This window comes from Rhizobium sp. CB3060, from assembly GCF_025200735.1.
Taxonomy (GTDB): Bacteria; Pseudomonadota; Alphaproteobacteria; order Rhizobiales; family Rhizobiaceae; genus Rhizobium.
The window spans coordinates 172,853-288,195 of record NZ_CP104160.1 but is presented as its reverse complement, the minus strand read 5'-3'; the positions used below and the strand labels follow the sequence as shown (position 1 = coordinate 288,195).

Below are 115,343 nucleotides of genomic sequence, written 5' to 3'. Positions count from 1 at the left end.
TTGAATTGAAAGATGTCCGCAAATCGTTTGGTACCCTCGAGGTAGTGAAAGGGGTGAGCCTGACCGTTCAGAAAGGCGAGGTCCTCTCGGTCATTGGCGGCTCGGGCTCAGGCAAGTCGACCATGCTCATGTGCATCAACGGCCTCGAACCTATCCAAGGAGGGCAAATTATCGTTGACGGCACCGATGTGCATGGCCGCGGTACAGACCTCAACAAACTACGGCAGAAGATCGGCATCGTATTCCAGCAGTGGAATGCGTTCCCTCACCTAACGGTTCTCGAGAACGTGATGCTTGCGCCCCGCAAAGTTCTAGGCAAGAGCAAGAGGGAAGCGGAGGAAATCGCGGTCAGACAGCTCACCCACGTAGGTCTGGGCGAGAAACTAAAGGTTTATCCGTCCAGGCTCTCCGGTGGTCAGCAGCAGCGGATGGCCATTGCACGCGCCCTCGCGATGTCGCCGAATTATATGCTCTTTGACGAGGTAACCTCGGCTCTCGACCCGCAACTTGTTGGCGAGGTGTTGGACACTCTGAGAATGCTCTCGGAAGAGGGCATGACAATGATCCTTGTGACTCACGAAATTCGCTTCGCGCGTGATGTGTCCGACCGCGTTGCCTACTTCCATAAAGGCCTGATTCACGAGATCGGTCCCCCTGAGCATGTGATCGGAAACCCACAAAAACCCGAGACGATCGACTTCCTTGGATCAGTCCTTTGATTCGCTGGGGCAGCCCATACGTCGTCACCATGGCGGCGGATGATCCACAAAGCAGAGCGCTTTGATGCGAGCGACAAAAGTCGTTCACGTCTTCAGCTGCCACGCAGAAGGTATGTTTTCGGGTCGTCAGGGAACATCGACGAGCCACTTGGCCGTCACCTTCTTGATCGTTGAAGGGCCCCTAAAACGGCTCTCTCTGATTTAATTAGATAGAGGTCCAACTGAGAGGCGGCTGAATCGTTATTGCCGTGTCTAAGTGTTGAGACGAGAGATGCGTTCAAGGAAATAAAGGGTTCGTGCAGATGTGCACTATCTTCCAATTGCCCGAATACCAAGCGGAGCTCTGCAAGAACCAGATCGAAGCATGCGTTTAGCCGCGGGCTGTCACAGAGTTCTACCATCGCGCGGTGAAACTCCATGTTGCTAGTTCCAACCTGTCTCCAATTACCCTTGAGACCGAAGTCTTCGCCCTTTTCAGACAAGCGTTCCATCTTTGCTAGCGCGGGATGTCCTTTTGTAGCGGCGTGGATGGCTCCCTTTTGCACCACGCCCCGCACTCTATAGATATCGATCACCGCCACCTCATCTGGCGCAGCGACGAAGACCCCTCGGTTTGGAATGTAGGTGAGCAGCCTTTGGCTGGTCAGCAGCCGAAAGACCTCGCGAAGCGTGTTTCTCGAGATGCCAAACTGGGCCGAAACCTGATGCTCCGAGAGCTTCTGGCCTGGGGCAAATTCGCCGGCGATCAGCAGCTCCCTGATCCGGGCAGCCGCGGAGTCAACGAGCGATCCCTCATCGGCGATGTTATTTTTCTCTGTTTGCATTGAGCACCTTACATCGACAAAAACCCGTTTGAGTAAGATTCATATTGTTGAACAATCATTATTATGTTATCCAACATTATCTTTCTCACTGATGGACAAAATACGACATGATCCATATCGATCTCAATAGCGATCTGGGCGAAAGTTTCGGTCCGTGGTCGATGGGTGACGATACGTCCATGCTGTCGATCGTGACCAGCGCGAATATCGCCTGTGGTTTCCACGCAGGGGATCCAGCCGGCATCCTTTCTGTGATCAGGCAAGCGGCAAGGCTTGGCGTCTCGGTGGGAGCACATGTCGGTTATCGCGACCTTGTCGGCTTCGGCCGGCGCAATATGGATCCAAACAGCGAGGAGTTGATCGGGGACGTGATCTACCAGATCGGCGCTCTGCAGGGCCTTGCAAGGGCAGCCGGAACAACGGTCCGATACGTCAAGCCACATGGTGCACTCTACAACACTATTGCGCATGACGCGCGCCAGGCGGCCGACGTCATCGAAGCCATCAAGGCGATAGACCCTACGCTTGTCCTCATGGCGCTCTCCGGTGCAGCTATCGTCGAGCAGGCGCGCGCAGCTGGACTCCGGGTCGTCCGCGAAGTTTTTGCCGACCGCGCCTATAATGCCAATGGCAGCCTTGTCAGCCGTCGTCTTCCAGGGGCAGTAATCCATGAACCGAACATTGTTGCGGCACGTATGCTGCGCCTGGTCAAGGAAGGACGCATTACCGCGATCGATGGGACGGACATCGAACTCGAAGCACAGTCGATTTGCGTCCACGGCGATACGCCGGCGGCGGTGTCGATCGCTCGAGCGGTGCGCGACGCGCTCGTCGGGAACGGCGTCGAACTACAGAGCTTCAACGATGGCTGAGCATCTTCGCTTTCTCCCTGCGGGTACAGAAGGCTTGCTCGTCGAGCTTGCCGATCTGGAGGCGACGCTGACCCTCCTCGATGCATTGCAAGCTGATCGGCCGGACGGCGTGCTGGAATTCGTGCCGGCCGCCCGTACGTTGCTAGTCCGTTTTGACCCGCTCATCACCAGCCGCACGGTGCTGATCGACACGATCGCTTGCGTTGATCTGTCGAGCCGCTCCGATCGGCGCGGCGAGACCTTCGACATTCCCGTCACCTATGACGGCGAGGATCTCAACGATGTCGCGAACCACCTTGGTTGGTCGGTCGAAGAGGTTGTCCGCCGACATACGCAGGCAACTTACACCGTTGCCTTTACCGGCTTCGCGCCGGGCTTTGCCTATATGACGTGCGATGATCCTGCCTTCGATGTGCCGCGGCGCCAGAGCCCGCGCGTGCGCATCCCGGCAGGTTCGGTGGCGCTCGGCGGCAAGTTCGGCGGCATCTATCCGACCGACAGCCCCGGCGGCTGGCAGCTTCTCGGGCGCACGCCGCTCAAGATGTGGGACACAAGCCGAGATCGCGCAGCACTGCTTGCGCCTGGCGACCGGGTGCGTTTCCTCGACATGGCAAGGGCTCCGGCTGTCTCCGTTGCCGATGCTCCGGCTGCGTTCTCGAAACGTGCTACCTCATCACGCGATGAAATGGGACTTCGCGTGACCCGCGCCGACCGCCCAGCGCTTTTCCAGGATCTCGGCCGACCGGGCCAGGCCGGACAAGGTGTCTCGGAGTCCGGAGCGCTCGATCGTACGAGCCTCATCGAAGCCAATCTCTGCGTCGGGAACCCGCGTGGTGCCGCGGCGATCGAGATTGCCTACGGCGGATTTGCCATAAAGGCCGATCGACCGGTGACCCTGGCTGTCGCCGGTGCATCATCGCCGATGACGATCCGCGCCGGCGATGGGCGCAGTGTTCTCGCGCCGCTTACCCGGCCGTTTGCACTCGATGCGGGCGACGAACTGACGCTGGAATTTCCGTCGGAAGGCACGCGCAGCTACCTTGCGATCCGGGGCGGATTTCATATCGAGACGATTTTGAATTCGGCCGCGACGGACACATTGGCAAAGGTCGGTCCCTCACCCATCGTGGCGGGCGACGTTCTGCTGCCCGCAAACGAGCCGGCATCTGCCGTCGATCCCTGTCGGCCCGCCGCTTGGTCGCTGCCCAAGGCAGGCGACACCGTCACGCTCGACGTCATGCTCGGGCCGCGGACCGACTGGTTTACGGAAAAGGGGCTCGTCACCTTGCTGGGACAGGAATGGCAAGTAACAGCGGAATCAAGCCGTGTCGGCGTGCGCATTGCTGGCGCCGAGCCTCTGGAGCGGACCGAAAGCGCGGAGCTTCAATCGGAAGGAACGCCGCTTGGTGCGATACAGGTGCCGCATAGTGGTCAGCCCGTCCTGTTTCTCGCCGACCATCCTCTCACAGGGGGCTACCCTGTGATCGGCGTTGTCGCCCGCCATCACCTCGATCTTGCCAGCCAGATCCCTATCGGCGCGAACATCCGCTTCAACGCCATCGCAGCCTTCGACCCGCTTGTCAGGGAAACCGACCGATGAAGAAACTCCTGATCGCCAATCGCGGCGAAATCGCCATCCGCATCGCCCGCGCCGCCCGCGACTACGGCGTCGCCTCCATCGCCATCTATTCGGATGCTGACGCAGGCTCCCTGCACGTAGACCTGACCGACGAAGCCTATGGGCTGGGACCTGGCCGACCCGCCGAAACATATCTCAACATCGAGAAAATCCTGGACGTGGCTCGCAAAGCAGGTGCCGACGCTGTGCATCCCGGTTATGGCTTTCTGTCGGAGCGTGCGGAATTTGCGCAGGCCGTCATCGATGCCGGCCTGATTTGGGTCGGTCCGGCTCCCGATGTCATCACCGCACTTGGCGATAAAGTTGAGGCCCGTCGTATCGCAGCAAAAGTCGGTGCCCCGCTTGTTAAGGGCTCGGATGGCCCGCTGAACTCAGCGGCCGAAGCGGTCGCGTTCGCCAAAAAGGCTGGCGTTCCCCTGGCCATCAAAGCCGCCTTTGGCGGCGGCGGTCGCGGCATGAAGGTCGCATGGAAACTTGAAGAAGTCGGCGAGCTTTTCGATTCCGCTGTGCGCGAAGCAACGGAAGCCTTCGGCCGTGGCGAATGCTATGCTGAGCAATTCCTCGACAAGCCGCGACACATCGAGGCGCAGGTCATTGCGGATGCCCACGGCAACACAGTCGTTCTCGGCACGCGTGACTGCTCGTTGCAGCGTCGGAACCAGAAGCTGGTCGAGGAGGCGCCTGCTCCGTTCATCACCGAAGAGCAACGGGAGCGCATTCACACCTCAGCCCGCGCGATTTGTGCAGAGGCCGGCTATACCGGCGCCGGTACGGTCGAGTTCCTGCTGTCGGGCAATGGCGTGATCTCGTTCCTTGAGGTCAATACGCGCCTTCAGGTCGAGCATCCCGTCACCGAAGAGACAACCTGCGTTGATATCGTCATCGAACAACTGCGGATTGCGGACGGCCTGCCGCTCTCCGTGACCGAAACTCCCGCGCCGCGTGGCCATGCATTCGAATTCCGCATCAATGCCGAAGATCCGGGTCGCGGGTTCCTCCCGACGCCGGGACTGGTCAAGCGCTTTCGGGCGCCGGCCGGTCCCGGTATTCGTCTGGATGCCGGCGTTGAGACCGGATCGGAGATCCCCGGTCTTTATGACTCGATGATGGCCAAGTTGATCGTCACTGGCGCAACCCGCGAGGAAGCCTTGATCCGCGCGCGGCGCGCGCTCGCTGAATTTCAGATCGAGGGTGTGGCTTCTGTCCTACCCTTCCACCGGGCAGTGCTTCAGGAGCGGGATTTCACCGGAGAAGACGGCTTCAAGGTTTACACTAACTGGATCGAAACCGCCTTCCAAGGCATCGAACCCGCGCCTCGCGTCGACCCGGTAGAAGGCGGTCTCGTCAAGAGCTTCATCGAAATCGACGGCAAGCGCCACGCGATCGGTCTGCCGGCGGCATTGTTTTCCGGCATCGCAGCCCCCCAGGCAAAGACCGCAGCCGCTGCTCCCGCAAACGCCAATGCGGTCTCCGCGCCCATCCCAGGAACCCTGCAGAAATGGCTGGTCGAGGATGGAGTCGAAGTCGCTGCAGGTGAAGCGGTCGCGTTGATCGAGGCTATGAAGATGGAAACGCGGGTACACGCCCCAAAGGCAGGCCGCATCGTGATCACCGCAGAACCTGGAACCACGGTCGCACTTGGCGCCGAACTGGCGACGATCAACTGACACCGAAAACAATACCGCACCGCGGACATAAGCGAATACGGAGAATTGAATGAAGCCTGCTCCTATTACCGACACGCCGAGCGACGCTGATCAGCGCAGGGCGATCAAACCGGTCATCTGCTATCCGACCGAAACACTTCCGCGTCCCGATCTCTCAGCCTATCGCGCCCTTCGTGATGATCTGGAACTGATTGAGACAGTCGTCATTCCACCCCGCGATGCGGTGACATGGGAAGTCCCGGCCGGCCACTTCTGCCGCCTTGTATGCCCGCAAGGGCCCCAGGTCGGCGACCTCAATCTTCACAATCTTCACAATCTCAACGAACGTTTCTATAGCGGCAAGACACGGGCGCTTAATGGAACCCACGTCGGTCTCGGCGACCAATTGTTCTCCAACTTCCCTTATCTTCGTCCGATCGCCACCATCACTCACGATACGCTCGACTGGTACGGCTTCGACGCCTTCGGCGGTTCCGTCCATGATGTCATCGGCACGCGCTGCGATCCCTATACCCACAATCTTCTCAGCCATGGCGGCCAGTACCATCATTGCTGCCATTCCAACCTGACGCGGGCGCTCGCGAAGCAGACGGGCTTGCCTCTAAAGGAGGCCGAGCCTCATGTTCACGACGTGCTCAACCTCTTCATGTGCACCGGGTTCACCCGCGATACCGGGCAGTATTTCATGAAAGCCAGTCCCGTACGTACGGGAGATTATCTGGAGTTTTTCGCTGAGATAGACCTGTTGGGGAACATGTCTGCCTGCCCCGGCGGTGATTGCTCTTCGCAGCACTCATCCGACACTGCCGCCTGCTATCCGCTGACGGTCGAAATCTACAAGCCCCAGGGGTTACCAAAGGGTTGGCAGCCTCCAGAGGTAAACGGCTACGATCGCTCGCACGGACTTTGATTGGCCGATCTCCCAAACTGGTAGGAGTGTCCCACTTGGAAAGCGTGGCCCAGCCGGTGAGTTATGAAAGCGACGAATGGACGCTCAGGCCGTCTCTTTCCATCGACGATGCGATGGTCGTCTATCGTTTGCCCTTCAATGACCTTCTCTATCGCGCCCAGCTGATTCACCGGAGCCATTTCGATCCCAATGCCATCCAGATGAGTCGGCTCCTGTCGATCAAGACGGGCGGTTGCGCCGAGGATTGCGGATATTGCAGCCAGTCTGCCCAATATCCAACCGGTCTCAAGGCCTCCCAGCTAATGTAGGTCAAGCGGGTGTTGGCGGAAGCGAGGAAGGCAAAGGAGCGGCGCGACGCGCTGTTGTATGGGCGCCGCCTGGCGCAATCCCAAGGATCGCGACATGGACGCACTGGTCGCCATGATCGAGGGTGTCAAGGCGCTCGGCATGGAAACCCGCATGACACTGGCAGGCTGACCTCGGAACAGGCGACCCGCTTCGCCGGGGCGGGCCTCGACTACTACAAACACAATGTCGATACGTCCGAATGTTACTGTTCGGAGAATGGCCGCTTTGCTCAGTATGCGGAGCCTGAGGGATCATTGAGGTTGTGGCGCTCGGTCCCCTTTAGCGGCGGGTTGAAGATGCTGACGAGGATCAGGTCTCGGTCTTTACCCCCGCGCAAATAGTGCTTGTCATGCTTGTCGAGCACATAGATGTCGCCTTGGCGAATTGGATAGATATTGCCCTCCATGTCCTCAACTTCACCCTCCCCCGCGATGCAGTAGCAAGCCTCGAGATGGTTGCGGTATTGAAGCAACGATGCGGTGCTGGCTCGCACCACAGTATAGCAGACGGTGAAGCCCATGCCGTCCTTGTCTGTTAGCAGTCGATGGCTCGTACCGCTGCCCCACTCCACGAAATGATCGGTTTTTTCGATATCTTGCAGGCTGCGCACGAACATGGCGTTCTCCCCAGGTAGAAAACTTCAAAGTTGCCGTAGTTCAGACTAATTGGGACATTCCTCCCTATGCCTTCATTTTGCGTAACCAGCGGCCGCTCATGATGGCCACTCGGTCGCAGGATTACCGACTAGCTCGCGCAAAGATGCAGTACGAATAGTCCCTAGAGCTCAACAATTCTGTTGCTCCGAGGGTACTGATGATAATCCAGGGAAACAGCTTCGATCAGACCCGCGCCACGTCCCGCCTCCATCGACCCGTACAACAGTTTTTTGTACGAATGTCATCTATTAGTGTAAGGTTTCCGTAGCCGAATCGATGAACGTCGCACAACTTTTCGATAAAAGGAACAGCCGTCCACATGAGAACCACGCCGCGAGGAGGCCCGCCCTAATCTCTCACACGGCTTTTCAGCAAGTTGTCAGCTCACCATCGAACTTCCTTCTGCTTGCTGCAGCACACATCCACGGGCATTAGCTATGTCTCGGATTGACGCACAAAGTTGGGTGACCTCTTCCAAACTATGGTCCGCAGTCAGGCATACGCGCAAAGCAGCCTTGTCGCGGGGCACCGTTGGATAAAATGCTGCGGCCACATAAAAGCCGCGCCGCAATAGCTCAGCCGCGATATCCACCGCTGCCCGAGACTCACCAATCTGGACCATCCGAATTGGCACCCCGTCATCCGACGATTGAGTCGGCATTTTTTCGTTAAAGGCTTGAACTACCCGATTCAGGCGTGCTTGGCGCTCACCCAGCTCCTCAGAACGATGAATTTCCCCTGATGCCAAGGCACCTGCAATTCCGGCCAGGTCTGGCCCCATTGAGAATGCATGCGGGACGGCGTAGCGTCTAAGGAGTTTCTCCTGCTCTTCCGTCCCAAGCATGAGTACACCGCCGGTCGCTCCGAAGCCCTTGCTCAAAGAAGCCGCGATGATTGTGTTTTCACCTAGATCTATGATTTGGGATTTGGCATATCCTTGGCCATGCCTTCCGCGGATTGAGATGCCGTGCGCGTCGTCGATGTAGATGAAAAGCCCATAGCGTTCTTGGAGACGCAGAAGCTCACGGATAGGGGCATTTCCGCCCATTGAATACACACCATCACATATATAGGCGACGCACGTATGTTTCCGACAAATATCCTCCAGTTCCTCAATATTGTTGTGCCCAATTTGCAGAACCTCTGCATCTTCGGCCATAACAGCCTTGTGGTATGCCAAAGTGGCATGGGCAAATCGGTCGAACACCATTACCGGCCTGCGCCCTCTGGTGAATGCCCCGCAAGCGAGTAACGGGAGCGCACTCATGTTCGCCGTTAGAACCAACGAGTATACGATAACCCGAGCGTCGAAAAGTTCAGATAGGCTGCATTCGAGGTCTCGGGTTAGCGCGAAATTCAATCTCGTGCGGGCACCGGACCACTGTATCGAGCGATATGAGGCTAATGCTGTTATCGCAGCGTTCACGATGTTCGGATGGTTATCAAGCCCGAGATAGCTGCCTCTCGCGAATTCTATAACTGATCGTCCCGGCTCGAGCTCCACGTGTCGCTGCTCAAGCGAGCGTGCATATAGTGTCATTACTCCTTTAGAGTACGCATAGTCGAAATCTGACCTCGATTTGTCAATCACGCTTGCAAGATCACGAAATCTCTGCTTTTCCACATGAACCTCCATCAAAAATACGCTTGTGGCACCCCCACGCAGCCAATGTGTTCCCTCCAAAGGTCGTGCCAACTTCGCATAAGGGAGGCTAACCGAGATCTTCTGCTTATCTCTCAGCCACTTGATCAGTATGGGGTACCAATCAAGTAGGTCCAGGTTTGTCGTGCGCCCGACAAATTTGACAAACGTGTTAGTTGCGCGTTTTGTTCTTATTGGGCGGGATGTTGGCCGTTGCCCTTTTTGTGCGGCAATGCTGGAATGACGTCACTGTCAAAAGCGCGGTCGCCGAGCAGGACGCATCCGGGCCGGAAGGAATCGGGCTAAGAGGGTCGTCCGCGCTTTCAACGCGAGCTAGTGCTTTGCAGCTTTGAGCCTAGACAATGAGAAGCTAATCGCCGATATGGTGATGGTCGGAGCGTGCGAGCGATGTCACCGAAGATGGGCTGATCATCAACAACACCAAATTCAAGAAGAGCAGGCTTATCCCAATCCACACGACAACCTGGGCCGCAATCGATCGGTATCTCGCGGCCCGTTCGTCGATCGGTGCCAACACAGCTGCTCTGTTCGTATCCAACGCAGGAACGCCGCTTAGCTATGACACGGTTGAGCGCGTTGTTCCGGGAGATTTCACGCAATATGGTGTTGCAAGGCGCGCCAGGTCAGCCTGGGCCGCGTATCCACGGACTGAGGCATAGCTTTGCCGTGAGGTCGCTCGAACAATGTCCATGCAACGACGCCGCTATATCGCGCCATGTCCTCGCCTTTAGTACCTATCTTGGCCACGCTCACGTCAGCGACACCTATTGGTATCTTCAGGCCACGCCCGGCCTGATGACACAGATCGCGGATGCTGGTGAGACCTTCGGCCAAGGCAGGTGCTGAATGACCGCGCTCGCACCTCCTCTGTCTCGGTTCCTCAGCGAGCACCTTCCACGCGATCAACGCGTCAGGCCGCACAGCTGTGACGCATATGCTTACAGTTTTCAGCTGCTTGTGACCTTCGCAGCGACTTCAAAAGACGCCATCGCGGCTGGAAGTCGAGGATATCGGTGTAACGATGATCTCGCCTTCCTCGAGCATATCGAACGGGAACGCGGCAACACGTCGCGGTCCCGCAATGCTCGATTGGCGGCGATCAAGTCGTTCTTCCGTTTCCTCGAGTATCGTGTGCCGGCTTGTCTCGATCAGTCGCTTCGCGTCCGCGCGATCCCGATGAAGAAGACCGACGAGGCGTTGGTCGCTTCGCTTACGCGGGCCGAGATACAGGCGCTTATCGACCGCGCCCGATCCCAGGAACCATTTCCGGCGCCCGAGATCGTGCAATGCTCCACCTCGCATTTTCCGCAGGCCTGCGCGTCTCCAAGCTGGTCGAACTACGTCTCGACCAGCTCGATTTGCAAGGCCCCTGTACCATACACGTCATTGGTAAAGGTCGGCGGGAACGTGTGCTTCCACTGTGGAAGGAAGGCGTGGTCGCACTCAGGGCTTAGCTTGCCGTGTGACAACAGCGGCAAGACGGAGCGCTATTTCTCAACGCCGCCGGCCTTACCATGACCAGATCCGGGTTCGAATATGTCCTCAACATACGCAGCGGAGAAGCCTTGCTTGCTAGTCTTTTTGTTTCAGCAATTGCTGCCGCAAAACTCCATGTGCCTACGGTGGCGAGAACGGGAGTGCCGATCGCCACTCTTGACGCGACGGCGATGATGATGGCGAGCGAGACGATGCGCATCTCCTCGCAGGGGCGGCTCACTGGCTTTTAATTCGGGGCTCCAGCCATCGCCTTAATGAGGTCGTCGACCAAGCCCATATGCCTTGCAAGAAGGCCCCTGAATGGCCTCGATTAGGGCCGTGTCGGCCATGGGACGCGGCTCTAGGAAGTTGGGGAATTAGGAGCTCTTCCTCGGCTTCCGGATGCGCAGTTCGACCGTTTCGCCCGTGTTTTCCTATCCCTGTCGCGGCAGCGGTTGCCTCAGAGACGCGTCCCCACGGATCCTGCGCCTCTCGCTGGGCCCTTTTCCATCTCCATCAGTCGCTCGGCGGTAAGCGGATCATTTGGCGCAGAACTCGTGTCGGTCCATCGTATTGTGGGCCACGGGTGCTTCCTTCGAACCAGGTTGTGTCGGAACTGCCGCGCGGCGATCAAAGTGGAATTCCGTTCCTCCCAGATCGCCGCGCTATACGGAACCGAGCTCGACGAAAGAACATCGACGGCCATCGCTACACCGCCAGCTCAAAACCGGGCTGTTGACAGCGGCGCTCGCGAGCGACTCTTCCACGTCGAGCTACATCAGCCAGATCGGTTGTGACAAATCCTTTAAAATTTACAAAACCTTTACGAACGCAAATCGCTGACAATGGTACGTTCACTACAAGGTCGGAAATCATAGGCAACGGCTGAAAAAGCTTTTGCCGATGCACGCTCGACCGCAGAACAGCACGCAACGTCGGAGTCAATCATAATGACAGGAAGAGCGCTGATCCTGGTTGAGGGCTCAAGGTATAATGGTCCGTTATACGTCGAAGCAGCTCTGCAACTTGGTCTTAAACCAATCGTGCTGTCGGCTAATCCGGCTCAGTACAACTATCTTGAAGCCAAAGGAATTGAAGCAATCAGTGTCAATACAGCCGATCTCGATGCCCTGATCCTCGAATGCACACGGCTGCATGAAACCTACGACATAGTTGGTGTTACGTCCGTCGGGGACTCGTTCTATGCGACAGTTGGCAAGCTTTGCGGCCATTTCAAACTACCGGGACCGAACCCCACATCCATTGAGCGATGCCGCAACAAATTCACTCAACGCAAGCTTCTTGCGGAGTCCGGTGTTCCAATACCCCATTATCGCTTGGCAGCTGATGCCAGAGAGATAGAAAACTCTGCGGATGAAATCGGGCTGCCGGTGATTCTTAAACCAGCCATAGGTGCCGGCAGCAGAGGTGTCCGATTGTGCCGCAACCTTGATGAGCTGGTCGAACACACGACCTTTCTATTGGGCGGGCAGCACATATGGAAGTCCCGCCCGAAGATACTGGTCGAAGAGTTCGCGCAGGGCCCCTTTTATTGGGCCGACATAATGGGAGATCAGATCATCGGAATTGGAAGCGGTGACTTCGGCCCCTTACCGCATTTCGTCGGTCGAGAGTCCACCTTTCCGGCCTCGTTGACCGATGATGAGCATGAGCGTATTGCCAATGTTTCGCTGAGCTGTTTGCAAGCTCTCGGCCTTGGCTGGGGACCAACCGGTGTTGAACTCCGGTGGACGAAGCGCGGTCCAGTCGTCATTGAGGTCAATCCACGGCTTCATGGCCCCCCCTCACCCCAACTAGTTCGGCTTGCGTACGGCATCGATCTCGTTACAGAGCACATTAAGCTCGTTATCGGCGACGATTGGGACTTGCATAGAAGGCATTCGCACACTGCGGCCGCTCGGTTCCTAGCTCCTGATCGAGATGGCACCCTTGAGTGGATCGGAGGCGAGACTCAGGCGGCTGCCATACCAGGTGTAGCCGAAGTTAAATTTTATGTTGAAGCCAACACGCCAATCATCAGGAAAGGCGATATTCGAGACTTGATGGGGTATGTCGTCACCGCTTCTCCCACCCGTGCCCAGACAGAGGCGGCACTTCATCATGCTGTAGAAATAATCGAGTGGTCAATCAAACCATTTTCGACCTGACAGGGCTGAGCGAGACTCACGTTTTTGACGCTCCGAGCCATTTTGGACCCTGCTTCGGCGAAATCAGAATAGTATCGCAATGCGTTCCAATTTTGGGGGCAGGGCAGCTGTTCGACATTTAGACGAACGAGAAAGTGGGTTGATTGACCGCCCGCGACTGTCTCGATTTCTTTGCGAGGCAACAAATGACAAACGACGCTATTCAGGAGATCTGATGTGCTAAATAAATTGATGACTGCCGCCAGCGTTGCGCTGCTTGGCCCACAATCGAACAAATTGTTTAACCGAAGCCGTGCGGTTTTTCCGGGTGGCACTACCCGCGCGACGGTTGAACGCGATCCAACCCCGCGCTATATCCTAAAGGGCGACGGCGCGTATCTGGTCGACGCTGACGGACAACGTTTTTTGGATCTCAACAACAATTTCACCACGCTAATCCATGGGCATGGTTTTCTGCCGGTGCTTGATTCAGTTGCGCGTCTACTTCGCGACGGTACCTGCTTTTCCAATCCTACCGCTCATGAGATCAACTTGGCAGAACTGCTGGTTGACCGCATTCCAGCGGTAGAGCAAATTCGCTTCGTCAACACTGGCACCGAGGCGGTAATGTTCGCCATTAAGGCGGCGCGCGCGTTCACCGGACGCCCGGGCATAGCTAAAATCGAAGGTGCCTATCACGGCTCCTATGACTGGGCCGAGGCGGACCTCGGAGGTACGCCGGCAACCTGGGGATCGCTGGATGCACCTATCGCCGTGCCGGCCTATGAAGGCACACCGACATCGGTTGCGAATGAGGTCGTCGTTCTTCGGTTCAATGATGCCGAAGGTGCCCGTCGCAGGATCGCAGCTGCCGCCGATTGTCTAGCCTGTATCCTGCTCGACCCAATGCCGAGCAGCGTTGGCCTTATCCCGTCTGATCCTGACTTCATCGCCGCCATCATTGAAACTGCGCGCCAACATGGCATTCTCGTCATTTGCGACGAAGTACTCAATCTTCGGCAAGGTTATCGTGGCGCCTCGGCACGCTATGGGATCGAGCCTGACTTGATTACTGCCGGTAAGATTATCGGCGGCGGGTTTCCGATCGGGGCCATTGGCGGATCACGCCGCGTCATGAGCGTCTTCGATGGATCGGCCGGACGGGCTAAAGTGCCGCAAAGTGGCACCTTCTCGGCAAATCCTATCTCGATGGTCGCTGGCCGCGCCAGTATGGAAGCCCTGACGGAAGCGGCGTTCGCTCGCCTGGAGGAAATGGGGAACCGGCTCCGCACCGCACTCGCCGCCGCCATCAGCCGCCATCAGGCCGACTATGTCATCAGTGGAGCAGCGTCGCTTTTTCGCATCCACCCCAGACGAACACTTCCGCGCGACTACCGAGAAGCCTACCCGTCCACCGATCAGGCCAACACGTTGAAAGCAATAAGTCGTTTCTTCCGCAATGAGGGTATCCTTCTTCATGCCGGCACTTCGGCCTCACTTTCGACAGCAATGGCTGATGCCGAGATAGACAAGATAGCGGATGTCTTCGAACGGTTCCTGGTGACTTCGCCTACCTTTAATCCATAACCGCGCAAGGATGCCCGGGATGTTGAGCTTGACGGTAAGATCGACCGCAAGGATGCACGGGGGATCGCGCGACTGCTCTGCATGGATGCTATCGCCCGGTCCTTTGTAAGACCATCGTCTAATGGCGAGAATTGCAAGCGCCTTTTGGGTGCAGGAGGTTGTTTGCCGGAAGCATGGTCGTCTACGCGGTCGACATAGGTCGCCGCATTATGGTGCTTCGCGGTCGGGTCCTTCCAATGTATGTCTCGCACGCTCCGAGCAAACTCGTGGTGTAACGGTTTTAACGGAATGGACCAGCCTCGGTCCCGGCAGGGACGCCTCTACGCCATGGGGCTGCGGAGCTTGAAAGTTAGGTCGCGGCTGTCGCCTTGTTGAAGAGCTCACCCGAGCGAAGCATCGCGTGCATGATGACGGCGAGTTTGCGGGCGACAGCGACCGCGGAGCGTTTGAAGCCAATCTTTTCGCGTCGTTTTAAACCCCAATTACGCAAGTCGCTGTTGGCCCGGCTGCGGGTCAGGATCACCACTCCGGCTTCATAGAGAAGCGAACGCACATGAGTGTCACCGCGTCGGGAGATATGGCCGTCATAATCTACTTGGCCTGACTGATAGCCTGACTGATAGCGCCGCGTCGTCAACCCCAGCCATGCGCCTGCCGAGCGCGATCGCTTAAAGTTGGCGGGATCCTCGACGGCAGTTAGGTAGGCAATAGCTGTGATCGCGCCAACGCCGGAGATCGACATCAGCACCTGACATTGCTGGTTTCTACGTGCTTCGGCGAGGAGCTGCTTCCCCAACCTAGTGAATTGATTCCAACGCTTGGTGCCCACGTTTCACCGCGGCAATGATTTCGTCCGGGTCTGCTTTCCACACGAATGGTCGCGGCTCGTGATTGTGCTCTTTGATGAAGCGATTGATAGCTGCTTGAAGATCGACGACGGAATGAAAGACGCCGTGCTTCAAACGTCGACGTGTGAGTTTTGCAAAGAAGCCCTCGACAGCGTTGAGCCATGAGCAGGATGTCGGGACGAAGTGAAAGGTCCATCGCGGATGCCTTGCCAGCCAAGCGCGGACCTTTGACTGCTTATGGGCGGCATAGTTGTCGAGAATGACGTGGACAGCCTTGTCCTTCGGCAGCTAGTCATGGGTCATCGTGCCGCCGCGCCCTTTCTTGATGGGCAGGCCCGGCTGTGTCCGATCAAGCGCCTGGATCTGGCTCTTTTCATCGACGGACAGGACGATGGCATGGGCTGGCGGCGAAACGTATAGTCCGACGACGTCGTGTAGTTTCGCCGGCAAAAGCCTTGTCATTCGATAGTTTGAAGCTGCGCCAGCGGTGGGGCGCAAGACCATGCTCGTGCCATATCCTGACGACCGAAGATGCCGCGATCCCAACGGCTTTTGCCATCGCTCGAACGGTCCAGTGCGTGGCCTCCTGCTTCGGTGCTTCCAGCGTCAGCGTAACCACCCGATCAACCAATTCGCTATCGAGTGGTGCAATGCCAGGCGGTCGGCTCTTGTCGCGCAAAAGACCATCCACACCTTCAGCCATGAAGCGCTCCTGCCAGCGCCAGACGCACGTCTTGGATTTGCCGGTCGCCTCCATGATGGCCACCAAGCATCGACGCAAAGGACAGGCAGACCCTCGGCACGCAGCGCATGATAGAACCATACCGAGAGAGGCCCGTTTCGAACACCACGCGCGCCGAATTTGGCGCTCTCAAGCGAACACGTTCGGCTATGACGACAGGATCAGAGGCGCACTTCCCACGCCAGATCCGCTTGCCCTCGAGACAGATCGAAATTGCTGTCTCTTTCATTGACACGTCGAGACCGATATACTCTGCCATGGCTGTTCTCCATTAATGCTGGGCCCGGCGTCCAGTTGAGAGCCCGCATCTCATCATATCGGGGAGCAGCCAACTTCCAAGATCATGATCGGATCCTGAGGGACCTCGTGCCCGCGATTACACCATGTATCTCCGTCTTCGTGGCTGAGGTGGCTCGCCCTACACTGGTCTTCCGAGGGTTGCTCGGATAGGCCGAGCCGATCCTCATCACAGGAGGACGAGCCACCTCAGCCACGAAGGCGTACATACGGCCTTGCCCTCCTTTCTACTTACGGCTCGTCAGTTATATTAGTCGTCCTTTTCGGCGGGATCTCACCGGCAAAGAACCGTCGCGGGTTATCCTCCAAGATTGAGAAGATGTCTGCTTGACTGACGCCGCGGGCGTGCAGCATCGGAATAAAGTCGGTGAACATGTAGGTGTAGGCCTCGTACAGTCCCTGCGACTTGAGTCGCTCGATCTCGGCAATCTCATCGGCAGTGACCTTGTAGATGGATTTGCCAAGTCTGCCACAGAGCCGATCCATGCTCATAATGACCTGCCCACGAAAGCCGGCAAGCACCAGCTTCGCCAAGTTGTCGGCGCGAACGTTGTCCGGCCGATGGAACATCCCTATCTGATCGAATCCGATATAAGAGCCAGCATCTACGATGCGGCGATGATAAGCAGGATCTACGTTGCAGCAACTATGGCCGATCAGGCAGCGGTGGGCGGCAACGCCGGCGGCCTCGAACAAATCCTGCTGTTCAGGCCCTGCGCAGCCGTCGGTGGTGTGAGTGATGATCGGCACCTCGGTCACCTTCTGCGCGATGCAGGCGGCGGCAAGAAACTTTTTCTCATCCGCGGTGACAGCGGGCGCTCCGGTTGAGACTTTGATGGCACCAGCCTTCACATCTGTGTCGCCGATGCCGGAGGTGATCTCGCGGACGTAAAGCTCGACGATCTCATCGACGGTCCGGGCGCGCCAGTAGGTCGGCAGCCCCTTTGTTCCGTGGTAAAATCCCGTCGTGCAGACGATGTGCATGCCAGATTTTTCGGAAACCTCTTTCATCATCGTAACGTCGCGGCCAAGTTCGATCGGACACGGGTCGACGAAGGTGAAAACGCCATGCTCAGTTCGCAGTTGAACCAACCGCCGGACTGCTTCCTCGATGAGTTTCGCACGGTCGAATTCCGCGAGTGGATCGAACCAAGCGCCCGGGTAGGCGATGAACAGATGCTCGTGCATCAGTGTTCGGCCCAGGCGCTCGACCGGGATTGAGCCAGTCACCGTTTGTACCATCATGCGCTGGAACTCCCCGTATCGAATGCCTGCCCCCGAGAGAACCATGCAGTCGCTAGGTTGGCAACCTACTAAGTCTTATAGTGCAATAGGTACTAGCGCGATGCAGTCCCTCGGTTTAACACCTATCTCGCAACCAACGGACATATCTGGATTAGGAAGGCCTTGCACGTAATGTGCAGATCGCCATACCTTTCGACGGCCGGCGAATTTAAAAAGAGTAAAACGAGCAGCAACGAAAACTGTCGGGAGATGCTGCTGCGTCGACGGATGGAATTCCATCGTCCAGATTGATCATTGATCAAGCGAAAGAAGGGCATATATAAATGACCGGATCTCCAAAGGCCAAGCCAGATCGAATAATGCAGCCAATCGAACCAGCCCTGATGCACGATAGGGTCTACGCAGCTCTGTCGACTGCTGTAATGGCAGGACGCTTCATCCCAGGTCAAAGTGTCGTCATCAGGGAGATCGCTGAGCAGTTCGCGACTAGTCCGATGCCTGTTCGGGAAGCAGTTCGTCGCCTCGTCGCTCTAAGGGCATTTATCTCGTCACCGAACCGGGCTGTACAGGTACCGGAGTTTTCCCCCGAGACGGTCCGGGATCTTTGTCGCGTGCGACTGGGAATCGAAGGAATGGCCACATCTTGGGCAGCCGAAAAGGCAACGCCGAAACTTGTGAAGCTCCTCCGGAAATATCTGCGCCAGGAGATCGAATGTGCGGACAAGTCGGATTTCAGTGGAATGCTAGAAGCTAATCGAGCATTCCACTTTGCGATATATCAGGCGGCGGAGTCTGAGAAACTGCTCCCCTGCATAGAAATGCTTTGGTTGCAGGTCGGGCCTCACTTTGGGGTTCTCAATGGTCATCCGAGCCTTGGCCGTTACCACGATGAACATGAGCGTATAATCGAACGCCTTGAAAAACAGGATGGACCAGGCGCCCAGGCTTCTATTTTGCGGCATATTACCATGGCTGCGGAAGATATACTTGCGGCACGCTTTAGCCCGCCGCCTCAGGGCGCTGCAGCGCACAAGATGTTTAGTCCATCATGCACCAACCAGAACAATATTTGGCGGACGGTCTGATACCAATCGGGATTAGTCAGAACCGATGAGCCCAATCGCGCAAACCGATTAACATGATTTTCCAGGGTTGGTCGACGAGCTTGTTCCAGGCGGCGCAGCAATGATCGACGATGTCGGTGAAGACCCGGTTTGACAACCAGTTGTCGCGCAGGAATTGCCAGACATTTTCGACAGGGTTTAGTTCTGGGGATCGCGGCGGCAGGAAGAGCAGGGTGATGTTTTCCGGCACGAATGCCAACCCGCCTGATCGAGGATCAGAACCGCGTGCGCACCGTAATCGACCTCGCTGCTGATTTCCTGAAGGTGCGCGTTCATTGCGTCTGTGTCGCACCAGGGCATGACAATGCCTGCACCCTTACCCTTCTTCGGGCAGATCGCCCCGAATATGTAGGTCCATAGCGTTCGCTGATCGTGGGGGGCCGATGGACGCGTTCCCCGTTGCGCATCGGGCTCGCAACTGGGCTTGTGTTGAGACCTTTTGTAGACTTCGCAAGTAGCGCGGTTTGGCTTCAATGGAAAAGATTGGACGAATCTCACCACGTGCCAGGCGCTCGACAGGCTTGCCACGAACGCGGCCAGGTTCGGCGGCTCGGATGTGGCCGGTGGCGGTGTTTCGCCGTCGGCCAACGCTGCCAGGCAAGCCTACACGGCACGCATTTCCTCCAGAAGCTTCAACGGATCGAGCTCGGCGGCGATTTCGCTCAGTTTGGTCCTGATGGCCACCGGCGTGCTTTCGGCTTGCAGCAGACGCTCGCAGGGAGTCTGCGGCGGATGATAGCGTTTGGCCACCTTTGCACCATCGCGGTGCTTTGCGGCCAGCTTAAACGAAGGCTGGAAGAAGTTCACAAAGAGCCTGAACGCCCCGTACAGGCGACACGCCCTGGCGGCGGCCAATCCTTCGAAGCGCCGATAGCCCAAGAGATTCCGCACAACGGCGCCATTTTTCTGCTCTATCCAGGCCTGGTCGTTCTTGCGGTAAGGCCGTGCTCGAGTGAGTTCGATGCCGTGAGAAAGGCAATATTCGATCAGCTGTTGTTGACAAATTACTGCCGTTATCCACGTCCACAGCTCTCAGTGCAAAGGGCAACCCTGCGCGTATACGCTCGAGTGTCTCGACCACGAGGCTGCCTTCTCGGACCACAATGGGCGCCGCCTCCGTCCAGCCGCTCGCGATATCAGTCAGAACGAGACTATGAACGTAGCTACCGCGATTGACGGCCCCGCAATGAGCTACCAGATCCATTTCCATGCTGCCGGGATGGGGTTCGTTTCGTTCCAATCAGCAAACGTGCGCATTTTGATACGCCGTTGTGGCTCTGGCACAATTCTTGACCCGTCAGCAATTGCCTGTGCCATCGTTCCTCAATGCGCTCTTAACTCCACTCTCAAGAGCGCAAAACACTATACCGCCAAAAATTCGCAAGGCCGTGCACGCCAGAGGGATACCACGGATGTGACCGCCGGCAGCCAGAGCCACAGAGATATAAGGCAATTAGTTTCTGCCAATTGAAAAGGCGGAGATGTCCAGTCCTTTGGGAGACTGGTGAACAAGAGCGTTCAACGTGATTAGGTGGTCGAGGCTGACCTGGGCCCCAGGCTCGCCAACCCAGAGGTGACGAAGTGCGGGAACGCACCTTGGATACCGCATCGTTATAACTCGATAATGCCGGAGTTCAACGCTTTCACAGCTGCAACTGTTCTGCTGGTAACATCCAATTTTCGCATAGCATTTTTGATATGGAAATCCACCGTATTGTTAGAAATTCCTAGAATAATTCCAATATCCCACGACGATTTACCTCTTGCTACCCATAAAATGCACTCCCTTTCCCTGGAAGAAAGGTCGGGAATATTCTCGGTACAACTGGGTTTTGGAATTTTCGCGAGCTCCAGATGGAAATGTACCGCGGCAAGTTGCAGGTAGGCCATTGCCATGTTGTCAAATTCGCATTCCCAGGGGTGAGCAAAGCTCATGATTGCGAAGCTGCTAGCGGGGCCGTGCATTGGAACACTGATGCCTGATCTCAAGCCGAACGTCGCGGCCTCGTCGAAGATCCGCCGTTCCATTTCAGTCGTGCTCGCGTCATTGTATAGTTCGCTCCAACGAAACGCGCATATGCGCTTTCGGCTCTTCTTGATGATGGGATCTATTCTACCATAACCCATTTCGGAATACCGCGTGAGCCATTCATCAGGATAATTCAGCATCATCTCCTTATTGCAACTCGCCGGTATTAAAGTCTGGTTCGGTCTAAAAGGGTCATAGGCAATCCAAAGGCAACCAAAACTTATGGCAAAATCAAACAACAGCTCGAACAGGTGATCGGCTCGATCAGCACCATGGGTCTGTTCGACAAATTGACAAAACTCTACAGAAAATGCCTCCCGCGATAGTTTTGGGGAGGGCATCGATGAAATCAGCGAATGCGGAATTGACACCCTTGCTGACCTTCGAAATTGGCTGACGCCATCCATCCGTGGGCGCTCCATAGTCTCTCCTTAACTGCACACATCTTGTTCCTACTGCACGAAGCTTTTGGCGCTACAGCCTACGGGTCTGCACCCATGTGTAGAGTACATTGCTACAAGCACCATTCATGCAACCTTTTTGCAGACCGGGGGCGTCCTATGTAGTCGGCAGTTTACGGCGCATCACGATCATGTTAGTCCAAAATTCGTGCCATATGGGCGGCAGATGTCTGAGAAAAGAATGTCCGCGCGGACCACCGACGTCCTCTAGATGTGGAGCCTCAACAGGTTGTCCATTGCCAAGCCGAGGCGGCTGATGGGTGGGTTGGATTTCAGGCTACCGTGGGGGCAGTGCCAATTGTACCATGTAGCCAGACGGGCAGCTCGGCGCCGCGATGCTCCGACGTCGGGTAGGCTTTTGCATAGGCCCACTCCCTAAGCGCGGCCTGGATGAAGCGTTCGGCCTTGCCGTTGGTCTTGGGCGTGTAAGGTCTGGTTCGGATGTGTTTGAGGCCGAGGGCTTGGCAGGCGTCGCGGAAGTCGTGGCTTTTATAGCAGCCGCCGTTATCGGTCATCACGCGTGAGACGGTGACGCCGAGGCTGGCATAATAGGCGATGGCGGCCTTGAGGAAGGCGACGGCGCTTTCCTTTTTCTCGTCGGGCAGGATCTGGCTGAGGCAATGCGGGAAGCGTCGTCGATGCAGACGTGGACAAACTCCCAACCTGCGCCGCCTTTACGGGATGTCCGGTCATTGCTTTGGCCGGTGCGATCGCCGGTGATGCGGTGTCCGACCTTGTGGAAGCGCCCGAGCTTCTTGATGTCGAGGTGGATCATGTCGCCCGGCGCGTCGCGCTCATAGCGACGCACCGGCTCCGCTGGCTCAAGGTCCTTCAGCCGCGACAGACCGGCCCGCGCCAGCACCCGGCTCACCGTCGCCGGCGAGACGGCGACCAGGCTTGCAATGTGCTTGCCCGTGAAGCGCTGGCGCCGCAGCGCAACGATCCGATCGGCCACAGCCCCTTCGGTCGCATTCGGGCTGCGCCTGGGCCGCGACGAGCGGTCGGCCATACCGGCACGGCCTTCGGCCTTGTAGCGCTCGACCCATCGCTTCACGACCTTCGCCGTCACCGCGAATTTCAACGCTGCCCGGGCTTGGGAAAGGCCACCTTGCAGCACCGCAAGCGCCTTCTCCTCTCGACGTAGCGGCGTAAGGCGGGCATTCTTATGGATGTTCATTCGGGTCCCTCCGACGAATCTGAAGCGTGGTAACTCCAGTCTCCTCGGTCGGCCCCGAATGGACAACCTTCTGAAAGCTCACATCTAGATGCCATGATGGGCCAGCGCTTCGGAGACTGTAGCCAGGATGGTGGCTATCCCTCAGAATGACGATGTTGAAACGGGGTCCGAACAGGTCGGCCCATTATAGCATCTAGAGTGCACGGCCCGACGGCATGAACGATCGTTTGGGGCGGACGCTTGGCACAGTGCATGCATGAGTATTGCTAAAATGCGTTACTTATCGGGAGGAGCGTTCTTTCATAACATAATCGACAAAGGCAGCACCTACCCAGTCCGCTTATTCCCAGGCCGCTATGGCGGAAAAGGCCTGCTAAGTAAGATGATCTCGAGAGGTCTATTGGAAGAAACGATTTATCTTCGGAGTCCGCCGTTTGATGATTCCGCAATCAACCGCTGGACTGTTCCGGCTACTAACTGGAAAATTGATCTTTAATTGGAGAACTACATGGAGCGTCAGGTCGAATGCACGTACGAAAGGCCCTGCATAATGCCGAATGACGCTGCGAGTCGGAGTTTCATACCACCCCCACTGGTGCTGATCGCTGCGGCAGATGATAGCTTTCGCATGTTTTTGGAACATATCGTCAAAAGTCACGGCTTGATTGTAACCGGGGCGCGCGATGGCGAGGCGCTAGCCAACCGCCTCCAAACAATCGCGCCAGATCTCCTCCTTCTTGAATCACGTATCCCCGGTGTGGAGACGCAGGCACTCTGTAAACAGCTCCGCCTGGACCAACGGACGCGGTCAATGTCGATTATAGCGCTTGCCGCTGAAGGTGACGAAGTGAGCCACCAAGGATTGCTAGAGTCCGGTGCCGATCAATATCTGACCAGACCATTTTCCCCGGAGACAGTCATGACAAGCATTGGCGCGATCTGGCAAGACACAAACCAAGATCCCGCTCCCGGTGAACGAGAATTCTTCGCCTTTCTCGACCTCGAACTGGATATCAGCACCTATCGCGTAAGGCGAAACGGCCGCACGATTCATCTTGCTCCCACCGAGTTTCGATTGTTGCACCATCTCATAAAAAGCCCCCGTAGGGTGTACTCGAGGGACGCACTGCGGGAGGCAGCTTGGCTGCGCACTGTTCATCTTGGGCCCCGCACAGTCGATGTTCACATCGGCCGCTTGCGAGCAGCCCTCAATTCGGTCGACGGACAGTCTCTAATACGCACCGTACGATCCGTAGGATACGCGCTTTCCGAATAGACGCTCCGCATACCTTCCATAACCACTAAACCTATCTTTAGTGACTAGTCGGCCGTGAAGTATCGGGAAGCTGCTGATATTCATGGTAGATTTTCGGCTTCCGAGTAATCGATATCGCAAGAATGGGCAGGTTTTCGATCTGTTTTCTTGCGATTTCAGATTTCGGTTTCGTGATGGGCCGAAGCGTGATTCAATCCGCCATCGGCGATGAATCGGAGCCAATAAATGTCGAGACCTGATGAACGGCGCGAGACGGGAGAGCAGGATCTGTTCCGGTCTCGCCTTGATCAGATCATCGATCTGAAGCACGAACTTGTCCGGCTGGCGCAGACGATCGATTGGCCGTTCCTACTATCTTGCCGGACAGCAGGGCGATGCCCTCAATGCCGTTCTGGCTGCCGCCGGCTACAATTTCTCGCTCCTGCTCAGGTGGTTCAGGCTACTTTTGTGCCTGCTCGCAGCAATGCTTCTGGCTTCTCTGTCGCGATCCCGCCAAATCCCCACCTAAAAACCACCCTAAAGCCATAACCAGGCAAACGATCGACGCCGAAAATCATGCGCCGCCAACCGAAACCGGCGTTCTTCACGGGCGACTGACTATCCGATTCGTCAAATCAACACAGCCGGCACAATATCGTTCATCAGCCAAGCCTATTCGGCTCATAACGCATCCTCCGGCGCATCATTTGGGTCGATTAGCAACGAGTTATAGGCGGACGTTGCTTAGCCAGAAAAGCTGGCTCTACCCTCATAGCCATGTTCACTGCTCCCTCCTGGCTTGGGTATGGGGAATGACCACAGCTCACGCTCGATGAGATGATGGAATGATCAAAAACTCCGAGGTTCGGTAGGGGCAATATGGTGTGGATCCGCCGCATTGAACGGGAAACATTCAGCACACTGTACCCGATTGTTTGTGGCCCTGTCAGTCATAGGACGTGCGCTCCAAACTTCTAATTCCGTGACCGCAAGCGAACTTTCGTGGACGTTGGTCGCAACACGCCTTGGGTCAGCCGTTGCGAAACGTGTAGCTGTAAGCATTGATTGCCGGCGCGCCGCCGAGATGCACGTAAAGAATCCTCGATCCTTCCGGAAAGAAGCCTTTGCTGATGAGATCCATCATCCCTTGCATTGATTTGCCCTCATAGACGGGATCAGTAATTATCCCTTCCAGCCGCGCGCAATGGCGGATGGCCTCCTTCGTTTCCTCGGAAGGAATGCCATAACGGGGGTGCGCATAGTCCGCGAGCAATACCACATCATCGTTGGCGATTTCCTTTCCGAGTTCGACGAGCTTTGCAGTTTGCCGGGCAATGTTGAGCACCTGTGACTTGGCCTGGAGGGGAGTTGCCGAAGCATCGATACCGATCACGTTGCGCTGTCGCCCATCCTTGGCGAACCCAACGACCATGCCGGCTTGCGTTGAGCCCGTCACCGTGCAGACCACGATGTAGTCAAAGGCAAAACCAAGCTGATTCTCCTGCGCGCGAACTTCCTCGGCAAAGCCCACATAGCCCAAGCCGCCATATTTGTGGACAGAGGCACCCGCAGGGATCGCGTAGGGTCTGCCGCCCCTTTGCTTGACGTCGTCGAGCGCCCGTTCCCAACTGCTGCGGATGCCGATATTGAAGCCGTCATCGACCAGCCGCACCTCTGCTCCCATGATCCGGCTTAAGAGGATATTGCCAACGCGATCGTATATAGCGTCCTCATATGGTACCCAATCCTCCTGCACGAGAAGGCATTTCATGCCGATCTTGGCGGCAACCGCAGCGACCATCCGCGTATGGTTGGACTGCACGCCACCAATGGAGACAAGCGTGTCGGCATCGGACGCGATCGCGTCCGGGATGATGTACTCAAGCTTGCGGAGCTTGTTGCCGCCGAACGCCAGCCCCGAGTTGCAGTCCTCGCGCTTGGCATAGATCTCCACCTTTCCCCCTAGATACTCGCTGAGACGGTCAAGCTTTTCGATAGGCGTAGGGCCGAAGGTAAGGGGATATCGTTCGAAATTTTTCAGCATGTTCTCTCCAATGTGGCCTTAAATCGAAGTCGGTCATGCACGATCCTTAAGCGACGGACGGCACTCTCACACGTTCCAAAGATCCCACTGTCCCCGCGCCTTCATTGGTCATCGAGACGACGCAACCCGCAGGCCAGTGCTCTGCGCTTCAGCGTCAACGTGACCGAACAGCACTCTCCAGGTTGCGACACCGTGGAAACGATCGCCGAAGGTCATGTCGTGTAGTTGCTCCAATAGCGTCATGCTCGATGATCAATGTCTTCCAAGCAGCCCGAGGCTCGCAACTGATCTGTTCCCGACCCTCAACGGCAGCATTACCGCGCCATCGTGCCGAGCTGGAGGACAACGGAGTAGTTCAGTCTTTATTTTCGCAATGCCCTGGCCGGTAGCGCATTTCCTCGAGATCATCAAAACGCAAGACCCGCCGGCTCCTCTTTAAAGCGCAACTGGCCCGCCAGATCAGGAAGAGCACGCTTCCGAAATAGGCCACCTGAAGAAGGAGCCAAATATCCACCGTCGTGACCATTGCGCTGCGGATGGAATGTGAAACGAAGTAAGCGCCGAGAAGGCTGAAGCACATGACTAGTTGCAGGAGGCGACAGAAAATTGCAAAAGGCACAGCGTTCTCCGGGTTTATACGCCAGCACATGAAGCGAGCTTGTCAGCCGCAATATGAATCTGACAGTTCTTCGGGCAGACGCGGGCGCAGGCACCGCAGCCGATACAGCGCCCTTCCTGATCCACGACCATGATCATACGACTGAGTTCGCCATCGAAGTCATCGTCTTCGTCATCGCAGATGCCGAGGATTTCACCCGCTTCACTGGCGCCGTAAAGGTGCATGACCTCGCGCGAGCAGACCTTGAAACAGCGGCCGCAGCCGATGCAAGTTTTGCCATCAATGCCGGTCAGATACTCCGGCATCCAGTTGGATCCATCGCGGGTAACGAAAGACCCCGTCATCGGGATTCCTCCAATACCGCAAGCTCTTTCTTCGCCGTGTTCAACTCGGCGAACGCGTCGAACGTTTTTTCTGCGATCGTCTTGATCTTAGGCCAGTTGACCGGCAGGTCCTCGGCAAGGTCGTGCAACTCCATTTTCGCAGTTGCCGCTCGTGACTGGAGTTTACGGACCTTCTTAAGCTGCTCTACAATGTCTGACATTATCTTTTTCCTCAAAAACCTGATTTCATGGCGCCCGCGCCACGTCGGGATAGGCTTTGATGGCGACGATCGCATCATCGACCAATTTCGTGCCGGCCTCGGCGAGCTTGCGAAGCGTCTCGAAGCCGAACCGATGCACGTCTCGGAGCGTCTTCGACAAGACGACCAAACGCCCTGTCGTGAGAACCACTCGCCCGAAGCCCTCGGGGTTCATCGTCACGATCGAGGAGGCGACGAGGCCGGATTGCCCCTCGATTTCAAGCCCGACGCAGGTGTAAAAGATCTGAAGCCTACAAATCACGTCCGGATCGGGGTCGCCGATGATCGGCATCTGCCGGCGCTGCTCCTTCGACACAATGAAATCGGCAAGCAGGTCGGTGTCCGATTTTCCCTCCCACGACCCATGGGCATCCTGCGCCCTCACCAAGCGAACAAGGCGTTTCAAGAACGGCGTTGCCATTGCGTCGCTATCATCATCTGCGACTGGGTTGGCGAGGCTGATAGGCGAAGTCATCTCCGATCTCCTTTAATCCTCATCGTCGAAGAACGGTTTGGCGAGACCCATGCCGGCGTCTGCAAGCACCTTGCGCAGCCATGGCGGAGGCGCAGTTTTCAGCATGGTCTGGGTGCGCGTCAGGACCTCCTCGATGGACGATGGCTCCGGCACCTTGATCGGATGGATTTTTGCCGCGACGACCTTCGCGGCGGAGGGACCGCCGATCGCCAGACAGAACAGCAGATGGCATCCCTTCAACGCCTCAACCCTCATCGTGATGCGATCAGTGCCGCCGTCGTTCGTGTGCTTGCCGCTTTCGTCAGTTGCTTCGCCAAAATCGACGGCTTCGACGATTTCCCAGCCGGTTGGGGTGACGTCATAGACAGCAAAAAGCTTGGCAGATCCGAAATGTGCGTTCAGCCTCTTCAGGTCCTGTGTCGCGATCGCAACGCGCAGAACTCCCTTCGGGCACTCTGGCGCAGGGGCTGGCCCCTCGTCAGTGACGAGTGAAAGACGTCTGACGGCGGTCATCTTTTGCCTCCATGTCTTGCAAGGGATTGAGCGCTTCGGGGCTCGGCCGGCGGCAGTTCGACTGGAAAATGTTGGCGGCCTCGAACAGGAAGTTGCGCGCGCCCTCATAGAGAATGGTTTTCTTATGCTGGCTGCCCAGCCGATCGAAGATCGGAAAGCCGACCCTCATCAGCGGAACGCCAAGCCGCTCGGCCGCCTGGCGGCCGTGGGAGTGGGTCACGATCAAGTCACCGCCAGCGTGACGCGCCATGGTTTCGAGATCGGAAAGGTCGCCGACCTGCACAGCGTCGGCTGGCACCTTCTGCAGAATGCAGCTGGTACCGGTGGTCGAAACGGCGGCGACTATTTCAGCGCCCATACCCTTGAAGAACGTCGCAAGTTGAAAAAGATGATCTGGCTCCGCGGCAATCGCGATGCGCTTGCCGCCGAAATGAAAATGGCCGTCGAGAAGCGCGTCCTGGAGCTGTGCGCGGCGCCGCCGCACAGCGGGCGGCACAGGATTGCCGGCGATCATCGCCAGCATCGTCATGAAACGGTCGATTGCCTTTAGGCCGACAAGCTGCTCGAAGAGGACATAAGGCACGCCGGTCTTGGCCTGCAGGGCCGCGGCGGCCGTACGCATATGTTCGCCGATCGCAACCGCCTGGAAGCAGGTGCCGAGTTCGCGGATTTCCTCGACCTTCGTACCGCCATAGGTGGTCGGCACCCAACGGTCGTCAGGAACCGTGCCGTCGAGCGAGCCCGAGACGTCCGGCAGGATCACGGACTTGAGACCAAAGCTTTCGACCGTTTCGCGCAGAAGCTCAATATCGGCTACCGTCAGGTGCCAACCGGGGAGGATCGCAATCTTCTTCAGATCGCGTGGCCGGCCGCCCGGGGTCGTAATGCCTTCGATCATGGAGGTGACGGCCTTTGCCCAACCCTCCTCGATCGCACCGTCGAAATCCGGTGTGCTCGCTAGCACGACCTCGGTACCTGCTAGCTCTTCGGCACGCTCCAGCTTGATATTGGCAAGATCGCCCTCGAAATTTTCGCCGCGGGTTTCGACCAGCGCCGTCGTGCAGATCCCGATCAGCTTCGGTTTTGCGCGTTTTTTAACATTAAGGAGCGCCTCTTCCAGATTGCCGGCGCCGCCGAGGATCGTCGCCACTGCGTCCATCGCCGTTGTCTGCAGGGGAATCGTCTCCTTGAAATGGCGTACAAACAGCACCAGCGCGAAGCTGGTGCAACCTTGGCTGCCGTGGAACAGCGGTATCGCACCAGCAACGCCAAGATAGGCCAGAGCGGCACCGAGGGGCTGCGACGATTTCAGCGGATTGACCGCCGCCGACTTGGTCTGCGGGAGAATGCATGCCATCAGCTTTCCTCACCAGTTGCGGATGCCGCTGGCGGAGGCGCCGAGATCTGTGAGGCGGAGAAGGTCCCCGTCTCGCTTTGCATGTTTTGCAGTTCTTCTTTCATTGCGGGCTGGGCGTCCCATGGTGCCGGCTCCCGCAACTCACTCCAGATCGGGTTGTGGATAGCAAGATCGATCTGGCGAACGAGCTCCACCATACCGGCATAGCCGGCATAGGGATGATGGCGCTCCTGGTTGATATCAAGCCAGGGCGTTTTTGCCTTCAGCGCGATATATTGCGTGCGCCCACCAGATAGCATGATGTCGGCTTTGTGCTCTGCGAGAATGTCGTACATCTCCCGCGGTCCCATCGATTCGAACATGCGGTGATCCTCCTTCAGAATTTGCTTGATGCGCTCCTTGTCTTCGGCCGTCGATTTCTTGGTCGAGGTGCCGACAATTTCGACGCCGATCTCCATTAGCGCGTGGGCAATCGACCAGGCCTTCACGCCGCCGGTATTGAGCAGCACGCGTTTGCCTTGAAGCCGCGCCCGGTATGCCGCGAGCTTTTTCCATGCAATCGCCTCCTGCTCTGCGATCAGTGCTTCGGTGCGCTCAAGAATTTCTGGATCGGCACCTTTCCTGACGAGCAGCTCAGCGATCTGCCGCAGCGATTGCGAAGTATCGGTGATGCCGTAGAAGGAGCCTTCGAAGAACGGAATATCCCAGAGTTCCTCCATTTTGCGGGCAAGATTTATGAGTGCGGTCGAGCACACCATCATCGCTGCCCGGGCACGATGGGCGGAGGCGATGTCACGATAGCGTGCGTCACCGGGGATGCAGGCGCGTACGCGGATGCCAAGCCGGTCAAGAAGCGGCTTTACCAGCCAGAACTCGCCGGAAAGATTGAATTCGCCGAGAATATTGATGTCGTAAGGACCAGCATCGTCCGGCTCCACCGTGCCGATGACATGATCGAGCAGCGCCTCGCCGGCGAGCTTGTTTCCAAGATTCTTGGAGCCGGAAAAGCCGGGCGCATTGACCGGAACCACCGGCAAGCCGAATCTTTCCGCAGCACGCTTGCAGACGGCTTCAATGTCGTCGCCGATCAGCGCAGTAACGCATGTCGAATAGACAAAGATCGCCGGCGGCGCGTAGGTTTCCTTGATCTCGCGGATCGCTTTGAAAAGCTTCCGCTCGCCGTGACCCATCACCACGTCGAGTTCCGTGAGATCTGTGGTGAAACTCGTGCGCCAGAGCGTCGGGCCGGACGAAGCCGTACCGCGGTTATCCCAGGAATTGCCTTCGCAGGCGAGCGGGGCATGGATCAGATGCGCGACGTCGGTGATCGGCTGCAGCACGATCTTTGCGCCGTCGAACGCGCAGCCGCCGGCTGCCGCCCCGGGAGTGAGGGGCTTGGAACAGCCCTTCTTGCGGACATTGGCATCTTTGCCGCGGTTCATCTCGCAAGCGGGCTCCTCGAAGACGTCCTGGATCCTGGCATCGAGCGAGCGGCTTGCGCCGGTCTTGGATGTCGATTGCAAGACGTTCGGCGGCGGAGCCGAGCGTTTGCCGTTAGCGTGTGAGGTCATAGGAATAGTCCGTGACACCTGTTTGGTTCGTCTCGCGGTCAAGTTTGTCGAAGATCGTATCGAGGATTGTTGTTAAGACACGCAGACCGCCTTGGTAGCCCATCAGCGGGAAGCGATGATGATGGTGCCGGTCGAAAATCGGAAACGTCAGGCGGATCAGCGGCGTGCCGGTGTCGCGCTCCAGATACTTGCCATAGGAATTGCCGATCAGGAGGTCCACCGGTTCGGTGAAGAGCAGCGAGCGCAGTGCCCAGAGGTCCTTGCCCGCCCAGACCTTGGCATCCTTTCCGAACGGCGAGGATGCAAGCAATGCCTTCATTTCGCTTTCCCACACAGATGTGCCGTTGGTCGCCAGGCAATGTGTTGGCTCGCCGCCGGTTTCCATCACGAACCGGGCCACCGCATAAACAAAATCTGGATCGCCGTAGATCGCGTATTTCTTTCCGTGCAGCCAGGCTTGGCTGTCCGCCATGGCGTCGACGAGGCGCCCACGCTCCAGTGCGATCGCGGAAGGGATTTCCTTGCCGGAAATCACCGCGATTTTCATGAGCAATTCGTCGGTCGCGGCGACGCCAAGCGGATAATGGAAGGAAGCTGTCGGCTGTCCGAGCTCTTTGCAATATTCCAGCGTCTTGCGGGTGTTGTAGTGCTGCAGCGACAGTGTCGCCTCGGCGCCAAGAGCTTCCTTGACGTCTCCGATCGTCGTACCGCCATCATACATGCGATACATGCCGTCCGAGGGAGTATCGAACTGGTCGGATGCATCCTGGATGAGGGTATACGATACGCCCATGAGGTCGAGTAGGCGCTTGAGCTCGCGGTTGTTGCCGACGCAGAAGCCGTCGAACCCCGGGATGATGTTGATGGTGCCGTTCGGTTCCTTGCGCTCCCTGCCCTTCCAGAAGTGCTCCAGGATGCCCTTGACCATGCCGTCATAGCCGTCGACGTGGCTGCCGACGAAAGCAGGTGTGTGGGCGAAAGGAACGTCGAAGTCTAAGGGGACCGAGCCTTCGCTCTTGGCGTTTTCGATAAAGCCGTGCAAATCGTCACCGATAACCTCCGCCATGCAGGTGGTCGAGACGGCAATCATCGACGGGTCGTAAAGCGCATAGGTATTGGCGAGCCCATCGACCATGTTCTTCAGTCCGCCGAATACCGCCGCGTCCTCAGTCATCGAGGACGAAACCGCCGACGAAGGCTCCTTGAAATGTCGCGAAAGGTGCGACCGGTAATAGGCAACGCAGCCCTGGCTACCATGGACGAAGGACATGGTCCGCTCGAAGCCCGCGGCTGCAAAGACGGCGCCGAGCGGCTGGCAGGCTTTGGCCGGATTTATCACGAGGGCTTCGCGCGCGAGATTTTTCTCCCTGTATTCCCAGGTCTTGGTGTACTCGCTTTGATCGGCAACGACCTGGTCCGGGTGCGGACATTCGAAATTCAGCTTCTTTTCGGCAAGCATTCGCCTGTATTCCGGCTCGCGGAACAGGGGCGCGTGGTCGAGAATTTTTTCCGCCGACTGCGGCATGGTAATCGCCTTTCTTTTCATCGTGCCGCACCCATGGCGGCAAAGGACGTCGAGATGATTGAGGTTTGCGGATCAAGTCCGCGGCGAGAGCCTAGCCTGCCCCTGCTCCAAGACAGGCCAGGCCCTCATTCGGCCGCAACCGCCTCAGCCGGCGCGACCTTTTTCTTCCAGGGGGCGTCGTAGAGATCCCAGACTGGATTGTTGATGGCGAGGTCCATGTCTTTGGCAAAGATGGCAAAGCCGTCGTAGCCATGATACGGACCGGAGTAATCCCACGAATGCATCTGGCGGAAGGGGATGCCCATCTTCTGCACCGGGTACTTTTCCTTGATCCCGGAACCAACGAGATCGGGACGGATCCCCTCGATGAATTTTTCCAGTTCATAACCGGTCACGTCGTCGTAGATGAGAGTGCCTTTTTTCACGTAGTGTCCGGTGCGCTGATAGTCGTCGCTGTGGGCGAACTCGTAGCCGGTGCCGACGATCTCCATGCCGAGATCCTCGTAGGCCGTGACCACGTGACGAGGGCGCAAACCGCCGACGTAGAGCATCACCGTCTTGCCTTCGAGGCGCGGTCGGTATTTGGCGATGACGGCGTCGACCAAAGGTCGGTACTTGGCGATGACTTTCTCGGTCTTTTCCTCGATTTCAGGCCCGAAATGCTTGGCAAGCTTGCGCAGAGAGGCTTCGATCTGCGAGGGACCAAAGAAATTGTATTCCATCCATGGAATGCCGTACTTTTCCTCCATGTGCCGACAGATGTAGTTCATCGACCGGTAGCAGTGGATGAGGTTGAGCTTGGCCTTCGGCGCCCGCTCCACTTCGGCAAGCGTTGCGTCTCCCGACCAGTTGCCGACCACGCGCAACCCCATCTCCTCCAGGAGGATGCGCGTGGCCCACGCATCGCCGCCGATATTGTAATCGCCGACGACGTTGATGTCGTAAGGACCCGCCTCGAACTCGACATCCGTTTTATCGAAAACCCAGTCCCGGATGGAATCGTTGGCGATATGATGGCCAAGTGACTGCGATACGCCGCGGAAACCTTCGCAGCGCACCGGCACGATCGTCTTTTCGTATTCCTTCGCCTTCTTGCGCGACACAGCTTCGATGTCATCGCCAATCAAACCGATCGGGCATTCCGATTGGATGCTGACGCCTTTGTTCAGCGGGAATAATTCCTCGATCTCATCGATGATCTTGTCCAACCGCTTGTCGCCGCCGAAAACGATGTCTTTTTCCTGAAAGTCGGAGGTGAACTGCATCGTCACGAAGGTGTCGATCCCTGTCGTGCCGACATAATAGTTGCGACGCTGCGACCAGGAATATTGGCCGCAACCAACCGGTCCGTGGGAGATATGGACCATATCCTTGATCGGCCCCCACACCACACCTTTGGAGCCGGCATAGGCGCAGCCGCGGATCGTCATCACGCCCGGAATGGATTTGATATTGGATTTGACGCTGCATTCGGAAAGGACATCCTCCTCCTTTTCGGTCGCGTCTGCGCCCGTTGCAACGCTGAGGTGCTTGTTGCGGCGCTTCGCCGCCTTGTCCGGATACTGCGACAGCACGTCCGCAATAAGCTTTTCATGCAAAGCGCCGTTTTTCTCGTAGTCGAGGCTCATAGGGCCTGCCCTCTTTTAAGGTTCGGATGACGCCTCGCGCTGAGGCGCGTTCTGAGGAAGGACGCGCCGGGTCAAGGGCCGGCGCGTCCGTCGAAAGCGGCGGTTATTGGGCGGCCGCCACCTTCGATTCCTTGGCCTGGAGTTCCGCAAGCATCTGCTCGTCGGTCTTCATGATGCCGAAGTCGAGCAGCATGTCCTCGAGCTCTTCCATGGTGATCGGGGTCGGGACGGTCCCTTGACCCGAATTGGCGTGAATTTTCTCAGCCAAGGTGCGATATTCTCCGGCCTGTTTGGAATCCGGCGCATACTGGATGACCGTCATTTTCCTGAGCTCGGCGTGCTGGACGATGTTGTCGCGCGGCACGAAATGGATGAGCTTGGAATTGAGCCTAGACGCGAGGGCCTCGGCGAGGTCGACTTCTCGGTCTGTCTGGCGCTCGTTGCAGATCAGACCACCGAGCCGCACGCCGCCTGCATGGGCATATTTCAGGATGCCTTTGGCGATGTTGTTCGCCGCGTAAAGCGCCATCATTTCGCCGGACATGACGATGTAGATTTCCTGGGCCTTGTTCTCGCGGATCGGCATGGCGAAGCCGCCGCAGACGACGTCCCCGAGCACGTCATAGGAGACATAATCGACATTGTCGTAGGCGCCGTTTTCCTCGAGGAAGTTGATGGAGGTGATGACGCCGCGGCCGGCGCAACCAACACCCGGCTCCGGGCCACCGGACTCCACGCACTTAATGCCTTTATAGCCGATCTTGAGCACGTCCTCGAGTTCGAGGTCTTCCACCGAACCTTCCTGTGCTGCTAGATGCAGCACGGTGTCCTGCGCCTTCGAGTTCAGGATCAGGCGGGTGGAATCGGCTTTGGGATCGCAGCCGACGATCAGGATCTTCTGCCCGAGATCGACAAGGGCTGCGAGCGTATTTTGGGAGGTAGTGGACTTGCCGATGCCCCCTTTGCCGTAGAATGCGATTTGACGCAAATCTGACATGTTGCCTTCCTTCTTTCGTTCCATCCATCGCGGAATACGGTCGGCAGCTCGCGCCGCCCGCCAAGAAGCGTTTCAAAACGCGTGCCAAGTGGGTGGCCGACTTGAAGGGAAACGCTCTTCATTGTTTTTCAGCTATTTAGCCGCGCCAAACATGTGCGCAAACTGGACAAACCTTTGTCGCGGGCCCGACAAATCTGACGCAAGGTGTCGCGTTAAACTGATAAAGTCTGGCGGTCGGAGGGTGCCGCAGGTTGGCAAAGACTAAAAGCAGGGCCAAAGAACTTTTAAAATTGGAGACAAACCAACATCGAATCGTGCCAGTGGCGAAGGACTCGATTCTGCGTGAAAACAACGCCAAACCAGTTGAGGCCCCAACTGCTTGTTGCGCCGCATCGTGGCCCGAGCATCGAAAGCGGCATATCCATGCGGCGCGACACATACACACGCACGAAACAGATAAGACCAGCCCTGGCAATTGATGCGTTTTTAGACCCAGCGGTAAGGGCGGGGTTCCAGGTGAGCTGGGCAATATTCCTGGTGGCCGGTTGCGGGCAGGCTCACTTAGTCCAATAGCTTGGAAGGTTTAATTGCATCGAAGCGGCTTCAAGCGAGCCGCACATTCATCCGGCGTAAACTTTCGGACGAGTGGGCTTCATTGTCGGAGCATCTTGACGTTCCGCAGTCGGAGGGGGAGGCATCCGAGCTGCCTCCCGAATTAATGTCTCCCGCATCCAAAGGCTTGCCGCATCGCTATTGTGAAGCGCGGGCCATTGGAGGGCCTCTGTTAGTGTGGCGATCGGAAGCGGAAGCTCCATGATGCGCAGGGGCGTCGTTTTCGCGCAGTGCTGCGCCAGCCGCAGAGGCATTGTCCCAATGCGGTCGGTACCCGCCAGCATGGGCGGTATCATGCTAAAGGATTGCACCACGACCTCGATACGTCGCTTGAAACCACGCTCACGCAAATACCACTCGTCAATGGCGGGTCTGCGGCTATTTCCAAACCTGACCGCAACATGACCCATCGACATGTACTGCTCGAACGTGAACGGCTCTATTAGCTGCTTGTTCGTACTGCACCCTACGCACACGAATATATCGTCGAACAGTGCAGCATGAGGATGCTTCGACATGAACACTTCCGGCATAATGAGAAAGTCGACGTCGCCGCGCTGGAGGAGCTCATCGAAGTCGTCTGAAACAGGTAGAAACTCAAAGCTGATGGCAGGAGCTTCCTGCGCCATACGCTCGACGACTTTCTCAAGAAACACGAGTGTGACGTAGTCGGAGAGGATGATCTTGAAGCAGCGATCTGAATGAGCCGGGTCGAACGGTTCCCAGGTAATAACGGAGAGCTGGATATACAGCAAAGCCTCTCGGACCGCTACGGCCAGCCTTTCGGCACGTGGCGTTGGGACAAGTTCACGGCCAGCCATCGTAAAGAGATCGTCGTGGAAATACGTTCGCAGCCCCGCGACGGCCGCGCTCATTGCAGGCTGGCTCAGATGGATGCTTCGTGCCGCTGCCGTGAGGTTGCGCTCGGTCATGAGGGCGTCGAGCACGACAAGGAGATTTAGATCAAGACCTTTAAAGCGCATGTTTTCCTTCATCCACGGCGTGGAGGTATGCCATACACGCCATCGATCATCGTGCCCATTGAAAGAATATAAATTGGCCGAAATCAAGTAGATCGAGCGCGCATTTGCATAGGGTCGCCCGAAACGAACGAGTTAACGGTCTTGGAATTCTGAGGTCTAACCGCATTGGGCGTGGCAACCCCCTTAACCCGGCAACTCTTGGGGCGCTCGTTAGACGGCGAGACCTCGAATCCTCCCAAGGCAAGCGCGCTGTATTGGACAAGATTTGGGCCAGCCCGGCAGCTTGGCATAAAGGGGTTCCGCTCACGCAAGCAGGGCAAAGCAATCGCTTGATTCGAATACTCGCGAATGTCGCAAACACACGCCGCCGGTCAGGATACGCCGCGCGCAGGAGATTGGTTATCACCGCGCGTTTTAGTATCCGCTCAATCCCACGCCCAAATGGGTTGGCGACCTGACATCCGGTCGGAGTCTTCAACAAGAAAATGCCGTACCGAAATGCTGGTGTCGATTGGCATCATGGACCGGTCTCAGTCCCTGAGATTGCGGAGCTGTGTCTTGATTTATCCATGTCGTAAATAAGCAATATCTAAACAATAGATTTGCCAAACCTGTGGGGTATTGGAGTAAGGTCCCTATGTCCCCGACTTTGATCTATTCGCCGAAACAAACTTTAGGGAAATTGATGTTCAGTCATGCGATCAAAGTCGGTGCTCCAGATTCCGTTCATTGGGCTAGGTCCGACCGAGCCTAATGTGAAATCTGGTTTCCATAAGGGGAGCAACGACACATTCCCTTGAACGATCCTCCCTGGCTAAGACCAGCAAAGGCGGCGTGCGAGAGCATACCGCCTTTGCACATTCCGTCGGTCCGTCACTGGATTTCGTAGCATCAACAGGACCACGCTCTGTCGAGACGATCCCGTATTGAGTGCAGGTTTTGCCCACAGGAGGAACTTCCATCATCCATGAAAGGCCATCGAATGCTTAGTCCCGCAAACTCCAACCCGAAGGATCTCGAAACGATCGCGCACAACGGCGGGGTATTTCGCCGGATCGCGTCCCGAATTCCAACCTATCTCACCGATATGCGGGAGAACCCGGCTTGGCTACCAATGTTCCTGCTGGCACGCACGATGCCGTTCCGCAAGGCACATTGGCTGAGCGCAAGACAAGCGCCGCGGCAGGAAAGTCGCAAGCCCTCGATGTTTGGCGATCTCAAGGCAGAGGCGATCGCGGACGAATTGAGAAGGACGGGCCTATTTGCCGGTTTGAACCTTCCAGCCGCAATCCATGAGGAAATTGCCCGTTTTGGGCATGAGACTCCTTGCTTCGGCAATTTCGACCGAAGGTTTGACTTCTTGGCCAGCGACCATGTCGAGGCCGAGCGGTGGTTTGGCAGGACGATACTAAGTGGACACCATTACGAACGGGCTTTACGATGTGATGGCGTCGTTGCCGTTCAGCAAGACCCGCTGCTTCTCGACGTGGCAAGGCATTATCTCGGCGCCAATGCAAGATTGATCACCACGCGGACGTGGTGGAGCTTTCCGACGAAAAATGCCTCGGATGCGGATCTGAGCCGCGCTTCCTTCAAGTTTCACTTCGATCTTGATGATTGGCGTATGCTGAAGTTTTTCTTTTATCTCTCCGACGTCGACGGCAATTCGGGCCCGCACGTCTACGTGCGCGGCAGCCACAACCGTCGGCGCTTGAAGCATCAATTGACTCTGCTCGTCGGCCATCCGGCGCGTGAGGTGTTGGATTTCTATGGCGAAGAAAATGCCATCACTTTGACCGGCAAAGCGGGTTCAGGTTTCGTCGAGGATCCTTTCGGCTTTCATATGGGTACCCTGGCAAAACAGAGGCCGCGACTGATGATGGAGGTCGGTTTTGGCGTCTCAAAACCATCAAAACGTCGCTTCCATGGAGAGCCGGTTCTTCGCTAGACGAGTAGCCGTTCAGGCACCGATCCAATTACTGACAGAGCTCTATTTCGGTGATTGGAATACACTCCGACCGTCAAGTTGGCGGTCGAAGCCAGCCATCCCTGCTGCAATGCTGGCTTAGCGATCGATGATACCGTTTATGATGGAGGGAGTGCCTCGCCGCTTCACAAGTCGATCGACTGCTTTCCTCAACACGTCACACACGGTCCGAAAAACCGATCGCATCGCGAAGGAAGCCGTAACCTAGGGCGAGGAAGGCGGCCCGCTTGCGATTGTCCGCGCCGGCGCCATGACCCCCGACCTCAGCTTCGTAGAAGTAGGCGGGGCAGCCGAGTGCCTGCAGCTTTGCAGCCATCTTACGTGCGTGCCCAGGATGGACGCGGTCGTCCTGTCTCCGGGTGGCGAGCAGGATGGGCGGGTAGGATCGCCCCGCTTCGGCCGTGTGATAGGCAGACATTTGACTGAGAAAGGCCCAATCCTCCGGCTTGTCGGGATCACCCTTTTCCTCAATCCAGCTCGCACCCGCGAGGAGCTTCGTGTAACGACGCAGATCGAGAACGGGAACGGTGCAGAAGAACGCGCCGAAACGCTCCGGATATCGAGTTAGCATGTTGGCGATCAGCAGACCGCCATTTGAACCGCCCTGCGCAGCGATCCGTCCCGGACGCGTGACACCGCGGCGCACCAGGTCGGCGGCCACGGCGGCGAAATCGTCATGGGCAAGACGCCTTCCCGCCCTTCTTCCAGCCTCGTGCCAGCGCGTACCGAACTCGCCACCGCCGCGGATGTTGGCCACCACGCTGGTGCCGCCGCGTTCCAGCCACAGCTTGCCTATCGCCGAGTTGTAATGGGGCAGAACCGATTTGCCATAGCCGCCATAGGCGGTGAGGTGAACCGGCGCATTTCCGCTTCCGTTCTCCGGGCCAACCTGTGTGTAGGGGATCATTTCACCATCTGTCGAAGCCGCCTCATGACGCGTGACCACCAGTCCGGATGCATCGAACTTGTCTGGATCGCGTTTCAGGACGACGGGGGCGCCGAGCCGCGGTGCCCCGTTAAGATTGAACAGGAGAAGCTGCGGCGGGGTCACTGGACCTTCGGCCGAGACGAGGACTTCTCCATTGCTCTCGTGAACTTCCGCATCTAACGGCCAGGCTCGAACAGTCGTCGCAGCGGGCATGGTGTCCAAGGTTCGGTGCGTCCAATCCTGCCGTCCGGGCGTGAACATAACGAAGCGCGGGACGAGATTGTCTAGGAGGGATACCACGAGCTTTCCGTCATTCCAGAAGAAGGACTGCAGGGCGCACCTTTCGCCCGATTTAAATAGCGTAGTAAAGCTACGCGCGCCGGCGATGAACGAGGACAGGGAGATGCCGATCAGCTCGTCAGCCGCATACGTCGTCCCTCCGACCGTCCATGCGTTACGCAACTTCACAGCCAGCCAATCCCCGAAGACGTTCCAGCTAGCATCTCGAGGAAGATCGATCTTAGTCTTCGGACCGCTCCTGTCGCCGATCCAGCCGATTGTATCGAAAAAGGTCCGCTCGATGAACCAAACCCGTTCGCTTGCGGCGGTACGATCCAGATAGCCGAACACGAGGATAGAGTCGGGCCTCGCCTCGAAGATAACCGGCGCGGCGAGCGGATCCGCACCGCGCGTCCATAACCGCACTGTGCGCGCATGGCTGGAGCGCGTGGCCATGCCATCGCCGAGAGCGATGGAAAGCAAAAGAGTGTCGTGATTGAGCCAGGCAACATCGCCTTTGGCCTCCGGGAGATTGAAGCCGTCGGCGACGAGGCTTCGCGTGGTTAGATCGTACTCGCGATGCACGACCGCGTCGCTGCCACCCAGCGACAGGCGAAGGACGGCTCTTTCGCATCTTCCCGGTTCGATCGAGGCACCGTCCCATATCCAGTCCTTTCCCTCGGTCTTGGCGAGGGCATCCAAGTCGAGAACGATCTCCCACTTCGGTTCCGCCGTCATGTAGGCGACGAGCGTTGTTCTGCGCCACACGCCCCTCGGGTGTGCGGCATCTCGCCAGAAATTATAGAGGTACCGGTCCCGGCGCGTGATCCACGCAATCTTGTCAGGGCGGTCGAAAATGTCTGCGAGCGTGTCGCGGTCTGCTTCGAACCGCGGCCCGCCAAAGAGCGCCAGCGTTCGCGCCGATTGCTCAGTGGCCCAAATCAAGGCTTTCTCGCCATGGATGTTTTCGAGCCAGAGATAAGGGTCGTCATCGGGGGCATTCAGTGTCGGGCGACCATCGATGCCAGTCATGTGCAAAAAACTCCTAATCGAGAAGAACTCCGTGGTGCGAGGAAGCGGTAAGTCTGTGATGGCTGGCACGTGCGGGACGATCTGTCCGGAGATGGGATGGTTTTGTTTCGCCTGGTTTTATGTTGCCGAGCCTCCGAGGTTAAGAAACAGGCGGCAAATAAGCGGCTGTTTTAGCCGACCGAATCGATTTGGCCTGCCAGAAATCGTTACTGCCCAGTGGCGGCTCGGCGATGATCCCGGCGAACCGAGCAATCATCAGATCGCTCGGTCTAGGCTCGCGCAAAGCCCGCACAGAATTTGGGCCTCCACTCCGCTCCGCAGGAAAACCGTAGCTGGCGCCGCGAAGAAAGGGACGAGCCATTATGACAATCGCCACCAACTTGAGCAATCGAGCGTTCCGATGCCCGGCGGGCAACGGTTCTTTCGGGCTCAATGCGGATCTGCGCCAGACTTGGCATGATGCCTTTCTCCTCCATTCTATTGGATCGATGTCGTAACAGGCTGGCAGTTCCTGTCACCTCCTGGCAAAGGAACTTCAAAAGCCATGCCAGCGCGCAAAGGGCGTCAAATGAGCCGCTATCCAACGGTTCAGGCATATATGCGCCAGTTGGCGAACACGTCCGTGTCGCGGATGGAACAAACCCGACATCGTCCCCCCGATCAAACAACAACGCGAAGACTTATTGAGGTTTCAGGCGAGCGCGTGCCGGTTCATCACAGACCTGGCAATCGCGCCAATCAATCAGAAAGCGGCAAGACCGTCGGGAAGCTGTCACACGATTGACAGTGGCCGAGGCGGTGTTTGGCAAGCTGTTTGCTAGTTAGCCTTGGGGCAGCAAAGTCGACAAAGCATGGTCGGCTGCCAGTGGCGACATTGGATTTGAACAAAATGAGCCCACAGGAGGAGCGGGTGCGAATGACATGCATTGTCGGTTTGATCAGCGACGGATCTGTTCACATCGGGGGCGATAGCGCTGGTGTGGCGGCCGGCTATTCGCTTACCCTCCGAGCCGATCGCAAAGTTTTCCGCAACCAGGACTTTCTCTTCGGGTTTACCTCTTCGTTTAGAATGGGCCAGCTATTGGCACATTCCCTCAAGCCGCCCAAAAGAGATCCTGAAACGGATGTCTATGCCTTCATGGTGACGGATTTCGTCGACGCGCTTCGCCAGTGCCTGAAAGATGGTGGTTACGCACGGCGGCAAAACGAAGTCGAGCGCGGCGGCACCTTCCTCGTCGGCTATGCCGGAAGGCGTTTCAGAATTGACGATGATTACCAGGTTGTTGAGCCGGTCGATGGCTTTGACGCCTGTGGATGTGGTCAGCAAATAGCACTGGGCGCGCTTTTTGCATCATCAAGCTCACCACCCCGCGAAAGGTTGGAGATGGCTCTCAACGCCGCCGAGCGTTTTTCCGCCGGGGTGCGCGGCCCATTTCACTTCGAGACACTCAGTCTGGATGACTGATGTTGGTCACTACTGCCATTAATTGTGACGAGTGCGCCAAAGTCTAAATCGCCGTCTCTTCAGGCCAGAGGTCCGTATCGTAGCGAGGGCCGTTCGTCGTGAAGCGAGATCGACTTCAGTCATATCCGCACGGCTCATCATCAAAACTTGCTCCTTGATCTCGGAAGGTCGTTATCAGGTCGGCACGGGCGCATGACCGAGCGTCTTGTTGACAGCCGGAATGATCTTGTCTCCCCAGAGCTCGATTTGCCGCAGCATCGCCTGATGATCGAAATCGCCCAATTGGCAGTGAATGGCGATCTGGGAGGGCTTCAGCACACTGATCTCTTCGAGCAGGCGATCGATTACCCGATTCACACTGCCGATTGGCAGATTGTCGCGCATCGTCTGAAACGACAGGTCCTGCTCGGTCGGGGTTTCCTGCAGCAGATAGCCGTCCGCACTTTGTTGGCGGCGCTGATGAAGCGCTTCGGATAACCGACGCTGAAAACGGGCGTTATCGAGATAGCTGTTGATCTCCGTTTGGTTGTCGCTGGCATAGCAACAACGCAACAGCGATATCCTGGCGTCGGCGACATCCTTATTTTTTGAAAGCGCTGCATTCTCGATGCTTTCGCGCAGCTTGCGTAACGTGTCCAAGCCGTCGTGGAATGCTGTGACGAAAAGATTGTGTCCCTCGCGATAAGCACGGCCCATGTTGTATCCGGACGCCGTGGCGATCCAGATCGGGGGCGTCGGCTTCTGAATAGGCCGCACCGAAATCGCCGTCAGTGGTACCTTTATATATTGGCCATTGTGCTCGAAAATCTTTTGCTTGAGGCCCTTGAGAACGACGTCTAGATATTCCGAACAAACGGCGGGCGCCTCATTGATATCGACACCGAAGCGGTCAAACTCAAACTGCTGATATCCAGAGCCGATGCCAAGCTCCAGACGACCGCTCGAGACGATGTCGGCGAAACCTATCTCGGAAAGCAGACGCTGCGGTTGATAAAGCGGCAATACGCAAACACCAGTGCCGAGGCGGATGGAGTTCGTCCGGCCGGCACAATGGGCCACCATCATCAAGGGCGATGGAACGAGGCTATAGTTGTTGAAGTGGTGTTCGGCAAACCACGCGGTGTTGAAGCCAGCTTGCTCCGAAAGGACTGCCTGTTCGATTGAGTTGCGGATGATGCTGTCGGACGATTGATGATAGCCCCGCTGGGCGGCGAGGATGAAGGTCGCGAATTCCATAGCGTTTCCTCATTAACGTTGGGCCCGTCGGCAAATGGCCAGCAGGCACGTGTTCGTGGCCTCGGATCCAATCCGCCTTTTTCGGTATTGGGGGTTTCGAGACAAAATGGCTTGCCGTTCGCCGGCCGCAAGCGCTCATTGAAACTATCAAATTCGATGACGCTCCGCATGCCATTTGGCACACAGTGTCGTTTTCGATCTCCCTTGAATGTTTCTGATCTTGGGAAAATCCAATATTGCCCGAAGTTCAGCCGCCGCCGACGTAAAGGGTCGAACCGTTGATGTATGAAGCATCTGGCGAAGCTAGGAAGAACGCTGCGCTTGCCACGCCTTCGAACCGCCCCCCGCGAGGGGCTGGGTTGCGGCGGCTGATCGCGGTCTGTGCGCTATCAGGTGTGTGAATGAAGCCAAGAGCAATCGTCGCAGTCCGAATGCCATCCGGCCCAAGTTCGGCCGCCATGCAGCGGGTCAGCATTTCTAACCCCGCCTTTGATGCGCCATACGCATGGCGCTGCGCAATCGTCAGGGAGCGGTTGATTGATCCGATATTCAGGATTACCCCGTCGGGCTGCATCATTTTGATTGCCTCACGCGCGCAGGTGAAGGCACCGGTCAGGTTGACATCAATGACGCGCGCGATCTCGGCAGGTGTTTGCTCAACTTCCGACTTGCAACTGTCGGGCCAAGCGGCACTGTTGACGAGGACGTCAAGCCGCCCGAACCGCTCCCGCAAATGGTCGAACAGTGCTACTACCTCCATTTCGCTTGAGATGTCCACGTGCTTTCCAATGTGCTCGCCGCCGAGAGATTTCGCGAGCTTCGCCGCTGCGGCGCCGTTCATGTCGGCAATTACGACGGTATCGCCGTTTGCTGCAAAGCGGCGAGCAACGGCCGCACCTATGCTTGTCGCGCCGCCCGTGACGAGGACGATCCGCTTACTGGTTGATTGTGGCGGACGGGAAAGCTCGGCTGGTGGTGTTTCGCTTACTCGCGGGTGCGCTTCGCCGGGCTGGTTGAACGACGTCCATCCCCCATCAATTGTCAGCACCGTTCCGTTGATATAATGCGCATCCGGGCTGGCGAGAAACAGTACGGCTCGTGCAATTTCGTCCGGTCGCGCCATGCGACCTATTGGGACGCGGCTGCGCACCGCCTCAAAGTTCGCATGGCCATCGCGCTGCAATTGCGCGACCATCCGCGTTCGCACATAGCCAGGCGCCACTGCCATCACGCGGATGCCAAGCGAAGTCAACTCGCAGGCAAGTGATTTCGTAACCGAGATAAGGCCCGCTTTAGAAGCCGCGTAGGCGTTGCGTTTTGGATTGCTAATTATCCCCGACATCGAGGCGACGTTGATAATCGCAGCACCGGGCTGCATCCGCCGCGCCGCTTCGCGAGCCATGAGGAAGGGGCCGATCAGGTTTACTGCCAACGCGCGTCTAAAGTGGTCGATGGGGGTCTCGGTGGTCGCGGCTATGCTGGGCCCGATCGCCGCATTATTGACAAGAACGTCGATGTGGTCGAACTGCGCGTCGATTCGCGCATAAAGGGCAAGGATGTCCTCTTCCCGTGAGACATCGAATTCAAGCCCGAGATCCGCTGCGCCGAAATCACGTGCCAGTTCAAGCACGCCGCTGTCCGGAAGGTCCGCGGCAACAACTATGTCCCCGACGGCGAGATGAGCGTCGACGAGTGCTCGGCCGATCCCGCCTGCAGCGCCGGTAATGATGACGACACGTTGCTTTTTCATGAGGAATTCTCCTGACCGTTTCCCGGACCATATTTTCCGGACAATCACGCCGAGACTTGGCAGTAGACAGAGATGTCAGTTGGTTTCCATTCCGCCGTCGACGAAGATCTGAAACCGCTCATCACCGAGGTGTTTTCGGAATGTGGATCGCATCTTCACGTTTCTGAAGAAAACGACGGTTCAAGAGCGCATAAACCGGATCGACCGGATAAGATGCCCCGATCGGCTGCCGGAGGCCGAAACGCTCCGTCTCGGAGGTCACTGGTGCGGGCTGTTCCTCGAACCAATCGTAGACGACGGTCCGCTCGGCAATGCGCCACTCACCTTCCCTTTTTTGGAACATATCGCAATAGCGGCCGCGCAACAGAACCTGACGTATTGTCCGTTCCCCGTCCGGGCCGCGTTGCAGCGCAGTAAAGTAACTCTCGACAGCAGCCTCCGCCGGGTCGATGAACTCGATCAGAACGTTCGTAATCTGATGGATGTTGCGCGGTTCGGTCTTGAAGACACCCCGCGCGAACTCTATGAATCCCTCTGCCGAGCCGGAATAAGCGCCGTGACTGTCATGCGCATCCGGCCAGTACGCACTGCGCAGCGCAGCCTCGTCTGCCCGATCTATCCCGCGACAATATCGATAAAGACAATCACGGATCGCCTCGCGATCAAGTAATTCGGCAATTTGTTCGTGGCACATCGCTTTGTCGCTAATTCCAAGATGGTGAGAGGCACTCGTGTATTAAGTGACCTGGCAACGACGCCAGGATGCTCGTAGCCGGCGGACCATCGAGGGGATGCTGCACTTTGCACCTGGCACGGGGCGGCCCGCCAATATGCTTCCCATCTATCAAACCGTCGTTTGGTTCGACGTCCGTAGGCGCGCTCGGCCGCGGTTGACGGTTATCGGGGATATGGCCCGTCAAACCGTTCGCTCTTACTTCCATTGTTCTCTTCTTTCACAAAATCCGATTGGACGATTCGATGCGGTCCGCTTCCCTTCTGCCGACCCGGTATCGAACAATCATTTGCCGGTCGGAAACACATTAGACCCACTACATTCAAATCTCACGCCAACGCGACCGGTGTCGCCGTACGCGATGGTTTCGTGATTTGATTTCAAGGGCCTAGCGTGAAACAGCGAGAGAGATCTACTGAACAAAAGCCGTGTCGGTTATCTGACAAATTGGACAGGTGTGCGTTTCAATCTTCACGACACCGCCTCTGAGGTGTTCGCTATCTTCGCCCTATGAAGGGAGGAAACATTGAGAATACTTTTGCAGGCTCGCTCTGCAAAGTTGGCATGGTTTTTGAAGTCGTGCAACGCGGTGAGAGCCGCCGAGACATATTGCTCTCGTTCGTCGGTGGATGGAACGCGGGATCATGTAGGCCCAAAGCTCATGAACGGGCTCGTCAGCTTGAGCATCCCGGACAAAGAGCCGTAGCACGTTCGAGACGTCTCCAACATCGTTCGGTAAAGAATTGCCGGGGAAATGGTGGAAGAGCAACTTTTCGAACGCGACGAAACTTCTCGACATTAAGTTAAACGGAATCGTGCTTGTTCCCTCAAATGGCGTTGAACGGATGCAGTTCTACGCTGCGGCTTTTCAGACGGTCTCCCCATCGGAATCTGACATCGAGAAGCCCTGCAAACCTACATTTGGCCTACACAGTGGAAGGGCGAGGTTCAGACATGTTCACCCAAAGTCTTCCCTCATGCAGCTTTTCAATAGTTGTCAAGTTCCACGGAAGCCTCATCCATGATCCGTCGGTTTTTAGGACGGCTGTCGCCGAACTCGAGCGCTTGGTCGAGCGCGGACATCGAATTTTGGTAGTTCCTGGCGGAGACTTACACGACAAGGCGATTGAGCGTGTTGACAACCTACATCCTCTCCCATCGGTGACGACCCGTCGCGGGTGCGCTCTTGTCCAAGATGAGCCAGGATATTTGCTGGCGAATCGTGCCTTCTCTTCGAAACTTGTTCCGTCTGCAACGTTGAGCGAATGTCGGAGCCTGGCAAAAGTTGGCAAAATTCCGGTTCTGCTTGCCTCGCGCATGCTCTTCACAACGAATTCGGCTGAATGGAGTTGGGACATAACGTCCGACGCTGTGGCGGCGTGGATTGCATGGGTAACCAATGCTCCGCTACTGGCAATTCTGACCGATATCGACGGCGTCTATCGCAATGCGGCAACTCACGATCCGGAGGCGTTCATCGAGGAGATAGATGCCCACGATCTTGCCGAGCTTGGTCATGCGTCAGTCGATGCTTGTGCAGCCCATTTCATGTCATTGCGGGGTGCGGCGGGGGTCGTTATCAACGGCACCCTTCCAAACCGGCTCCGTGATTGGACCGAGGGAAAGCATGTGAGAGCGACCTACATCACCACAAATGGAGGGGTCCCATGATGTCCGGCCTAGTTGACCTTGCCCCCAAATTTTATCCAGTTTTGCGTTCGCTCCAGCGGTTTTGGGTTGCTGTATTGGGGGCGGTAGCGGCGTGTTGCGGTGCGGAGCCATTCCGGCTGCGCAGCACCGCATCACGTCGCGGGTTGATTGTCTGAGCGAACTCGGCAGGTGTCATCCAGCCGAGTCCAGAATGTGGTCGATGATCGTTGTAATCGTTGCGCCAGTTTGAAAGCACAAATCGAGCATGGGTCAGTGACGAGAAGAGCGTTTCATTCAGGAGCTCGTCTCGCAGCCGTCCATTAAAGCTTTCGATGAAGGCGTTCTGGATCGGTTTGCCTGGTGCGATGTAATGCCAATCGACTGTCGTCCGGTCGGCCCATTGCAGGATCGCGTTGCTGGTGAACTCACTGCCATTGTCGCTGACGATCATCTTCGGCTTGCCGCGTCTCTTGATGATCCGATCAAGCTCACGGGCAACCCGCAGGCCGGAAAGCGATGTGTCGGCGACGAGTGCCAGGCATTCTCTGGTGCAATCGTCGACGACAGTCAAAACTCGGAACCTGCGACCATCGGTGAGTTGATCCGACACGAAGTCCAGTGACCAGCGATCATTGGCTGTCATCGGAACCAGCATCGGTGCTCGCTTGCGACCGCCGCGCTTGCGGACCGTCAGCTTTTCCTCCCGATAGAGTCGGAAGAGCCGCTTGTGGTTCACAAGGTGACCCTCACGCCTAAGCAGCACATGAAGGCGTCGATATCCAAAGCGGCGACGTTCATGCGCCAGCGCCTTCATCCGCTCGCGAAGGTCATGGTCATCGCTGCGCCTGGTTTCGTAACGGATCGTCATCCGGCAAAAGCCGATGGCTCTACACGCCCGCCGTTCGCTCATCTGGTGGTGATCCATCAGATGGGCAACAGCTTTCCGCCTTGCTGCGGGCGTCACCACTTCTTTCCCAAAAGGTCTTTCAAAGCCGCATTGTCCAGCATCGCATCTGCCAGGAGCCGTTTCAGCTTCGTGTTCTCGTCTTCCAGCGTCTTCAACCGCTTGGCTTCGGATACGTCCATGCCGCAGAATTTGGCCTTCCATTTATAGATGCTGGCATCGCTGACGCCGTGCTTGCGGCAAAGCTCCGAGACCGGCGTGCCAGCCTCGTGCTCCTTCAGAATGCCGATGATCTGTTCGTCTGTGAAACGATTGCGCTTCATTCCCTGGTCCTCTCAATGGGCCAGAGCTTACTTCAAAATGGATTATTTCAACGGGGCAAGGTCATAGTTACCGACATTGCCGACTTCGAACGGATGATCATGGTACCTTCCTGCGGCACGTTCTTTCACAATGTCGTCATCAATCAGAGTGACGGCTGCTCCGCATCCTTGAGAGGCGCAATGATATCGGGGCGGTCATTCTTTCGCGAGCCCACTTCCTTGCCGATCGGCCACATTGTCATCAGTTCGGTGGGAAATGGTCTCATTAGGTCGTAAGGATCGGTCTCCGGAGACAGCCGTAGCGAGGCTAACCGCCTCAGCGGACCAATGCTAATCACGCGCGCGGAGAGATACCGACTTCCGCCGAAGGCCGTTCACCATAACGCAGCGGGTCCATCGTCGAGCTTAGCTACTTCCTGCCCAATCTGCCCGGCCCTTGCTTCGGCGATGATCCAGTTGTAAGCAGCCCGCATACCTGCAATCGCTGCACGCATTGCGTGGTTGACCCAAACGATATTGGAGATGCCAGCCTCATGATGCGCTGAAATGACGGTGCGAAAGTAATTCGAAGGCGCGATCATGATAGGAAGCCGCTTCCATTCCTTCGCAAAGGTGAGAACCTCGTGCGTCTTCGCTTCCCCCGAATGGATCAGGATTGCATCGGCGCCGGCGTTCGCGTAGGCGTCCGCGCGCAACAGGGCTGCATCGAGACTGCAACCGCCGATTAAGGCTTCGGTGCGGGCGACAAGCACAAGGTCATTTCCCGTGGTGTCCTTGATCGCCTTCAGGCGGCCCGAAAATTTTTCGATATCGTCCAGCGGAGGACGATTGCCGACAGAGGAATTCATTTTCGGGAAGCTCGTGTCATCAATGCACACACCAGAGGCGCCATGCTGCAAGAGCTTTGCTGCCATTAAACGGGAATTATTCATGTTCCCGAAGCCGGAGTCACCATCGGCGAGGATCGGCAGTCCGCTGGCGTCCGCCATTCGTTCCACCACCCCTATCAAATGTGTCCAACTTACCTCCTTGACGTCGCGATAGCCGAGGCTCTGCGAAACGCACGGGCCAGACGCCCAAATGGCCTTAAAGCCCGCCTGCATGGCGACCGCCGCGGAAAGCCCATCATGCGCTCCCATCAGGTGCGTCAGGTCCGGGGAGGAAATCAGATCGCGGAGCGTTTTCGTCGGATCCTCAATCGCCCCGATGCTCTTTGGAACGAAAACCTTTTGATCCATGTCATGCTCCATCGGAAATCGGAAAACGCCAAGCGCGGCGAAAAATCATCGACGCAAGTTGCGTGCCGAATGAGCGCGGGCGGCCGCGCTGCACGACTTGCACCGGCCGGCGGCCAGGCCTTGGAATCAATCGTCGGTCTCCCAACATTCTTGTCCCGTTTCGAACATTAAAAGGTCGGCGAATAGACACGCGAGGGAGAACCTAATTATTCAATAGCGATGACACGCTCGAAATTTTAATCTCGCCGCGCCCGCGCGCGGGCGTCCTGCCGAAGAGATGGCGGGTGGCGCTGGATATGATCGAGAGCAGCAACAGCGGCACATCACTCGGCCTTGGGAGAAGAGCTGTCTCGGCAAATCGCTGTGCCTAAAGAACGCGAGCACGGCGGCCATGTCCATGCCTGCCGGCGGTGCTCGTTAAAGGATTTGACACGACTATCCGGAACGGTTCGGTCCGTTGTGAATATCCGACGCTTCCCGATAGCAAGCGATCAACCGATGTCACCGCGGCGGAGGTCACTTGCGGTTAAGATGTTTGGTTCAGCGCCCTTTGTTCGGGGCGCTCCTACTCAAACCAAGGCCCGCGCGACAGTAGAATATCTCTGCATTGACGGCCAATGGCATGCCCCTTGCTTGACCAGCATACGGGCAGAGGTCGGCTACGACCGCCGCAACCGCGAAACTACGTGTCAATTGTCTGTTATGAAGGAGCAGTTAGATGAACATCAAAAAGAAGGTTCCCTTCGTCACATTCCGGACGCGTGTTCGCGATGAGGCGCTACCAGGGCCGAACCCGTATCGGTGGAAAGACAGGACATCGGACGACTATTTCCGCGGCAAGCGCGTCATCTTGTTTTCGCTGCCAGGCGCCTTCACCCCCACCTGCACCAACCAACAGCTACCTGATTTCGAAAGCCTTTATGGCGAGTTTCAAAAGAAAGGCATCGATGAGATTTACTGTCTCTCCGTAAACGATGCATTCGTCATGAACGCCTGGGGCAAGTCCGTAGGGCTTCGCAACGTCAAGCTCATCCCTGACGGCTCGGGAGAATTTACTCGCAAGATGGGCATGCTCGTCGCCAAGCACAATCTCGGTTTCGGAATGCGCTCCTGGCGCTACGCGGCCGTGGTCGATGACGGCGTGGTGGAGCAGTGGTTTGAGGAAGAAGGCTTCTCCGACAACTGTCAAACCGATCCCTATGGCATTTCATCGCCGCAAAACATTCTCGAGACGCTGAAAGCCTCGGCCGCAGCATGAACGCCAGAGGAATTAAAGCCTCGCAAAATAAACATTCGCGCGACTAAGTACCAAGATCGATAGGGGTTTCGCTCTTAGGATGCAGTATTTAGCAAACCTTCTCCAGCGCCAAAAGCAATCGCTGGTTATTACGCCTCAGCTCATCCAATCTATTCGCTTGCTGCAACTGGCGCATGGCGAACTGCATCAGTTCGTCGAGCAGGAATTGGAGAAGAACCCGTTTCTGGAGCTGGCATCAAGCGACGGCATCACTTCTGACGATGTCGTTTCGACCTCGGAGAACAGGCCCGATATTGCCACACAAAACGGCAAGGTTGATGCGCCGACAAGGATCGAAGCTCCTGCGCCACTTGGAGAATGGAAATCAATTCGAAGTTCCGCCAATGCTTCGTCAGAGCAACCCTCAGGCTTCGAGGAGTTTGCTGCTTCTACTGAAACATTGCACGACGATGTCACTCGGCAGATCGCTCTCACTGCATTCACCTTTCGAGATCGGCGGATTGCCGGTGCGCTTGCCAATCATCTGGAATCCACTGGATATCTTCAGGTGGACCTGTCAGAGCTGGCGGCAAATCTGGGTGTCCACAAGGCTGACGTCGAGCGAGTTCTCGCGACCTTGCAGCATTTCGATCCACCTGGAATTTTTGCGCGAACTCTTGGGGAATGCCTCGAGATACAGTTGCGGCAGCGGGATCGGTTCGACCCGGCCATGGAAGCGCTGGTCGCAAATCTTGAGTTGGTTGCGCAACGCGACTTTCGCGCATTGAAGCGGTGCTGCGGTGTCGACGAAGATGACCTCCTCGACATGCTGCATGAGATCCGGACACTCGATCCCAGGCCCGGAAACCGATTCCAATCGGGACGACCGGACGCCATCATACCGGACGTTCGAGTTCTGCCCTCGACCGCAGGCGGGTGGCAGATCGAACTCAATCCCGACATGCTGCCCAAGGTGCTCATCAACCAGACCTATTTTGCCGAAGTCTCTCGTCTGACCGCGCATGATTCCGGTGATCAGGCATTCCTCAACGAATGCTTCCAAAACGCGAACTGGCTGGTTCGCAGCCTCGATCAACGGGCCAAAACGATCCTTAAGGTAGCAACTGAAATCGTCCGCCAGCAGGATGTCTTTCTGGAGCGCGGCACTGCCTATCTTCGGCCTCTCAATCTTAAGACAGTCGCTGACGCCATCGAGATGCATGAGTCGACTGTGAGCCGTGTGACTTCGAACAAATACATGCTCACCCCTCGCGGCGTGTTCGAGCTGAAGTATTTTTTCACGGTCGCGATTGCCTCCTCGGAAGGCGGCGAGGCACACTCGGCCGAAGCGATCCGCCATCGAATAAGGGCAATGATCGCCGCGGAAACGGAGGACAGTGTGCTTTCCGACGACAATATGGTCGCGCAACTTCGAAAAAGCGGGATCGATATTGCTCGGCGCACCGTCGCAAAATACAGGGAAGCAATGAATATCCCTTCTTCCGTTCAACGTCGCCGAGAGATGCGTGCGGGATTTGTATAGCCGCCGACCAAGCGCTGACGATCTCGCACCGCTCGCGAAAGCGACCTAACAACTGGCTTCATCTGTTTCGGGGCCGAAGCACGATTTAAAATCACTGCATTCCTGACAGCTGGGTGCGGCGCAGAGCGAGAAACCTTCAGCCTCGCAGAGCTTGCGGTAAAGATACTTCTTCCACCTCATATTGTTGGTATTGCCAGCCGCCAGCGTCGGAAAATGCATGGCAAACAACCGACCAAGCTCGGCCCGGTCAAATAGGCCAAGGTCCTGCCACAGATGCTCGTCGCGCAGGGCACGTCGGGCAATGATTTTAGCAAAGCGGGCACTGACTGGATCGTTTGGACGGGCATGCGAAAGTAGCAAGTCACGCAGGAGCTTTTCCTCCGTACCGAGCTCTGGATCGCTCGTCTCTGCCGGAAAAAAGGCGTCGATGAGCTTGGCAGGAAAACTTCGTGTTAGGACGTCCCGCAGCTCGGCGCGAGAAAGGCCGGTCGCCTCGGTCGCCGACGCTTGGCCAGCGTCAATCTCCTCAAGCGCTCGGGAAAAGACACAAGTAAGCACATAGTCGTCAAAATCCATTTCCAAACCCATTCGCAGCCATAGCCTGGCATTGGATGACTGTGAATGTTGCCACCGATCAGATATTCGTATTCCGCGACTGATGCCCTTTTCCCTCAAAACCTGGAACTGATGCAGATCTGACACGGCGCTTTTGCTCCTTCGTTTCATTGATCAAGGTCGCCTGCAGCTGTGACGGCCATGACGTGAAAGCTCCAAAAACTGTGCCAGCCTGCCCCTACAAACAGCGTAGGCACAACTCTTCAGGGTTTCTCAACAATGTGATGAGCGTGCAAATGCAGATCGGCCAACGCCAATTGTCGGCTAATCGACAAACCCGACAGTCATTGTTGGTACCCAAGCCCTTCCCGGTGCGCCGGCTACAAACTTTCCCGGCTACGTTGACGGCCGCGGCGTGAAAATGGCGCGGTGATGCCTTGGCGAGCACCTCGAATTCACAGGCCACTGCCCCTTTTTGATGTGACGTTCAGTGATGTCGGACATGCGCATATTGCCAGCGGAAGATCCGGCGGCTCCTCAATGATTTTCTCTGTGGCACGGCACATGCAAGGTCATTTGCGAATTTGCCGACGACCAATGAGAACCATATTTATGATCACGCTCACAGACAACGCCGTCGCCGCCGTGAAGATTGCGCTCAGCCGAGCGGACGAACCGGCCAAAGGCCTACGCATCGCGGTTGAGACCGGCGGCTGCGCCGGGCTCAAATACCTGATAGGACCGGAAAGCGGCCCACGCGAGGGCGATGCGATCATCGAAACTGGCGGGGTCACGCTGTTCGTGGACGCGGGCTCTCAACCCCACATCAACGGCATGTCGGTCGACTTCGTCACCCGGCTGGAGTCCTCCGGCTTTGTCTTCGACAATCCCAACGCGGCAGAGACGTGCGCTTGTGGGAAGTCCTTTGCCTGATCATCCAGGGTTGGTGTGAAAAGTCATGCGGAAGCATCGCGACAAGCTCAAGACATCATCTTCCAATCACAAGGGCGCCCGCATTCTGCAAACAGCCACTGCTGAAAGTAAGGTCGGCGCGGTCGCACGTTGGGATGCGGTTGAATTGAGGATGGGATTCGATCGGCCGATGGAAGTGATCAGTGCCGCAACACTACAGAGGCTCCGCAGCCGTTTCGCGATCGCCTGCTCGTCCGAGTTGGTCGAATTTGTTGTCGGCAAGACCGCCCATGAAGCGCTTCGAATCATCAATTGCGACTTAACGCATGGTGTCGATCGGCCGCCGTCCACCTCGCCGTCACCGCTTGCGTCATGTGTGGCGCAAAGTCGCGGGATCCGGTCACATGCTTCAAAGCTGTCGAAGAAGCGATGGTTGCGGTCCCTGCGGCGTTGTTCGTTGAAGGCCTCGTTAGGTCAGAGGCGAGTTTGCCGGCAGGCACAAAGGAAGGCAGCGTACTCGAGGTCAAAGAAATATCTTTGTAACCGACGGCCATTTTCGGCGGAATGTCGCCGCGGATCGAGGATGCTTGGGGCCTCTGAAACATTCCCACCGGAAATCTGAAACTGCCAGATAACGTCGCTGCAGCGAACTCGACCAATCGAACGCTGCGGCGATTGGTCTTGCCCGAGGGCTGAACGACGGAGACTACCGAGGTCACTCCGCCAACTGAGGATCGCTTCCATGAGATCTGTCTATCTCGACAACAATGCAACGACGCGAGTCGATCCTGAAGTCGTACAAGCAATGTTGCCGTTCTTTACGGATCAATTCGCCAATCCTTCGTCCAGTCACAGTTTTGGCGCCTCGGCAAGTGCGGCGATAATGACCGCGCGCAAACAATTGCAAGCTTTGATCGGTGCGGAGTTCGAGCATGAGATCGTCTTTACCTCCGGCGGGACGGAAAGCGACAATGCAGCGATCCTTTCGGCGCTTGAGATCATGCCCGATCGCACACAGATCGTGACGTCCGCAGTCGAGCATCCGGCGGTGCTGACGCTCTGCGCGCACCTTGAAAAGACGCGTGGCATAAAGGTGCACAAGATTCCAGTCGATCGGCAAGGTCGCCTTGATCTTCGCACATATCGGGCGGCCCTCACCCCACATGTTGCACTCGTCTCGATCATGTGGGCGAACAATGAAACGGGCACGATTTTTCCTGTCGCTGACCTCGCTAAGTTGGCCAAGGAAGTTGGCGCTTTTTTTCATACAGACGCTGTGCAGGCAGTTGGCAAGCTTCCGATGAACCTGAAATCGAGTGCGATCGACATGCTGTCGCTCTCGGGTCACAAGCTGCATGGACCCAAAGGGATTGGTGCACTTTGGGTAAAGCGCGGCGTGCGCTTCGATCCGATGATCAAAGGGGGACACCAGGAGCGCGATCGGCGCGCCGGCACGGAAAATACGGCCGGCATCGTCGGGCTCGGCAAGGCCGCTGAACTTGCCTTGAGCTTCATGAAAGAAGAGAACGGACGAGTAAGATCGCTGCGGGATCGCCTCGAAAAAGGGCTTCTGCAGCGCATCCCAGATGCGTTCGTCACCGGCGATCGGCAAAAGCGGTTGCCGAACACCTCCAACATCGCCTTCGACCAAATCAACGGTGATGGCTTACTGCTTCTCCTTGACCGCTATGGCATCGCCTGTTCTTCCGGCTCGGCTTGCACTTCTGAGTCGCCGCAGCCGAGCCATGTCCTGACGGCGATGAACATTCCCGATATCTCGAACCACGGGGTCATTCGCTTCTCTCTGTCGCGTGATAATTGCGAGGAGGATATAGACCGCGTGCTCGATGTCTTGCCCGGTATCGTCGGCAGTTTGCGAGATGGTTCTTCGTTTAGGCCGACGCCGGCAAAGCGGCGAAGACCTTTGGCTTTTCTGAAGCCGCCGGAAACGGACGGAAACCCCTCCTGATGGGGTTCATGTTCTGACGACACGATTTGGCTTCACGGAACCAGGCGATGTTCGTCGCTCTCGCGACGCAGAAGAGCTCGGACTTGGAAAGCCACTTGTAGCCGCAAGAGCGAGGACTTTTCCTGCGGGGTTTTCGCGACCGCAAATCATCGCACCGGAGCACCAAAGAGCATCGTTCCAACGGGGAGAATGTTATGAACAGTTTTTGCAACGCCGGCCGAACCAGCGATACAGCCCAAATCCTCGCGCGGTTGAAAAATCTGTCGGCCGCGGAGGAGTTTTTCGCGCTGCTGGACGTCGCCTATGATCCGAAGGTGCTTGACGTCTCGCGGCTTCACATCATGAAGCGGATGGGGCAATACCTCGCCGAAGAGGATTTCTCCGATCTCCCCGAACAGGTCATTGCTGCCAGAGCACGCGCCATCCTTGAACGCGCCTACGAAGATTTTGCGACGTCCTCGCCACTTGCGCACCGGGTCTTCAAGGTGCTCGAAGATCACAATCCGGCCAAGCCTGCCCAACCGGGTCACACCTTCGTGCCGTTCGATTCCATCTTGAAGCGTTTCGGCAAGGAGTGAATGCGACATGGTTCCGGCTTGAACGATGTCGAGAAGCCGACAATGGCGGTTCCAGTGTCGGCACCTCAGAAGAAATCCCCGAAATTTCAGAGGGATGCCACATTCGAAAAGATTGGCACAGATAGTGCTTTCAAGGACACGAAGCGCCAAACCCGCCATTGAACAGCAGCTAGGAGACCACATGCACGTTGTCGTCTGTATCAAGCAGGTGCCGGACTCCGCACAGATTCGCGTCCATCCTGTAACGAACACGATCATGCGCCAGGGTGTGCCGACCATCATAAATCCTTATGATCTATTCGCCCTTGAAGAAGCACTGCGGTTGCGTGACGTCCATGGCGGCGAGGTTACCGCGCTTACGATGGGCCCGCCGATGGCAGAGGATTCGTTGCGTAAGGCGCTCACGTATGGTGCGGATCGGGCGGTATTGTTGACCGACCGCTATTTTGCCGGATCCGATACCCTGGCGACTTCTTTTGCTCTTTCGCAGGCGATCGCAAAAATCGGCGAGATCTTTGGCGCCCCCGACATTGTCTTCACGGGTAAGCAGACGATCGACGGCGACACTGCCCAGGTCGGGCCGGGCATCGCCAAGCGCCTCGACCTCCTGCAACTCACTTACGTTTCGAAGATTTGCTCCCTCGATCTTGACGCGCGCGAAATCAAGGTCGACCGTCGTTCGGAAGGGGGTACCCAGATGCTGTATGGCAGGCTTCCCTGCCTCATCACTATGTTGGAAGGCACCAACGAAATCCGCCGCGGCTCGCTTGATGACGCGCTACGTGCTGCACGCAGTCAGATCGTAAAATGGAGCGCGGCCGACGCGGGCATCGAGGACCTCAGCAAGTGTGGATTGCGTGGTTCGCCGACGGTCGTCAAACGCGTCTTTGCCCCGACAGCAAGGACGGAAAAGGCAGAGCAAATCACCACCACCGATAAGGCGCTCGGCGATCTTGCTGATGAGTTGATTGTCGAAATCTTCGCCCGTCAGCCGGCGCTCGAACACGAACTCGCCTTCGACGCCAGCGCATAACGGCAAGGAGCCATGACGTTGACCGCAAATCAAGAAACACCGCCCCCCGCCGTCGGCCGCGCGGGCATGAAGAAAGAACTGCCCGACCATTTCAAGGACTACCGCCATGTTTGGGTCTTCATCGAAGTAGAGCGCGAAAATGTCCATCCCGTCTCCTTCGAACTGCTAGGAGAAGGCCGCAAGCTGGCGGACAAGCTTGGCGTCAAACTCGCAGGTGTCGTACTCGGACCTCCGGGGGACGCCACGCAGCAGGCAATTGCAGAGGCGTTTGCCTATGGCGCCGACGTTGCCTATCTCGTGGAAAACCCCCTGCTCGAAGACTATAGGAACGAGCCCTTCACCAAAGCTTTGACAAATCTGGTTGCCACTTACAAACCCGAGATCCTGCTTCTGGGCGCGACGACGCTTGGTCGCGACCTTGCCGGTTCCGTGGCGACGACCTTGTTGACGGGGCTCACCGCGGACTGCACCGAACTCGATGTCGATGCGGACGGTTCGCTTGCCGCAACGCGGCCGACTTTCGGCGGCTCTCTACTATGCACAATCTACACGCTCAACTGCAGACCGCAGATGGCGACAGTGCGGCCGAGGGTCATGGCGATGCCTCAGCGCATGAACAAGCCGATCGGCTGCGTCATTCAGCATGGGGTTCCGATGCTCGAGGAGGAGATCGTCACCAAAGTCCTGGGGTTCCTTTCCGACGTGCAATCGACAAATTCCAATCTCGCCTATGCCGATGTGGTGGTGGGCGGCGGCCTCGGTCTTGGAACATCGGAGAACCTGAAGCTGGTGAAGAATCTTGCGCGGGTAATTGGAGCCGAATACGGGTGTTCACGGCCGCTGGTCCAGAAAGGCTGGATGCCGGCTGATCGGCAGATCGGGCAAACCGGTAAGACTATCCGGCCGAAGCTCTATATAGCGGCCGGGATTTCCGGCGCCATTCAGCACCGGGTTGGCGTCGGAGGCGCTGATCTCATTGTGGCGATCAACACCGATCCGAACGCGCCGATTTTCGACTTCGCCCACCTTGGCGTCGTAACGGATGCGATCCGCTTCTTGCCGGCCCTCACTGATGTTTTCACCCAACGGCTGTCGCCGCACAGTCGCGATAAGCTTGCGAACTAGGGGACACGGATTATGAGTGGGGAAAAGTTTGACGCCATCGTCATTGGCGCCGGCATGGCCGGCAATGCGGCTGCTTACACCATGGCGAGCCGTGGCTTGAAGGTCCTGCAATTGGAGCGTGGCGAGTATCCGGGCTCCAAAAACGTCCAGGGCGCCATCATGTACGCGAACATGCTGGAGGAAATCATCCCGAATTTTCGAGATGATGCGCCTCTTGAGAGGCATCTCGTCGAGCAGCGCTTCTGGATGATGGATGACACATCCCACGTTGGGATCCAATACCGATCGGATGATTTCAACGAGTCGACGCCCGAGCGCTACACAATCATTCGCGCCCAGTTCGACCGTTGGTTTTCGCGTAAGGTGCGCGAGGCGGGAGCAACAGTCCTTTGCGAGACGACGGCGACGGAACTTGCAAAGGAAGGCGGCAAGGTAATCGGTGTGCGCACTGACCGTACCGGCGATGTCATACTTGCGGACACGGTCGTTCTTGCGGAAGGCGCCAATGGGCTGCTCGGCGCACGGGCTGGTTTGCGTCAGACGCCGACTTCGGAGAGCGTGGCTCTCGCTGTCAAGGAAATACATTTTCTGCCAGAAGACGTGATCGATCAGCGTTTCGGTCTTCATGGCAACGAGGGCTGTGTGATCGAGGCGGCCGGCACCATCTCGCGCGGCATGGCCGGGCTCGCCTTCCTTTATACCAATAAGGAGTCGATCTCTCTTGGCATCGGTTGCATCGTCTCCGACTTCGCCGCAACGTGCGAAAGTCCTTACGAGTTGCTCGAAGCGTTCAAGAACCATCCATCGATCAAACATCTGATCGCGGATTCGGAAGTCAAGGAATATGCAGCTCATCTCATTCCAGAGGGTGGGTACAAGGCAATTCCTCCGCTCTTCGGCGATGGATGGGTCGTTGTCGGTGACGCGGCACAGCTCAATAATGCCGTTCACCGAGAAGGTTCAAATCTCGCCATGACGTCAGGTCGCATCGCCGGGGAGGCCATTTTCGAGGTCAAGAGCCGCGGAGGTCGAACGACCAAAAGGAACCTCGCACTCTACAAGACAATGCTGGACGATTCCTTTGTCATTAAAGATCTTAAGAAATACAAGGACATGCCGGCCCTACTTCATACAAATTCCCGCAATTTCTTCATGACATACCCGAAGTTGATGTCTGAGGCTTCGAAAAATTTCATGCGTGTCGATGGTACGCCGAAGATCGAAAATGAAAAGGCGACGACGGCCGCTTTCATAAAGGCGCGCTCGCGCTGGGGGCTGGTCAGCGACGCAGTGCGTCTGGCATTGGCTTGGCGTTGAAGGAGAAATAGAATGACGGTTGCAGTGACGAAGTTGCGTGTTGAGGACAAGCTTTTCCAGAATCGCTATCTGGTCGATCCGGGACGCCCCCACATTAAGGTGCGCCCGCACGAGCATCCGAGTGCAAACCTTTTGGCGCTGACACGCATCTGCCCGGCAAAATGCTATGAGCTGAATGACAAAGGCCAAGTAGAGATTGCCGCCGACGGCTGCATGGAGTGCGGCACATGCAGGGTGCTGTGTGAGGCAAGTGGCGAGGTCATGTGGAACTATCCGCGAGGCGGCTTTGGGGTTCTCTTCAAGTTCGGGTGAACAACTTTATTACTAAACTTCTCAAAAACACGTTATTTCGTCACAGCCAGGCGCTGCATCGATTTTGCCTGGAACCAGCTTGCAATTTCAGAAACTAACATTAGAGTTTCTACTTATACAAATAAGCACAAACAGTGGTTGGAATGGGGGCATTCTACACAGCTAGGTGGTGTTGAAAATGACCCGCATCCTACGCGATTGCGTCGAAGAAGTTGGAGCTTTGCCCGGGGTACCCAGCAAAACGCCTGAAGTCGAAATCTCCTGCAGCGGGATCTACGAAATATCGAAGCTGCTAACCGCGGCTATCCCGCTGGAGATCACGCTTGTCAAGGTCGCTAATATCCTACCTACCTTTCTGCGAATGCGTCATGGAGCAATCGTTGTACTGGCGAGCGAAGGGGAGCCGGAAATTAACGCGTCGGCCGGCGTCACCGATCCTCGTCAATCCGGCGCTCGCCACATCATTCCACAGGCTGCAATGGATCAGATCGTGACGACCGGACAGCCACTGGTGATAAGGGAGACCAATAAGTCCGAGCTATTTCAGGCTGATCATCAACCATCTTTGAGCAGCGACACGATCCCAATTACATTTATCGGGGTCCCTTTAAGGGCTGCGCACAAGCTGGTCGGGACGTTGTGGATCGACCGCTTCAAGGACAGCGCCACTGAGCTGCGTCACAACGAGGATATCCGCTTCCTTACCATGGTCGCCGATCTCGTCGGCCAGACGATCGCGTTCCACCGAGCCCTGAGCACGTCCGGTCCGCAAATCATCCAGCTGCACCGGAGATCGGCCGAAGGGGGACGGAATGATCAGAGCCAAAGTTCGCGAGCCAAGGTCGACTGGATCGTCGGCGAAAGCCCCGCAGTCAGACAGGTGTTGGAAATCGTCTCTGCCGTGGCGATGACGAATACCACAGTGCTTCTGCGGGGTGAAAGCGGCACCGGCAAGGAATTTTTTGCACAGGCCATTCATGAGCTTTCCCCTCGCAGGAAGAAGTCTTTTGTCAAACTAAACTGCGCCGCGCTGCCTGAATCTCTCTTGGAATCTGAACTCTTCGGACATGAAAAGGGCGCTTTCACCGGGGCTGTCTCGCAGCGCCCGGGGCGTTTCGAATTGGCGAATGGCGGAACGCTGCTCCTTGATGAAATCGGCGAAATCTCGCCTGCCTTTCAAGCCAAACTCTTACGCGTGTTGCAGGAAGGCGAACTGGAGCGGCTCGGCGGAACCAAGACCCTCAAAGTCGACGTCAGGCTCATATGCGCAACCAACAAGGACCTCGAGGCTGCTGTCGCGAATGGCGAGTTCAGGGCCGACCTTTACTATCGCATCAATGTCGTGCCGATCGTCTTGCCACCGCTCAGAGAGCGGCCGGGCGACATTTCGCGCCTTTCAAAAGTCTTTCTCGACCGTTTCAACCGGGAGAACAATCGAGAGCTCGCCTTCACGGCGCCGGCATTAGACCTAATTTCGCAATGCTATTTCCCTGGGAACGTGCGCGAGCTGGAAAATTGCGTGCGTAGAACGGCAACATTGGCGCGCGCAAAGATGATCGTTCCCTCGGATTTTGCATGCCAGAACAGCCAATGTCTTTCGGCGCGTCTTTGGAAAGGCGATGGCGCCGGCCGCGAGGCTGAGCCTATCGATGAGCTCACTCGGGGTGGAACAATGTCGGCAGTATCGCCGCTCTCTACCCAACCGGGCAGCGTCTCGCATTCGGAGGTGGCGCCCATCAAGGCCTGCGATCCCAATGGTTCAGCGTGCGTAGCCCTATCACCGCGCCTCACAGAGCGGGACCGGCTGATCGAGGCAATGGAGAAAGTCGGATGGGTTCAGGCCAAAGCGGCTCGTATGCTTGGCCTCACGCCCCGTCAGGTCGGCTATGCTCTGCGCCGGCACAATATCGAGGTAAAAAAGTTCTAAGCCTATGTCATCTCGTCAGGTCGAAGATGCTCTCTTGGCACTCCGCGTGACAAAGGCGTGTCGCATTCGCGACGAGGTCCATATGCCGATTGTCAGGAACGAACGAAACCGTTTGGAGCAAGTGTATTCAATCGGACGCAAAACGCTAAAACGCCTGACATCAATCAATTTCTAGCGCTGGCATAGGTGTTGCAGTTGAACTGCAATCTTCACCAGCAACGGAATTGCTAGATGACCGCATCGATGATTTCGCTTGATAGCTCGGCCAGCGCCAAAACGTCCGACAGTAGGCTGACTAATGCGAAGTCCGGCAGCTGCAAATCCTCATCCTGTGGCTCCGCCGCAAAGCCGGCTGATATGGATAAAGCAATATGGGAAAAGATAAAGGATCATCCCTGCTATTCGGAAGAAGCACACCACTATTTCGCGCGCATGCACGTCGCCGTCGCACCGGCTTGCAATATCCAGTGCAACTACTGCAATCGCAAATATGACTGCGCAAACGAAAGCCGGCCCGGTGTCGTCTCGGAAAAGCTGACGCCAGAGCAGGCACTGCGCAAAGTCATTTCGGTCGCCAACGAAGTGCCGCAGCTTTCGGTCGTCGGGATCGCCGGCCCGGGCGATGCCTGTTACGACTGGAAGAGAACGAAGGCGACCTTCGAAAAAGTTGTCGCGGAAATTCCCGACATCAAGCTGTGCATCTCAACCAATGGGCTAGCACTGCCAGATCATGTCGACGAGCTCGCAAGCATGAATGTCGATCACGTGACCATCACCATCAACATGGTCGACCCGCAAATCGGCGCAAGGATATACCCGTGGGTTTTTTACAATCACCGGCGCTACACCGGCATCGAAGCCGCCGAAATCCTGCACAAGCGACAGATGTTGGGTCTGGAAATGCTGGCGGCGCGGGGCATCCTCGTCAAGGTCAATTCGGTTATGATACCCGGCGTCAATGACGAGCACCTGATCGAGGTGAACCGATGGGTGAAAGAGCGCGGCGCATTCTTGCATAATGTGATGCCCCTGATTTCGGACCCAGCGCATGGCACTTACTATGGTCTGACCGGGCAACGGGCTCCGCAGGCAATCGAATTGAAGGTGCTTCAAGGTCGTCTCGAAAACGGCGCCAAGCTGATGCGCCATTGTCGGCAGTGCCGGGCCGACGCCGTCGGCCTGCTGGGCGAGGATCGTGGCAAGGAATTCACGCTCGACCACATTCCCGATGCAGCCTCCTACGACGACCGCAATCGCGCGGCATACCGCGAAGTAGTGGCGCGGGAGAGAGGCAATCACGCAGCAGCCAAGAGCGAGGCGATCGAAATGGTCAAAGCAGCCGGCCCTGACGGGTCGCTTCACTTTGCGGTAGCGACCAAGGGCGGCGGCCGCATAAACGAACATTTCGGCCATGCGAAAGAGTTCCAGATTTATGAAGCCTCTCCAAGAGGAATCGCCTTCGTGGGCCATCGCAAGGTCGAGCAATATTGCCGCGGCGGTTGGGGTGACGATGCTACACTCGACGGTGTGATCGTTGCGCTCGAAGGTATCGACATCGTGCTCTGCGCCAAGATCGGAGATTGTCCTAAAAAACGGCTGGCGGACGCCGGCATTCGAGCAATGGACTGTTATACCTATGAGTACATCGAAACAGCCATCAGCGTGGTTTATGCCGCCGAGTTTGGCGTTGACCCGCTGACAGGGACGGCATGAACTGTTTTATTTAACCTCCTCAGGAGTTGATAATGGCCTTCAAGATCATCGCATCCCAATGCACCCAGTGCGGAGCCTGCGAGTTCGAATGTCCGTCAGGTGCGATAGAACTGAAGGGCGAGAACTACGTGATCGATCCGAAGAAGTGCACAGAATGCGAGGGAGCTTTTGAGACCCAGCAATGCGCATCGGTATGTCCGGTACCGAAGACCTGCGTTCCAGCTTGATCGCCTGTTCGCTGGCAGCCGAAGGCAATATCTCCTCCAAAGGAGATTTTGACCTTCGAGGTTAAGCCGAGCAGTCTCAAGAAAGCGAGGCAGCACCGTGGGCCTAGGGCGCGAACAAGAAGTGGAAATCGGCTCTCCGCCGCGATTTCTACCGGGCGAGCGGGTTCGTGCCACGCGCCACATAAAGAATGACGGCACCTATCCGGGCAAAGACGTTGGCGAAAACCTGGTTCGGAAGGGCGATGAGGGTTATGTGCGCGACATCGGCACGTTTCTCCAGCAGTTCTATATCTATGCGGTCGAATGGGCGGATCGCGGCATCATCGTCGGCATGCGCGCGCGCGAACTGACGAGCCTCGACAAAGCCGCGGCAAGCATCGAAACGACTAGCAGCGCAAAGAAAGGAATAGCCCCGTGAAAGTTATGATCCGCAAAACCGGAACCGGCTTGTCGGCATATGTTTCCAAGAAGGATCTCGAAGAGCCGATCATTGCTATGGAGAATGAAAATCTATGGGGCGGCTGCGTGCTGCTTAGGAATGGGTGGCGGCTTGCCCTGCCCGATCTGCCGAAAGACACGCGCCTGCCCATTACGGTCGAAGCAAAAAAGATATCTGAGGAGGACTAAACGCTGCTAACGAACGACAAAAGGCGACGGCGGCATGACCGTGCTTCCTAAATCTGATCATCTTTTGATCTGCCGAGGCGATCGCGCCGAAAAGCAACTTCATTTGCTGAAAGAAGCGCTCGCCGCAGATGACATAATCCCATATCTCGGTCCCGGGCTGCTCCGGCAAAGTTCGGCCGCACCGCCTGTACCGGATGGTCCGGAAGCCGTCGCAGCAGCTCTTAACATACGGGCGACAGCGCCTTCCAGGATACGAAACAAGATGTGGTCGGTCGCACAGTTTATCGAGCAGCGTAGGCACCGTCGGACGCTTCAAGCCTGGATGGCGGAGATATTCGCCGCGTCCGTACCGCCAACCGCCCTCCATGCCCGACTTGCAACGCTGCCACTCTCCCTCATCATCGACAGCTGGTACGACGGGACGATGCGCGCGGCTCTCATCGCGAATGGCCGAACGGACGTGGTCGAGATACAAGGCGTCACCCGGGCAAATGAAAACCGCGACATTTGGACGAAAAGCTACGATTTGTCCGGAAAGGAACTCAGGCCCAGCCCGGCGCCAAAAACGGTGTTGTATACGCCTCATGGAAGCGTTCGGCCCGCCGCTAATTTTCTCGTGTCAGACGCCGACTATGTCGAAGTTCTGACAGAGATCGATATCCAAACGCCGATCCCCGAAATCGTCAAGGAACGGCGCGCCAATCGAGGTTTTCTCTTTCTGGGCTGCCGCTTCGACGACCAGATGTTGCGCATTTTCGCCCGCCAGATCATAAAGCGCTCCAACGGCCAACGCTTCGCTGTGATTGATGCCGCAACCATGACCAAGAACGAACGCCGCTTCTGCGCGGAATGCGCCATCAGCCTCATTGACCTGCCGATCGGCGAAGTTGCGGCGGCTCTTGTCAATCCGGCATAGCCGCAAGCGTGAACCAGGGAGCGCTTCAAAGCGGCACCGATCGCGCGCTCAAACTGAGAGCGAGTGACGAAGAGCGTGATTTATGGGCATGAGGGACTGCACCATCATTGTTGGGACGACCTCCAATCCTGACTGGCTGGCTCTGCCCGTTAAACCATCTAGGTTCACGGTTGGACACGAGGAATATTGCGAGCTGAGTGTCCGGTCAAAAGTGGGGGCAGTTCACCCTCCCACCCAGCGCTTGGCCCAATTGCGATAACGCTAACACAGATTTTTCCCCCGCGCGTGCGCGCAGCGCGCGAAAGAAAAACATTGAGAAATTTGGCTTTGTGGGAGGGATATTTTGCCGCTTTCTCAGCGGCTATCAACAAATGCGGAATCGGAAAAACAGGGCCGCCTGACGGGGGACGCGAGGCGGCCCAGTGCGGCTGCAGGGTGCAGCCACGTAGGCGGAAAGTCTCGCCTAACAATTAGACTTTATCATTCAACTGTTGAATTTCAATGGGCAATTTGAATTAATTAAATGGAAATTTGATTGGAATACGCAAATCACGACGTGCCTTGAATGGGCGTCATTGACGGCCTGACGCTTTCGGAAACCGGCGCGGCTGGATGCTGGCAGCAAGGGCGCCAAGGGCGATGCGCGCGCCAGAATATTCGACGGTTTCGAAACGGTTGACCGCTGTTGGCGCATCCAAGAGCGGAGAGCCGAATAGGGGTTCCCTATTATGAGATCCCAAGAGAGGCGCCGGCAGCGGCCTTTTGCATTTGGGGGAATCAGGAGACGAACGAATAGACGGCGTGCTGGCGAGGCCGAGGCATGGGCAGGATACTTCATGTCTAGCTGTGACTTTTTTCGACGAGCTAGCCGGCGTTAGCCTTACCGAAGAAACCGCCACGCCGTTGGCAGACAACTTGGCGCCGCATCGGCAATGAAGTAATGGACCACATCGACGAGCGGCACCGAGGCTTTTATCCGCCGCCACGCCCATGGGCAGAGGAACAGTTCGGGCTACCGGCCGGCCGCAGCAAGCGGCGGCGGCGCTAAGGGTTGGCGACCCATCTAAGTGAGTGCGGCCGTTTGGATTTGCCATGTTGCGGGCTTCTGGCAATCCTCGGCGTCTTGCTCACCTTGATCGCCTTTTCCGAAAGGGCCAGCGCCTCTTTCGCGAGATCCTCAAGCTTAGTGCGAATTTCGTTCATGTCCGTGAACGTTTGTTCGACCATTGCGCATCCCCCACAGAGAACCCGCTAAATTAGCCACAGCAAACGGACAAAATCAACATCCGTGCAACCGTCTTGGCCAGCCCCGCGCGTTAGGTCAAGCGGGGGCTTAAACGCTACACGAAGAACTTACAGCAAAGCGCAATGGCAAAAACCCCAAACGGCCATGCAATGACTAGCATGGCGCTGGCCCACTCCTGCTCGACGGGCGGCAGATTTTCTTTGTCGTTTACCGCTGATTTCATGGTCCCCTCCCACGATTAAGCTCAAATCCTATCAGGCATTTTAGCCTTGTCGCATCAAAGATGATGTCAGCGCGTCACACGGCCGGCATCTCCTAAATCACGTCCCCATCATTCCTCCTTTCAGTCCGCCTTGCGTGGGCTTTTATGGGTGCGGCGACGACATCGTTAGCGTCTGGAGGCCCGCGGTTTCGTTCACAGAGATCGTATCGACAATATCGAGTATTTTTGGATTACCGAACAAGTTCTCGAAGCATATAAGGCTACAGCCACATCCCTCGGAGACGCCCAAATGATCGACGAGACGAGAGAATACCTACTGGATCACCGCGGCAAGCTGTTGTTCCAGATCGAGCGGGCGAAGCACCACCTTACCGGTCTTGAAGCTGACGAGATCAAGATTATCAACAGCAGGGCGTGCCTGCCGCCGGCCGATATCGCCATTATCACCGGGGACTTGGCCGAGCACCTGAGTAGCGAGATCGAGGCGCTCTGTTGGGCGATCGACCACATTGACCATGAGCTGGAATATCTGGACGGCGATGAATTTGAGCCGTTCACAGGGCGCCACGCTCACACGCATAGTTGACTCGACTCTTAGATCATTCCCGATAATCATTGCGGCAATTGGGGGATTGCTATGCATCACGCCGTCGTCGTTGCCGCATTGTCGCTCATCATAGTCCCTTCTGCCTTTGCGGCCAGCGACAACGATCTGATGCTCTCGATAACCATGAGCAAAGGAAATCCACCGTCTTTTAACGGGATAACCAACCTGGTGGACGGCACATTGATCTCATTCACAGTCAGGGGTGATTTGCCAGGTTGCATCCAGCGATGTGGCTACGAGGGCGATGCCAGGACGGAAGGTGGCCGGTTTCATGTGGAGATCATTTCTGATCGACACCTTGAAGACGATAGCTATACCATTGATGTGGTCACAACTGATCAAAGTCGTCGCCTCAAGTTTCCGACATTAGACCCGACCGACAACAACCATATGATTAGATGGACAGCTCGCCTCAAGGTCGACGCTGACGGGTCCAAGATTGTGCCCGGAACGGCTCGGCTTCTTCCATTCTTATACGACGCCAAATACCTGAGAGATGAATTCGATCACGGACATCAACCAACCCAATGAACCCGCGCGCCATATTAGCGCCACCGCAACGCCGCGTCGTCAGGAACCTTTGCTGCAGCTAAAGGTTAAGTCTCAAAGGAGTATTCCGATGAGCAACGATTTGAACAGGCCGACCCCTAACCCAGATCTCAGAACGACGCCTACACGTCCGCAGCCCTGGATGCCATGGGTCGCCATACTTGCTGTTATTCTGGTCGCAGCTCTCGCCTGGTCTTTCTGGCCGCACGCCAGCACGACAAATCCTAACACCCCAGCCCAGACGACGACAACACAGCCGCCGACCACCACCACGCCGCCTGCGACAGCGCCCGCTCAGCAGTAAACTGGCGGCGCCGAGAAGATGCTCAAAGAAATGATGCCCTAAGTTGCGAGAACGTTGCCTGGAGTGTAAACGTGCATTGTATACTCGTGCACGATCGGAGAGCATCGGATGGTTTCGGATTCTCCCGAGATAGGGTCACCGGTATCCAGCCCGGCAGAGCGGCATGATGAGGATGGTTCGACGTTTTCCCAATATATTCGAAACCATGAGGCAATCTTAGGTCTGCGTGACCTAGAGATTTGTGAGCTTATTTTCGAGCAGATTTTCTCAAGATTGAACCTAATGAAAGATGTAAATGAAGCCCAGCGACTGGCACCAATCGTTGTCACTCTTTATAAGCAAGGCATTCATGACGAACGCCACCTCGCCAGACTTGCTGGTGCATGGCCGCTTTTAGCGAACCCCTTCTTGGTAAAATACTTTGCCATTGATCCGTAGCCGGGCTCGATTGGGCAAGAAGCCCTTGATTATGAAATTTCCAGATAGTGAAGCGATAGGAAGCATTGGCAGAATCTATAGCTCAGGGCTTGATTCGACTTCTCCGTGCTTGAAATAAAGCGGAGGCCTAACCCCAGCTTCCCAGCGCTCGCTTTGCCCAGCTTCGCGCGGGGGCCCCTCCAACTATGTGGCGAACCAAAATAGCCGATCTACGTTACCGCTGCAGGGACAACCCTTACGAGGAGAACATCATGGATTGGAATAGAGTTGAAGGAAATTGGAAGCAGATCAAGGGCAAGGTGAAAGAGCAGTGGGGACAGCTCACGGATGACGACCTTGATCTAATCGACGGACGCCGAGATCAGCTCGAAGGCAAGATCCAGGAACGCTACGGCTTGGAAAAAGATCGGGCGCGGCGCGACATCGACGATTGGTACAATCGACAGACCTGGGAGTAACAGGCCGCGTCGTACCATCGGACTGCATGACAACGGTATTTCGTACAGCAATGCCCAAGCACACCCACAAAAAGCCCCTATCCGAATAGGGATAGGGGCAGAGTTTCCATGAAGTGCTCGTTTCAATTACGGTCGTGGGCACGGCCGACTGTTGAATTAGAACATGGTAATGTCATCAATGATATACGCCCTTTGAGGAGGCACTCCTCGACAAATTTCCTTGTATAATCGACCGTATTGTAGATCGGCGGTGACCTGCCACTCTGCGGTTATGACAACAAACTTAAGACTTGTCGGTTTGCCTGCGTTGGGCGGCTTCATCCTCGCGGGTTCTGGCGCCACCGGTCTTGATGATGTCCTCGCGCCGACGGGCGAAGTTTTCCGCGGCGGAATGGAGGTATTGCGGCATGCTGCTTCCGAATGCCTTCGGCCCGACCCTCACGGGCTGTGCGATATCCGTCTCCATCGCCTCGATGAGGCGCTCCAAAATCATCTCTTCCAGGAATTACGCCATTCGTTGCATCCCTTCACGACGTACATGGCGTCACACAAGATCGTTGCCGGCTCGTCCTTCTTGAAACGATCGATGATCCATTGGATAGCGTGCAGCATGCCGGTAAGCTCGATGACATTGTTCGCGGTCTCACCGAAGCCTGCGGACAATGCAGCGCTTTCCCGGCCGTCCTTGTAGACGACGACCTAACCGCCGCTTCCAGGATTCGGTTTGCAGGCGCCATCACAGAAAACATAGTAGCCCGAATGGTATTCGCACGGGCTATTAAGTTCTGCCTGGCGACTCTAGCTACGGGGAGCCCTGGGCGCTTTGCGGTGGACCGAGCATGGCGGGCGGATGATGAATTTCTGCGCTCGTCGTTCTTGCGGAACCGACTGCCGCCTTCTGGATCATGAACTATGTCGACGCCATGTCGGACCCCTGCGAACGGAACTTGACGCGGCTGCCAATCAACTGTTGCGGCCATGAAAGCCGCCTCTCGATCAGTCTTGAAAGCCTGACGTCGGCGCCAAAGCCTCGCAGATAGTCGCGTAGCGGACAAAAAGAGATTCTGGAAACACGTTGGCGATAAGCGAACCCTGCACGTGCGAGGGGTACCCGAACGCGAATACAGGATATTTCGAAGATGAGCATCGCGCCGCCCTCATTGGAACCAAGCATCTGATCGCCAGTTTTGATTGCGGAGGAATGATGCCATGACCAGACAATGGTGGGATAAAGCTCTGATGCTGGAAACGAGACATGCCGGCAGAGCGGTCGCGATCAACAGCGCCGAGCGCGCTGCCGATTTCCTGCTCAACGAATGGCCGGCAGAGAATACCGGCGAAGCCTATGAAGACGCCAAGAGAGCGGTTCTTGCAGCGCATGAGGGCAGAATAACTGCCGAAGAAGTGCGAGAGGCGATCATTAAGGCGGCCCGAGAAGATGGGGTCTTTGTGTACGGCCGGTGAGGTCATGCCTGCCTCCCGAATATATGTGGGAGGCAGCGATGGGTTTTTCTTCAGCGTCTTCGCGTTTTCCCCTCTTCGCGCGCTGCGAACTTATCAACGCGCCGATACATCTCCTTTTCGATCGTCTTGCCGGTATCGGCTCGTATGGCAAAGAACCGATCGCGTAAGGCGAGCGCATCAGCTTCCGACTGCAATCAGCGATGACGTAAGATCGGGGAAGCCTCTCGCCTTCCTCCACCTACCGGCAGAAGCCAAACGCAACGAAGGTTTTTGGCTTAACCTTCTGGACCGGACGAAGAAGATTCCCTCGCTGCGATGAGTGTCCATCCAGTGCTTGAAGGCGTATCCCTCGGCTGCGGTCATCTGGTCCGTAAGGCTGATGAAACGCCAGCCCCCGCTGGCCTGGCCGGATACTCTTCTCAGCGAAGCAACTGCAGGAGATTTTCGGCCCTTCACTGTTGACAGGCTCTCAGTTCCTAAAATTCCTGTCTGCACTGGGCCAGTGCGCTATTTCTCCTCCATTCGGATTCGAAGGAACTCTTCTATCTGAAGCGCTAACATCGCCGGCTCCTGGCTCATGGTTTTGAGATGAAGTTCCGGGTTCTCCGGCGCCTCATATGGAGACGAGACACCGGTGAAATTGGCAATGTTTCCGGCAAAGGCCTTCTTGTAAAGCCCTTTCGGATCGCGGCGCGCGCATTCCTCCAAGGGCGTATCGACGAAGATTTCGATGAACTCGCCTTCGCCCATGAGCTCGCGCGCCATACGCCGCTCGTCGCGGAAGGGCGAGATGAAGGAGCAAATTACGATCAGCCCTGCGTCCGCCATCAACTTGGCGACCTCAGCGACGCGGCGTATGTTCTCGACCCGATCAGCCGCGGTAAAGCCAAGGTCACGATTAAGCCCGTGGCGTACGTTATCTCCGTCCAAGAGATAGGTATGCTTGCCGTAAGTATGCAGAAGCGCTTCGAGCGCATTGGCAATCGTCGACTTGCCCGAACCCGACAGACCGGTGAGCCAAAGGACAGCGGGCTTTTGGTTCTTGAGCGCCGACCGCGCGGACTTGTCGACGTCGAGTGCTTGCCAGTGAACGTTGTCGGCACGACGAAGCGGGAAATCAATCATGCCGGCACCGACGGTCGCGCTGCTAACTCTATCGACGATAATGAAATTGCCGGTTGACCTATTTTCCTTGTAGGCGTCAAAGACGATCGGTCGTTGCGTCATGATGTTGCAGACGCCCACCTCGTTCATGTCAAGCAGTTTGGCTGGTTCGCGAACGAAGCTGTCGACGTTCAGTTGGTGCTTGAGCGCAGTCACCGTGGCGCTGATACTGTCCGTCTCCGTCCGCAAGAGATAGCTTCGTCCCGGGAGCATTGGATTGGCATCGAACCAAATGAGATGCGCCTGGAATTGGTCCGAGACAAAAGGCCTTGAGGCGAGGTCAACCAGCATGTCGCCTCTGGAGACATCTAACTCGTCGGCAAGAACCAAGGTTACCGGTTCCCCTTCTGCGGCAGATATCTGGTTGCCGTCAGGGGCAATGATCGCCCTGACCGACGATCGCAGCCCTGATTTTGCAACGATCACCGGATCGCCGACCGCAATTTTTCCGGATGCGATCCGGCCCGCGTAGCCGCGAAAATCCGCATTCGGCCGCATGACGAGCTGAACCGGCAAACGAAAGGGTTTTTGCCTGTCAGATGCGTCGAGTTCCACCGTTTCCAGATATTCAAGGAGCGCCGGGCCTTGATACCAGGGTAATTTCCCGGATCTGGAAACAACATTGTCGCCGAAGCGCGCGGACATCGGAATAGCCTTTACGCTGGCAAAACCGAGCTTTTCCGAGAAGCTCACGTATTCGGCCACAATAGCATCAAATATCGGCCTGCTGAAATCGACGAGGTCAATTTTGTTCACCGCCAGCACGACGTGGCGGATGCCGAGAAGCGAGGCGAGATAGGAATGCCTGCGTGTTTGCTGGAGTATGCCTTGACGGCCGTCGACCAGGATGACGGCAAGGTCGGCAGTCGACGCGCCCGTTACCATGTTGCGGGTATATTCGAGGTGGCCTGGCGTATCGGCAACGATGAACTTGCGCTTCGACGTTGAGAAATAGCGATAAGCTACATCTATGGTGATGCCCTGCTCGCGCTCCGCCTCAAGGCCGTCGAGCAGCAAAGAGAAATCGATTTCCTCGCCATTGCCGCCGCGGATGCCGCCGTGGCGAAGGTCTGCCAATTGGTCTTCGAAGACCAGTTGCGCATCGCAGAGCAGTCGACCGATCAGGGTCGATTTGCCGTCATCGACAGAGCCGCAGGTAATGAATCGAAGAAGCGGTGCTTTGTCCTCTTGGACCAGATGCTCTTCCATGTCATGCGGCGATATCGAAAAAGGATATGTCATCAGAAGTACCCTTCTCGCTTCTTCTTCTCCATTGCACCGGCCTCGTCGAGATCGATCAGCCGGCTCTGTCTCTCGGAGGTGCGTGCCTCCACGATCTCGCGCAGGATTTCCGGTACCGTATCCGCACTGGATTCGATCGCGCCCGTCAAAGGGTAGCAGCCGAGCGTACGGAAACGGATCATGCGTTGCGTGACCGTTTCGTCGGGCTCAAGCGGCATGCGCTCGTCATCGACCATGATCATCGTCGCACCGCGGCGCACGACGGGCCGCGGCGCCGCAAAATAGAGTGGCACGACGGGAATGTTTTCCTTTTGGATGTATTGCCACACGTCAAGCTCGGTCCAGTTGGAAAGCGGAAAGACGCGCATCGTTTCGCCCGCGCTGACACGCGTGTTGTAGGTTCTCCACATCTCCGGACGCTGGCGTTTCGGATCCCAAGCATGCTGGGCGTTGCGAATGGAAAAGATCCGCTCTTTGGCTCGCGATTTCTCCTCGTCGCGGCGGGCGCCTGCGAGCGCAGCATCGAAACCGTATTTGTCCAACGCCTGGCGCAGCGCCAGGGTTTTCATCATGTGCGTGTGCACGTTGGAACCGTCTCGAAAGGGGCTGATACCCTGATCGATGCCATCCTGATTGACGTGGACAATCAATTTCAGGTCCATTTCCCGCATCATGCGATCGCGGAAGTCGATCATCTCCCGAAACTTCCACAGGGTGTCCACATGAAGAAAGGGAAAGGGTGGTTTTCCCGGGAAGAACGCCTTCATTGCGAGATGCAATAAGACGGAGGAGTCCTTTCCGATGGAATAGAGCACAACCGGATTGGAAAAGGTCGCAGCGACTTCCCGAATGATGTGGATGGCTTCGGATTCGAGGTATCGCAGATTGTCGAAAGACATCTTATTTATCCTTGCGGAGCCGACGCGTCGTCAAGCTCGAAGAACTTCGCGTAAGGCCCGCCTGCAAAGTGCCGCCATAGCTCGTCAAAATTCCGCAGCGAGCGAGCGAGCGAGCGTGTTTCCTGCCGTTGAATGGTGGTGCGATTGGAAGACGGATGCGCGGGAGCTCCGAGGAAGGCCAAAACGGCTGCCAGGCATGCGCTCGGTTTAAGAAGAAGATCCTGGTATTCGATCATCAGCAGTTTGCTCGGATCGAACGCGGCCTTGACCCGTGCATGGAAATCGTCGGCAGCTTTGAAATAGGCTTCGCATTCGTTCACCGTCAGCGAGATGCTTGGGGGCTCATTACTGTCCGCGCTAAATTTCAGCCACTGACCCGTTTGCCTTGCCTGCACGAGCGATCGCAGGGATTCCAGTGTGTTGCGAGTAAGCAAAATGACCTTGAGGCCTTGCCAGCGAGCCAATTCGTCGAAAAAGCCTGGACGGTCATAAAATTGAGGCTCGTTGATCTTACAGCCGACGTGTGTGACCTTCTTTCCGCTCGGTGGATAGCGCATATAGGCGAGCTCGAGAAGCTCGCGATCGCTGTGCCGCAGACGATCCTTATCGGGCCAATTTTCGTCATAGCTGTTGAGCAACTCACCGTTGCTCAAGACATTTGGATGGTCGTTCAGCAACGCTTCGAGATAGTGCGTCCCTGTTCGCGGCATCGCAAGGATTACAAATGGCTCGGGCGACGGTCGGGAATGGATCATTGCGCATGTTTCCAACTGTTATTGATCACAAAGGTATGGATGGCCGCCTGCACAAGAACTCCGCGGTTGCGCTGACGAGCGTAAGAGCCCTCCGGCTGGCTCTTTGAAGCAGTTCTTCAAATCGGACCGAGGGCCGGAGGTTGCGCGATTGGACTAAAAAACCGACCAGGCGCATCATGGTGCCGGCGACCCGTAACGCTGGTAGATCGACTGGATTCTATCCAGAATCTCGCGTGATAGCGTGACTTCGGCAGCGGCGAAGTTGTGCGTCAATTGTGTCAGGGAAGTCGCGCCCACGAGGGTGCTTGCAACGAAGGGCCGGCTCATGACGAAAGACAAGGCGCCATGCACTGGGTCGATGCCATGTTCTCGAAATAGCGTTGTATATGCGAGAGCCGCATGCTGCGCTCTTTCGTTGCTGTAGCGAAAGAACCGTCCGAACAAGTTCAGCCGCGAGCCGCTTGGCCGCTGACCACCCAGGTACTTGCCAGTGAGGGTGCCCATAGCAAGGGGCGAATAGACGAGGAGCCCTACCCCTTCGCGCACAGCCATTTCTGCAAGGCCGTTCTCGAACTCGAGGTTGATAAGATTGTAGGGGTTCTGGATACTTGTCACGCGAGCCAGTCCGTGCATTTCGCAAGATGCAGAAAGCTAGCAAGCCCCCACGGCGTTTCATTGGAGAGCCCGACGTGGCGAATCCGGCCGCTTTTGACGAGCGCATCCAGGGCCTCCAGCGTCTCCAGGATAGAGATCGTGTCGTGATCGAGCTCATATTGATAGTCGAGCAATTGAAAGACGTTTGTGCTGCGGTCTGGCCAGTGCAGCTGAAACAGATCGATATGATCCGTCTGCAGCCTTTGAAGGCTGGCATCGACTGCTTCGAAAAGGTTTGCGCGCGTATAGCTGACGCGGCCGTCCCGGACATAGGGAAGGTTTGCTTTGCCTGGACGGACGGGACCGACCGCTTTGGTCGAGAGCACGACGTCCTGCCTGCGGCCGGTTTTGCGCAGCCAACTGCCGATATAGCGCTCCGAAAGACCGTATGTCGCAACACGCGGTGGTACAGGATACATCTCCGCAGTGTCGACAAAGTTTACGCCTGCATCGAGAGCCGCCTCGAGTTGCGCGTGTGCCTCGGCTTCCGTGTTCTGCTCTCCCCAGCTCATCGTACCCAAGCCGAGCGCGCTTACTTTCAGGCCGCTGCGGCCGAGTTCGCGATACTGCATTTCATAACTCCTTTTCGTAAACGGTCACGGCTTCAGGGCATCAGACGGCGCCGCAGAAGCGTTGCCGAAAGGAAGAACGGCAATGCCGCGTAGAGGCAAAGCGCACCGACATGCAGGCCGACGCTTTCCGCCGGCCGGCCGAGCATTGCTGGACGAATGAGGTCGATCGCATGTGCAAGCGGCAGGAAGTGCGCCATTTCCTGAAATCCGCTCGGCAGCTGTGCGACCGGAAAGACCGCGCCGCATAGAAACAACATGGGTGTGAGGACGAGCGTCTGGTAGAAAATGAAATAGTCGTAGCTGGGTGCAAGTGCCACGACCACCATCGCCACGCTCGCGAATGCAAACCCGGTTAGCGCAATAACGGGCAGCACGCAGGGGATCGACGTCCAGGCCGCATAGCCGAGCATAGTGGCGACGATCAAAATTCCCGTACCGGCCAGAAACGCCTTGGTGGCCGCCCATGCCAATTCGCCGAGGACGACATCGCCGAGCGTCAGTTGTGTGTATAGGATTGCTTCCCAGCGGTGAGATTGCATGCGAGCGAAAGCTGCATAAATCGTTTCGAAGGTAGCAGATGTCATGGAACTTGCCGCAACCATGCCGCCCGTCAGAAACGCGATATATGGAGCTCCGTCCACGCGACCGACCATTACTCCGAGGCCGAAGCCGAGACCGAACAGGTAGATCATGGGATCGGCGAGATTGCCGAGTATCGACGCAAGCGCAACCTTCTTCCATGCCAGATAGTTGCGGCGCCACACCGCAATCCAGTTCCAAGCGTTAGCCGGCAGCGTTGTCGCATAACCTTCACCCATCGTTCATTTCTCCATCTCGCGCCCGGTCAGCCGCAAAAAAACATCCTCCAGGTTCGGTGGTCGCTGCAAAAGACGCAGGCCCGTTCGCCCGCGCAGTTGCGCCAACACCGGCTCCGGATCGGACGCATAACAAAAAAGCGTCTCGCCGCTCACCTCGAACCGTTGCGCATATGGCCGGATCGCTGAATGCAGTTCATGCGGATTGCCGCCGTATATTTCGATTACCTGGCAGCCGATCTGCTCGTCGACAAGCGCATGCGGGCGACCCTCGGCAATGATGCGTCCCTTCTCGATGACGCATAGGCGGTCGCACAAGCGCTCAGCTTCTTCCATGAAGTGGGTCGTCAAGATAATTGTCTTGCCGCGCGCCAGAAGGGCCCGCAGACGCTCCCAGATCAAGTGGCGCGCATGCGGATCAAGGCCCGTCGTCGGCTCATCCATGACAAGCAGCTGCGGGTCGTTGATCAGCGCTCGTGCCAGTGTCAGGCGGCGCTTCATGCCGCCGGACAGCTCGGAAACGCGTGCATGTGCCTTGCTCTCGAGGCGCGCGAACTCGAGCAGTGACGGGATAACCTTGTCGACCTCGCGTGTGCTCATGCCGAAATAGCGTCCGAACACGACGAGATTTTCGCGTACAGTGAATTCGGCGTCGAGGTTGTCGAACTGAGGGACGACGCCGATGCGCCTGCGTGCCAAGCGGGCGCGCGCCGGCACCGGTATACCGAGCACGCTGATCTTGCCGGAGTCAGGAAGCGTCATACCGAGGACCATGCGCGCAATAGTGCTTTTTCCCGCGCCGTTCGGCCCGAGCAGGCCAAAGCACTCTCCCGCTCCAACGGAAAACGACAGCCCGTCGACGACAGTCCTTCCGTCGTATGACTTGGTGACGCCGGCAAGTTCGATTGCTACCGCGGACATGTGCTCATCTTCATGTTGGCTGCAACGCCAATTGGCGCCAATTCAGAGACCCACTCCTTGGTGAAGAGCACGCCGTTGCACCATACATGTTCGATGCGTCCCCATTCGCAGGCTGCGGCAGCATCCGGGAAGAAGCCCCGTCCATGGAGGTTGGCGCTCGTGTTGCAAAGCAGCGGGATGCCTGTAAGTTTTTCATACTCGATGAGGAGTTCGGTGACTGCGTGTTCAGAACTCCTGGAAATGGTTTGCAAACGTGCAGATCCGTCGAGATGGACGACAGCGGGAATTTTGTCCTTCCACTGCGGGCGCGTCTGGTGGTCGAAGAGCATGTAAGGGTCGGGCGTTCCGGGACTGAATATCTCCGGCGCACGGTCTTCGAGGCATATTGGCGCCACCGGCCGGAAGTGTTCGCGAAATTTGACTTCGTTGAGATAGTCTTTCATTTGCGGCGAGGTCGCGGCTGCGAGAATGCTTCTGCCTCCGAGCGCCCGTGGTCCGAGCTCGGCGCGCCCGGCAAGAAAGACAACGGGCTTATTGCTGGCGAGGATGGTTGCGACTTCTGATATGCTGCACGGGGCAGCCTCCCATCCGGGCGGCGCATCGCCATTTTTCAAAGCCGGGCCGCTGTAGACCGACCACTCCAGCGGCACGAAGCCTTCATGCGCCGCCATGGCGCTGCAGGCAGCACCGATTGCAGAACCACTGTCGTTCGGAAATGGCGGCACCCAGACGGCATCGAACAGGCCTGTCGCACGCAGTGCACTATTCCATTTGATGTTGAGACCACAACCGCCGGCTATGCATAAGTTTTGCGGCCCGGGCAAAGAGTGGCGCTGCATGGCAAGCGCCATTTCGCCGACTAAGAGAAGCTCCAAGAAGGAATGGAATGATGCAAGCACATTTTCGGGCGCCTTATCCTCCAATCGGACCACGCTGGCATCGAAGAAATCATGCACGGCTATAAGGGACGATTCAGCGTCGTTGATGTTTGCGCGATAGCGACAGGCTCGCTCGGTATCGCCTGAAAAGTGCTCCTCGTAGAGCTCTTCGAACACCGCGACGATGTCTTCATCAATCGAACCAAGCGCGATATAGGCCATCAGCTTGCCGGCGACACCGAGGTCCCAGCCCGCGCGGCTTGGCTGCTTATATGGCCCGAAGTAATGACCCGCGGCCGCGTAAGCTTGCCCTATCATCGGGAATAAGGACTCGAGGAATCGGGCCCTATCGCCATCGACGTAATAGAGACGCGGGAAGATGCAGCCATCCCACACCAGGCAGAAAGCGGGTTCGCCAGCCTTGGCGAAGGGACTGGTGCAGTATGCGGAGGCCACATGGCCGGTCACATGCGGATAGCTCTTATAAGAAAAAGCCCGGTCGTCGAGAATGAGGCCGGAGCCGTCGAGCGAATCGAGAAGACCGTCGGGGTGGAGTTCAACGTACGGCGCCCCCTTGAGAGTGACAGGAGCCGCGCCGCTGAGGACCTGGAAACGCGATTCGACCTCACCATCCCATCCGTCGATGACGAATTGATCGACATCGCTTGGATTGAGGCCGTGTTCCGCCAACGCGGTGACAATTGCGTCGAGATTGTCGATTGTTTGGTATCGGCGATTGTTGTCTTGCTTCTCCTGCTCAATGCAGAAGATTAGCCGTCCGTCCTCGATAAGGGCGACCGCCCCGTCATGGGTCAGCTTTATACCACAGATGCGCATAGTGTCTCCATGTCTAAGCTCGAAACTTCGATTGATCAGGAAGAGGAAACCGGATTGCGGAAACGGACCAGCAAGCAGTCTTCGTTGTCCGAGTCCCCCTGTAACTCAAGACGCTCTACCTCGACCAACATTTCGGCGAGAATGGCGATGACCGTCTCAGCGCCGGCAGGATGACCCCAGCGCCGGCAGTTCGCATCGCGAGCCGAGCCGAAGACCAGATGCCCGCCCGGCGCAAGCATGCGAAGCAGGTTGCCAACTGCCATTCGCATCTCGGCAATGTCTCCGAGGTAATAAAGAACTTCTGCGACGACGATCAGATCGAAACGCTCTTCAGAGCAAAACTGTTGTACGTCTGAGACAATCCAGGTGATATGTGCCGGCTTGTTCATCCGTCGGCGTGTTCGATCAATCGCTTCTGGCACGACGTCAATAACGGTGAGGCGCTGGCAATGGGGCGCCAGTTTTTCCGTAAATGCGCCGGCCGCACACCCGACTTCGAGTGCATTTGCGATGGGCCCCTGGCCAAGCGACAGCAGGAGCATTTGCGCGTGACGCTTGCGTTCGAACGGATTTCCGTCGAGGCGCCACGGATCGTCAGCAGCCAGTTCGCGATTTAAGAGTTGATAATTGTCGTGCGTTTTCAAGCGCGTCTACCTTGATAAGCCATCATCACTGGTCGGTGCAAATGCCGTCATATGCCATCGATCTGGTAGCATCTCGCGCAAGATTTTGCCGGCGAAGCGGAGCTTCATTTTCCTGCGATTGTCTCGGGCTTGATCCAGCAATTGGGTCTTGGATGGCGTCTAGCTTTCGATCCTTGTCTGGTGCCTTGGCAGCAGAGCCGCGCGACAGCCAATCGCTATTGCTCAACGTACAGAGCGCGTAGGCCTTCAAGGGGAGCAGGAAAAAGATGTTGATGAAGGTATGCAGGGAGAAGCCGATAAATCGAAATTGGCCAGCACGAACCGCTGCGACGCTGCAGCGGATCATGGTCATCGATGCGATCATCAGGCATGTCCACCAGGGCACGGTCCCGGTGAGTGCGAACTGTGCTAGTCCGGTTACCACCGACAGGGCGAGCAAGAGCGGACCTAGGTTCTGACCAATGACGTCCAAAGTGAGAAAACGGTCAAGACCAGGCAGAAGGTTCATTGCAAGCAACGTGTCGCGGAAAGTGCTGCGTGCCCAGCGAAGTTGTTGACGCAGATAAGGGCGCAGCTTGTTTGGAACAACAGTTGCCGCGATGGCGGTTGGAACATATTCGGTCCGAAATCCGGCTTTCAGCATGAGGATCGTAAGATGACGATCTTCGCCGAAATCGCTTCGCTTTCCCCGGAACATTTGCGTTTCGTACTGGTCAAGTAGCATCGTGAGCGCGGTCCGGCGGTACATGGCGCACGGGCCACAGCAGCACATGACAGCACCGAAACGGGCCTGTGCCGCCCGCTCCTCATTACAGGCCAGCCAGTATTCCATGTCGATCAAACGGGTCAACCAGGTCTCGTGGCGGTTGCTGGCAGCAAGTTGGCCCATAGCCGCGCCAATTGCCGGATCTTGCATCTTGAGTGCAAGTTTCACGACGACGTCTGGGGCAAGGATGGTGTCGGAGTCGACGTTGAGGACCAAATCCCCAGAGGAACGGCGTATCGCCGCTATCTGCGCCTTGCGCTTTCCAACATTCTCCTTGAGCAGAATGAATGTAAATCTTGGATCGCGTGCAAATGCCGTGTGGACGGGCGTGATGGCGTCGCGATTGCTGGAACCGTCATCAACCACATAGACATTCAGATCCCCTGCATATTCTTGCTGCGCGATGGACTCCAGGCAATCCCAGAGTGTGCCCGGATCCTCATTGAAGGAGGGTATGATGACATCGACGCTCGGCCAATGCGCCGAACTGATCGGCTCTGCCGAGGTCGATTGTTCGTCGGTCGGCCGAGCATAAACGACCTGCATGCTTTTATAAGCCGTCGAGAGCAGCGCATAAAGGGAGATAGCGGCAGTGCTGGTTGCGTCGAGCAGATTCATGAATATCGCTTTCAGTGATGTTGAGGAAGCGAGCGGATTACAAATCCGCGGTCGCGCACGACTGGGATGATGCGAGAGAGTGCCATGATGGTATGATGGCGCAGACTGCTATCTGTGCTCGGCTCAGCCTCGCTTGGAGGGCATCCGTCGTGCAACAGAACGATTGCGCCGGGACGGATAGAGGCGAGCACTGCATCGACAATGGCGTCGACGCCAGGACGAGACCAGTCTCTCGGGTCCACCGACCAGTGGACGGCCTCCAGCCCTGAACTCGCCGACACGGAAAGAACGTCTTGGGTCCAGCTCCCGTAGGGAGCGCGCATGTATTGCACCGACGCCTGCGGGCATGCAGTCTTGATAGCCCTGCTCGCCCCAGATATCTCATGTTCTATTTCGCCGGGACCGCAATTGGAAAGGTCCGGGTGGGTCATCGTGTGATTGGCGACCTTGTGCCCTTCGGCGATCATACGTTGGATGAGTTTCGGCCGCTCGGCCGCGTAAGTTCCGATAACGAAGAAGGTTGCGGGCGCCTGATGTTGCGCCAGCACATCTAGAATCTCAGGCGTACAGAAGGGATGAGGTCCGTCGTCAAATGTCAGATAGATGCTCGGCTGGTTGGTGCCGTCAACGCACGCATCTGGCATTTCGTATAAGCAATCAAGTTGCGTCATAGCTCTGGCCCGTTCCGATCGATTACCGTGCCGGCAGGCCAATCGGAGATGGACCCTCCAATCGGCAGGACGATGACAAGCGCGTCGTCAATGCGTGTGGGGGGCTTGTCGAGGCGCGCCTCAGGTAGAGTGGACCACACACGAATCCCCGATAAGATCGTTACCGGACCGTGACGGCCGAACCTTTCGATGTGCTTTTGCAATGCGGGTCGAACTGTGCCAAAAGCAAATGGAACGGCGAGTTCGCGCAGCACAGGAAGCATGGCGTGAATTGAATGCCCGATCCCCAATCCCTCGAGATCCGGACGTACGCCATATAGTCCGAGCTCACCCACCAACTGATCGATTGCGCCAATTTTAATAAATCGGCGTAGCAAGCCTAGATGAGCCGCGACACCATTGGAATCATAGCCGATGAGACGAAGTTCGGGCCTTGCTCCCGCCCAGCTTCGACTGCCCTCGAATGGTTTTGCATTAAAGGGCCCGGTTGGCCCATAGGTCATCCGAAAGAAGTCGGCGAGCTCGATATGCTCGGCGAGTTCCAACTCGTTTTCCCAGCACAGTCTCCACCGCACCTTTGAGCGCATGCAAAGACCTCCTTTTTCTTGCTGTAGTTCTGAGGGAAACAGCGTGTGATTGCAGCAACTGCTTGTCTACCGCACGTCATACGCGCCAGGCGGTCGCAACGGCAAACAATCGTGATAGTAGAACCTTTCTATTCCGCTCGCGTCTGAGATGATCAACTCTCTGAATACTTCCGACATTTCTCTGTCGTTCGTAAGCTTGCGCCGATGTACTCGTCTGCTAATCGACATACTTGTCAGGTTATCGACATTTTCCTCATGCACCATCATGCCGAATCGGTAAAATTGATTGTTTGGATGGCAACCATCCACATCTTGAATGAAGGAAAAAATGCGTTTCAAAGGCTTGGACTTAAATCTTCTCGTAGCGCTCGACGCATTGATGACCGAGCGTAACCTCACGGCCGCGGCACGCAGCATCAATCTCAGCCAGCCTGCGATGAGCGCTGCTGTCGGCCGATTGCGTGTCTATTTCGAGGATGAACTGTTTACGATGAATGGTCGCGAACTTGTCCTGACACCCCGCGCGGAAGGGCTCGTTTCTGCCGTCCGCGAAGCCTTGCTCCATATTCAGCTTTCCATCATTTCCTGGGAGCCGTTTGATCCCTTTCAATCGGATCGCCGTTTCCGGATCATTCTTTCCGATTTCCTCACGCTCGTGTTTATGGAAAAGGTCGTGAAGCGTGCTGCGCGGGAAGCACCAGGCGTGAGCTTCGAATTCCTGCCCCTCGCCGATGATTACGACGAGCTTCTGCGCCGTGGCGAAGTCGATTTTATCATTCTTCCGGAAGTGTTCATGCCAACTGGACATCCTCGAGCGAAACTGTTTGAGGAGAGGCTCGTATGCGTAGGCTGTGGCAGGAACCAAGAGCTATCACAGCCGCTTACATTCGACAGATACATGTCCATGGGGCACGTCGCGGCCAAATTCGGGAATTCACGAAGGCCGTCAATCGAAGAATGGTATTTGCTCGAACACGGTTTCAAGAGACGTATCGAGGTCGTCGTGCAGGGCTTCAGCATGATCCTGCCGGTTCTGTCCAATACCAATCGCATAGCGACCGTGCCGTTGCGACTGGCGCAACATTTCGCAAACGTTTTGCCCCTTCGGATTATGGACCTTCCACTGCCACTTCCCCCATTCACAGAGGCCGTGCAATGGCCTGCGCTTCAAAACAGTGATCCGGCGAGCCTGTGGATGCGCGGGATCTTATTGCAGGAAGCATCGCGCCTTGCCCTTTCACCCGCAGAGCATTGACTGCGGATATGCCAGCAAAGCCCATCTCATCGGAATACTCGAAAGATCGTATAGTTTATAAGGAAGAGAGGTCATCGAAGCACCCGATTTTCAACGGATGTGGCATGTCGATGCCGGTTGGGTCCGTCATCATAATCGGAGAGCGCATTGCGATCATTTCTGTCTCAGGTGAGCAGCAATCATGTCGCGATTGGCGTTCTGTATCAGCAGCGTTTCGTAAAAAACTTTCAGAATGTTTTCCGCCAATTCCGTATCCAGGTGTTGCATACGAAGGACGGTCACCTTTCGCTCCTGCCGTGAAACCTGTTCTTCACTTTCTGCGATATGACGATCTACGATATCAAGGTCGGCTTGAGTGAATATCATTTTCTTTCTCCCTGAGCTCGGTGTCCCTGGGAAATGGCAGTGGCACTGGCATTGAAGCGCTCCCTGCGCTCCGTCGGAACCCAGTTTAGCGCTCGCGGTTCGGAAGTGGGAGGAAACGAAGATGACACTACAATGGTGGACGCTGCCAGTGACGATCGAAACGCGCCGGGCCGGCAAATATCTTACCATCGACAGTGCGGAAAAGGCAGCAGAATACATGTTGGCGGAGTGGCCGGGAAACCAAACCGGCAAATTATTCGACCGAGCCAAACAAGCACTCATTGATGCGCATGATCGCAAAATCTCTGCCGACGAAGCGGTGGGCGTTCTTGGCTGCAGCGGAAGAAGCGGGAATACCCTTCTTTAATCAATGCTGATGCGGATGAAAACGCGCGTAAGCATGGCGGTTCCCCTGCCGCATTTTTGGAAGGCTGCGTCAGTAACGCTCCTGAATCGGCCGGTTTAATGCGGGTACTTCAGGAGGAGGCCCTTTCGCACCGCGTGGCACCTTTCGTCTCCCGTGCAACATCGCAAAGCGCAGAAGACCTCGTCATAATAGATCTACTTCAATCAGCGCAACGCTTTTCCGTCATTTGCTACCGTCAATTTGCTTACCAATTGCGATTTCGACACCATCGCTCAGGGTCGGCTACTGTCTGGCCAATCATTTTGACCGCAGGTCTCGCCTATGCGACCTAACAAGCTGAAAACATCTCGCAAAGTCTCTTCGTCGAAGGTCCGCAACTTTTCGATTGAGGCCAACAGCAAAACCGCTTTGGCTTCAGTCCCACCCCAGAGATGGGGTGCTGCCGGCGCGATAATTTCCTCCGGAGTGGCGTCCAGAACCTCACAGAGATGAATAAGCCGGCATACCGTCAGACGGGAGACTTTATTTTCGTAGCGGCCGTAAACCTGTTCGCTGAGCCCAAGCAAAGGCGCAAGTTTCGACCGAGGCAGTTTTCGTCTGTCGCGGGCGCCGCGAAGACTGGTACAGATCTGTTCTTCCAGTTCGGCGCTAAGCGCAATTCGCCCGTCAAAGGGTTTCCGATAGACTGGTTTGTCTATGCGTGGGTCAACGATCTGCTGTAAACCGAGTTCTTTAATCCATTGCTTCAAAGATGGACCTGCCATTGCTGAGACTGAGGGTTAACGCACAAGCCCCCTTTTATACGGAAAAATGTTGAGGTTAAAACCTCTAACGTTATATTTTTGATCATTTTTGGCGCAGCTTTCTATCAAGCGACTTGGTGCCGCGTGCGCTAATTCTGCGTATTATCATTATTTTTCAATAGTTAAATGAAAGCGGGCACCGGACTCTCTTGATGCAAGAAAAGCAAAAATCGCGCCAAATTGGCTATCGCCAAATAATCCGAACAGTACCGCACTGGCATAACCTCTCCGATGGATCCAATATCGTGGGAAACACATCAATGCCATTTTCGTCGAAATCTGTAGCGCCCCTTCATAGATGGGCTCCTCTAGGTCGTGTTTTTTAGAGGTCACTAGTCGGCACGAGTTCATACTGCACTCCCAGTCGGTACGCCTACTGAAAATTGCATATTCAGCTCAAACATGCGTCGACTGACATACTGCTTTCGATTTTTTTGCCAAAAAACGCAAAATATATTTGGCTCGCCTTCCGGCTTTCTCACTAAAGGCTGCCAATGGAATACCAGCCTAACTCGCCTGATTTCACTGCAAATCTTTCGAATTTCGCCTAGCCTGCAAGGCTGTCCCGATTGCGAAAAGCGTGCCAAATTGGCGCAGGGGGCATTTACAGCGCCTTGTGAAATCAGCATATTGCGCCGCGTCGCCGCTATCTGGGGTTGGTGCCAAGCCCTACCTTCTCGCTCATCTCTATGGGCACGAGATCGCTTCTAATAGAAGGCTAAAGCAAATGAAAAATATCGTGTACGTGTTAGAGTCGGACACCGCCCGTTTTGGGGCGGTTGAGCTTCAGGATGGAAGCAGCATTGCTCCGATCTATGACTTGATTGGTAGCAGGCTGATCGAGATGATTCGCTTTGACGATATGCACTCGCTGTTCGTAGACGAAGAAGCGTTGCGTGATGGGCTAACCGCCTTTACGATCTTTGATGGCTATCCAAAGCCTCTGGCGGGGAAAATTGTCCTTGTGGGAGGCGACGGCGGACAACCTTATCGTTCCCCAATGATCACGATTGCGGATGCGGCCGCACGTTTCCAATGTTGCCGGCCGGTGCTCGATCCAGTCTTTGCTACGGCTGGCGATATGACGCCAAAGGGTCTTATAGTTGCCGGGGCACTGGCAAGCTTGCAAGTCCGCATTGATCGTCGCTCTCCCGTGCTCGAAGAGAACGAAACTTGCGAAAATCGCGGTTTGATACAGTAAATCCGACCGCCACGCTCGCGAACGCTCGGCCGGGCGTGGCGGCAAAGGCTTAAGTACTCAGTTTCAACTAACTCACCCGTTTGCAAAACGGCCCCATGATGAATTTGCTACGGTGGCGCTGCAGCTAAACAGGCCGGGAGATCTCAGGGGATTCCCGAAAACGCGCGCGCCGTTCGCAGGTCTGAGATGGCGACTCCACGCACCTCAGATAATCATTGCTCCAGGAGATCAGATCCCAAACCCCAAATGAGGGGACGGAGCTTACGTCGACCGCGTGCGGCACAATCCTCCTGCCTCATCTGATGGCCCCGGGTCGACAATGACCAATCGGGAAAGCGGCTATCGCTATTCATCCAGCCATCCACATCTCGCACTCTGATCCTCAACGGCAAGTACGTGAGCAGCATTGCGTTTTCGGTCAAGAGTCATTGGCTCGATGTCCGAGCATCGGCCAATTTTAGAATTCTTATCCATATGGCGAACCAAATAGGATCGGTCGAAACTGCGTCGAAATGGCATTTCGATTTTCCTAAACATAAACAAATCAAGTACTTAGTACAGAAATTGCCCGGCTGCGACCTCAAGTAGCAGCTCAAATTCGTACATATCTTGCGCCAAATTGATTTGTTGAGATATGCTTTTCTCGTATTGACCGCAAATATCCCGACGCGTGGGTCGGGTTTGAAATGGAGAGACAAAACCGACCAGAAAAAGAAAACCGCTCCCGAAGAAATCCGGAAGCGGGTCTGTAAGAGAATAAATTAGCCAAAACCTTTCTCGCAGACCCTTCCTTTCTTGTCAACAAAAAACACCACTTTGGTGAACGGCGGAGCTTTGCCTGGTCCCGAACGGAGACGAGGACATGGAAGATATAACCACCTGCCAACGGCCGGTCGGCCGTAAGATAACGCCTCAAAGGGCCGAATTCCGGCGCTTGGCAAAATCGGCAGAAATCGGAATGGTGACACGTGCCCAATTGGCGGTGCTTGCTCAAAATCTGACCTGTACAGGGCTGATAAATGGAACGGAAAGCCATCTGTTGCTTATATTGATCAACACCGCCCCCGCCGATGCTTTCGATACGTCGGGGCGACCAATCGTGTTTAAATCGAACCGACAATTGGCGTTTGAGGTCGGGCGTTCGGTTGGTCGGATCAGTCGAATGCTTTCCAAGCTTTTCGATCTCGGTTTGATCACGATGCAGGACAGTGGAAACTATAAGCGGTATCCTATCAGAAACCGCGATGGCGACATAACGGATGGATGCGGGGTCGACCTTCGAATACTGGTCCTGCGATATGGCGAGCTTACTCGCCTCGTAAAAGATACCCGGGCGGAGAAGAAGGCGACCGAAGCCGCGTTACGACGATATCGCGGCGCCTTGCGCAATATTCGTTGTGCCCTCGCTGCTGTCGCTGATGTAAGTGCAACAGTGCACCGACGCGTCGCCGACCGCGTCGAGCGCATCAGCAATTATATCGGAATTGCTGCCAAAGCGTCCAACCGGATGCTGCGTCGTGCGACTGTCCTTCTTGAATGGTCTATGGACCGACTGATGCAGCTTGACCCTCGACCTCAAGACCAACTCGGCGCAGTGAAAACGACATGCTTGCGTGTCGCAAACGACATGCAGAAACAGACTACACCCCCTTATCAATCAGGACGTAGTAGTAATGTTCGAGAGGGTTCGGCTCATGTCGGACAATACAGTTTTCCAAAAGCCAGCGCCGCCAGCAGCTCGGCTTTTGAAGAAACCGCAACGCCTTGGCGAGGCTCAGTCAGCGAGCGGGAGCCTCAGCGGCAGGCTCTAATCGCGCTTAGAGATGTCTTGCGGGCAACCCCAGCCCTCGCGGAGCTTGGATGCACTCCCAAGAGCTTCCAGGAGTTTGTTCGGCTGACTCCGATGCTGTGCCGCTTCATCGGGATCTCAGAGGATGCCCGCCGCGGCGCCGTGGAAGCAATGGGCGAACAGCAAGCAGCAGTGGCGGTGGCAGTTACTCTTGAAAAAGCAAATCGGCGGGAGGTCAGTTCGCCTGGCGGATATCTGCGCGCAATGGCCGAGCGCGCAGCCGCGGGCAGATTGCATCTTACCCGCTCGGTCTTCGGCCTGGCGGCTCGCCGCGACCTTGAGGAAAGCACTCGAATGGCCGGGCAAACTTAACTGGTGGGTCACGCTCTTGGTGCAGCGTTTTAGTCGACAGTGCATGCGTCACGATCAAAGTGATCGACGATGTCGGCGCATGCGGTGAGCGACCGGAAAACGAATGAGTGTAGTGTCCAGGCTTCTATGGCTACGGGCCCCGGTTCCTTTAAAAGATGATCATGGAAACCACATCGGCGGCGAGATCGGCGGTGAAGACCAACGCTGTCCGTTGCCCGAGTGCCTACCAGATAGCCAAGCTTTCCTGCGATTGATGTCTTATTGGCTCCCGCTATCTTGAGGTATCATACGCTTCAACAGTCGAACGAGATCGCGCGTTGCCTCGCTTGGAAGGGTTCTGATAATTCGCTCCAGAGTGAGACGATCCTCGGCTTCCTCAGGCGTGCGTCCCCAAAGATGGGGCGCCGCTTCAAAGAGCATATCTATGGGCATAAAGCCGAGAATTTCACAGAGATGAATCATTCGGGTGACCGTCATCTTTGAAAACGCCCGCTCGTAACGTCCGTAAACGGGTGTCGACAGACCGAGCATTGGTGCAAGATCCGCGCGAGAGAGGCCTTCGGCCTCGCGCGTTTTTTTTAAAAATGCGCTGATCAGTTCTTCCATATCTCCTAACGTCGCAACTTTCCCGTCAAAACCGGGCTTGCGGTAGATCGGCTTGTCGACTTCCGGATCGGTGGTATCTACGAGGCCTCTCGCACTTTTGTAACTTTCTAGATCTTGCGTCACCGCCTGTCCTTATTTTTTCAACAATCGCCGGTCAGCGTGGGTCGCCTTGAACGGACTTGAACTGCTTGCCTTTGCCACTTTGCGGGTCGTATTCTGTCCGTTCCAAGAGGACATTATCAGGTTATAACAACTTTAAAGAGTTTAGCCAATTTGCTTCAATAATCCGATGCACGCTGAAGTCAAATCACGGCTGCGAGATCGAGGATCGGATTAAATCAGCGACAAACGATTGCTCGCTGCGACAATCTTCAAACCACCACGATCACTTTGAAATAAAGCCAAATTCGCGAATACATCCTTGAAGCGCCCAAAATGGAGTCAGTGGCAATCGTCATTGGTTCCGATGTGAACGGCCGAGCGAACGGTCGGGCATTTTCGTGTCTGCTTATATCCCATTTGGTTAGCAGGGAAAGTAGGATGGTACCCTCGTGATGGTTTTCCCAGAGAGCCTTATCGGTTTCCCTCTTAGGTTGTTGCATAAAATTAAGCGATTTCTGATGGCCGGCTTACTCGCGCGAAGCGGACGGGACAGTGCCTGTCTTCAAATGACGGAACCGGTCGGTGAGCGCATCGTAAAGCTCGCAGAGCTTCAAAGCGAAAGGCTTACTGCGGCTTTCCGGGGCTGCGCGGCTATGAGGGAGGCGCTCGTCTTCTCTGGTAGGTGTCGGCCGTGCGGTGCCCGATTGACGCGTCGAAAATGCCGGGATTGAATAGGGCTCGGCCTTGAACCCGACTGAATCGAGCGCCAGACCGGCATCCCCCAGCCACTGTCGTGACGATGCCGAGACGCTCAGCGGACTTGCGGCGAAGGCCGCTGAGGCAGCCGTTGAGGGCTGCGACATCGTTCGCGACGACGTCGCTGCTCACCCTGCTCGCACACCGCATTGGTTTCGAAATAGCGGGTGCGATCGATCTTGCCGGCACATGTTCCGGCTGCCTCTACGCTCGCGGACCGCTCTGTTCGCACGCGGGTACGACGAGCCCTGGTGGCGGCCAATAATCTCAGCCACCGGATCAATCCAGCCGAAGGGCGAACGCTTTTCTTTTCGCAGACGCCGCCGTCGTCTTGACGCCATCAGCCAATACGGAGAAGCCATCGCCGTTTTGGATCTCGCCGTGGACAAACAGCCGCTACGATCTGATCTCCATTCCGGTTGGCGGCAGGACCTGGCCCTTCGCTCCGGGCATGGTAGCAGAGGATTCCTGATGATGATACGAGACGGTCGTGGCCTTTGGGCCAATGCCTGAATGTCCGATGCCGTTACCAACAGGATCGGCATCGATCATAAAAACTGCTGCTGGCAGGTGCTGAAGCGTGCCTGATGGAAGGTGACCGCCATGCTACGGTCCACGCCACAAGTTCCGGACAAGGGCCCGAAACAAGCTGACCTGGGCCCGCCAGACAATGTCCCAGATGAAATGACATGCGCGGGCGCAAACCGCGATTTTCGGCCCGGAGGCCGCAACGTATCGCATTGGCACAGGTCGCGCCGAGCTACGATAGTCCGACAACATGGCCACAGAGCGAACGAAGTGCATCAGGTTTCCTGATGTCGACCATTCGCGCATGTCGCAGGCTGATTATGCTTTGTTCCTTCAACTCGCTCATGGCACGCGATACCGTCTCGATAGTCAAGGCGAGATAGTCTGCAATGTCCTGCCGCGACATGGCCAATCTAAACTGCCGAGTGCCTCCCAGGCGCTCGCAGAGATCCAACAAAAATGTGGCCACCCGTTCAATCGCAGACTGCCGTCCGATAAGAAGCAGGTGTTCCTGAGCACGTTCCATAGCTTCAAGAGCAAGTGCAAAGAGTTCCGGCAAATGCCGCTGCTGAGCAAGGCCATGTTCAAACGCCACTATTCTTGTCAGGGCGAGCGCTTCGGCAAAATAACGATGCTGAGAGCCAGCTTCGAAGCCGAACATTTCCCCCGCGACATGGAAGGAAACGACCTGCCTCCCCCCGTTGGGAAGGATGCGACATACCCGAACAGCTCCGGCAGAAACCCGATAGCACTTATCGGCGCTCCCGCCCTGGGCGTATATCTCTTGGCCGCGCTCATATGTGACGGCGAGGTGCGCTCCTGCAATTTGCGGCGGCACAATTTTCGTTGGCGTAGTCCAAGTCTGTGCTGCGGGCATGAATTTAGGCTGCATCTCGATTCCCCATGTTCCGGGGCAAGATTGCCGGTTCTTATGGGAGCGATAAATTCGGTTTCATCACTAAGGGTAAACACTTAAACGGCATCATTGCCGGCGATGTATTCCGATCCCTTTTAAAGGGTGTTCATCACGAGAGGCAGCAGCTCGTTGCCGTCATAAGAAATCATGGCGCCGACCGGTCAGAAAGATAATAGGGGCGAGTTTTTGGTAAAGACGTCCAATCGACGCGCAGGATAGCCCTGCGAAGTCGGCGGAAGCGCCTCCAAAGTTACCTTCGATTGATTCCGTCGTCGAGCGATGACGATCAAATTTTGAGTTTCTAGGAAACGGATGCATGGCGGACTTTTCCCGTTCGGAAGGTTACGGCAAGACGCCGAATGCGGTGCGATCAACACTACGAAGCTAGAAGGGTCCAATCTCCACCGCAACAGCCATACGAACGAGATGCGGGAGGCTTTTTGCTCTCATTTTCGACATGACGCGGGCGCGATGAACCTCTACCGTGCGGCGGCTAATATTCAGATCATGTGCGATCGACTTGTTCGGAAGGCCGGCCACGACGGCAAGAAGCACTTGGTGCTCCCTCTCGCTCAAGGATTGGACGCGCGCTTGAACGGCGAGGACCTCGTCGGCGTTATCGTCATTAACATGTAAATGGTCCGACGCTCGTTCGATCGCCTCAATGATAACGGCGTCCTCGCAGGGTTTCTCTATGAAGTCTACTGCACCGGCTTTCATCGCCTCAACTGCCACCGGCACATCGCCATGTCCGCTGATCACGATTGACGGAATTGCGATCTTTTTCACACTCAGCTGACGGATGAGATCGATACCTGACATTTCAGGCATTCTGAGATCCGTAACAAGAATTCCGTTGTGGATGCCTGGCGCAAAGGAAAGAAACAATGCTCCCGATTGATGCACCTTGACGGCATAGCCGTTCATGGTCAGCATGAAGGCAAACGATTTGCGCACCGGCTCTTCGTCGTCGACAATATGGATCGTATAGTCAGTCGGTTTCACACATTTGTCCTTCCGCATAGGCGGGAAGCGTAAACTGGAAAGTAGCTCCGCCAGCCGCGTTTTTTGACGCTGTCATTTCACCTCCATGCGCCTCGACAATACGTTTTGAGATCGCAAGGCCGACACCCATTCCAGTTGGCTTTGTCGTGACGAATGGCTCAAAGAGCTCCGCGGCAATTTCCTCCGAAATGCCTTCGCCGGTGTCTTCCACGACAACGGCAACTTCGCCCTCCTGCGTGGGCATCGTGCGAATTGTAAGCTCACGATGCTCGACGTGGCGCATAGCTTCTATGGCGTTTCGCATCAAATTGATGATGACCTGTTCGACCTGAACACGGTCGACCATCACCATCTCGGCACCGGGCACGTATTCGAATATAGTCCTGATGCCGTTTTCTCGGGAACCGACAAGGGCAAGGACGCCTGCTTCCTCCACCAGCGTGCGAATGTTTTCGAGAGACTTTTCTGTGTCACCTGTCGTGACGAATTCTCTGAGATGTTTGATAATTTTCGCCGCTCTAAGGGACTGACTTTCAATCTCCTGCAAAGCGTTTCTGATGCCCGCTGGGACATTGTTGTCCATGCCGCTCAAGAGCTTCGTACATCCGCAAGCATAATTTGCGATCGCCGACAGTGGTTCGTTCAGCTCATGCGCAAGGGCGGATGCCATCTCGCCCATCTCGCTTAGGCGCGCCAATCTTGCCAATTCCGCCAGGATTCGCTGCTGGTGAGCAGCAGCTTCTTCCCGCTCCGTAAGGTCTCTTAGGAAGCCGATAAAAAATAAGCCACCACCCGATTCCAACTGGCTCGCGGTCAACTTGAGGGGAAACGTCGATCCGTTCTTCCTGCGTCCGACAACAACTTGATCGTCGGTGACTCGCTTGTTGCCGGTTCCAAGTTGCCGTTGCATATGGCTGCCGTGGACGGCGCGATATGGATCAGGCATCAGCAGTCGCAGGTTCGCGCCAACGAGTTCTCGTTCTGCATACCCGAACTGTCGCAAGACGGCGGCGTTGAAGGAAACAATTTCACCGTCGCGGGTCGTGATCACCGTCGCATCGGGCACTTTGTCCAATATCGATGCCAGATGCGCAGTGCGGGCTGTGAGGGCAATCTGCCCCTCGCTGATGGCGTGTCTCGTCGCCTGCAACGCCTCTCCCAGACAAGCAATCAGAAGGACTGCAACGCCAAAGGAAACCAGTTCAAAGACCGTCGCGTCAGCCGCGTCGCTCAGCCGCTGAACAAGGACATCAGCACCAAGCGACATGCCCGCCGCTAGAGAAATCGGCTTTCCGCCGCCGATGATTGCGACCACGAGAATAGCGGGAATGAACGGCAATAGGGTAAGATCGTCGCTCGTGAACTGGGACAGGGCCAATCTCAGTGCGAGGACGCCGAATGGAGCAGCGGCGGCGACACTATAGGCGGCGATCGGTCTGTTCCGCAACCGGACAAGCATCCAAGCGAGCCCGCCAACGCCTTGTGAATGCATTTTGTGATCCACCAGGGAAAAAGGTACTGTCATCATGCCGAGCATCTCGCTGGTAGATCAAAACTAAGCTGAACTCTTTTCATCGAGTATGCTGCGCCTCCTTTGCCTCGGCGCCGCGATTTTGAAAATAATTCAAAGAAATCCGTCGCGCTCTTTGTTGTCGATCAAAGAGCCATGCAAAGCGTGTGCCTAGAATGGCCGCATTCTAGGCTGCACTCCGTAGAAGGATTTCGCATGCAATCGGCACTTATTGAAAAATACGGCGATGAGCGCCTGCCCCGCTACACCAGCTATCCGACGTCGCCGTGTTTCTCCCCCGACGTTGACGATAGCACTTATGAGAATTGGCTTACCGCTATGTCGCTTGAGAAAGCGGCATCGCTTTACGTCCACATACCGTTTTGTCCATCGATATGCTGGTATTGCGGATGTCACACCACGAATGCGCGCAACAGCTCGATCGCCAACTACCTGCGAATGCTGCGCGAGGAAGTACGCCTCGTGGCCGCACGGACCGGGGCGCCGGTGAGGATCGACCATCTACATTTTGGTGGCGGAACGCCAACGACCATGGGGCCGAGGAAAGTGTTTGAGCTTATTGAGCTTTTGCACAAACATTTCGAGTTCACAGGTTCGACTCAAATCGCGTTGGAGATCGATCCGAGGACGCTAGATCAAGAGATGGCGACTGTTCTCGGGGAAGCAGGGGTGCACCGCGCCAGTGTCGGGGTTCAGACCTTTGATCCGGCGGTCCAGAGGGCGATCAATCGCATCCAAAGCGAAGAACAGACAATGGAGGCGGTTTTTCAGCTGCGGCGGGCGCGCATCGCCAGCATCAATTTCGATCTTATGTATGGCCTGCCAAACCAGACGGTTCAATCTTGCATCGAGACTACCAAGGCAGCGATCGAGATGGCGCCGGACCGCTTCGCAGTCTTCGGTTACGCGCATGTACCTTCCTTCAAGAAGCATCAACGGCTGATCGACGAAGCCGCTCTCGCCAATGCGCGAAGCCGTATTTCCCAGGCAAAGGCAATTTCGGAATACCTTGTTGCGGCGGGCTACCGCCGCATCGGGATCGATCATTTCGCCAGGCCGCACGACAGTTTGGCAACCGCGCAGACAAACGGGCAATTGCATCGCAACTTTCAGGGCTACACGACCGACGCCTGTGAGACGCTTATCGGCTTGGGTTCGTCGGCGATTGGCCGCATACCCGGCGGCTATGTTCAAAACGAGGTACTTCCCAATCGTTACGCAAAGCGGATCGCATCCGGACGCTTGGCCACAACGAAAGGCTGGCGCTTGTCGGCCGAAGATCGCATGCGGGCAAGTATCATCGAGCGCCTGATGTGCGACTTTCAGGTAGACGTCCCGGCATTGGCCGTCACATACGGTTTTGACCCACACGCGCTTCTCAACGGCAACCCCAGGCTCTCAATGCTCGAGAGCGACGGAATAATCGAAAACGCGGGCGGCATCATTCGTTTGCGCGAAGAAGGGCGCTTTCTGATCCGCGCCGTTGCAGCCGCTTTCGATGCCTATGTGAGGGAATCGAGGCGCTGTTATAGTAAGACGGCCTGAGGTTTTCTCTTTGCAACAATGCAACGGGAGCCCTTCGGCATGCAGGTTATACCGCCGGCAAGCCAGCTCGTTTTAAGCGACTTGCCGACCGGCTGGATGAAGAGTTGTTAACAGCCATCTTGCGGGATACCACAGACGAAAGCAGATGGAACTCAATACTAATTTGCGGCAGCTCTTCGAGCGGCGCCATAACGTAGTCATCTGCGATATCGGCCAAGGTCAAAGCGACCTCCGGCTCCTTCCAACCTGCAGCGACTGCCGTCAGCACGAATTCTCGGAATGCCTCGGCAAGCACCTCCTCGCGCTTGATGACGCGATATGGATTATTCGCATCATGTTGTAGGGCGCCGATCTGTATTGTTGTGGGTCGGTTAGGTTCCATGAGACGTCCCCCTGAAGGTTGATTTGTTATAGATTTGTCCTGCATTTCTGTCTTAACTGCACTGCGATTATGCTTATTTTCTAAAAGATTAACCGGGACGTGTCGTTAGCCACGCATCCCGAATTTTGCCGTAGCGTCCATTTTGTTTGCTGGTTCAAAATTGTTCATTTTAGGCATGGGTGCAGTGTCCCGGCACTTCAGCTCCCAATGCGCGATGGTGTTTAGGGCACCTTTAGGCGTTTTTACTACTATCCATTGCCTGATTCAGCTTAGGATTCGCATGCAAGACAATATCCGTCACCACTGCAGCACTATCCGCCCCGTTCTCGAAGATGCCGGCAATGCGTTCCATAGTCGGCCGACGATCACCACAAGCGCTATGCTGCCGATTCGCGCCTTCCATTCCCCGATGCGGTCAAGACTCTGCGGCGCGTGACCGCTTCGGCGAGGACGGCTGGCGAGGGAGAGCGCGCGGTACGGTGCAGCAGGCGTGAGCCAATCTGGCTTCCATAGAGATCGAGCAATGATCAGCCTCCCTGCTTGGGTGTCAGGATCTCGATCTTGTTATTGTCGGCCAGGATATGTTCGTCATTGACGGCGGTTGCGAGCCAGTCGCCTTCATAGTCGAGTGCGGCCAAAAGCTGCGAAAGCGTCGTACGGGCGATCGTTTGGGCTTCGCCATTGATGATCAGGTGCATTGGAAACTCCTTTGCGTCGTCCGATCGGAAAAGACGAGATCGGCGGCTTCTGCCGCCATTGTCGGTGCCAGCAGAAAACCGTGGCGATAAAGGCCGTTCACGTGGACGACTTTGCCTTCCCGCATTACTCGCGGAAAATTGTCGGGAAAGGCCGGGCGGATGCCGGCGCGGGTTTCGACGATAGTGGCATCCGCAAAAGCTGGATGCAGCGCATAGGCTGCGTTCAGCAGTTCCATCATCGAGCGCGCAGTGATCGGGCCGTCGAATTCGGTCTCGATCATCGTCGCGCCGACCATAAACAGACCCTCGCCGCGGGGGACGATATAGACGGGAAAGCGTGGATGTAGCAGGCGAACGGGCCGGGCGAGCGTGACCTCCTCTGTATGCAGATAGAGCATTTCGCCACGCACGCCGCGCAGATCGCGACTTTGCCCGATGCGGGCAGCACCTGTGCAATCAACGCTATCGGAGAAATCGTCTTCGCTCGCATCGTCGCCGGTAAAGACGACGCCCTTTGTCGACAGCAGCTCTTTCAACGTCCGTAGCGCCTGACGTGGGTTCAGATGCGCTTCGCCCTGGAAGAACAGGCCTCTGCGAAAACGCCGTGCAAGGGCGGGATCAAGCTCGGCTACACCCTCTTCGTCCAACCATTCATACCCAGACGTACGGGCCGCAAAGCGGCGGAGTTCGCCCGAATCCCGTTGAGGTGCGACGACCAGTGTCCCTTTACGGATGACTTGGCCAGGCACGACGGCATCCCACCATTTCACGGCCATTTTCCCCAACGTCATTACTCTCTCATCGGCGCTCTCCCGCTCGCACCAGGGAGCCAGCATGCCGCCGGCGAGCCAGGACGCAGAGCGCCCGAATCCAAGATGCGGGTCGACGACTGTTACGTGAGCGCCGCGCGCGCAAAGTTCACGTGCTACCGTTAGGCCGGCAATTCCAGCGCCCTTAACGAGAATCCGCAATGTCATGCTCCCATAGGCATATAGAGATCGCCCCCTTATGGGCATTTTGCGACCCTCCTATCCAGCCCCTCCTTTTGCATATGGCGTCGATGTCGTGCGATATTCGTACGAGCAGAATTTCGGGCCACACCTGGATACGAGGCTCAAGTGAACTCTTTGCGAGCTCTGCAGTGCTGTGACTTGCTTGCGAATTGTTCCATTTCTCAAGCTACTCCACTTCGAGCTGACCTTGCTTCTCATAAGTTTGATGACTAAGTCGGCATGCACGTACCCAGCATCACTGGCGGCAACGCCATCCAAATGCTCCTCGAGCCCTGAATGACGCAAGTCGCTAAACACCAAGCGATTTCATGAGGGTTTAGAAACGATAGGTAACGCCCGCGCCAAGCAGCCATGGATCGAGCCTGGCCTTGCCGCTGACACCGGTGCCGCCGACGTTGGCGTCGAAATCAGGTCTTAGGAAGATCTTTTTTGCGTCAAAGTTCACACCCCAGTGGTCGTCAATCATATAGTCGAAGCCGGCCTGGAGCGCGACACCGAAGGTGTTTTTGACATCAAGGCTGCGAGCACTTTTTCCTGACTGGTTGTAGAAGAGCGTATAGTTAAGGCCGGCGCCGACATAGGGCCGAAAAGCGCCAAAGTCGGTGAAATGGTATTGTAGGGTGAGCGTTGGTGGCAGCAGCCAAGTCTTGCCGATCTCGCCGAGCGCTGAAATCGAGCCTCCGCCATGGACCTTGGCGTAGGTTGTGGCCAGGATGAGTTCGGCGGCGATATTATCGGTGAAGAAATACGAGATGTCGAATTCCGGCACGACCGTGTCCGAAAAGGAAAGATCCGAACCCGGCAAGCCGTCTACGCGCCCCGAGTCAGTTGTGATCACACCAAGCGCCCGCAGCCGCATCTGCCATGGATTTCTGTCCGCTGCCGCGGGAATGGGAGCCCTACTTGGTGGTGTCGTCAGATCGGCAGCCTCCACGGTGCTCAGGGTACCCAATATTGCAGTGGCGATGATGGCTCGTACGATGGCGTTGGAAGTCAATTCTTGTCTCCTTCGATCTGAAATTCGTGAATCGAGGAGCAATAACATCGGCTGGCACGTCAGGATTTGAGGCGGCTCAACTAAAGAAAATCGGACTGCCTGTCGCAGACAAACCCTAGACTTGTGTGGCAATTTCGCAACGTTCAGGCACTTGAATGACGCTTGCCCCAACATCGAATTGGAATAACAGCGGCATCATTGGAAAAGGGCTTTGCTGCAGCTTTGCATCATCGTGTTTGGCATGAGACGAGTTCGACTATCTCGGCAGAGAGCCTCGCGCAATTCAACGCGGTTTCGAATCGTCATTTCTGAAAAGCCTCTTCGTGTTAGACGGTCGGTGGATTCCAGGCACTCGAGAATTTAGCAGTTTCGTCGGGTCGTCTGCGCTGGCGCTGGTCGTTTGTTGCGCCCCCTCGGGTGCATTATCCTCATTCACGAAGATGCGCCACGATGCTCCCTCCAGATCATCATACTGTCCGCTCTTTAGCGACCACAGAAAGCCTCCCAGCCCGAGCGTACCCATGAACAATGCCAGCGGGATCAGATAGATCAGCATATTCATATGGACTCTCCTGCTGAGGCTGCATGTTTGCCAGCATGCCTAAGTTGCTCTCGTCGATTCCAGTCGTTGAGTCGCAATGCATTCGTCACGACGATCAGCGACGACGTCGACATGGCGACAGCGGCGATAAGCGGCGTCGCATAGCCCGCGATGGCGATGGGAACTGCCAGCACATTGTAACCGATGGCAAGGGCGAAGTTCTGGCGGATCAAAGCAGCCGTACGCCGCGCGACGCAGATCACCTCCGGAACCGCGTCGAGGCGATCCTTCAGGAAAACGAGGTCTGCCGCCTGTCGGCCAATGTCGGAGGCGGTTGCGGGAGCCATCGACACATGCGCCGCCGTAAGTGCCGGCGCATCATTGATACCGTCGCCAACCATCATGACCTTGTTGCCCGCCTCGTTTAAGCGTGCGCACTCTTCGACTTTCTGCTTCGGATCCAATTCCGCAATCCAGCGATCCATATGCAATAGCCGCGCTGTCGATTCGACGACTGCTTGGCGATCGCCAGAAAGGATCATCGTCTGCAGCCCCGCAAGACTGAGCTGACGAATGGCTACGGCTACTCCGGGACGAAGCGTGTCTTCGAAATAGAATCGGGCAAGTGCGATACCGTTCCTCGACAGAACGACCTCGGAGAGCGAGTCAACCGCTTCTTTTTCTTCGCGGGGCGGGATCGAACAAGCGAACTCCATATTGCCGAGACGATATAGGCCGCCAGCGGTTTCGACTTCCAAGCCCGCACCCGGAATCTCGATGACGCTGTCGAACCGGCGGACATTGTTGCCAGCACTACGCAACAACGCCTGGGAGAGTGGATGCCGGGAATGCGCGGCAAGACCGGCCGCAATCGCCCTTTCCTCCGGCCCCGCGCCCAACATTTCGATGAGACATGGCTGGCCCATCGTCAAAGTACCGGTCTTATCGAACACGACGGCATCGACCTCGGCGAGACGTTCCAAAGCAGAACCATCCTTGATCATGATGCCGCCGCGAAACAGTTTCCCAGCGGCGACGACCTGGACGACCGGTACGGCAAGACCAAGCGCGCACGGGCAGGTGATGATGAGAACGGCAACCGCGACCAGCATCGCATGCTTCCAATCCCCACCGATGAAACCCCAGGCAAGAAACGAAACCAGCGCAAGCAGGTGGACTGCCGGTGAGTAAAGGCTTGCAGCTCGGTCCGCGATCCTGCGATAGCGCGCCCTGCCTCCTTCGGCAGCTTCCATGAGGCTGATAATCTCGGCGAGCAGAGAGTTCTCCGCCGTCTTCGTGACGCGAATGGTCAACGAGGCCATGAGGTTCATCGAACCCGACCGAACCTCCGTGCCATTCCCGACTGCGACCGGCACGCTCTCGCCTGTGACGATGGAGAGATCGAGTTCGCTCGTGCCGGCGATCACGACGCCATCGGCGGGGACGCGCTCGCCGGCGGCGATAAAGATATGGTCGCCAATGCCTATGTCCTCTACCGAAACATATCGCCTGCTGCCGTCGGCCGTTATCAACAAGGCACCGCGGGGTGCGAGCCTAGCAAGGCCATTGACCGCAGCTCGCGCTTTCTCGCGCATGATATGGTCGAGCGCGCGACCGATCAGCAGGAAGAATAGCAGCGAAACGGAGGCATCGAACCAGGCGTGCTCTCCGTGATGGATCGTCTCCCATAATGATACGGCATAGGAGAGCGTGACAGCGAGAGAAATGGGCACGTCCATGTTGGTCCGCCCATGCTTCAAGGCATTCCACGCCGAGCGAAAAAAGAAACGGCCACCATAGATAAGAGCCGGCGCGGCGATCATCGCGGAAATCCAGTGAAACAGGTCTCGCGTCGCCGCATCTGCGCCGGACCAGACTGATACCGAGAGCAGCATGATATTCGCTGCGGCAAAGCCGCAGACACCAACGGCCAGGAGCAATTGATTGCGCAGGCTATCCGTCTGGGACGCGGCGGGAGTGAAAATATGCACCCGATAGCCGGCTTCGGTGATCGCGGAAAGAATACCCGACGGATCGATGACAGTATTATCAATGCGCTCGACATAGGTGCAACTGACCCGCCGAGCGGTCAGGTTGACTCGCGCGCCCTTCACATAGGGTAACCTGCGCAAAGACCGTTCGATGGTCGAGATGCAAGCGCCACAGTGCATATCGGGAACGCTGAGGTCCAGTTGGCGAAGGCCCTCCCCCAGCGGATGGCTGGCCAGGACGATCTCCTCGGTACTGGCGCAGCACTTGCTCATTGTCATGACGCTTTCCGCGTCCATGGTGCAGCAGGTCATTGTCCAAACTCCGCCGTGTCGATGCGCCTGGCCTCATGCATTACCGTGACACCGTCTCTGCGCGAGATGGTTTCCACGATCCAGTCGCCTCCCTCAATGCGATGTTTGGCTTCGAAATGGCCTTCGCTCGTCTTGGTCAGTGCAAGCACGAAGTCCTCTCGGTCGCCCACGGGTCTTCTGAACGTCAGCGTCACGTCGTCGACCACCGCCGGCAACCCGTCCCGATTGTGAATATCGTAGTGAATGACATTGCCGCGCAAGGACAGATCGCCGGAAATGCCGCTGCTAGCCATAGCGCGCATTGCTGCGGCCTTGCTGTTGAATTCCTGGCTTGCGACATAGGTATTCTCCACCACAAGGCCGCTCCAACTCGTGGACGCGAGAACCGCCATCGTCACGTTCACTCCGATCACGACGGTGAAGAACGCAACAATGACGACCAGCATATGGCGGCCGGTGAAGGGACGTCCGGTGGTAACTTGGCTTCTCATTTCGGCGCTCCCGGTGCGTTGAAAGCGGCCCGGTACGTCGCCCGATCCGCGTGATTTTCGTCCTCTATGACGAACAGGAATTCCTTGATTGTCTCCGCCTTGGCCTGTTGCGTTACGAACACTTTGAGCGAGGTGGCCGCGTCCGGATCCGCATCGACAGTGAAGTGCCGGCCTTCCTCCTTCGAGAGTTCGGGGATCTTCATCGTCGCTCCTACTGCGCCCTCTAGTCGGATATCGATTTTCCTCGGCGCCGGGACCATGTTGAGGACGCGCAGCGTATAACCGTTGCGGATCGATCCATCCGACTCCAGCACATATTGCGGATTGCGATCGTGGAGCACGTTCAGCTCCAGCCGCTCCCTGAGTGCCAGATGCACGAGCATGGCCACCCCGACCGCTGCCCATACAGCGGCGTAGAAAAGAACGCGCGGCCTGAAGATCACCCGCCAATTGAAGTGCCGAATGCCCTCGACGAAGCTGCCACCAGGGTTTCGTACGAGGTTCGGCTGTACGGCAACCGTGCCGCCGTTGGTCGCAAGGCTCATGTTGGCAGCATACTCGCTCAGCGTCGCATAGGAGATCAGGCCGCGCGGCTTATCGAGCTTGTCCATCACGCCGTCGCAGGCGTCGATGCATAAGGCGCAGGTGATGCACTCCATCTGCTGACCATCGCGGATATCTATGCCCATCGGACAGACCGCCACACAGGCATTGCAATCGACGCAATCGCCGACCGGCTGGCCTGCTGCCTGAGCTTTTTTGGCATGGCGGGAGCGAGGCTCGCCGCGCCAGTCGTTGTAGGTGACGACCAGGGAATTTTCGTCCAGCATAGCGCCCTGGATGCGGGGCCACGGACACATGTAGGTGCAGACCTGTTCCCTCATCAGCCCACCAAGAACGTAAGTGGTCGAGGTGAGAATGGCGACCGTGGCATAGGCGACCGCCGGCGCTTGGCCCTTGACTAGGGCAACGGCCAGGGATGGCGCATCCGCGAAATAGAATATCCATACGCCACCGGTGAGGACGCCGATAAGGACCCATATGCTGTGTTTGGCGACCCGCTTTGCAAGCTTGTCCGGCGTCCAGGGACCAGCATCGAGTTTCATGCGCGCGTTGCGATCACCTTCGATCGCGCGTTCCACGACAAGGAAGAGATCGACCCAGACCGTCTGCGGACAGGCATAACCACACCATGCCCGTCCCACCGCCGACGTTACGAGAAACAAGCCAAAGCCAGCCATGACAAGCAGACCGGCCACATAGAAAAACTCCTGGGGCCATATCTCGATGAAAAAGAAGAAGAAGCGACGAGAGGCCAAGTCGATGAGAATCGCCTGGTCGGGCGCATATGGACCTCGGTCCCAGCGAATCCAGGGAGAAAGATAGTAGATGCCGAGCGTGATCAGCATCACGATCCATTTGAATCGCCGGAACCGACCCTGCGCCCGCTTTGGAAACACCTTCTTTCGTGCAGCATAGAGTGGCTGACGGTTGCGCCGTGCACCAACGTCGTCGACGTCTGAGCGTTCGCTGCGATCGTCACCTCTGGTGGGAGCTATGTTGAGGCTCATCGAATGCCATCCTGTTGATGATCCTCATCCCGCGTTTGACGAGCCAAGCGTTCTTGACGCAAGTCTGGGAAAGAAAAGCGAGCCCATCGGCTCAATCAAAAGGAGAGCCACACTCCGGGAGGGGTGTGGCTCGGAGGAACTACGAGCCAAAGCACGAAGGGACGTCCTCCAGTGCCGGAGGATAGCAGCTTGTTAGCTCGCGATCGTTGAGTGAAATCAAAATCCTGCTAACTTTTTCAGTTATATGCGCAACTTTTCTGGCTGCCCGAACGCAACCTCGCTGGGACCATGGCCGCGCGCCGCACCCGTCGGGCTCGGGTTTGTTTAAATGGACAAGATTGTGACCGACCGCTGACCGCGTCGTCCGGCCGGCCATGAGGATTGTGATGCACGTGAATGCGTGATTTTTCTTTTCTATGTTCCGCCGCCCAGGGAATGAACAAACACCGTCAATTCCTTCACCGTGGTTTCGCCTAGCCGGGCCGACCAGGCCGGCATAACGCCGTGCTTGGGCAGGGTCACTTGGCGGATGATCGCCTGCTCCCCTCGCCCCTTAAGCCAGATCGCATCGGCGAGATTTGGTGCGCCTATCTCCTGATTGCCCCTATCGTCTTCGCCATGACAGACGGCGCAATTGTCGAGGAAAACCTGCTTGCCGGCGCCGGCCGCTGCCCGATCGAAAACTGTGTCTGTTAAACCCCAAATGTAAGCGGCCACCTGGCGTATCTGCGTGCGTTCGAGGACATCACCGAAGGCGGGCATCTCAGAGACGTGCGTCTCGGGATCTGCCTCAAAGCGGATGCCGTGAGCGATGGTCTGTTGAATGGCGGGAAGACTGCCGCCCCACAGCCAGTCGTCGTCGTTCAGATTGGGAAACCCCGGAGCGCCGGTGGCACCGGACCCATGACACGGCGCGCAGTTGACCTTGAAGGCCGACGCGCCGCCGGCGATGGCAAACTCGCGCAGCGTCGGATCGGCATCAATTTCTTCGACGGATTTCGCGGCGATCATAACATCGAGGCGGGCCTGCTCAACCTTGGCGTTGTTCATTTCGCGCTGGAGTTCAGCCCGGCTCGAAAAGCCGAGCAGTCCTTTGGTGGTATCTCTGATCAGGGGTATGGAGGGATAGGCGATGGCATAGCCGACGGCCCAGAGGATCGTGGCATAGAAAGTCCACACCCACCATCGCGGCATGGGATTGTTGAGTTCACGGATGCCGTCCCATTCATGGCCCGTTGTTTCGACGCCGCTGAGTTCGTCTATATGTTTGTCCGACATCTCAATCATCCTTCAGAGGTATGTCAGCGGCTTCGTTGGCAATCTTTTGGCTACCTGGCCGGAGCGTGAAGGCGATAGCCCCTACGAAAAACAAGGCCATTGCGAGGAGCCCCCAACTGTCGGCGAAGTGACGCATTGCAGTATATGTTTCCATGGAGGCACCTCAGCGATAACCGGTGGCATCGTCATAGGTCGAGAAATCGACCAGTGTCCCGAGCATCTGCAGATACGCGACGAGCGCGTCCATCTCGGTCAGCCTGGTGGGGTCGCCGTCGAAATCGCCGACCTTCGCTTTCGGATATCGCGCCAGCAGATCGGTCGTATTTGCGTTCGGATCGGCCTGCGCCCGCATGTCGGCTTCCGCATTCGCCAGCATGTCTTTGCTATAGGGCACGCCGACATCTTCGTTAGCCTTGAGATCCATGCCAATATCCTTAACCGTGACGTCCTTCTCCTTGAGGAAGGCATAAGTGGGCATGATCGACTCCGGCACGACCTCGCGCGGGTTGGACAGATGCTGGACGTGCCATTCGTTGGAATAGCGACCGCCGACACGCGCCAGGTCCGGTCCCGTGCGCTTCGAGCCCCACTGGAACGGATGGTCATACATGGACTCTGCGGCGAGCGAATAATGGCCGTAACGCTCCACTTCGTCCCGGAACGGGCGGATCATCTGGCTATGGCAGAGGTAGCAGCCTTCGCGGATGTAGATATTGCGCCCTGCCAGCTCGAGAGGCGTGTACGGGCGCATGCCTTCCACCTTCTCGATCGTGTTCTGGAGATAGAACAGCGGCGCGATCTCGACGATGCCGCCAATGCTGACCACCAACAGCGACCCGACGAGCAGCAGGGTGGCATTTTTCTCGAGGATCTGGTGTTTGGCGAGTATTGACATGTTTATCTCACTCGGCGGCCTTGGCGATGAAAGCGCTCGGGATCGCGGCTTCGTCGCGCTGGCGCCCCCGGATGGTCATTGCGACGTTCCAGGCCATGATCACTCCCCCTGCCAGATAAAGAGCACCGCCGACGGCGCGCAGGAGGTAGTAGGGGAACATCGCAGCCACGGTCTCTGCGAAGGAATAGACGAGGAAGCCCTGACTATTGTATTCGCGCCACATCAGGCCTTGTTGGATGCCGGCGACCCACAGCACCGCCGCGTAGATAACGATGCCCAGCGTGGCGAGCCAGAAATGCCAGTTGACCATGCGGAGGCTGTAAAGCCGCTCACGTCCCCAGAGCTTTGGCGTCAGGTAGTAGATGGCGCCGAACGTGATCATGCCGACCCAGCCGAGCGCACCGGAATGAACATGACCGATGGTCCATTCGGTATAGTGACTGAGCGAGTTGACCGTCTTGACCGACATCATCGGGCCTTCGAAGGTCGACATGCCATAGAAGGCGATCGCGACGATCATCATGCGGATGATCGGGTCGGTGCGGATCTTGTCCCAAGCTCCCGAAAGCGTCATCAGGCCGTTGATCATGCCGCCCCAGGAAGGCATCCACAGCATCACCGAGAAGACCATGCCCAGCGTCTGCGCCCAGTCGGGCAGTGCCGTGTAATGCAGGTGATGTGGGCCAGCCCAAATGTACATGAAGATCAGGGCCCAGAAATGGATGATCGACAGGCGGTAGGAATAGACAGGGCGGTTCGCCTGCTTCGGCACGAAATAGTACATCATGCCAAGGAAGCCGGCGGTCAGGAAAAAGCCGACGGCGTTGTGGCCGTACCACCATTGTGTCAGGGCACCCTGCACGCCCGAAAATAGCGAATAGCTCTTCGAGCCGAGGAAAGACACCGGCACAGACAGATTGTTGACGACGTGCAGCATGGCGATGGTGACGATAAAGCTCAGATAGAACCAGTTCGCCACATAGATGTGCGGCTCCTTGCGCTTCAGGATCGTTCCCAGATAGGTGGCAAGATAGGCGACCCAGACAATGGTGAGCCAGATGTCGACATACCATTCGGGCTCGGCATATTCGCGGGCCTGTGTGATCCCGAGAACATAGCCGGTCGCGGCCATGACGATGAAGAGTTGATATCCCCAGAACACGAACCAACCGAGATTGCCGCCGAAGAGCCGGGCGCGGCAGGTGCGCTGGACGACGTAGAAGGAGGTCATTATCAACCCATTGCCGCCGAATGCGAAGATGACGGCAGAGGTATGAAGTGGGCGCAGGCGACCAAAGTTGAAATACGGCGCGATGTTCAGATCCGGATAGGCAAGTTGCAAGGCGATCACGACACCCATCAGGAAGCCAATCACCCCCCAAAAGACGGTCGCAATCAATCCATAGCGGATGACCTCGTCAAAATAGGCCCCGTTTTTGGGTTTGGCGCTCACTGTCGCGGGGGAAAAATCAATCCGCCGCAAAAGCAGTACGGTGCCCGCAAGCAGACAGAAGAACAATATCCCCATGTGGGCTGCAAAAAGCTGATCACGAGAGGCCCCCGCGCCGACCAGTGCCAAGAAAGCCCCGACCGCAACCAGCACGGTTTCAGCGGTGTAATTCATGTCATGGTTCCCGAAGCGCAGACGACCGCGCCACAGGCGGCCGTCTTTCTCACCAGTTGGGGAACTATTCGCACGTGAGGGGCACTCAGTCCTTGATCTCTCTCAACGATCGCTGCGATTTTTGTTTGATGACCCACCTGATTGCATCCCATTGCGCTTTGAATCACCCGAGGATGAGGCGCGTTGGGAGTGTTCTCATTGAGAACGTGAGCCGGAACGCGTGGTTGCCGCAGCGACCTCATCCGCGCGCGGATGGACACCAGCCACGCATGATTTCGCAGAATTTGATCTAAGATTGCTCGATCTCAAGGAATGTCGGCCGGTCCGCGCCTAAAACTTCGGGCCGGTTAATCGGGCTATCGCGAAGGAGATCAGAAATGCGTTTGAAAATCTATACGATCGTCGCAACGGCGGCGCTGGCCACATCAGCGACGCCACCCTTGGCCGCGGACTACCAGATTCGGATGGTGAACAAGGGCACGGACGGCGCAATGGTCTTCGAGCCAGGTTTCACGAAAATAGCACCAGGCGACACGGTCACGTTTATTCCGGTTGATAAGGGACACAATGTCGAAACGTTCAAGGGTTTGATCCCAAAAGGCGCACCGGAGTTCAAATCCAAAGCAAACGAAGAATATCGGGCAAAATTCGATATACCCGGCGCCTATGTGGTGAAATGCACGCCACATGCCGGCATGGGCATGGTGGCGCTCGTTCAAGTTGGCGACCACCCGACCAATCTCGATGCCATTAAGACTGCAACCGTTCCAAACCTCGTGCGCAAGCGCCTTGACGCTGACCTCGCGCAGATTGCCGAATAATGCCGGCCGCAGGAGAAAGGAGCATGCAATCATTTGCAAATTCCCTGCGGGAAGCAATCGGGCAAGGCGACCTTAAGGCGTATGTCTATAGCTATCCCCCAAAACGGACATATAAAGAGCTTGAAAACGTTAGTTTGAGCAATGTGTGGGATTCAAACGACCAGGCGCCGGTATCGTTATATATACATTTGCCATTTTGCCGATATAGGTGCACCTATTGTACGCTCTTTTTGACCACGCGGCACACGGAGGATCTTATTCGACGTTATGTCGAAAAGATCTGCTGGCAGATACGCCTTTATGCAACATTTGCGGGGCACAGACCTGTGGCATCGCTCTATATCGGCGGCGGAACCCCGACTCTCCTGCCCATGGATCAGCTTGCCCAAATTTTCTCCTCCATTCGAAATGGCTTCCCAAATATCGACCGTTCAACCGAGCTGTGCGTGGAAGGCTCTCCCGACACTCTGTCCGGGGAACTGCTAGATTTTTTGAAGAACCAGGGCGTGAACCGGATCAGCATGGGAATCCAAACGATGGATTCCGTCGAACTGAGAGCGTCCGGACGCCCATATCCGGTTTCTGTGTCGATTTCCGCCATCGAAGCAATTCGGACGCGTTTTGATAATTTCAACCTCGACTTGATCTACGGTCTCTTCCGTCAAACACAGGAAAGTTGGAAACGCTCGCTGGAGCGGGTTTTGTCCTTTCGGCCAACAACCGTTTCGCTCTACCCGGCGGTCACCCGGCCACTCACTGCTGTGCAAAAGCAGCAGCGATCGCAACCTGGGGAATATGTGGAAGACCATGTCAAATATGCGATCTACGACAGCAATGTCGATTTTATGCAGGATAATGCGTATCGGCAGGAATCCTTCACCCGTTTTACCTGTCTTCCCGAAGGCACCAGCGCCTACAGCCAGGAAACGTCTGACTTTCTCGGCATTCCGACGATAGGCATCGGAGCAGGCGCGCGAAGTTATAACGGGAAATACCACTACAGCCTCGACTATGCTGTCGCGCTGAAGAACGTCGGCAAAGTCATAGACGATTACGTAAACCTCGAACTCACTGGCCGGAATTTGCTGAAATATGGAGTGATATTAGACGAATCCGAAGAACGTTTGAGATATTTTCTACTCAATCTTACCCTCAACCAGCTTTCAGAATCGGATTATTCACGACGCTTCAAACGGGATCTCCGCGCCGATTTTTTGGAAGTGATAGATGCTCTGGAAGTCGAAGGGTGCATCGATTTGCGGTCCGATGGGGCCATACGCCTGACCCGGAAAGGTTACAAATACAGCAACCTGATAGCCCATCACCTCTTCTCGGACCACGTGAAGATCCGTGAAGAAAGGTACGTCCCGAAATGAATGACAGTGAGCGGTTTTGGGAACGAGGTTATTCGGATCCCAACGTCTGGACTATGGGCGGGCCAAGCATCGAAGTCTATGAGGTAGAACAGCAACTGCCAAGAAACGCAACGGTCGTCGACCTAGGGTGCGGCGAAGGCAGGAACGCTCTCTTTCTCGCATTCAGGGGGCACACGATAACAGCTTTGGAATCGTCATCGAGCGCGGTCAGAAAGCTGAGATCGGTTACCGCCAAGCATTCGCTGAATATCAATGTGATCGAAGGGAGAATTGAGGATTTCGTGCCTGATCAGAGGTACGACCTGGCTCTCGCGCACTCTTCGTTGCATTTTGTGAGCAAGGATGTGTGGGTTCCGTTGGTCAATGAGTTGAGACAACGGACCAACGAGGGCGGATTTCACAATTTTACAACAATCATCGGCACTTCCCGGTATCCCGTTCCGTACGAGTGCCGGCACTCCAATTCATTCGATCGGGGCGATCTTGAATCATTATATGCAGATTGGCAGGTACTACGCTCTGATTTCTATGCAAAATGGGATTCCCATCCCGGGATTGCGACGCATGTCCACGCAGTAGAAAAATTTGTGTCCAGAAAGGCAGTGCCCGACGGCCCTTTGCCATTCACCAAAGTCGACCTGTCGAACAGCGACGAGCTGCCTTGCGACTTGTTCGAAAAGATCCCGCTCGGGATGCATGTTGCGGACGTCAGCCTGTTATGCGTCCGACCGACGACGGTCAATCGGATCGAAATGCCCGGAGTGAACCTTACCTCGCCGACCGAACTGACACGCGGCTATGCTGTTGAAGAGTGGTTCTTTGGCAAGCATGCGCTTCAGTTCACGCAAGGCGTGCTGACGGCCAAGTACGAGTACTTTACGCAGCCGATCTCGTTGCAAACGGTCCCGAGGACGTCAAACGGGTTTGAGGCAGGAGCGCATCTCGGCTCGCAAAACACAAAATGAAACCAGGGCATACGAGGACTGCTGAGAGCATGGGGCAGAGCTGGTGGAAAAGAGTCCGCGCAAGAAGCCGCCAATCCAGCACGGTTGGCGGCATGGATAGTCGAATTCTCGTACTCACTATTGCTGTGTTTATCACGGGATTGGCCGAGAACGTTTTCATCGGGGTGCTGCCGGATATGGCCGGCAGCCTTGGAGTAAGCGAGTCCGAAGCAAGTAGCGTCATTTCAGTTTTCTCGATCACCTATGCCTTCTTCGCGCCGATCGCTGCACTGATTTCCTATCGTTTCGATCCAAAACCGACGCTCGTCGCAGCGATATCGATCTTTGCAGGAAGCAATGTGGCGGTCGTGATCGGTGGATCGGGGCTGCTCGTGATAAGCGCCTCGAGGATCATCACGGCAATGGCTTGCGCGCAGATATCGGTGTGCGCCGTCGGTTCTGCAGTTCAGATCGTCTCGGAAAGATACCGAGCTCGTGCCATAGCCGCCGTGTACCTTGGAATAAGCGGCTCACTTTTTTTGGGGGTGCCTCTGGGCGTTTGGATTACACATCTGATTGGTTGGCGCGCCGTAGGCCTTGCGATGATCGGGCTATCTGTCGTCACTATATGGCTTGTAATCGTCCGACTACCGAATGTCGGGTCGAGGAGCAAGCGCTCGCTTTTTGGCAAATTGTATCTAGCTCATTTCCGAGATCGCAATCAGATGATGGCGCAGTGTGTTTCCATTTTGTTCATTGCAGGTCATTTCACCCTCTTCAGTTATTTGACCTCTTACGCCGCAAGCAAGGGGTTCTTCGGGCCACATTGGGAGGCCTTTCTTTACGCGGTTTTCGGGTCGTCGGGCATGGCGGGCGGCATGCTTGCCGGTATTCTCTCTGACGTCGCAGGTCGTCGGCTCGCGCTGGTCGCCAGCCCTGCAATCTATCTCGTCACAACGTTGCTGTTATGCATGTCAGAAAGCAGCATCTTTTTTTTCGCGAGCCTGTCAATGTGGGGATGCGCGAGCTGGTCGATCTCGCCGATCGTCCAAAGCTATATTGCGGATCTCGGCCGAAGCCCGAGCGACATTATCATCGGTGCGAATGTCACCGCAATGCACATAGGCGTTGCCGGCGGCGCCGTAGTCGGCGGCAAGCTTATTGCAAATTATGACGTGTCGGTGCTGCCGATCGGGGCAGCCGGCCTGGCTGCGATAGCTTTGGCCACGGCCATCTTGTCGGTCAGAAGCTCGCATTGATGGTGCGGTGTGGCAGGTGATCGCGTCCACCTCCTCGATGTGGTCCTTACGAGCGTTCGTGGAGCCATTGCGCCGATCTCAGCACTGCGCCTCCATCGAGCAGGACGGAAAACTTCGTAGTTGCTTAAAATTCCGCATCGCAGCATCCCGTTGAGGACCAACTACCAACTTTAATCGATGCCTGCTCCGGCAATTGCGGTCTCGCGGACGTCCACCGGGCTTTTCCGGGCAGATATGGCGACAAGCCGTGATCAAGGACTGAGCACACTCATATTATTACAATATAGAATGGCGCGATCGACGCCTTGGCATCCTCTTTGCTTATCACACTTCCATCTCGCAGTTGCGAAATGATTTCCGCCGAGGCAGGCGCGCGCCCTGCTTCCATCCACCCCCACAATGAGGACTTGCTATGGGTGATCTACTAAAAGGAATCTCGAATTTCCGCGGTGCCGTGTTCCCGAACTACCAGGCACTTTACCGCAAGCTTGCGCAAGAGGGACAGCAGCCGCACGCCTTGATGATTTCGTGCGCCGACAGTCGAGTCCTGCCAGAAACCATCACGCAGTCAGGACCAGGCGAGCTGTTCGTATGCCGCAATGCCGGAAATATCGTTCCACCATTTTCCACCGCAAACGGTGGCGTTTCGTCCGCAATAGAATATGCCGTCGTAGCTCTCGCGGTTCGAGACATCATCGTTTGTGGCCATTCCGATTGTGGCGCGATGAAAGGCCTCTGCCGTCCCGAATTGCTAAAATCCATGCCGAACGTCGCCGCTTGGCTGAAGCATGGTTGCGCTGCGCATTCGATCGTTTGCCAAGCCTATCCGGCCGACCTTTCCGAACGTCAGAAGGTCCGCGCTATCGCCATGGAGAACGTCATTGTTCAGCTTGACCACCTGCGCACACATCCGTCCGTCGCAGCCAAACTTGCGACCAATGACATAACGCTGCACGGGTGGTTTTTCGATATCGAAACCGGCGAGGTGGAGGTTTACGACGGGTCGGCCGCTCGCTTCACAAAGATACGCGAGGACGGGCCGTTGCCGGTTGCCGTTACCGGTCGTGATCGGCCGCAAGTCGCAGCCGCAGTTGCAGCGGAGTAGGGCCATGACCAATAACAACTTCGCTTTTTCGCGCGATTTCTCCTCGTCGCTTGTCGTCTTTTTCGTTGCTATCCCGCTTTGCCTTGGAATTGCAGTTGCCTCGGGCGTGCCTGTTGCCATGGGCCTTATATCAGGCATCGTCGGCGGGATTGTGGTGGGCTTGCTGGCGGGTTCGCCCCTGCAAGTGTCAGGCCCTGCCGCTGGTCTGGCGGTCGTTGTCTTCGGCTTTGTCGAACAATATGGAGTGGCCATGCTCGGGCCGGTCCTGATCGTTGCCGGGCTTTTGCAGATCCTTGCCGCGTTCCTGAAGATCGGTTCATGGTTTCGGGCAATCTCGCCCGCTGTCGTTCACGGTATGCTGGCCGGTATCGGCATTCTGATCATCCTCGGACAAATACACGTTCTGATGGGGGCTAAACCGGCTGCGGGTGGCATTGAAAACGTCGTGGCGATGGAGCGAACATTCGGACATCTTTGGGGGGCCGGTTTGACGAGCGAATCCGTCGACCTGCTTGTAGGGCTGATTTCCTTGCTCGCGATGATCGGCTGGGAAAAATTCAGGCCGAACCGGCTGAGGCTGGTCCCGGGTGCGCTGGTAGGCGTTGCCACCGGAACCACATTAACGGCTGCAATGCGGCTACCGATTGCCAGGGTCGAGGTTCCTGCATCTCTAGCAAACAGCATTTCATTGCCGACAGTGGAAAGTTTCGCGAATATGGCTCAGCCTGGAATCGTCATCACAACGCTCGTAATTGCGGTCATCGCCAGTGCGGAATCATTGCTGTCGTCTGCGGCTGTCGACCGGATGCATGACGGCGCCAGCACACGCTTCAACAAGGAGCTTTTCGCACAAGGTATTGGCAATGGGTTCTGCGGACTGCTCGGTGGTCTACCGATCACTGGTGTTATCGTACGCTCCTCGGCAAATATCCAAGCCGGGGCGCAGACACGGGCATCGGCCGTCCTGCATGGCGTCTGGATTCTTGGGCTTACGGTATTGCTGCCGCAATTGCTTTCCACGGTGCCGCTGACGGCGCTCGCCGCAATACTGCTCGTGACGGGTTGGCGGCTGATCAGCCTTCATCACGTGCGCGATCTCTTCGATCATCATGGTTGGGTGCCCGTGGGCATCTGGGTTGCGACCGTTGCCATGGTCGTCTTGCAGGACTTGCTCGTAGGCGTGGCTCTAGGTTTGACGCTCTCGATTTTCGAGGTCCTTCCTTATCTACGGCGCAAGCTTGCTATCGATCGAATGGAAGATGCTGAGACGGTTCATCTGACGCTTGGAGGCGTTGCGACTTGCAGGGATGTTCCCGCGCTCCTTAATACTTTGGAATCGCTTCCAGCTGGTTGCACGGTCCGGATCGCCAGCAGCGATTTGCACTATGTCGACCATACCTGCGCAGAGACCTTACGCGATTGGCTTAAGCGGCAGAAGAAAGTGGGGCGCACGGTTGATATTCAGCATCCACCCGCCGGCCG

Annotated in this window: 103 protein-coding genes and 13 pseudogenes (3 of these 116 only partly in view); 51 read left to right on the top strand and 65 right to left on the bottom strand. The window is 56.6% G+C overall.

Annotated features, from left to right (window positions below):
- A protein-coding gene (locus tag N2601_RS30945; RefSeq protein ID WP_260305304.1) for an amino acid ABC transporter permease crosses the window boundary here: on the top strand, positions 1–4 show its final stretch. 650 nt of this gene lie to the left of the window's left edge; 4 of the gene's 654 nt are visible here — the last part of the coding sequence; its start codon lies off the left edge, out of view; the stop codon is at positions 2–4.
- Positions 1–719, top strand: the 3' portion of a protein-coding gene (locus N2601_RS30940) for an amino acid ABC transporter ATP-binding protein (RefSeq protein ID WP_260305821.1). Its footprint begins 4 nt before the window's first position; only the last 719 of its 723 coding nucleotides appear in the window; the start codon falls outside the window, past its left edge; it ends in the stop codon at positions 717–719. The genes N2601_RS30945 and N2601_RS30940 overlap by 8 nt, the downstream gene beginning before the upstream one ends.
- 155 nt (positions 720–874) lie before the next feature.
- Here the strand turns inward: N2601_RS30940 and N2601_RS30935 are convergent, their stop codons facing one another.
- Entirely contained in the window at positions 875–1,543 is a 669-nt protein-coding gene (locus tag N2601_RS30935) for a GntR family transcriptional regulator (RefSeq protein WP_260305303.1), read from the bottom strand.
- A 107-nt stretch (positions 1,544–1,650) separates the two neighbouring features.
- On the opposite strand from N2601_RS30935, the gene N2601_RS30930 reads away from it, so the two are divergent.
- The 5 genes and pseudogenes from N2601_RS30930 to N2601_RS30910 all read left to right on the top strand — a co-directional run.
- Positions 1,651–2,415 (top strand): LamB/YcsF family protein, encoded by a 765-nt coding sequence (locus N2601_RS30930; RefSeq protein WP_260305302.1) that lies wholly within the window; start codon positions 1,651–1,653, stop codon positions 2,413–2,415.
- A complete protein-coding gene (locus N2601_RS30925; RefSeq protein WP_260305301.1) occupies positions 2,408–4,015 on the top strand; it encodes a 5-oxoprolinase subunit B/C family protein in 1,608 nt (535 codons plus the stop codon). Before N2601_RS30930 ends, N2601_RS30925 begins: the two co-directional genes overlap by 8 nt.
- Positions 4,012–5,721, top strand: coding sequence for an acetyl/propionyl/methylcrotonyl-CoA carboxylase subunit alpha (locus tag N2601_RS30920; RefSeq protein ID WP_260305300.1), 1,710 nt, complete (start codon positions 4,012–4,014; stop codon positions 5,719–5,721). Before N2601_RS30925 ends, N2601_RS30920 begins: the two co-directional genes overlap by 4 nt.
- Before the next feature lie 49 nt (positions 5,722–5,770).
- On the top strand, positions 5,771–6,631 hold the full coding sequence (locus N2601_RS30915) for an urea carboxylase-associated family protein (RefSeq protein WP_260305299.1): 861 nt from the start codon (positions 5,771–5,773) through the stop codon (positions 6,629–6,631).
- A gap of 113 nt (positions 6,632–6,744) precedes the next feature.
- Positions 6,745–7,194 (top strand): annotated as a pseudogene (locus tag N2601_RS30910) (radical SAM protein); the annotation flags it as partial.
- 14 nt (positions 7,195–7,208) lie between these two features.
- Here N2601_RS30910 and N2601_RS30905 read toward each other — a convergent pair.
- Positions 7,209–7,595 carry an ectoine synthase gene (locus tag N2601_RS30905; protein WP_260305298.1) on the bottom strand — a complete coding sequence of 129 codons (387 nt, stop codon included), beginning with the start codon at positions 7,593–7,595 and terminating at the stop codon, positions 7,209–7,211.
- Positions 7,596–8,014: 419 nt separating this feature from the next.
- On the bottom strand, positions 8,015–9,271 hold the full coding sequence (locus tag N2601_RS30900; RefSeq protein ID WP_260305297.1) for an aminotransferase class I/II-fold pyridoxal phosphate-dependent enzyme: 1,257 nt from the start codon (positions 9,269–9,271) through the stop codon (positions 8,015–8,017).
- Positions 9,272–10,144: 873 nt separating this feature from the next.
- Here N2601_RS30900 and N2601_RS34330 point away from each other — a divergent pair.
- From N2601_RS34330 to N2601_RS30875, 4 genes are all read left to right on the top strand, one after another.
- The gene (locus N2601_RS34330; RefSeq protein ID WP_445945053.1) at positions 10,145–10,816 is read left to right on the top strand and encodes a site-specific integrase; all 672 of its coding nucleotides are present in this window, start codon (positions 10,145–10,147) and stop codon (positions 10,814–10,816) included.
- A gap of 47 nt (positions 10,817–10,863) precedes the next feature.
- Complete coding sequence (locus tag N2601_RS30885) at positions 10,864–11,025, top strand: hypothetical protein (RefSeq protein WP_260305296.1); 162 nt, start codon at positions 10,864–10,866, stop codon at positions 11,023–11,025.
- A gap of 699 nt (positions 11,026–11,724) precedes the next feature.
- Entirely contained in the window at positions 11,725–12,942 is a 1,218-nt protein-coding gene (locus N2601_RS30880; protein ID WP_260305295.1) for an ATP-grasp domain-containing protein, read from the top strand.
- A gap of 231 nt (positions 12,943–13,173) precedes the next feature.
- A complete protein-coding gene (locus tag N2601_RS30875) occupies positions 13,174–14,508 on the top strand; it encodes an aspartate aminotransferase family protein (RefSeq protein WP_260305818.1) in 1,335 nt (444 codons plus the stop codon).
- Between the two features lie 349 nt (positions 14,509–14,857).
- On the opposite strand, the pseudogene N2601_RS30870 reads toward N2601_RS30875, so the two are convergent.
- From N2601_RS30870 to N2601_RS30855, 4 genes and pseudogenes are all read right to left on the bottom strand, one after another.
- Positions 14,858–15,322, bottom strand: a pseudogene (locus N2601_RS30870) (transposase); the annotation flags it as partial.
- Positions 15,306–16,122 (bottom strand): annotated as a pseudogene (locus N2601_RS30865) (helix-turn-helix domain-containing protein); the annotation flags it as partial. The pseudogenes N2601_RS30865 and N2601_RS30870, both read right to left, overlap by 17 nt.
- A gap of 2 nt (positions 16,123–16,124) precedes the next feature.
- Positions 16,125–16,357 (bottom strand): annotated as a pseudogene (locus N2601_RS30860) (IS110 family transposase); the annotation flags it as partial.
- Positions 16,358–16,626: 269 nt separating this feature from the next.
- Positions 16,627–17,640: a phosphotriesterase family protein gene (locus tag N2601_RS30855; protein ID WP_260305294.1), complete on the bottom strand. Its 1,014-nt coding sequence runs from the start codon at positions 17,638–17,640 to the stop codon at positions 16,627–16,629.
- A 323-nt stretch (positions 17,641–17,963) separates the two neighbouring features.
- Between N2601_RS30855 and N2601_RS34325 the strand changes: the two are divergent.
- Positions 17,964–18,146: pseudogene (locus tag N2601_RS34325) on the top strand (GntR family transcriptional regulator); the annotation flags it as partial.
- Positions 18,147–18,272: 126 nt separating this feature from the next.
- Positions 18,273–18,725, top strand: a complete 453-nt coding sequence (locus tag N2601_RS34320) for a GntR family transcriptional regulator (protein ID WP_445945073.1) — start codon at positions 18,273–18,275, stop codon at positions 18,723–18,725.
- 16 nt (positions 18,726–18,741) lie between these two features.
- On the opposite strand, the pseudogene N2601_RS30845 reads toward N2601_RS34320, so the two are convergent.
- Positions 18,742–19,169, bottom strand: a pseudogene (locus N2601_RS30845) (IS630 family transposase); the annotation flags it as partial.
- Positions 19,170–19,367: 198 nt separating this feature from the next.
- A complete protein-coding gene (locus N2601_RS30840; protein ID WP_260305797.1) occupies positions 19,368–19,643 on the bottom strand; it encodes a hypothetical protein in 276 nt (91 codons plus the stop codon).
- Between the two features lie 274 nt (positions 19,644–19,917).
- On the opposite strand from N2601_RS30840, the gene N2601_RS30835 reads away from it, so the two are divergent.
- A complete protein-coding gene (locus N2601_RS30835; RefSeq protein WP_260305796.1) occupies positions 19,918–20,235 on the top strand; it encodes a hypothetical protein in 318 nt (105 codons plus the stop codon).
- A gap of 140 nt (positions 20,236–20,375) precedes the next feature.
- Here the strand turns inward: N2601_RS30835 and N2601_RS30830 are convergent, their stop codons facing one another.
- Together N2601_RS30830 and N2601_RS30825 are read right to left on the bottom strand one after the other, a co-directional pair.
- Complete coding sequence (locus N2601_RS30830) at positions 20,376–21,215, bottom strand: LuxR family transcriptional regulator (RefSeq protein WP_260305795.1); 840 nt, start codon at positions 21,213–21,215, stop codon at positions 20,376–20,378.
- 246 nt (positions 21,216–21,461) lie between these two features.
- Positions 21,462–22,431: pseudogene (locus N2601_RS30825) on the bottom strand (IS481 family transposase).
- A gap of 508 nt (positions 22,432–22,939) precedes the next feature.
- Between N2601_RS30825 and N2601_RS30820 the strand changes: the two are divergent.
- Positions 22,940–23,707, top strand: coding sequence for a winged helix-turn-helix domain-containing protein (locus tag N2601_RS30820; protein ID WP_311319475.1), 768 nt, complete (start codon positions 22,940–22,942; stop codon positions 23,705–23,707).
- Between the two features lie 352 nt (positions 23,708–24,059).
- A pseudogene (locus N2601_RS34315) lies at positions 24,060–24,215 on the top strand (IS5/IS1182 family transposase); the annotation flags it as partial.
- 501 nt (positions 24,216–24,716) lie between these two features.
- Here N2601_RS34315 and N2601_RS30815 read toward each other — a convergent pair.
- From N2601_RS30815 to N2601_RS30760, 12 genes are all read right to left on the bottom strand, one after another.
- Positions 24,717–25,730, bottom strand: a complete 1,014-nt coding sequence (locus N2601_RS30815; protein WP_260305794.1) for a 1-aminocyclopropane-1-carboxylate deaminase — start codon at positions 25,728–25,730, stop codon at positions 24,717–24,719.
- Between the two features lie 355 nt (positions 25,731–26,085).
- Entirely contained in the window at positions 26,086–26,349 is a 264-nt protein-coding gene (locus tag N2601_RS30810) for an exopolysaccharide production repressor protein (protein ID WP_260305792.1), read from the bottom strand.
- A gap of 14 nt (positions 26,350–26,363) precedes the next feature.
- Positions 26,364–26,693 (bottom strand): ferredoxin III, nif-specific, encoded by a 330-nt coding sequence (fdxB, locus tag N2601_RS30805; protein ID WP_260305791.1) that lies wholly within the window; start codon positions 26,691–26,693, stop codon positions 26,364–26,366.
- Entirely contained in the window at positions 26,690–26,893 is a 204-nt protein-coding gene (locus tag N2601_RS30800; RefSeq protein WP_260305790.1) for a CCE_0567 family metalloprotein, read from the bottom strand. The genes fdxB and N2601_RS30800 overlap by 4 nt, the downstream gene beginning before the upstream one ends.
- A gap of 25 nt (positions 26,894–26,918) precedes the next feature.
- Entirely contained in the window at positions 26,919–27,407 is a 489-nt protein-coding gene (locus tag N2601_RS30795; RefSeq protein WP_260305789.1) for a NifX-associated nitrogen fixation protein, read from the bottom strand.
- Between the two features lie 12 nt (positions 27,408–27,419).
- Positions 27,420–27,920 (bottom strand): nitrogen fixation protein NifX, encoded by a 501-nt coding sequence (nifX, locus tag N2601_RS30790; protein ID WP_260305788.1) that lies wholly within the window; start codon positions 27,918–27,920, stop codon positions 27,420–27,422.
- Positions 27,886–29,277, bottom strand: a complete 1,392-nt coding sequence (gene nifN / locus N2601_RS30785) for a nitrogenase iron-molybdenum cofactor biosynthesis protein NifN (RefSeq protein WP_260305787.1) — start codon at positions 29,275–29,277, stop codon at positions 27,886–27,888. Before nifN ends, nifX begins: the two co-directional genes overlap by 35 nt.
- Complete coding sequence (gene nifE, locus N2601_RS30780) at positions 29,277–30,719, bottom strand: nitrogenase iron-molybdenum cofactor biosynthesis protein NifE (protein WP_445945072.1); 1,443 nt, start codon at positions 30,717–30,719, stop codon at positions 29,277–29,279. Before nifE ends, nifN begins: the two co-directional genes overlap by 1 nt.
- Positions 30,720–30,831: 112 nt before the next feature.
- A complete protein-coding gene (nifK, locus tag N2601_RS30775; RefSeq protein ID WP_260305815.1) occupies positions 30,832–32,373 on the bottom strand; it encodes a nitrogenase molybdenum-iron protein subunit beta in 1,542 nt (513 codons plus the stop codon).
- Between the two features lie 125 nt (positions 32,374–32,498).
- On the bottom strand, positions 32,499–34,001 hold the full coding sequence (nifD, locus tag N2601_RS30770; protein WP_260305785.1) for a nitrogenase molybdenum-iron protein alpha chain: 1,503 nt from the start codon (positions 33,999–34,001) through the stop codon (positions 32,499–32,501).
- Positions 34,002–34,104: 103 nt separating this feature from the next.
- The gene (nifH, locus tag N2601_RS30765) at positions 34,105–34,998 is read right to left on the bottom strand and encodes a nitrogenase iron protein (RefSeq protein ID WP_104825721.1); all 894 of its coding nucleotides are present in this window, start codon (positions 34,996–34,998) and stop codon (positions 34,105–34,107) included.
- Positions 34,999–35,618: 620 nt separating this feature from the next.
- Positions 35,619–36,593, bottom strand: coding sequence for a LysR family transcriptional regulator (locus N2601_RS30760; protein WP_260305784.1), 975 nt, complete (start codon positions 36,591–36,593; stop codon positions 35,619–35,621).
- Positions 36,594–37,575: 982 nt separating this feature from the next.
- Between N2601_RS30760 and N2601_RS30755 the strand changes: the two genes are divergently transcribed.
- Positions 37,576–38,541 (top strand): hypothetical protein, encoded by a 966-nt coding sequence (locus tag N2601_RS30755; RefSeq protein WP_260305783.1) that lies wholly within the window; start codon positions 37,576–37,578, stop codon positions 38,539–38,541.
- A gap of 196 nt (positions 38,542–38,737) precedes the next feature.
- On the opposite strand, the gene N2601_RS30750 is transcribed toward N2601_RS30755, so the two are convergent.
- A complete protein-coding gene (locus N2601_RS30750) occupies positions 38,738–40,819 on the bottom strand; it encodes a prolyl oligopeptidase family serine peptidase (RefSeq protein WP_260305782.1) in 2,082 nt (693 codons plus the stop codon).
- Positions 40,820–41,735: 916 nt separating this feature from the next.
- Between N2601_RS30750 and N2601_RS30745 the strand changes: the two genes are divergently transcribed.
- Complete coding sequence (locus N2601_RS30745) at positions 41,736–42,284, top strand: hypothetical protein (RefSeq protein ID WP_260305781.1); 549 nt, start codon at positions 41,736–41,738, stop codon at positions 42,282–42,284.
- A gap of 174 nt (positions 42,285–42,458) precedes the next feature.
- Here the strand turns inward: N2601_RS30745 and N2601_RS30740 are convergent, their stop codons facing one another.
- The 3 genes from N2601_RS30740 to N2601_RS30730 all read right to left on the bottom strand — a co-directional run bounded on the left by N2601_RS30740 (position 42,459) and on the right by N2601_RS30730 (position 45,964).
- Positions 42,459–43,520, bottom strand: a complete 1,062-nt coding sequence (locus tag N2601_RS30740) for an LLM class flavin-dependent oxidoreductase (protein WP_260305780.1) — start codon at positions 43,518–43,520, stop codon at positions 42,459–42,461.
- Between the two features lie 247 nt (positions 43,521–43,767).
- Positions 43,768–45,270, bottom strand: coding sequence for an SDR family oxidoreductase (locus N2601_RS30735; RefSeq protein ID WP_260305779.1), 1,503 nt, complete (start codon positions 45,268–45,270; stop codon positions 43,768–43,770).
- Positions 45,271–45,391: 121 nt separating this feature from the next.
- Complete coding sequence (locus N2601_RS30730; protein WP_260305777.1) at positions 45,392–45,964, bottom strand: nuclear transport factor 2 family protein; 573 nt, start codon at positions 45,962–45,964, stop codon at positions 45,392–45,394.
- Positions 45,965–46,957: 993 nt separating this feature from the next.
- Here N2601_RS30730 and N2601_RS30725 point away from each other — a divergent pair.
- Positions 46,958–47,674, top strand: coding sequence for an amino acid kinase family protein (locus tag N2601_RS30725; RefSeq protein WP_260305775.1), 717 nt, complete (start codon positions 46,958–46,960; stop codon positions 47,672–47,674).
- A gap of 31 nt (positions 47,675–47,705) precedes the next feature.
- Here N2601_RS30725 and N2601_RS30720 read toward each other — a convergent pair.
- From N2601_RS30720 to N2601_RS30710, 3 genes and pseudogenes are all read right to left on the bottom strand, one after another.
- Positions 47,706–48,880 (bottom strand): IS3 family transposase gene (locus tag N2601_RS30720; RefSeq protein ID WP_260305774.1). Its coding sequence is split into 2 segments (ribosomal slippage): positions 47,706–48,631 and positions 48,631–48,880, totalling 1,176 coding nucleotides; the frame shifts between segments, so codons are not numbered across the junction.
- A gap of 143 nt (positions 48,881–49,023) precedes the next feature.
- A pseudogene (locus N2601_RS30715) lies at positions 49,024–49,176 on the bottom strand (SOS response-associated peptidase); the annotation flags it as partial.
- Positions 49,177–49,254: 78 nt separating this feature from the next.
- On the bottom strand, positions 49,255–50,118 hold the full coding sequence (locus N2601_RS30710) for an isocitrate lyase/phosphoenolpyruvate mutase family protein (RefSeq protein WP_260305773.1): 864 nt from the start codon (positions 50,116–50,118) through the stop codon (positions 49,255–49,257).
- Positions 50,119–50,836: 718 nt separating this feature from the next.
- On the opposite strand from N2601_RS30710, the gene N2601_RS30705 reads away from it, so the two are divergent.
- Both N2601_RS30705 and rpoN read left to right on the top strand, forming a co-directional pair.
- The gene (locus N2601_RS30705) at positions 50,837–51,376 is read left to right on the top strand and encodes a peroxiredoxin (RefSeq protein ID WP_260305771.1); all 540 of its coding nucleotides are present in this window, start codon (positions 50,837–50,839) and stop codon (positions 51,374–51,376) included.
- Between the two features lie 79 nt (positions 51,377–51,455).
- Positions 51,456–52,898, top strand: coding sequence for an RNA polymerase factor sigma-54 (gene rpoN, locus N2601_RS30700; RefSeq protein WP_260305769.1), 1,443 nt, complete (start codon positions 51,456–51,458; stop codon positions 52,896–52,898).
- Positions 52,899–52,943: 45 nt separating this feature from the next.
- On the opposite strand, the gene N2601_RS30695 is transcribed toward rpoN, so the two are convergent.
- Positions 52,944–53,600, bottom strand: coding sequence for a nitrogen fixation protein NifQ (locus tag N2601_RS30695; protein ID WP_260305768.1), 657 nt, complete (start codon positions 53,598–53,600; stop codon positions 52,944–52,946).
- Between the two features lie 465 nt (positions 53,601–54,065).
- On the opposite strand from N2601_RS30695, the gene N2601_RS30690 reads away from it, so the two are divergent.
- The 14 genes from N2601_RS30690 (at position 54,066) to N2601_RS30630 (ending at position 66,109) form a co-directional block, all read left to right on the top strand.
- On the top strand, positions 54,066–54,386 hold the full coding sequence (locus N2601_RS30690; RefSeq protein WP_260305767.1) for an iron-sulfur cluster assembly accessory protein: 321 nt from the start codon (positions 54,066–54,068) through the stop codon (positions 54,384–54,386).
- Between the two features lie 25 nt (positions 54,387–54,411).
- Positions 54,412–54,987, top strand: a complete 576-nt coding sequence (locus N2601_RS34310) for an iron-sulfur cluster assembly scaffold protein (RefSeq protein WP_445945071.1) — start codon at positions 54,412–54,414, stop codon at positions 54,985–54,987.
- Positions 54,988–55,107: 120 nt separating this feature from the next.
- Positions 55,108–56,334 (top strand): cysteine desulfurase NifS, encoded by a 1,227-nt coding sequence (nifS, locus tag N2601_RS30685; RefSeq protein ID WP_260305766.1) that lies wholly within the window; start codon positions 55,108–55,110, stop codon positions 56,332–56,334.
- A 194-nt stretch (positions 56,335–56,528) separates the two neighbouring features.
- Complete coding sequence (gene nifW, locus N2601_RS30680; RefSeq protein ID WP_260305764.1) at positions 56,529–56,912, top strand: nitrogenase stabilizing/protective protein NifW; 384 nt, start codon at positions 56,529–56,531, stop codon at positions 56,910–56,912.
- A gap of 181 nt (positions 56,913–57,093) precedes the next feature.
- The gene (locus N2601_RS30675) at positions 57,094–57,945 is read left to right on the top strand and encodes an electron transfer flavoprotein subunit beta/FixA family protein (RefSeq protein ID WP_260305763.1); all 852 of its coding nucleotides are present in this window, start codon (positions 57,094–57,096) and stop codon (positions 57,943–57,945) included.
- 12 nt (positions 57,946–57,957) lie between these two features.
- Positions 57,958–59,070 carry an electron transfer flavoprotein subunit alpha/FixB family protein gene (locus N2601_RS30670; protein WP_260305762.1) on the top strand — a complete coding sequence of 371 codons (1,113 nt, stop codon included), beginning with the start codon at positions 57,958–57,960 and terminating at the stop codon, positions 59,068–59,070.
- A 12-nt stretch (positions 59,071–59,082) separates the two neighbouring features.
- Positions 59,083–60,387, top strand: a complete 1,305-nt coding sequence (locus tag N2601_RS30665) for an FAD-dependent oxidoreductase (protein ID WP_260305761.1) — start codon at positions 59,083–59,085, stop codon at positions 60,385–60,387.
- 12 nt (positions 60,388–60,399) lie between these two features.
- Positions 60,400–60,699 carry a ferredoxin family protein gene (locus N2601_RS30660; RefSeq protein ID WP_104825701.1) on the top strand — a complete coding sequence of 100 codons (300 nt, stop codon included), beginning with the start codon at positions 60,400–60,402 and terminating at the stop codon, positions 60,697–60,699.
- Positions 60,700–60,877: 178 nt separating this feature from the next.
- Positions 60,878–62,626, top strand: a complete 1,749-nt coding sequence (nifA, locus tag N2601_RS30655) for a nif-specific transcriptional activator NifA (RefSeq protein ID WP_260305814.1) — start codon at positions 60,878–60,880, stop codon at positions 62,624–62,626.
- Between the two features lie 231 nt (positions 62,627–62,857).
- Positions 62,858–64,339 (top strand): nitrogenase cofactor biosynthesis protein NifB, encoded by a 1,482-nt coding sequence (nifB, locus tag N2601_RS30650; protein ID WP_260305759.1) that lies wholly within the window; start codon positions 62,858–62,860, stop codon positions 64,337–64,339.
- Between the two features lie 32 nt (positions 64,340–64,371).
- A complete protein-coding gene (locus N2601_RS30645; protein WP_004126027.1) occupies positions 64,372–64,566 on the top strand; it encodes a 4Fe-4S binding protein in 195 nt (64 codons plus the stop codon).
- Between the two features lie 97 nt (positions 64,567–64,663).
- Entirely contained in the window at positions 64,664–64,984 is a 321-nt protein-coding gene (locus tag N2601_RS30640) for a nitrogen fixation protein NifZ (RefSeq protein WP_260305757.1), read from the top strand.
- Positions 64,981–65,193 (top strand): putative nitrogen fixation protein NifT, encoded by a 213-nt coding sequence (gene nifT / locus N2601_RS30635; RefSeq protein WP_260305756.1) that lies wholly within the window; start codon positions 64,981–64,983, stop codon positions 65,191–65,193. The genes N2601_RS30640 and nifT overlap by 4 nt, the downstream gene beginning before the upstream one ends.
- Before the next feature lie 34 nt (positions 65,194–65,227).
- The gene (locus N2601_RS30630; protein WP_260305755.1) at positions 65,228–66,109 is read left to right on the top strand and encodes an SIR2 family NAD-dependent protein deacylase; all 882 of its coding nucleotides are present in this window, start codon (positions 65,228–65,230) and stop codon (positions 66,107–66,109) included.
- A 1,044-nt stretch (positions 66,110–67,153) separates the two neighbouring features.
- On the opposite strand, the gene N2601_RS30625 is transcribed toward N2601_RS30630, so the two are convergent.
- Both N2601_RS30625 and N2601_RS30620 read right to left on the bottom strand, forming a co-directional pair.
- Complete coding sequence (locus N2601_RS30625) at positions 67,154–67,336, bottom strand: hypothetical protein (RefSeq protein ID WP_260305754.1); 183 nt, start codon at positions 67,334–67,336, stop codon at positions 67,154–67,156.
- 113 nt (positions 67,337–67,449) lie between these two features.
- Positions 67,450–67,578, bottom strand: a complete 129-nt coding sequence (locus N2601_RS30620) for a hypothetical protein (protein WP_260305753.1) — start codon at positions 67,576–67,578, stop codon at positions 67,450–67,452.
- A 289-nt stretch (positions 67,579–67,867) separates the two neighbouring features.
- On the opposite strand from N2601_RS30620, the gene N2601_RS30615 reads away from it, so the two are divergent.
- From N2601_RS30615 to N2601_RS30595, 5 genes are all read left to right on the top strand, one after another.
- The gene (locus tag N2601_RS30615; protein WP_260305752.1) at positions 67,868–68,164 is read left to right on the top strand and encodes a hypothetical protein; all 297 of its coding nucleotides are present in this window, start codon (positions 67,868–67,870) and stop codon (positions 68,162–68,164) included.
- 51 nt (positions 68,165–68,215) lie between these two features.
- Positions 68,216–68,716, top strand: a complete 501-nt coding sequence (locus tag N2601_RS30610) for a hypothetical protein (protein WP_260305751.1) — start codon at positions 68,216–68,218, stop codon at positions 68,714–68,716.
- An 88-nt stretch (positions 68,717–68,804) separates the two neighbouring features.
- Positions 68,805–69,038 carry a hypothetical protein gene (locus tag N2601_RS30605; protein WP_260305750.1) on the top strand — a complete coding sequence of 78 codons (234 nt, stop codon included), beginning with the start codon at positions 68,805–68,807 and terminating at the stop codon, positions 69,036–69,038.
- Positions 69,039–69,146: 108 nt separating this feature from the next.
- Positions 69,147–69,476 carry a hypothetical protein gene (locus tag N2601_RS30600; RefSeq protein WP_260305749.1) on the top strand — a complete coding sequence of 110 codons (330 nt, stop codon included), beginning with the start codon at positions 69,147–69,149 and terminating at the stop codon, positions 69,474–69,476.
- A gap of 251 nt (positions 69,477–69,727) precedes the next feature.
- On the top strand, positions 69,728–69,934 hold the full coding sequence (locus tag N2601_RS30595; RefSeq protein WP_260305748.1) for a CsbD family protein: 207 nt from the start codon (positions 69,728–69,730) through the stop codon (positions 69,932–69,934).
- A 283-nt stretch (positions 69,935–70,217) separates the two neighbouring features.
- Here the strand turns inward: N2601_RS30595 and N2601_RS30590 are convergent, their stop codons facing one another.
- From N2601_RS30590 to N2601_RS30525, 14 genes and pseudogenes are all read right to left on the bottom strand, one after another.
- The gene (locus N2601_RS30590; RefSeq protein WP_260305747.1) at positions 70,218–70,421 is read right to left on the bottom strand and encodes a hypothetical protein; all 204 of its coding nucleotides are present in this window, start codon (positions 70,419–70,421) and stop codon (positions 70,218–70,220) included.
- 2 nt (positions 70,422–70,423) lie between these two features.
- A complete protein-coding gene (locus tag N2601_RS30585) occupies positions 70,424–70,597 on the bottom strand; it encodes an RNase H family protein (protein WP_260305746.1) in 174 nt (57 codons plus the stop codon).
- Positions 70,598–70,930: 333 nt separating this feature from the next.
- Positions 70,931–71,404 carry a hypothetical protein gene (locus tag N2601_RS34305; RefSeq protein ID WP_445945070.1) on the bottom strand — a complete coding sequence of 158 codons (474 nt, stop codon included), beginning with the start codon at positions 71,402–71,404 and terminating at the stop codon, positions 70,931–70,933.
- Positions 71,405–71,905: 501 nt separating this feature from the next.
- A complete protein-coding gene (gene cysN, locus N2601_RS30575; protein WP_260305745.1) occupies positions 71,906–73,804 on the bottom strand; it encodes a sulfate adenylyltransferase subunit CysN in 1,899 nt (632 codons plus the stop codon).
- The gene (gene cysD / locus N2601_RS30570) at positions 73,804–74,703 is read right to left on the bottom strand and encodes a sulfate adenylyltransferase subunit CysD (RefSeq protein WP_260305743.1); all 900 of its coding nucleotides are present in this window, start codon (positions 74,701–74,703) and stop codon (positions 73,804–73,806) included. Before cysD ends, cysN begins: the two co-directional genes overlap by 1 nt.
- Positions 74,704–74,708: 5 nt before the next feature.
- Positions 74,709–75,458 carry a sulfotransferase gene (locus N2601_RS30565; protein ID WP_260305741.1) on the bottom strand — a complete coding sequence of 250 codons (750 nt, stop codon included), beginning with the start codon at positions 75,456–75,458 and terminating at the stop codon, positions 74,709–74,711.
- 174 nt (positions 75,459–75,632) lie between these two features.
- Positions 75,633–76,684 (bottom strand): annotated as a pseudogene (locus N2601_RS30560) (NADP(H)-dependent aldo-keto reductase).
- Positions 76,685–76,716: 32 nt separating this feature from the next.
- The gene (locus N2601_RS30555) at positions 76,717–77,502 is read right to left on the bottom strand and encodes an ABC transporter permease (RefSeq protein ID WP_260305740.1); all 786 of its coding nucleotides are present in this window, start codon (positions 77,500–77,502) and stop codon (positions 76,717–76,719) included.
- Positions 77,503–77,505: 3 nt separating this feature from the next.
- Positions 77,506–78,420, bottom strand: a complete 915-nt coding sequence (nodI, locus tag N2601_RS30550; protein ID WP_260305739.1) for a nodulation factor ABC transporter ATP-binding protein NodI — start codon at positions 78,418–78,420, stop codon at positions 77,506–77,508.
- A complete protein-coding gene (gene nodU, locus N2601_RS30545) occupies positions 78,408–80,135 on the bottom strand; it encodes a nodulation protein NodU (RefSeq protein WP_260305738.1) in 1,728 nt (575 codons plus the stop codon). The genes nodI and nodU overlap by 13 nt, the downstream gene beginning before the upstream one ends.
- 35 nt (positions 80,136–80,170) lie before the next feature.
- Positions 80,171–80,887: pseudogene (nodS, locus tag N2601_RS30540) on the bottom strand (nodulation methyltransferase NodS).
- Positions 80,805–82,163 carry a chitooligosaccharide synthase NodC gene (nodC, locus tag N2601_RS30535; protein WP_260305735.1) on the bottom strand — a complete coding sequence of 453 codons (1,359 nt, stop codon included), beginning with the start codon at positions 82,161–82,163 and terminating at the stop codon, positions 80,805–80,807. The pseudogene nodS and the gene nodC overlap by 83 nt, the downstream one beginning before the upstream one ends.
- Before the next feature lie 11 nt (positions 82,164–82,174).
- Positions 82,175–82,834 carry a chitooligosaccharide deacetylase NodB gene (gene nodB / locus N2601_RS30530; protein WP_260305734.1) on the bottom strand — a complete coding sequence of 220 codons (660 nt, stop codon included), beginning with the start codon at positions 82,832–82,834 and terminating at the stop codon, positions 82,175–82,177.
- Positions 82,831–83,421: a NodA family N-acyltransferase gene (locus tag N2601_RS30525; RefSeq protein WP_104825681.1), complete on the bottom strand. Its 591-nt coding sequence runs from the start codon at positions 83,419–83,421 to the stop codon at positions 82,831–82,833. The genes nodB and N2601_RS30525 overlap by 4 nt, the downstream gene beginning before the upstream one ends.
- Before the next feature lie 328 nt (positions 83,422–83,749).
- Between N2601_RS30525 and N2601_RS30520 the strand changes: the two genes are divergently transcribed.
- The gene (locus N2601_RS30520) at positions 83,750–84,676 is read left to right on the top strand and encodes a LysR family transcriptional regulator (RefSeq protein WP_260305733.1); all 927 of its coding nucleotides are present in this window, start codon (positions 83,750–83,752) and stop codon (positions 84,674–84,676) included.
- A 153-nt stretch (positions 84,677–84,829) separates the two neighbouring features.
- On the opposite strand, the gene N2601_RS30515 is transcribed toward N2601_RS30520, so the two are convergent.
- Positions 84,830–85,042: a hypothetical protein gene (locus tag N2601_RS30515; RefSeq protein WP_260305732.1), complete on the bottom strand. Its 213-nt coding sequence runs from the start codon at positions 85,040–85,042 to the stop codon at positions 84,830–84,832.
- 121 nt (positions 85,043–85,163) lie between these two features.
- On the opposite strand from N2601_RS30515, the gene N2601_RS30510 reads away from it, so the two are divergent.
- A complete protein-coding gene (locus N2601_RS30510) occupies positions 85,164–85,409 on the top strand; it encodes a DUF982 domain-containing protein (protein ID WP_260305730.1) in 246 nt (81 codons plus the stop codon).
- A 272-nt stretch (positions 85,410–85,681) separates the two neighbouring features.
- On the opposite strand, the gene N2601_RS30505 is transcribed toward N2601_RS30510, so the two are convergent.
- Positions 85,682–86,158 carry a helix-turn-helix domain-containing protein gene (locus tag N2601_RS30505; RefSeq protein WP_260305729.1) on the bottom strand — a complete coding sequence of 159 codons (477 nt, stop codon included), beginning with the start codon at positions 86,156–86,158 and terminating at the stop codon, positions 85,682–85,684.
- A gap of 781 nt (positions 86,159–86,939) precedes the next feature.
- Here N2601_RS30505 and N2601_RS30500 point away from each other — a divergent pair.
- A complete protein-coding gene (locus N2601_RS30500) occupies positions 86,940–87,413 on the top strand; it encodes a DUF3846 domain-containing protein (protein ID WP_260305728.1) in 474 nt (157 codons plus the stop codon).
- Positions 87,414–88,275: 862 nt separating this feature from the next.
- Positions 88,276–89,574 (top strand): plasmid replication protein RepC, encoded by a 1,299-nt coding sequence (gene repC / locus N2601_RS30495; RefSeq protein WP_260305727.1) that lies wholly within the window; start codon positions 88,276–88,278, stop codon positions 89,572–89,574.
- A gap of 258 nt (positions 89,575–89,832) precedes the next feature.
- Here the strand turns inward: repC and N2601_RS30490 are convergent, their stop codons facing one another.
- The 4 genes from N2601_RS30490 to N2601_RS30475 all read right to left on the bottom strand — a co-directional run bounded on the left by N2601_RS30490 (position 89,833) and on the right by N2601_RS30475 (position 95,024).
- Positions 89,833–90,303 carry a helix-turn-helix transcriptional regulator gene (locus N2601_RS30490; RefSeq protein WP_260305726.1) on the bottom strand — a complete coding sequence of 157 codons (471 nt, stop codon included), beginning with the start codon at positions 90,301–90,303 and terminating at the stop codon, positions 89,833–89,835.
- A gap of 1,495 nt (positions 90,304–91,798) precedes the next feature.
- Positions 91,799–92,443, bottom strand: a complete 645-nt coding sequence (locus N2601_RS30485) for a helix-turn-helix domain-containing protein (RefSeq protein ID WP_260305812.1) — start codon at positions 92,441–92,443, stop codon at positions 91,799–91,801.
- 423 nt (positions 92,444–92,866) lie between these two features.
- Positions 92,867–93,505 carry a response regulator FixJ gene (fixJ, locus tag N2601_RS30480; protein WP_260305725.1) on the bottom strand — a complete coding sequence of 213 codons (639 nt, stop codon included), beginning with the start codon at positions 93,503–93,505 and terminating at the stop codon, positions 92,867–92,869.
- Entirely contained in the window at positions 93,474–95,024 is a 1,551-nt protein-coding gene (locus N2601_RS30475; protein WP_445945069.1) for a two-component system sensor histidine kinase NtrB, read from the bottom strand. Before N2601_RS30475 ends, fixJ begins: the two co-directional genes overlap by 32 nt.
- 189 nt (positions 95,025–95,213) lie before the next feature.
- Between N2601_RS30475 and hemN the strand changes: the two genes are divergently transcribed.
- Complete coding sequence (gene hemN / locus N2601_RS30470) at positions 95,214–96,563, top strand: oxygen-independent coproporphyrinogen III oxidase (protein ID WP_260305724.1); 1,350 nt, start codon at positions 95,214–95,216, stop codon at positions 96,561–96,563.
- Positions 96,564–96,721: 158 nt separating this feature from the next.
- Here the strand turns inward: hemN and N2601_RS30465 are convergent.
- From N2601_RS30465 to ccoN, 12 genes and pseudogenes are all read right to left on the bottom strand, one after another.
- Positions 96,722–96,945: pseudogene (locus N2601_RS30465) on the bottom strand (hypothetical protein).
- 527 nt (positions 96,946–97,472) lie between these two features.
- Complete coding sequence (gene thiS / locus N2601_RS30450) at positions 97,473–97,643, bottom strand: sulfur carrier protein ThiS (RefSeq protein WP_260305723.1); 171 nt, start codon at positions 97,641–97,643, stop codon at positions 97,473–97,475.
- A complete protein-coding gene (gene thiO / locus N2601_RS30445) occupies positions 97,634–98,614 on the bottom strand; it encodes a glycine oxidase ThiO (RefSeq protein ID WP_260305722.1) in 981 nt (326 codons plus the stop codon). Before thiO ends, thiS begins: the two co-directional genes overlap by 10 nt.
- Before the next feature lie 358 nt (positions 98,615–98,972).
- Positions 98,973–99,653 (bottom strand): OmpW/AlkL family protein, encoded by a 681-nt coding sequence (locus N2601_RS30440; protein ID WP_260305721.1) that lies wholly within the window; start codon positions 99,651–99,653, stop codon positions 98,973–98,975.
- A 415-nt stretch (positions 99,654–100,068) separates the two neighbouring features.
- Positions 100,069–100,215: pseudogene (gene ccoS, locus N2601_RS30435) on the bottom strand (cbb3-type cytochrome oxidase assembly protein CcoS); the annotation flags it as partial.
- A complete protein-coding gene (locus N2601_RS30430) occupies positions 100,212–102,497 on the bottom strand; it encodes a cation-translocating P-type ATPase (protein WP_260305720.1) in 2,286 nt (761 codons plus the stop codon). The gene N2601_RS30430 and the pseudogene ccoS, both read right to left, overlap by 4 nt.
- Positions 102,494–102,988 carry a FixH family protein gene (locus tag N2601_RS30425; protein WP_260305719.1) on the bottom strand — a complete coding sequence of 165 codons (495 nt, stop codon included), beginning with the start codon at positions 102,986–102,988 and terminating at the stop codon, positions 102,494–102,496. Before N2601_RS30425 ends, N2601_RS30430 begins: the two co-directional genes overlap by 4 nt.
- A complete protein-coding gene (gene ccoG / locus N2601_RS30420) occupies positions 102,985–104,559 on the bottom strand; it encodes a cytochrome c oxidase accessory protein CcoG (RefSeq protein ID WP_260305718.1) in 1,575 nt (524 codons plus the stop codon). Before ccoG ends, N2601_RS30425 begins: the two co-directional genes overlap by 4 nt.
- A gap of 414 nt (positions 104,560–104,973) precedes the next feature.
- Positions 104,974–105,837 carry a cytochrome-c oxidase, cbb3-type subunit III gene (gene ccoP, locus N2601_RS30415; RefSeq protein ID WP_260305717.1) on the bottom strand — a complete coding sequence of 288 codons (864 nt, stop codon included), beginning with the start codon at positions 105,835–105,837 and terminating at the stop codon, positions 104,974–104,976.
- Between the two features lies 1 nt (position 105,838).
- Entirely contained in the window at positions 105,839–105,991 is a 153-nt protein-coding gene (locus N2601_RS30410; protein ID WP_104825658.1) for a cbb3-type cytochrome c oxidase subunit 3, read from the bottom strand.
- A gap of 9 nt (positions 105,992–106,000) precedes the next feature.
- The gene (gene ccoO, locus N2601_RS30405) at positions 106,001–106,732 is read right to left on the bottom strand and encodes a cytochrome-c oxidase, cbb3-type subunit II (RefSeq protein WP_260305715.1); all 732 of its coding nucleotides are present in this window, start codon (positions 106,730–106,732) and stop codon (positions 106,001–106,003) included.
- Between the two features lie 7 nt (positions 106,733–106,739).
- Positions 106,740–108,356, bottom strand: a complete 1,617-nt coding sequence (ccoN, locus tag N2601_RS30400) for a cytochrome-c oxidase, cbb3-type subunit I (RefSeq protein WP_260305713.1) — start codon at positions 108,354–108,356, stop codon at positions 106,740–106,742.
- A gap of 377 nt (positions 108,357–108,733) precedes the next feature.
- Here ccoN and N2601_RS30395 point away from each other — a divergent pair, with 377 nt between their 5' ends.
- From N2601_RS30395 to N2601_RS30370, 6 genes are all read left to right on the top strand, one after another.
- Positions 108,734–109,177, top strand: coding sequence for a pseudoazurin (locus N2601_RS30395; protein ID WP_260305712.1), 444 nt, complete (start codon positions 108,734–108,736; stop codon positions 109,175–109,177).
- A 23-nt stretch (positions 109,178–109,200) separates the two neighbouring features.
- Entirely contained in the window at positions 109,201–110,553 is a 1,353-nt protein-coding gene (locus N2601_RS30390) for an STM4012 family radical SAM protein (protein ID WP_260305711.1), read from the top strand.
- Complete coding sequence (locus tag N2601_RS30385; RefSeq protein WP_260305710.1) at positions 110,550–111,518, top strand: class I SAM-dependent methyltransferase; 969 nt, start codon at positions 110,550–110,552, stop codon at positions 111,516–111,518. Before N2601_RS30390 ends, N2601_RS30385 begins: the two co-directional genes overlap by 4 nt.
- 92 nt (positions 111,519–111,610) lie before the next feature.
- Positions 111,611–112,756, top strand: coding sequence for an MFS transporter (locus N2601_RS30380; RefSeq protein ID WP_260305709.1), 1,146 nt, complete (start codon positions 111,611–111,613; stop codon positions 112,754–112,756).
- A gap of 412 nt (positions 112,757–113,168) precedes the next feature.
- Complete coding sequence (locus N2601_RS30375; RefSeq protein WP_260305708.1) at positions 113,169–113,861, top strand: carbonic anhydrase; 693 nt, start codon at positions 113,169–113,171, stop codon at positions 113,859–113,861.
- Positions 113,862–113,865: 4 nt separating this feature from the next.
- Positions 113,866–115,343 carry the 5' portion of a SulP family inorganic anion transporter gene (locus N2601_RS30370; RefSeq protein ID WP_260305707.1) on the top strand. It continues 64 nt past the right edge of the window, so the window shows 1,478 of its 1,542 coding nt (coding positions 1–1,478); it begins with the start codon at positions 113,866–113,868; its stop codon lies beyond the right edge, outside the window.

Coding starts and splice junctions, on each gene's coding strand:
- N2601_RS30935 (WP_260305303.1), bottom strand. CDS start 1,543: ATGCAAACAGAGAAAAATAACATCGCCGATGAGGGATCGCTCGTTGAC.
- N2601_RS30930 (WP_260305302.1), top strand. CDS start 1,651: ATGATCCATATCGATCTCAATAGCGATCTGGGCGAAAGTTTCGGTCCG.
- N2601_RS30925 (WP_260305301.1), top strand. CDS start 2,408: ATGGCTGAGCATCTTCGCTTTCTCCCTGCGGGTACAGAAGGCTTGCTC.
- N2601_RS30920 (WP_260305300.1), top strand. CDS start 4,012: ATGAAGAAACTCCTGATCGCCAATCGCGGCGAAATCGCCATCCGCATC.
- N2601_RS30915 (WP_260305299.1), top strand. CDS start 5,771: ATGAAGCCTGCTCCTATTACCGACACGCCGAGCGACGCTGATCAGCGC.
- N2601_RS30905 (WP_260305298.1), bottom strand. CDS start 7,595: ATGTTCGTGCGCAGCCTGCAAGATATCGAAAAAACCGATCATTTCGTG.
- N2601_RS30900 (WP_260305297.1), bottom strand. CDS start 9,271: ATGGAGGTTCATGTGGAAAAGCAGAGATTTCGTGATCTTGCAAGCGTG.
- N2601_RS34330 (WP_445945053.1), top strand. CDS start 10,145: ATGACCGCGCTCGCACCTCCTCTGTCTCGGTTCCTCAGCGAGCACCTT.
- N2601_RS30880 (WP_260305295.1), top strand. CDS start 11,725: ATGACAGGAAGAGCGCTGATCCTGGTTGAGGGCTCAAGGTATAATGGT.
- N2601_RS30875 (WP_260305818.1), top strand. CDS start 13,174: ATGACTGCCGCCAGCGTTGCGCTGCTTGGCCCACAATCGAACAAATTG.
- N2601_RS30855 (WP_260305294.1), bottom strand. CDS start 17,640: ATGATGGTACAAACGGTGACTGGCTCAATCCCGGTCGAGCGCCTGGGC.
- N2601_RS34320 (WP_445945073.1), top strand. CDS start 18,273: ATGGCCACATCTTGGGCAGCCGAAAAGGCAACGCCGAAACTTGTGAAG.
- N2601_RS30835 (WP_260305796.1), top strand. CDS start 19,918: ATGAACGTAGCTACCGCGATTGACGGCCCCGCAATGAGCTACCAGATC.
- N2601_RS30830 (WP_260305795.1), bottom strand. CDS start 21,215: ATGGAGCGCCCACGGATGGATGGCGTCAGCCAATTTCGAAGGTCAGCA.
- N2601_RS30820 (WP_311319475.1), top strand. CDS start 22,940: ATGGAGCGTCAGGTCGAATGCACGTACGAAAGGCCCTGCATAATGCCG.
- N2601_RS30815 (WP_260305794.1), bottom strand. CDS start 25,730: ATGCTGAAAAATTTCGAACGATATCCCCTTACCTTCGGCCCTACGCCT.
- fdxB (WP_260305791.1), bottom strand. CDS start 26,693: ATGACGGGGTCTTTCGTTACCCGCGATGGATCCAACTGGATGCCGGAG.
- N2601_RS30800 (WP_260305790.1), bottom strand. CDS start 26,893: ATGTCAGACATTGTAGAGCAGCTTAAGAAGGTCCGTAAACTCCAGTCA.
- N2601_RS30795 (WP_260305789.1), bottom strand. CDS start 27,407: ATGACTTCGCCTATCAGCCTCGCCAACCCAGTCGCAGATGATGATAGC.
- nifX (WP_260305788.1), bottom strand. CDS start 27,920: ATGACCGCCGTCAGACGTCTTTCACTCGTCACTGACGAGGGGCCAGCC.
- nifN (WP_260305787.1), bottom strand. CDS start 29,277: ATGGCATGCATTCTCCCGCAGACCAAGTCGGCGGCGGTCAATCCGCTG.
- nifE (WP_445945072.1), bottom strand. CDS start 30,719: ATGAACCGCGGCAAAGATGCCAATGTCCGCAAGAAGGGCTGTTCCAAG.
- nifK (WP_260305815.1), bottom strand. CDS start 32,373: ATGCCGCAGTCGGCGGAAAAAATTCTCGACCACGCGCCCCTGTTCCGC.
- nifD (WP_260305785.1), bottom strand. CDS start 34,001: ATGAGCCTCGACTACGAGAAAAACGGCGCTTTGCATGAAAAGCTTATT.
- nifH (WP_104825721.1), bottom strand. CDS start 34,998: ATGTCAGATTTGCGTCAAATCGCATTCTACGGCAAAGGGGGCATCGGC.
- N2601_RS30760 (WP_260305784.1), bottom strand. CDS start 36,593: ATGCGCTTTAAAGGTCTTGATCTAAATCTCCTTGTCGTGCTCGACGCC.
- N2601_RS30755 (WP_260305783.1), top strand. CDS start 37,576: ATGCTTAGTCCCGCAAACTCCAACCCGAAGGATCTCGAAACGATCGCG.
- N2601_RS30750 (WP_260305782.1), bottom strand. CDS start 40,819: ATGACTGGCATCGATGGTCGCCCGACACTGAATGCCCCCGATGACGAC.
- N2601_RS30745 (WP_260305781.1), top strand. CDS start 41,736: ATGACATGCATTGTCGGTTTGATCAGCGACGGATCTGTTCACATCGGG.
- N2601_RS30740 (WP_260305780.1), bottom strand. CDS start 43,520: ATGGAATTCGCGACCTTCATCCTCGCCGCCCAGCGGGGCTATCATCAA.
- N2601_RS30735 (WP_260305779.1), bottom strand. CDS start 45,270: ATGAAAAAGCAACGTGTCGTCATCATTACCGGCGCTGCAGGCGGGATC.
- N2601_RS30730 (WP_260305777.1), bottom strand. CDS start 45,964: ATGTGCCACGAACAAATTGCCGAATTACTTGATCGCGAGGCGATCCGT.
- N2601_RS30725 (WP_260305775.1), top strand. CDS start 46,958: ATGTTCACCCAAAGTCTTCCCTCATGCAGCTTTTCAATAGTTGTCAAG.
- N2601_RS30710 (WP_260305773.1), bottom strand. CDS start 50,118: ATGGATCAAAAGGTTTTCGTTCCAAAGAGCATCGGGGCGATTGAGGAT.
- N2601_RS30705 (WP_260305771.1), top strand. CDS start 50,837: ATGAACATCAAAAAGAAGGTTCCCTTCGTCACATTCCGGACGCGTGTT.
- rpoN (WP_260305769.1), top strand. CDS start 51,456: ATGCAGTATTTAGCAAACCTTCTCCAGCGCCAAAAGCAATCGCTGGTT.
- N2601_RS30690 (WP_260305767.1), top strand. CDS start 54,066: ATGATCACGCTCACAGACAACGCCGTCGCCGCCGTGAAGATTGCGCTC.
- N2601_RS34310 (WP_445945071.1), top strand. CDS start 54,412: ATGCGGAAGCATCGCGACAAGCTCAAGACATCATCTTCCAATCACAAG.
- nifS (WP_260305766.1), top strand. CDS start 55,108: ATGAGATCTGTCTATCTCGACAACAATGCAACGACGCGAGTCGATCCT.
- nifW (WP_260305764.1), top strand. CDS start 56,529: ATGAACAGTTTTTGCAACGCCGGCCGAACCAGCGATACAGCCCAAATC.
- N2601_RS30675 (WP_260305763.1), top strand. CDS start 57,094: ATGCACGTTGTCGTCTGTATCAAGCAGGTGCCGGACTCCGCACAGATT.
- N2601_RS30670 (WP_260305762.1), top strand. CDS start 57,958: ATGACGTTGACCGCAAATCAAGAAACACCGCCCCCCGCCGTCGGCCGC.
- N2601_RS30665 (WP_260305761.1), top strand. CDS start 59,083: ATGAGTGGGGAAAAGTTTGACGCCATCGTCATTGGCGCCGGCATGGCC.
- N2601_RS30660 (WP_104825701.1), top strand. CDS start 60,400: ATGACGGTTGCAGTGACGAAGTTGCGTGTTGAGGACAAGCTTTTCCAG.
- nifA (WP_260305814.1), top strand. CDS start 60,878: ATGACCCGCATCCTACGCGATTGCGTCGAAGAAGTTGGAGCTTTGCCC.
- nifB (WP_260305759.1), top strand. CDS start 62,858: ATGACCGCATCGATGATTTCGCTTGATAGCTCGGCCAGCGCCAAAACG.
- N2601_RS30645 (WP_004126027.1), top strand. CDS start 64,372: ATGGCCTTCAAGATCATCGCATCCCAATGCACCCAGTGCGGAGCCTGC.
- N2601_RS30630 (WP_260305755.1), top strand. CDS start 65,228: ATGACCGTGCTTCCTAAATCTGATCATCTTTTGATCTGCCGAGGCGAT.
- N2601_RS30625 (WP_260305754.1), bottom strand. CDS start 67,336: ATGGTCGAACAAACGTTCACGGACATGAACGAAATTCGCACTAAGCTT.
- N2601_RS30620 (WP_260305753.1), bottom strand. CDS start 67,578: ATGAAATCAGCGGTAAACGACAAAGAAAATCTGCCGCCCGTCGAGCAG.
- N2601_RS30615 (WP_260305752.1), top strand. CDS start 67,868: ATGATCGACGAGACGAGAGAATACCTACTGGATCACCGCGGCAAGCTG.
- N2601_RS30610 (WP_260305751.1), top strand. CDS start 68,216: ATGCATCACGCCGTCGTCGTTGCCGCATTGTCGCTCATCATAGTCCCT.
- N2601_RS30605 (WP_260305750.1), top strand. CDS start 68,805: ATGAGCAACGATTTGAACAGGCCGACCCCTAACCCAGATCTCAGAACG.
- N2601_RS30600 (WP_260305749.1), top strand. CDS start 69,147: ATGGTTTCGGATTCTCCCGAGATAGGGTCACCGGTATCCAGCCCGGCA.
- N2601_RS30595 (WP_260305748.1), top strand. CDS start 69,728: ATGGATTGGAATAGAGTTGAAGGAAATTGGAAGCAGATCAAGGGCAAG.
- N2601_RS34305 (WP_445945070.1), bottom strand. CDS start 71,404: ATGACCTCACCGGCCGTACACAAAGACCCCATCTTCTCGGGCCGCCTT.
- cysN (WP_260305745.1), bottom strand. CDS start 73,804: ATGACATATCCTTTTTCGATATCGCCGCATGACATGGAAGAGCATCTG.
- cysD (WP_260305743.1), bottom strand. CDS start 74,703: ATGTCTTTCGACAATCTGCGATACCTCGAATCCGAAGCCATCCACATC.
- N2601_RS30565 (WP_260305741.1), bottom strand. CDS start 75,458: ATGATCCATTCCCGACCGTCGCCCGAGCCATTTGTAATCCTTGCGATG.
- N2601_RS30555 (WP_260305740.1), bottom strand. CDS start 77,502: ATGGGTGAAGGTTATGCGACAACGCTGCCGGCTAACGCTTGGAACTGG.
- nodI (WP_260305739.1), bottom strand. CDS start 78,420: ATGTCCGCGGTAGCAATCGAACTTGCCGGCGTCACCAAGTCATACGAC.
- nodU (WP_260305738.1), bottom strand. CDS start 80,135: ATGCGCATCTGTGGTATAAAGCTGACCCATGACGGGGCGGTCGCCCTT.
- nodC (WP_260305735.1), bottom strand. CDS start 82,163: ATGAATCTGCTCGACGCAACCAGCACTGCCGCTATCTCCCTTTATGCG.
- nodB (WP_260305734.1), bottom strand. CDS start 82,834: ATGACGCAACTTGATTGCTTATACGAAATGCCAGATGCGTGCGTTGAC.
- N2601_RS30525 (WP_104825681.1), bottom strand. CDS start 83,421: ATGCGCTCAAAGGTGCGGTGGAGACTGTGCTGGGAAAACGAGTTGGAA.
- N2601_RS30520 (WP_260305733.1), top strand. CDS start 83,750: ATGCGTTTCAAAGGCTTGGACTTAAATCTTCTCGTAGCGCTCGACGCA.
- N2601_RS30515 (WP_260305732.1), bottom strand. CDS start 85,042: ATGATATTCACTCAAGCCGACCTTGATATCGTAGATCGTCATATCGCA.
- N2601_RS30510 (WP_260305730.1), top strand. CDS start 85,164: ATGACACTACAATGGTGGACGCTGCCAGTGACGATCGAAACGCGCCGG.
- N2601_RS30500 (WP_260305728.1), top strand. CDS start 86,940: ATGAAAAATATCGTGTACGTGTTAGAGTCGGACACCGCCCGTTTTGGG.
- repC (WP_260305727.1), top strand. CDS start 88,276: ATGGAAGATATAACCACCTGCCAACGGCCGGTCGGCCGTAAGATAACG.
- N2601_RS30485 (WP_260305812.1), bottom strand. CDS start 92,443: ATGCCCGCAGCACAGACTTGGACTACGCCAACGAAAATTGTGCCGCCG.
- fixJ (WP_260305725.1), bottom strand. CDS start 93,505: ATGCGGAAGGACAAATGTGTGAAACCGACTGACTATACGATCCATATT.
- N2601_RS30475 (WP_445945069.1), bottom strand. CDS start 95,024: ATGCTCGGCATGATGACAGTACCTTTTTCCCTGGTGGATCACAAAATG.
- hemN (WP_260305724.1), top strand. CDS start 95,214: ATGCAATCGGCACTTATTGAAAAATACGGCGATGAGCGCCTGCCCCGC.
- thiS (WP_260305723.1), bottom strand. CDS start 97,643: ATGCACCTGATCATCAATGGCGAAGCCCAAACGATCGCCCGTACGACG.
- N2601_RS30430 (WP_260305720.1), bottom strand. CDS start 102,497: ATGACCTGCTGCACCATGGACGCGGAAAGCGTCATGACAATGAGCAAG.
- N2601_RS30425 (WP_260305719.1), bottom strand. CDS start 102,988: ATGAGAAGCCAAGTTACCACCGGACGTCCCTTCACCGGCCGCCATATG.
- ccoG (WP_260305718.1), bottom strand. CDS start 104,559: ATGAGCCTCAACATAGCTCCCACCAGAGGTGACGATCGCAGCGAACGC.
- ccoP (WP_260305717.1), bottom strand. CDS start 105,837: ATGTCGGACAAACATATAGACGAACTCAGCGGCGTCGAAACAACGGGC.
- N2601_RS30410 (WP_104825658.1), bottom strand. CDS start 105,991: ATGGAAACATATACTGCAATGCGTCACTTCGCCGACAGTTGGGGGCTC.
- ccoO (WP_260305715.1), bottom strand. CDS start 106,732: ATGTCAATACTCGCCAAACACCAGATCCTCGAGAAAAATGCCACCCTG.
- ccoN (WP_260305713.1), bottom strand. CDS start 108,356: ATGAATTACACCGCTGAAACCGTGCTGGTTGCGGTCGGGGCTTTCTTG.
- N2601_RS30395 (WP_260305712.1), top strand. CDS start 108,734: ATGCGTTTGAAAATCTATACGATCGTCGCAACGGCGGCGCTGGCCACA.
- N2601_RS30390 (WP_260305711.1), top strand. CDS start 109,201: ATGCAATCATTTGCAAATTCCCTGCGGGAAGCAATCGGGCAAGGCGAC.
- N2601_RS30385 (WP_260305710.1), top strand. CDS start 110,550: ATGAATGACAGTGAGCGGTTTTGGGAACGAGGTTATTCGGATCCCAAC.
- N2601_RS30380 (WP_260305709.1), top strand. CDS start 111,611: ATGGATAGTCGAATTCTCGTACTCACTATTGCTGTGTTTATCACGGGA.
- N2601_RS30375 (WP_260305708.1), top strand. CDS start 113,169: ATGGGTGATCTACTAAAAGGAATCTCGAATTTCCGCGGTGCCGTGTTC.